Source organism: Nevskia ramosa DSM 11499 (genome assembly GCF_000420645.1).
Lineage (GTDB): Bacteria > Pseudomonadota > Gammaproteobacteria > Nevskiales > Nevskiaceae > Nevskia > Nevskia ramosa.
In genome coordinates, this window is sequence record NZ_ATVI01000005.1 from 862889 (window position 1) to 978231 (window position 115343).

Genomic DNA, 115343 nt, shown 5'->3' on the forward strand with positions numbered 1-115343 from the left:
CAGGGCGCGAAAGACGAGCTGGTCGATCCACGCACGGCAGCCTATGCCGAAAAGGTGTTGCCGAAGCCGAACGGCAAGGTCGTTGTCGTTCCGGATCAAGGACATTTCGTGCTGTGGAATCGGCCGGATCTGGTGATCAAGGAAATCATCGATGTGCTGGACCGCACTGCCCAGCCATGAATACCGAGCTGACTCTGATCGCCGCACTGGCGCAGAACCGAGTGATCGGCCGCGACGGTGATCTGCCTTGGCGGCTGCCGGATGACCTGAAGCGCTTCAAGCGCCTGACCGTTGGCAAGACCGTGCTGATGGGCCGCAAGACCTGGGTGTCGCTCGGCCGTCCGCTGCCGGATCGCGACAACTGGGTGCTGACCCGCGACGCCACGTTCAAGCCGGCCGGCGCCACGGTGTTTGCCAGCCTCGATCAGGTGCTGAATGCCGGGCAGGGGCGGGAGCTGGTGGTGATCGGCGGCGCCGAGCTGTATCGCCAGACCTTGCCGCTGGCGACCCGACTGGAACTGACCGAGGTGCTGGCCGAGGTCGAGGGCGACACCCTGTTTCCGGCGATCGACGCTGCCCAGTGGCAGACCATCGCCAGCGAAGCCCATCCGGCCGATGAGCGCCACGTCCATGCCTTCCGCTTCGTTACCTTGCAGCGCTCGAAAACGATTGAGTCCTGACGCTCGCGGCTGCTATAAAGCCGTCTCAGAACAATTGTTCACATAACCTCGAGAAACCGACATGGCCGACCTCAAAGCCGCCTTCGCCCAAGCCCAGATCGACGTCAAGACGCTGACCAAGCGCCCGAGCAACGAAGATCTGTTGACGCTCTACGCGCTGTTCAAGCAGGGATCATCGGGCGACGCCAGCGGTGATCGGCCAGGCATGCTCGACATGGTCAACCGCGCCAAGTACGACGCCTGGGCCAAGCTCAAGGGCACCAAGACGGATGCGGCGATGACGCAGTACGTTGCCAAGGTGAAGGCGATGCTGGGCTGAAGCTTCTTGTTCGGAAAGCATTTCCCCGGCGCCCTGTCGCGAACCCGCTCTTCTTCGGAGACCCGGCCCGGCCATCCATGGCCGGGCGCGAAACTGACAGGCTTGCCTTGAATGGCAAGCCTGTCAGTTTCGCCCCGCGTAGTCCCGAGCAAACTGCTGCGCAACCCGCCCCGAGCGCGAAGCGCGATTCAGCGCCCAGCGCTGCGCCAGCACTTTCAGCTCGTCGTTCCAGCTCGTCACGCCGAGTCGCGACAGATGCAGGCGCACGGCGTCGATGTACTGAACCTGGCTGAACGGCTGGAAGCTCAGCCACAGGCCGAAGCGCTCGGACAGCGCGACCTTTTCCTCGGTCGATTCGCCGGGGTTCAGCTCATCGTTTTCCCAGCGATATTCGGCGTTGTCGGATTTCAGCTGCGGTGTCAGATGCCGGCGATTGCTGGTCGCGTAGATCAGCACGTTTTCGGCCGGTTCTTCGATGCCGCCATCGAGCGCGGCCTTCAGCGCAGTCAGCGCCGAATCATTGGAGGCGATCGAGAAATCGTCGACGTACAGGACGAAGCGCTCCGGACGTCCCCGCAGCGGGGCAACGACATCCGGCAGATCGACCAGATCCTGCGGATGAACCTCGACCAGCCGCAGGCCGCGCGGCGCGAACTCGGTCAGCAGCGCTTTCACCAGCGAGGATTTGCCGGTGCCGCGCGAGCCGGTCAGCAGGATGTGGTTGGCAGGCTTGCCGGCAACGAACTGCTCGGTGTTCTGCACCGCCGCCGCTTTCTGGCGATCGACGCCGAGTAGATGGTCGAGCTGCACCGTCGCCGGGAAGGCGATCGGCTGCAGCGCGCCATTGCGCCAGCGCCAGGCAAGCGTTTCCGCGTTCATCTCGGGCGCCCGCTCAGAACAGCTGAGTCTTGCTGACGTCGAGCACCTTCGGCGGTTCACGTGACGCGATCCAGTCGCCGGTGATCATCTCCGCGTAGCTCATGCCGGGGCCGACCATCGGATAGACGCCGGCATCGCGATCGATGACCACTTCGAGGAAGGCCGGACCAGGGAAGGCGACGAACTCGCCGACCACGCGATCGATGTCCGCCGGGTTCGACAGCTGCACGGCGTACTCGAAGCCATCGGCCTGCGCGGCTTTCACGAAATCCTTCTTGTGCAGTGTCTTGTCGCTGCCCGAGAAGCGGCTTTCGTGAAAGAGCTTCTGCCATTGGCGAACCATGCCGTCGCCGGAATTGTTCAGCACCACCACCTTGATCGGCAGGCCGTAGTTGGTGATCGTTTCCATCTCGCCGATGTTCATCCGCACCGAAGCGTCGCCGTCGATGTCGACGACGATCTTCTTCGGATTGGCGAACTGTGCGCCGATCGCCGCCGGCAGGCCGAAGCCCATCGTGCCCATCGAACCGGAGGTGAGCCACAGGCGCGGCTGACGGAAATCGAAGTACTGCGCGGCCCACATCTGATGCTGGCCGACGCCGGTGGCGATGATCGCGTCACCTTTGGTGATGCGGTTGATCGCTTCGATGATCGCGTACGGCTGGATGGTCGCCGAGGCGCGGTCGTAGTTCATCGCGTGGACACGCTTCAGCTCGGCCACGTGGCCATGCCATTCGCGGTAGTCCGGCTTGAAGTTCTGCGCCCGGCCATGCGCCAGCACCTGGGTCAGCGCCACCTTCAGATTGCCGACGTGCGACCAGGTCACCCGCTTGACCTTGTTGATCTCGGAGGCGTCGACATCGAAGTGCAGGATCGCCTTGGCGTTGCGGGCGAACTTCGACGGCACACCGGCCACGCGATCGTCGAAGCGGGCGCCGATCGCGATCAGCAGATCGCAGTCGTCGATCGCGTAGTTCGCGTAGGCGGTGCCATGCATGCCGAGCATGTGCATCGACAGCGGATCGGTGGTGTCGTAGGCGCCGAGACCCATCAAGGTCATCACCGTCGGGATGCGGTACTCGTTGGCGAAGGCGCGCAGCTGCTCGGCCGCTTCGGCGTGGATGACGCCGCCGCCGGCATAGATCATCGGCCGCTTGGCCGCCTTGAACAGCTCGTGGAAGCGGGCGAGGGAAGCGTCGTCGATGCGCGCTTCATCGGTCACGCGCAGGCGGGCGCGATAGCCCGGCACCGGCAGGCGGCCAAGCACGTCGCGACGGCCGGTGAACACGCCCTTCCAGTTCTGCACGTCTTTCGGCACGTCGACGACCACCGGGCCGGGACGACCGGTGCGGGCGATCTCGAACGCGGTGCGCACGGTGGCTTCGAGCTTGCTCGGATCGGTGACCAGGAACACGTGCTTGGCGCAGGCGGCCATGATGTTGCTGATCGGCGCTTCCTGGAACGCGTCGGTGCCCATCGCCGAAGTCGGCACCTGGCCGCAGATGACCACGATCGGTGTGGAGTCGGCCATCGAATCGCGCACCGGAGTCACGGTGTTGGTGGCACCCGGGCCGGACGTCACCAGCGCCACGCCGACCCGGCCCGAGGACCGTGCATAGCCGGCAGCCATGAAGCCGGCGCCCTGCTCGTTGGCCGGCACGATCAGCGGCATCGGGTCTTCGCCCTTGGCGCTCGGATTGGCGGCATTGAAACGGAAGATCGCATCGTAGGTTGGCAGAATCGCGCCACCCGAATAGCCGAAGACGACATCGACACCCTCATCGGCCAGGACCTGGACGATGATGTCGGCGCCGCTCATCGTCTGGCCGGCGAGGGGGTGCGTGTCGTGCTGCAGCGGTGCGTTCATCGGATCGAATGCTCGTTGGGTCGCGGGTAGTGCGCGGGAGAAGTTGCGCGTTAACGGTGCGTTTGACGCTCTGCAGCGCCAAAAGGGGCGCTTTTATAGCATGTCCGCACTGTTTCCGGCCCGTTCCCGTCTTGCGCAAGACGCAATGTGCGGCTACCGTGCGCGCCCTATGCGTCAAGATCAAAGACATATCGTTTCCATCCTGCTTCAGAACGAAGCAGGCGCGCTGGCGCGTGTCGCCGGCATGTTCTCGGCCCGCGGCTACAACATCGAGTCGCTATCGGTCGCGCCGACTCACGATCCCAGCCTGTCCCGGCTGACGCTCGTGACCTACGGCAGCGAATCGGTCGTCGAACAGATCATCAAGCAGTCGCGCAAGCTGATCGAAATCGTCGAGATCATCGATCTCGCCGGCCGCGATCACATCGAAGCCGAACTGTTGATGCTCAAGGTCCGGGTCGATGCGCTCAACCTGCAGCCGGTCGTCGACTGCGTGGTCCGCCACCACGGCCAGATTCTCGACGAGACCGAAGCCACCCGCACCGTGCAGCTGACCGGCACCGGCGCCGAGGTCAACGACTTTGTCGCCGAAATCTCCGGCCTGGCCCGCGTGCTCGAACTGGCGCGCAGCGGCACCGCGGCCCTGGCACGCGGTACCACCGTGCTCGCTGCGCCGGTCTGAAACGTCGGCCTCGAGAAACGAGCTGTAAATAACGATCCGATCCACCGAAGACGCATCCGCGCTTCATCCGTCCCACGAGAGGGAACCGCTGTGAGCATTTCAGTTTTCTACGATAAAGACGCCGACCTTTCGATCATCCAGTCGCGCAAGGTCACGATCCTTGGCTATGGCTCGCAGGGCCACGCCCACGCGCTGAACCTCAAGGACTCCGGTGTCGACGTTACCGTCGGCCTGCGCAAGAGCTCGAAGAGCTGGGTCAAGGCCGCCAACGCCGGCCTCAAGGTGCTCGAAGTCGCCGACGCGGTGAAGACCGCCGACGTGGTCATGATCCTCGCCCCGGACCAGGACCAGCGCCTGATCTATGAGCAGAGCGTGGTCAACAATCTGAAGGAAGGCGGCGTGCTGGCCTTCGCCCACGGCTTCAACATCCATTTCGGCCTGATCCAGCCGCGCGCCGATCTCGACGTGATCATGGTCGCGCCGAAGGGCCCCGGCCACACCGTGCGCTCGACCTACACCCAGGGCGGCGGCGTGCCGAGCCTGATCGCGATCCACCAGGACGCCTCCGGTTCCGCCAAGCAGATCGCCCTGAGCTACGCCTCGGCGAATGGCGGCGGCCGCGCCGGCATCATCGAAACCAACTTCCGCGAAGAGACCGAAACCGATCTTTTCGGCGAACAGGCCGTGCTCTGCGGCGGCGCCTCGGCGCTGGTGCAGGCGGGTTTCGAAGTGCTGGTCGAAGCCGGCTACGCGCCGGAAATGGCTTACTTCGAGTGCCTGCACGAACTCAAGCTGATCGTCGACCTGATGTACGAAGGCGGCATCTCGACGATGCGCTACTCGATCTCGAACACCGCCGAATACGGCGACTACGTGACCGGCCCGCGCATCATCACCGAAGAAACCAAGAAGGAAATGAAGCGCGTCCTCGCCGACATCCAGACCGGCAAGTTCGCTCGTGACTTCGTCCTCGAGAACCAGGCTGGCCAGCCGATGATGCAGGCGCGTCGTCGCATTGCCGCCGAGCACCAGATCGAAACCGTCGGCGCCGGTCTGCGCGCGATGATGCCGTGGATCTCGAAGAACAAGCTGGTCGACAAGACGAAAAATTAAAGACGCGAGTCACCCGGCGAGGGACCCACGCGTGCTGTCGGCATGGGATCGACGGCAAGACGAGTCGGCTTGTTGACCTTCTGCCGTGTGATTCAAGACTGAAGTCTGTTTGTGAACGATCAGGGCGCTTCGGCGCCCTGATTCGTTTCCGTCGGCGGAAGACATAAGGCGGGTTATCCTTCGGCCGACGTTCTGCCATGACACGGTTTCCGGGAGTTCTGTGAGTCGCCCCTCGTTGCTCCTCGAACTGCAGCGCCGCAACGTCCATCGCGCGGCGCTGTTCTATGCCGGCGCCGCCTGGCTGCTGGTGCAGATCGCCACGCAGGTGTTTCCTTTCTTCGATATCCCGAACGAGACCGTTCGGATCGTCGTCATCGCCGTGGTGATCGGCTTTCCGTTCGCGATGCTGTTCTCGTGGTTCTACGAATGGACGCCGCAGGGCATCAAGCTGGAAAGCGAGATCGATCGCAGCGAATCGGTGACCCGGCAGACCGGCAAGACGATGGATCGCTGGATCATCGCGGTGCTGGCGCTGGCCGTGGTGTTGCTGCTGACGGATCGCCTGGCGCTGCGCAAGCCCGCCGCCGCATCTGCCGACAAATCGATTGCCGTGCTGCCGTTCGAGAACCTGTCGGCGGATGCCGAAAACGCCTACTTCGCCACCGGCATCCAGGACGAGATCCTGACCCGGCTGGCCAAGGTCGGCGCGCTGCACGTGACCTCGCGGACCTCGACCGCCGAATACAGCGGCCATCCGGGCAATCTCAAGGAGATCGCTGCCCGGCTCGGCGTCGCCCACATCCTCGAAGGCAGTGTCCAGAAGGTCGGCAACAAGGTCCGGATCAATGTGCAGTTGATCCGCGCGGCCGACGACACCCATCTGTGGGGCGAGATCTACGATCGCGGCACCGATGACATTCTCGGCGTGCAGGGCGAGGTGGCCACGGCCATCGCGCAGACGCTGGACGCGCGGCTCAGCGGTGAAGAGCGGCAGCAGCTGGCGCGCAAGCCGACGCTCAATCCTGCTGCCTATGACGCCTATCTGCGCGGCCTCGAAGGCCACAAGGCGGCGTTCTCGCCGGTGCTGCTGCGCGCGGCCTCGGAGAATTTCGCCGAAGCGGTGCGCCTGGATCCCGGCTTCGCACAGGCCTGGGCCTACAAGTCGATCGTCGATGGCCTGATCCACTTCAACAGGCTGGATCTCGACAGCGGGCGGCTCGAAGCGTCGCGCAGTGAGGCTGCCAAGGCGATGGAGCTGGCACCGGAGGCCGCCGAAAGCTGGCTGGCGCGCGGCTATCTGCTCTATCGCACGCTCGATTTCGACGGCGCGCGCACAGCGTTTGCTGAAGCGGGCCAGCGCCTGCCGAACAGCGCCGAAGTGTTCGGCGCGCGCGGGCTCGTGGAGCGTCGCGCCGGCCACTACGAGCGGTCGATCGAATTGCTGCAGCAGGCAATCGCGCTCGATCCCGGCAACATCTCCTTCGTGTCGATGCTCGTCCAATCGTTGTCCATTCTCGGCCGCACGGCGGCCTCCCGAATCTGGCTCGACCGTGGACTCGCGCTGAATCCGGGCAATGCTGTCCTGATCTCCCAGAAGGCCGGTAGCTATCTGGACGAGGGCGACATCGAGTCGGCAGGTCGCCTGCTCGATTCGCAGCCGCTCGACATCGAAAGCGGTTGGATGATGAGCGTCAAGCTGTCGCTGGCGACCGTTCGCCGTGATTTCTCCACCGTCATCGCGGGCTACCGGGCGGCGCTGGCGGCACCGGATTTCGAACTGGACGGCGGCACCCTGGATTACTACCCCTTGCTCGGCTGGTCCCAGCGCTGGCAGGGGGATGAGAAGGCGGCGACGGCCACCTTCAAGGAAGGCCTTGCCCGGATTGCCGACCTGCGCGAGCGCCTGGGTGGCGACAGTATTCTGCAGGCCAGTCTGGCGATGATCGAAGCCGGCCTCGGTGATTCCGAAGCGGCGCGACGCGACGCCCGGCTGGCGGTCGAGTCTGCTGGCAACGACCAGATCGCGAGCTTCGCGACGCGCGACGCGCAGACGAGCATCCTGGCACTGGCGGGCTTGCGTGACGAAGCACTCGACGCTCTGGGCGCGCTGGCCGACGATCCCACGGCGCAGAATCTGGCCGACCTGCGGCTGTCGCCGATCTGGGATGGCTATCGCGATGATCCACGCTTCAAGCAGGCGCTCGCGAAGGCCGAGGCAAAGATCGCCCGGCAGAATCAGGCCACCGTTGCGCCCTGACGCGACCGCGACAGCGGCTTACGCCACGCTGCGTAGATCGTTGAGCTGCACTCGCACGTAATCCATGTGCCGGCCGGCAGCACGGCCGGCTGCTGCGGAGTCGCGGGACAGGATCGCGTCGATCAGCGCCTGATGCTGCGCACGCAGTTGCCGTGACGGTTCCGTGTCCGGCTGCATGCCGGCAATGCTGAGCTGGACGTGGTCGTGCAGCAGGTTCAGCAGCGAGCCCATCAGGTAGGAGAACACCGGGTTGTGGGCGGCATCGGCGATCGCCCGGTGATAGGCCACGTCGGCCTCGATCTGCACGCGCCGGTCACTGGCACCGTAAGCGGCATCGACATCGCGCGCCACCTGCTGCAAGCGCCGGCGATCCGCGGCGGTGTGTCGCGTCGCCGCCAGTTCGGCGGTGCGGCATTCCATCATCGTGCGGAACTCGATCAGGCTTTCCTGCAGCCGCGGATGGCGATCGACCATGTCGGACCAGATCTCGGCGGTGCGCCGATCGGTGTCGTCGTTGATGAAAGTGCCGGCGCCTTGCCGGCGGCTCAGCAGACCGCGCGCCACCAGCTTGCCAATCGCTTCCCGCACCGTGCCGCGCGATACCCGATAGCGCTCGGCCAGTGCCCGTTCGGGCGGCAGCCGGTCTTCGAATTCGCGCGCCACGATCGCCCGCTCGATCGCTTCCGCGACGGCGTCGCCACGCTGCAACAAGGGTTCGCTCATGACAGTGATTTCCGAATTGGTCCGACCAATATCACAGCCGGCCTACCGATGACCAGACTCGGCTCCACGACAACATGAATGCGCTGGGCGAAAGCCGAAAAGCGCTCCAGGAGGAGGCCATGTCCCCAATACCCGCATCCCCACGAGAATCCGTAGCCCGCGACGGCAAACGGAACGTCTATTTCTTCGCCACCTGCGTCATCGACATGTTCGCGCCGGAAGCCGGTTTCGATGCCATCGACGTGCTCGAACGCAGTGGCGTCGACGTGCACTTTCCGGTCCGGCAGACCTGCTGCGGCCAGCCGGCCTACACCACCGGCTTCCCCGAGGAAGCGGCCAAGGTCGCCGCCGCGCAGCTCGATCTGTTTCCGGAGCCCTGGCCGATCGTCGTGCCCTCCGGTTCCTGCGGCGGCATGCTCAAGCATCACTGGCCGAAGTTGTTCGCGAATGATCCCGTGAAGCTGTCGAAAGCCGAAGCGATCTCGGCGCGGACTATCGAATTCACCGATTACCTGCTGAACGTCGCCGATCTGAAACTGGACAGCGCCAGCCGCCGGCCGCTGCGGGTGGCCTTGCACACGGCCTGCAGCGCGCGCCGCGAGATGGGTACGTTGGAATGCGGCCGCGAACTGCTGAGCCGCCTGCCCGGCGTGGAACTGGTGGAGCACGCCCATGAATCCGAGTGCTGCGGCTTCGGCGGCACCTTCTCGGTCAAGCATCCGGAAATCTCCGCCGCGATGACTTCCGACAAGCTCGACGCCATCCGCGCCACCGATTGCGACGCGATGGTCAGCGCCGACTGCGGCTGCCTGCTGAGCCTCAACCTGATGCTCAAGAAGCGCCGTGATCTGATGCGCGGCCAGCACATCGCCAGCCTGATCCGCGAACGCCTCGATGGCGGGGAAGCTCGGTGAGCGCGTCCGCCGAGTCGCTGCGCGCGCGCAGCGCGATCTTCGAACGCCTGCGCGCCGCCACGCGCGATCCGCAGAGCGCGCCGCTGGATGTCTCTGCTGCGCTGTTGCCACTGCTTGCCGACCCGTCGGGAGAAACGCGCACCCAGCGCTTCATCCGTCACGCGCGAAGCTGGCGTGCCGAAGTCATCGAAACCACTCAGGCCGGATGGCCGGAAGCTCTGCAGGCGCTGCTGCTTGCGCGTGCGCCGCGCCAGTTGTTTGCCGGTCCGGGCAGCGAGATCGCCGACACGCTTCAAGCCTGCGTGCCGCCCCAGCAACTGCGCTGGTTCGATCGCGAGATTTCGGCACTCAAGCCTGAACTGTTCACAGCGGACGCCGGCATCACCACCACGCTTGGTGGCATTGCTGCCAGCGGCAGTCTGCTGGTGATGCCGAGCATTGCGGAGCCGCGCACGCTGTCGCTGGTGCCGCCACTGCACATCGCGCTGCTGCGGACGAGCCAGCTGCAGGATTCGCTGCTATCGGCGATGCGGCACTACGGCTGGGCGAGTGCGATGCCGAGCAATCTGCTGACCATCACCGGCCCGTCGAAGACCGCCGACATCCAGCGCATGCTGGTCTACGGCGCTCATGGGCCGCGCGAACTGGTGATCCTGCTGGTGCAGGACGGAGTCCGCTCATGAGTGGCGCAACGGCCATCAAGCTGGCCGATTTCCAGGCCAATGCGCGCGCCGCGCTGAAGGACCCGAAGCTGCGCGACAGCTTCACTGGCGCCATGGATTTCCTGATCGATCGCCGAGCCCAGCAGTTCCCGGATCTCGAAGCCTTCGAACGCCTGCGCAAGGTCGGAGAAGCGGTGCGTCAGCAGGCGCTGTCGAAGCTGCCGGAGCTGCTGGAACAGCTTGAAAACAAGCTCACTTCGCTCGGCGTGCAGGTGCACTGGGCCGAAACGGCGGCCGATGCCAATCGCATCTTCCTCGACCTCGCGCGGCGCCATGACGCCAGCCTGATGGTCAAGGGCAAGTCGATGGTCAGCGAAGAGATCGAGCTGAACCACGAGATGGCCGCGCAGGGCATCGAGTGTGTCGAGACCGACATGGGCGAGTACATCCTGCAACTCGATGGCGATCGCCCCAGCCACATCATCATGCCGGCCATCCACAAGACCAAGCAGGATGTCGCCGAGATCTTCCACGAGCACATCAAGGGTGCGCCGCTCACCGACGACGTCAACGAACTGATCGCCATCGGCCGCCGCGCGCTGCGCGACAAGTTCTCGGCGGCGCGCATCGGTGTTTCCGGCGTCAACTTCATGGTCGCCGAGACCGGCTCGCTGGTGCTGGTCGAGAACGAGGGCAATGGTCGGCTCTGCACCTCGGTGCCGGACGTACACATTGCCATCACCGGCATCGAGAAGGTCATCGAGAAGCTGGAGCACGTCGCGCCGCTGTTCGCGCTGCTGACCCGCTCCGCCACCGGCCAGGCGATCACCACCTATCTCAATGTGATCACTGGGCCGCGTCGCGATGGTGAAAAGGACGGGCCGCGCGAGATGCACCTGATCCTGCTCGACAACGGCCGCACCCAGGCTTATCGCGAGGAGCGCTTCCGGGCGACCTTGCAGTGCATTCGTTGCGGCGCCTGCATGAATCATTGCCCGGTCTACACGCGGGTCGGCGGGCTCAGCTACGGCACGACTTATCCGGGGCCGATCGGCGCCATCATTTCGCCGCACCTGCAGAACCTGAAAGAGACCCGGCATCTGCCGACTGCCTCCAGCCTTTGCGGTGCCTGCGGCGAGGTCTGCCCGGTGGGCATCCCGATCCCGGACATGCTGATGCGCCTGCGCGAAGCCGGCCGCCACAGCGCTGCGCAGTCCGCCACGCCACCGCAGCAGGCGCTGCGCGGGCAGGGCGAAGTGCGACAACTGGCCGAAGCGCTGGCCTGGAAAGCCTGGCGCCTGCTCTACAGCCATCCCGCGCTCTATCGGCTGCTGGTCTGGTTCGCCGCCCGCCTGAACTGGCTGACGCCGCCCTGGCAAGGCGGATGGACGCAGGCGAGGGCGCCATTGAAGCCGGCCTCGAAATCCTTGCGTGATCTGCTGGCGGAGCGAAGACGGCAACGGAAGTAGCGCTGCCGCTGCCGGTCTCCCCTCTCCCGGGGGGAGAGGGCTTTCAAGCATCAGAAGTCTTGAAGAAGGGGAGTTCAATGAACACATCGCAAAGCCACATCAACACGGTGATGAACATCGTCGGCCGGCACGCCGCCGTTCCAGCACTCGCCGATGACAATCCGATCCACCGATCCTGGCTCCGCTGCTACAACGACTACGGCCTGAATCCTTCGAGCCGTCATCGCATGCAGGTGGAGTCCTCCGGCAAGCTGCGCGAGCGTCGAGAGCAGCACGCGCGCTATCTGCGCACGGCGCGGGCCGGCATGGAGCAGCTCTATGCCCAGGTCGCCGATCTCGACTACGTGCTGATGCTGGCCGATGCCGACGGCATCGCGCTCGATTTCCTCGGTGCCCAGGCTACCGATTCGCCGTTCCGCGCCGGCCTCGTCGCCGGTGCCAACTGGCACGAGCAAACCGCCGGCACCAACGGCATCGGCACCTGTCTCGCCGAGCGCCGCACCTTGACCTGCCACAGCAGCGATCACTACTACGCCGGCAATCTCGATCTCAGCTGTGCGGCCACGCCGCTCTACGATCCGGAAGGCGAGCTGATGGGCGTGCTCGACCTGTCGACGGTCACCACCACGCAGTCGCGCGGCAATCAGCAGCTGATCAGCCGCCTCACCGCGCTCTATGGCCGGATGATCGAGGACGCCAACTTCATCCGCCATTTCGGCAATCGCTGGATCCTCAAGATGAGCCGCAATCCGGCGCTGGTCGACGTCAACGCCGAAGCCATGCTCGCCTTCGATGCCGATGGCGTGATCGTCGGCGCCAACAGCGGCGCCCGCAGCCAGTTGCAGCTGACGGTTGAAGGCGTGGTGCGCGGCAGCCTTATCGGCCACAGCCTCGCCGCGGTGTTCCGCAACCGCGCTGGCGACATCTGGCGGCTGGCGCGCGGCACCGAGGCCGACGACTGCGGCCTGCTCGAAACCTGGACCGACCAGGCCTACTACGGAACGGTGCGCGGGCCGCGACGCGGCACCGCGTCCACCTCCAGCAGCAACGCTCCGGCCGTGCCCGGCAACGTCGCCGAACTGGAAGCGCTGGCCGACAACGATCCGCAGATGAACCAGCTGATCAGCCAGGCCAAGCGTCTCGCCAGCCGGCCGTTCAACGTCCTTATCCAGGGCGAAACCGGCACCGGCAAGGAAGTGCTCGCCAAGGCCCTGCATCAGGCCAGCCCGCGCGCTGCCAGGGCTTTCGTCGCGATCAACTGCGCAGCGCTGCCGGAATCGCTGATCGAGAGCGAACTGTTCGGCTACCAGCCCGGCACCTTCACCGGCGCGCGCAGCCGCGGCATGGTCGGCCTGATCCAGCGCGCCGATGGCGGCACCCTGTTCCTCGACGAAATCGGCGACATGCCGCTGGCGCTGCAGACGCGCCTGCTGCGCGTGCTGTCGGAAGGCGAGGTGCTGCCGCTGGGCGCCGACAAGCCGATCCCGCTCAGCCTCACCGTGATCGCCGCCTCGCACCGCAAACTGCGCGAACAGATCGCCGCCGGCCAGTTCCGCGAAGACCTCTACTACCGCCTCTCAGGTGCCACGCTGCACTTGCCACCGCTGCGCGAACGCCAGGACCGCGCCTACCTGATCCGCCGCATCCTGCGTGACGAGGCCGGCGCACTCGGCACCTCCGATTGGATCGCCCCGCAAGCGCTGGAACTGCTGCTGCACTACCGCTGGCCCGGCAACATCCGCGAACTGCGCAACGTGCTGCGCTATGCGCTGTCGATGGCCGAGACACGCGGCATCGAGATCGGCGATCTTCCCGCCGAAGTCCGTGACGAGGCCGTCAGCGCCGCGTTGACCGTCGATGCATCGCCCGCAGCCGCGACAGCGACGGCGGTTCCCGATGGAGACGAATGTGAAGCCAACGGCGGCGAGGACCAGCATCTACTCAGCACCTTGCGCAGCCATCACTGGGTGATCAGCGAAGTCGCACGCGATCTGAACCTGTGCCGGGCGACGATCTATCGGCGGATGAAGCGCTATGGGATTGTGGTGCCTACGCAGTTTTGTTGAACGATCTGGTCGCTGCTGGTGTTGAGGATGGCATCGAGGTTTTAGAGCGTGACCGGCCGCCGACCTCCTGTCCGATCTCGGTTTGAACTACCGAGGATTCCTCGGCAGATGCCTCGCGACGGAATTCCTCGTCCTCGTAAAGGTTCTTAAGGTGTAGGTCGACGTTGCCGGCGCTGACCTCGAAGAAGAGGGAATCGGGCGGGAAAGCGGCCGGCTTCATGGCCGTGCATCCCGCCGCGCAGTAGTTCGCGGAAGGCGGGATGCGTTTACGCTTTCTCTCCTTCCTGGAGCTGAACAAAAGGATCGACCATGGATATCTACCGGAGTGTGCGAGTGATCCTGCCTGCGGCGGTCGGGAGCGCGATTTATCTTGCATTGTTGTCGGGCATCTATTCCGTCGCGCCGTATGCCGACATTCCGGCCTGGTGGTCGCAGCGGCAGCCGCGCGGGTCGATTGCGGCCTTGTCGTGGGTCGCGTTCGTGGACGTTTGCGGAGCCTTGGTGGCCGCGATACCGGTGGCTGTTGTTCTTGCTCTTCTTGCCAAGGAGGGACGCGTCCGCACAGCAGTAGGAATCGGTGCCATCACGGCGCTTTGCATCGGCATCGGAGGGCTCGTGCAGTACGGTACGCCGCCGAGTCTCGGTGGTTGGGTGGTCAGGCTCGCGCAACTGATTTCGGTACTGTTGTCGGTTGCAGCAGTGGTCTTCTTGATCGGTGGGCGGAGGCCCGCGTAGAGCTAAAAGCCAAGGGTGGGAAAGCGGCCGGTTCTATGGCCGCGCGTCGAGGCCGCGACATCGCACTTCGCCTCTGATCATCGCTAGGCAGGTTGCGGAAGAATCTTCGCGTTCGCTTTCAAAGTACGTTGCTGGCTGCGCACGGAAGTGCCATGCCAGCGGCGGAAGGAACGGCTCAGCGAGGTCGGGTCGCCGTATCCGAGTCGCGCTGCCACCTGTGTGGCGTTCAGACCGGAATGCTTGAGGTACTTCTGGGCGAGATCGGCGCGGACGGAGTCCTTGATCGAGCGGAAGCTTTGTCCCGCCTGGTTCAGGTGCAATTGCAGGGTGCGTGTCGAAATCCCCAGGGCCTGACTCACGTCGTCTGCGGAGCATGATCCGTAAGGCAGCAGCGCGCGGATCAAACCCTCCACCTGAAGCTCGATCGGCGCCGCCGAGGATCCTTCGTCGTCGCGCAGCACCTTCTGCACGAGGGATCGCACATGCGGCTCCGCAGCCGAATGGGGGCGGCGCAGGATCGCGGTGTCTAGTTCGATGGCGTTGTGTTCGCCGTTGAAGTGCAGATGGGGCCCGAATATCCGCCGGTGCAGTTGCAGATCCGCAGGCGCGTCGTGCCGGAAATGCACGCCTGGCGGCGTCCACCCTGGGGGGCCGTGCATGCGGATTTCGCCGAGTATCGTGGCGACCGCGAACTCCGACATCTGCACTTCGCTCTCGCCGGCCCCGATGGCGGCTGACCAGTGGAGGAAGCCGCCCGATTTTGTCGGCCGATAGGTCATCACCGCGGCGCTGCTGTAAAGGTCGAAGTGCTTCGCCAGGTCGATGCACATCTGCTCGACCGTCAAGGCATTGCGCAATAGCAGCCACAGCGGCCCGATCACCGCACCCAGATGGGCGCCCACCGACATCTCCAGGCCGAAGGTTCGGCGCCGGCACGCGGTGGCCACCAGTTCGAAGAACGCCATCACGGCGCGGCCACTTACCAGCAGGTCCGGATCCGACAGGGCGTCCATCGGAATGCCCGTCTTGCGGGCGATCGCGCCGGGTTTGCGTCCGTACTGGCGGATCTTCTCGGCGGCACCGCTCAGGATGACGCTGCGTATCAACGGTCCGGCCATGCTCGGGCGCTCTAGGGTCTGTTGACATTACTTTGATCGCTGCGTTGCAGGTCAAAAAGCCGCCGGGCGAGGCGCGGACCGCAGGCCATAGCCAACCTATGGTCAAGGTTCGCAACGAAGTCCCGGCGGCTTTTTGGCCGCAACCCTTTGGGGCGGGATCGTTTTTGCCCATTGCTGCCTCTCTCGTCGCGCCAATGGAACAACCATTGGCCGCTCCTCGTTCGTTGCACTGGGCAAAAACGACCTCCGCCGCAACGACCAAAGTAATGTCAACAGACCCTTGATCAATGCGGAATTTGCCAGATTATTTGCGGATTCTGCCAAGTCCTGAGCAGCGTCGCCGGACATCCTAGCGCCAGCTCGCTCATCAGAGGCGGGTCATACGCGTGAGGAGACCAGCATGAACCAGCAGTTCGACGTCGTCGTCATCGGAGCCGGCTTCGCCGGTCTGTACGCCACCCACCGACTGCGTGACGATCTTGGACTCAATGTCCTTGGCCTCGACGCCGCTGGCGGCGTGGGTGGCACCTGGTACTGGAACCGTTACCCCGGTGCGCGTTGCGACATCGAATCGGTCCATTACTCGTACTCGTTCTCCGACGAGCTCCAGCGCGAATGGCAATGGTCCGAGCGCTACGCCGGCCAGCCGGAGATCCTGCGCTACCTCGAATTCGTGGCGGACAAGTTCGATCTGCGCCGCTCCTTCCGGTTCGGACAGCGCGTCACCTCGATGGTCTGGAGCGAGGCCGATGCGCGCTGGACGCTGAGCACGGACACCGGAGAAACCATCGTCGCGCGCTTCGTCGTCGCCGGCAGCGGCAACGTGACGGTGCCCAAGTCGCAGGCCGAATTTCCCGGCTTCGAGCGCTACAAGGGGCCGGTGTACTTCACCGGCAGCTGGCCGCACGAAGGTGTCGACTTCACCGGCAAACGCGTCGCCGTGATCGGCACCGGATCTAGCGGCATCCAGCTGATTCCGCAGATTGCGAAACAGGCCGCGCAGGTGACTGTTTTCCAGCGCACGCCGAACTACGCGGTGGCGATGCAGAACAAGAAGCTCACTCCCGAGCAGCAGCAGTGGAATGCACAGAACGCACAGCAGTTGCGCGACAAGTCGCGGCTGCGTTTCCTCGGGGTGCCCTACCAGAACCCCGAACCCAGTGCGCTGGAGGTCAGCCCGGAAACGCGGCGCGCGCGCTACGACGAGCTGTGGGAAAGGGGCGGCTTCAACCTGCTGGTATCGAGCTACGGCGACCTGCTGACGGACGAGCGCGCCAACGCCACCGTGGCGGAGTACGTGCGCGGGAAGATCCGCGAGAAGGTCAATAACCCTTCGGTGGCCGAGATCCTGTGTCCCACGGATCATCCGTATGCGACCAAGCGGCCGACCGTCGAAGAGGGCTACTACGAAGCCTTCAATCGCGAAAACGTCAGCCTGATCGACCTGCGCGCCACGCCGCTCGAGGAAGTGACCGAGAAAGGAATTCGCATCGGCGGCAAGGAGCATGAGTTCGATGCGATCGCGCTGGCCACAGGCTTCGACGCGGTGACCGGCGCGCTGCTCGCGCTCAACATCGTGGGCCGCGACGGACTGCGTCTGCAGGATCGCTGGGCGCATGGTCCGCGGACCTACCTCGGCATCGCGAGCGCCGGGTTCCCCAACCTGTTCACCATCACCGGTCCGACTAGCGCCGTCATCCTCTACAACAACCCGCTGGCGATCGAGGATCACGTCAACTTCGCGGTCGACGCGATTCGGCATGTGCTCGACAAGGGCGCGAAGACCTTCGAAGCGGACGAGGCGGCGGAACTGGCCTGGTTCAAGATGGTCAGCGACACGCTCAACATGACGCTCTTCCCGCGCGCCAACTCCTGGTACATGGGCGCCAACATTCCCGGCAAGCCGCGCAGCGTGTTCATGTTCGCCGGCTCGGCGCCGCTGTACCGCGAAATGTGCAGGGATGTGGTGGACCACGGCTATGCGGGCTTCAGCATCGACGGCGCACCGGCAGACCGCGTGCCGCCGATGGTCCGCATCGACGCCGGTGCAGCACTCGTGGTGGGCGCCATGCTGATGGAGGAAGCCAAGCCGCTCGAGGAATGCTCGGTCGACGAAGCACGCAGCGTGGTCGAGAGCTTCATCGCTCTGCAGAAGCCGGTGCCGGCGTCCGTCGAACGGATCGAGACCACCTATCCCGGTCCTGCGGACTCACGGCCGGTCTACATCTATCGGCCCAGGAACGCGAAAGGACCGCTGCCGGTGATCGTCTATCTGCACGGCGGCGGATTCATCGCCGGCAGCATCGACATGTGCGCTGGCGTCTGCGGTTGCATGGCTGACGATCTGCAGGCGATCGTGGTCGCGCCGAGTTACCGGCTGGCGCCGGAAGCGCCGTTCCCTGCGGCGACGGATGACAGCTTCGCGGCCCTGAAGTGGACGGCCGCCAACATCGCCAGGCACGGCGGCGATCCGAAGCGACTCGTCGTGATGGGCGAAAGCGCAGGCGGCTCGCTCGCTGCCGTCGCGGCCCAGCGGGCGCGCGATGAAGGTGGTCCTGTGCTGAGCGGCCAGGTGCTGCTCTATCCAACGATGGATGCTGAAGCGAACACGCGATCGAGAGTCGAGTACGCAAACGGACCGGTGCTGAAGACCATCGCTGCGCTGGGTATGTGGGGCGCCTACCTCGGCGACATGGCCATGGCCGCGTCGCCACTGGCTTCCCCGGGCCGCGCAAAGTCGCTGGCTGGTCTTGCGCCCGCGTTGATCCTGTCTGCGGAGTGCGATCCGACCTGCGACGAAGGCGAGGACTACGGCCGTGCGCTGCAGGCGGCTGGCGTGCCCGTGCGGATTCATCGCCTGGAGGGGCTCGTTCACGCCGTGTTCTACATGTCCCGCTATGTTCCGCGGGCGGCCGAGATCACCCAGCAGATCGCCGCGTTCCTGGCGTCACTGCAGGTGAAAAGCGAGGTGAAAGGCAAAGCGCCCGAAGCCGAGACGCTGGTCTGAGCCGCTGCTCCTCTGAACGGAGAATCCTGTCATGTCGAACACCAGCGTTGAAGACGAACTGGCGATCACCCGCACGATCCAGTTGGTCGCGCGTGCCTACGATCACAAGCGGCATCGCGAATTGCTTCCCAAGGCATTCGAGCAGAACGCCCGGCAGCACTATTACCTGCTGGGCCAGTTCGTCGAGTTTTCGATGCCGGAGGGTATCGATGTCGCCATGTCGTACCACGAGCGCTGTTATGCGACGCAGCATCTGGTCTCGCCGCCGGTGATCGAATTCGAGAGCGATGGCAAGCTTGCGCGCACCACCAGCACCGTGCATGCCGTGCACGTGCAGATCCTGAAGGACGGAACGCGCGCCAACTGGATTCTGGGCGGCTACTACCACGACCTGCTCGCGCGTCATCCCGAGGGTTGGTGCATCCGCGAGCGGACGGCCATCGGCAGCTACGAGGAGGGCCAGTTCTTCGAAGACGCGCAGGTGTTTCCGGCGCTGGCCGATTACACCAAGCCGCTTTGAAAGTGGGATGCCGGGGGTATATCGGCCTGAGGCCGTGCCCCCGAGCATCACGCGGATTTACTTCAGCAGATTCTTCGCCGCATCGAGCCCGGCCTGAGCACAGATCTCGTCGTTGTCCGGCATGCTGCCGCTGACCCCGACGCCACCGATCAAGGCATCGCCTGCCTTGATCGGCAGGCCACCCGGGAAGGTGACGAAGCCCGGAAGCGTGGCGAGGCCCGGCAGCACGCCGCCCTTGTTGTCCTTGCCCCAGGTCAGCTCGCCGAACATGCGGGTGGAGCCGCCCATCTTTGCCGAATGCACGGACTTGAGTTCGGCATGTTCGATGGAGCCGAGGGCGGCATCGTCCATGCGTTCGAACAGGACCGGATTCGCGCCGCCATCGACGATGGCGATGTTCATCTTCCAGCCCATCTCGATGGCCTTGGCGATGCAACCTGCGGCGATCTTGCGGGCGGCTTCCAGCGAGAGGACGGGCTTTCTTTCCAGGGCGGCGGCGCCAGTGCTGAAACAGATTCCGGCGAGCAGCATGAGCGTGGCCGCGCCGCGTGCAGCCGGCATGAAGAACAGGGATGCAGTCATCAGAGAAATCCTTGGGCGTTGATACGGATGGGTCCGCTGGCTAGTGCAGCGGAGCCGGAAACGAATCGGGCCGCCCGGTCTTCCCGAGAGAAGACGGTGGCGGCCCGACCTTCAAGCAATGGGCTCAAGCGAGCCTGGGATCAATTACCGAGTGCGAACACCCAGACGCTGCCGCCTTCGGGCACCTTTTCATCCCAGCCGGCCAGGCCATGCATCTTTCCCTGGATCCACTGGGCATCGACGCCGTAGCCGGACACCACGGCGATGTACTGCTTGCCGTCGATCGAGAAGCTGCTGGGCGGCGAGATGATGCCGGACGGGGTGGGGAACTCCCACAGCAGCTTGCCGGACTTGGCGTCGTAGGCGCGGAACATCTTGTCGTTGGTGCCACCGGCGAACAGCACGCCACCGGCGGTGGTCAGGATCGAGCCCCAGTTCCACGAATGTGCGTACTTCTCGCGCCAGACTTCCTTGCCGCTGTTGATGTCCCAGGCCTGGATGCCGCCGATATGGTCGAAGCCCTTCTTCACCGACAGGTCGAGCCGGTTGATGTCGACACCCGCTGACCAGGTGCCGGGGATGATCGGCTGGATCATGCCGGTGAGGGTCAGGCAGTGGTTGTCGTTGTACGGGATGTAGAGCATCCCGGTGTCCGGGTTGTAGGCTTCGAACGGCCAGTCCTTGCCGCCCCAGAGGCTCGGGCAGTAGGTATGAGTTTCATTGGTGTGCGGCTTGTGGTCTTCGTTGTAGGTCGGGCGGCCGGTCTTGGCATCGACGCTGGTGAACACCGTGTTGGTGACGTAGGGCTCGGACTTGTTGTAGGTGATCTTGCCCTTGGCATCGCGGTCCAGCCAGTAGATGCGGCCGTTGCGCTGGGCGCTGACCATGCCGGTCACTTTCTTGCCGTTCTTGGTGTACTCGACCAGGGTTGGCGCGTTCATGCCGGCCCAGTCCCAGGAGTCGTTCCAGTGGTACTGGAAGTGGCTCTTGATGTCGCCGGTGGCGGGATCGAGTGCCAGCACCGAAGCCAGGTACAGGTTGTCGCCCGGGCGCTGATCGCCGAGCCACGGCGCGCCGTTGCCGACGCCCCAGTAGATGACGTCGTTCTTCGAGTCGTAATTGCCCGGCATCCACATGGTGCCGCCGCCTTTCTTCCAGGCGTCCTTCCACTCGCCGGTCTGCGGCCAGGTTTCCGAGCCTTTCTCGCCCGGTGCCGGCACCGCGTAACGGGTCCAGGCCAGCTTGCCGGTTTCGGCGTCGAACGCCTTGAGGAAGCCGCGCACGCCGAACTCGCCGCCGGACGGGCCGATCAGCACCTTGCCCTTGACGATCAGCGGAGCGGAGGTGATGTAGGCGCTCTCGGTTTCCCAGTCGCAGACCTGCGCATCCCAGAGCAGCTTGCCGGTCTTGGCGTCGAGCGCGCTCAGCATGCAGTCGACGCTGCCGACATAGACCTTGTCCTTCCACAGCGATACGCCGCGGTTGGTGCGATGCAGGGCGCCGATGCCTTCCGGCACTTCACGCTGGAAGTGCCACAGCGGCTTGCCGGTCTTGGCGTTGTAGGCGAACACGTGGTTGTGCGGCGTGGCCACGAACATGTATTCGCCGTTGACGATCGCCGGCGCCTCGTGACCGGAGTTGACGCCGGTGGCCGAGGACCAGACCGGCTTCAGCTTGCTCACGTTTTCGGTGGTGATCTGATTGAGCTTGCTGTAGCTCCAGCCCTCGTAATTGCCCTTGGTCAGCAGCCAGTTCTCGGCTTCCGGATTGGTCAGCCGGGCATCGGTGACCAGCTTGTAGTCGGGCAATGCGGGGACGGGCGCAGCGGCGAACGCTGCGGATGTGATGACTGCGGTGAACGCAGCCGTGATCAATGACACTTTCATCGTTATTTTCTCCTCCTGGTGAAGCTTTTGATGGGTGCTTGCTTGTCTGTCGGGATGCGGAATCAGGTCGGCGGGCCCAGCGGGCCGTCGAACTTGCCGGTGACGATCACCGCGCCGTCCTTGATCGCCAGCGGCAACATCGCCAGCCGGCGCTGGGCCGGGCCGTTGGTGACCACGCCGCGATCGGCGGCGTTGAACACCGAGCCGTGGCAGTTGCAGACGATCTGCGTCTGGCTCGGGTGCAAGGTGGTGATCGGGCAGCCGTAGTGCGTGCACAGCGACGAGTAGGCGACGATGCCGTCGGCCGAATTCGCAGCGCTGGCAGGCTTGAGGTCATCCGGTTTGAGACGGATGACGGTCAACATGCTGGCCTTGGCCACCAGCGCCTTGCCGGTGGCCGGGTCCATGGGATAGGCCAGGGTCGGCGGCTCGCCGAACTGGATATCCGCCGGCAGGATTTCCTGGCCGGCCTTCGGGCCGAGCATGAAAGCCAGCTTGTCGCCGGGCTGCGGTTTCAGGCTTCGGGCAGCGGTTGCGTCCTGCGCCATGGCCGGCAGGCTAGTGGCGGCGAGTGCTGCCAGGCTCAGTGCGCCGGTCAGCATCTGGCGGCGGCCGCTGTTGGTCGGCAGCTCGGCCGCGCAGCAGGCGCAGGCATCGTGTGGGCTCGGTTTGCTCATCGTGATGAGTCCTCTGTTCAGGACGTCTGCAGGTAGACGACGTGGGTTTCGGTGAACTCGAGCAGGCCGTGATGGCCGTCGGCACCGCCGATGCCGGATTTCTTGCGGCCGGCGTGGAAGCCCTGCATCGCTTCGAAGTGCTCGCGATTGATGTAGGTCTCGCCGAACTGCAGTTCGCGGACCGCCTTCATCGCGGCGTTGATGTCGCGCGTGAAGATCGACGAGGTGAGCCCGTAGTCGGAGTCGTTGGCGCGGGCGATGGCTTCGTCGAGGTCGTCGACGATCTGCAGCGGCAGCACCGGGCCGAAGATCTCGTCACGCATGATCGCCATGTCGGACGTGCAGCCGGCGACCACGGTCGGCAGGTAGTGGTAGCCGCGTGCGAGATCAGCCCGCTTGCCGCCGGTGAGCACTTCGGCACCTGCGGCTCGAGCGCTGTCGACCAGCTGCTCGACCTTGGCCAATCCGGCCTGATTGACCAGCGGGCCCATGTCCAGGGTCTCGTCGGCCAGCGGATCACCAAAACGCGTCGCGGCCATGCGCTGCACCAGCTTCTCGGTCAGCGCTTCGGCGATACCGCGCTGCACATAGACGCGTTCGACGCAGTTGCAGACCTGTCCGGTGTTGATCACCCGCGAGGCGACCAGGGCGTTCGCTGCCAGATCGAGATCTGCATCGTTCAGCACGATAGCCGGGGCCTTGCCGCCGAGTTCGAGATTGACCCGCGTCAGATTCGGTGCCGCCGCCTGCATGATGCGGATGCCGGTGCCGACGCTGCCGGTGAAGGTGATCAGGTTGACGCCCTTGTGCGCGGTCAGCGCTGCGCCGACGCTGGCACCGCTGCCGCAGACCAGGTTGAACACGCCGGGCGGCAGATCGGTTTCGGCCAGCAGCTGGGTAAACGCGAAGGCGTTGAGCGGCGTTTCCTCGCTGGGCTTGATCACCACGGTGTTGCCGGTGATCAGCGCCGGCGCCATCTTCCGGGCGATCAGGAAAAACGGGAAGTTCCACGGCAGGATGCCGGCGGCCACGCCCAGCGGCTTGCGTAGCAGGAAGATGTGCTCGCCGACTCTGTCGCTGGTCAGCACTTCGCCATCGAGACGACGCGCCCATTCGGCGGTGTAGTCGATGTAGTCGGCGGTGAAGTTAACTTCGACCCGCGCCAGCGGCATCACCTTGCCTTGCTCGCGGGCAATGATCGTCGCCAGCATCTCGACGTTCTCGCGCAGCTTCGCGGAAATCTTGCGCAGATAGCCGGCCCGCTGGATCGCGGGCAGCTTTTCCCAGGCCGGTTGCGCACGCCGGGCGGCGGCCACGGCTTCGTCGACGACGTCGGCACCGGCATCCGGCACTCGGGCGATCAGCTCGAAGGTGGCGGGGTTGTGGACCTCGATGGTGTCGCCGCGATGGGCGACGAAGCGGCCGTCGATGTAGTTCTGATATTCGCTGGACATTTTTGGGGGTTCTCCTTGGGAAGTGCTGGGCGGCGCGCGGCGGACAGCCGTTCGCCGCGTGGGCTCAGGGCGTGCCTGGCGGCCGGGTTTTCGGGGAACTGGATCGGCAGCGCGGGTGGGGCGCCCGGCTCACCAGACGTAGGCGTACTTGACGTTCAGGCTGTCGTTCTGCGAGTGGCTGGCGCCGTCGACGGTGGTCGAATAGCGCAGCGCGATCGACTGGTTGTCGAAGGTATGCAGCACCACGCCGGCACCGACATCGAAGGCCCAGCTCTTCGGTGCGCCGTTCTTCGCGCCGGTGTACTCGTAGTCGAGACCGAAGAACGGCTCGAAGTACTTGGCGATGCGGTAGCCGAAGCGGTTGTTGGTGTGCCAGGTCACGGCGGGTTTGATGCCGTTGGTACGCTCGCCCTGCCAGACCAGACCGCCGTTGCCGGTGACCTGGAACTTGCCGCCTTTCCAGTTCCACAACAGGCTGGTCAGGTTCTTCCAGTTGGTGTCGCTGACCGAGTCATTGCCGACCGGCACGACGAGGAACGACTGGACGCCGAGCGTCGAACTGTCGGTCGGCCGATACCAGGCTGCGAAGCCGGTCAGCGGATCGCCGAGGCCGCCGGAGTAGGAGCCGCCCGCCTCGTTGCGGACGCCGATCTCGGGCACGATGATTTCGTAGGCGAGACCGATCTTCCGGTTCCACTCCGGCGACCAGAAGCGCACGTACTTGGACAGGCCGGAGATCAGCTGGCTGCCGTCGCCATCGACTTTCTTGCCGGCGGCGTCGCGGATCTTTTCGTCGTCCTGCACGGTGGCGTACTGGACGAAGACGTTGAACGGCTTGAAGTCCACCGGCAGGTCGTACTCGCCCGGGCCGATGACATCGAAAGTGATCGCCGCAGCGGGACTCGAAACGCACAGCGACAGCACGGCCGTGCCGAGCGCGGTGGAAATCTGCCGGTACCGGCCATTGAGAATTCTGGACATCGTGTTGCTCCTCCTTCACGTTTTTTATGGACGCCCCGAGGTCAGGAACCTGGGGGCGTGCCGTCTGGCGGCGTCATAAAGGGGGCAACCGATATGCCATCGGTTACAGCGGCCGTGACAGCCTGTCCTGCTGTCGGCAAGTGCTTGTCGGCAATGGATTTGTTGGGAAGGAAAAGACAGGAGACGGTCGCCATTGAAAGCGACAGATGTCGCTTTCGCAGGGATTTGTCGCGGCGTCGCTGACGCGGGCTGCGACAGCTGTCGCAGGCGCTGTCGCGACGGAAGCCACATGCTGCGTGGGGGAGTTGTTGCTGGCTGTCGAGCTGCGCAGGCGCAAGTCCGTGCTGCGGCTCGACATTCCGGCGAGGTGGAGCAGTGGCGTGAAGAGCGCAGCCGGCGGCGGCATGTCGCTTGCGCTGGTGGCGGCATTCAGCTGAACAACCAGAACGACAACGGGGCGACATGGACAAGCAACAGGAATTCGCCGAGCGCTCGGCGCGGCTCGCGGCGGCGCTGACGGCGCTTGCACTGCTGGCAGGCAGCGGTACGGCGTTTGCCGAAGAAGCGCCGGAGAGCGTGTCGGAAGAAGTGCCACAGAAAGTGCAGCAGGAACAGGGCGAGCACGTCGAACAACTGCCGGCGGTCGTCGTCACCGGCACCGCCACGCCGCGGACGGAAGCGCGGACGGCGGCGGCGGTGGGCGTCGTCGACGCGCTGATGCTCAAGAGCGGCCGACCGCAGATCAATCTCGCCGAGACGCTGAACAGCGTGCCGGGCGTCGATGTCCGTGATCGCCAGAACAGCGCCCAGGATCTGCAGATCCAGATTCGCGGCTACGGCGCGCGTTCGACCTTCGGCGTCCGCGGCATCCAGATCCGCGCCGACGGTGTGCCGCTGACCGCGCCGGACGGGCAGGGAGCGGTATCGAATCTGCTGATCGGCTCGCTCGATCGCATCGAAGTGCTGCGCGGGCCGATGGCCTACCAGTACGGCAACAGTTCCGGCGGCGTGATCGCGGCGTACAGCGCCGCCCCGCCGGACAAGCTCGGCGGTGAAGTGACCTTCAGCGGCGGCAACAACGGCAGCTGGCGCGAAGCGCTGGCGATCGGCGGGCGCGCTGCGGATCAGAAGCTCGGCTATCGCCTCGATCTCGAGCGCTACGACACCGACGGTTATCGCGATCACAGCGAGGCGCAGCGCAATGTCGGCTCTCTGAACGCCCGGTACGACCTCGGCGGCGGCCAGCAACTGCGCGTGCTGGCCGGCGCGCTCTGGGGCGGCGATGCGCAAGACCCGCTGGGCTTGACCCGGCAGCAGTTCGAGCAGAATCCGAAGCAGGTCGCGGCCGTCGCCGAGACCTACAACACCCGCAAGAACACCGACGACTGGCGCGCCGCAATGGGCTACAGCGGGCCGTGGTCGCCGAATGCCGACTGGGACATGATCGTCTACGGCAGCGGCCGCCGGATCGAACAGTTCCTGTCGATCCCGAAAGCGGCGCAGGCATCACCGGCGCGGGCTGGCGGGGTCGTCGATCTGAACCGCAGCGGCGTCGGCTTCGATGCGCGCAGCAACTGGCGGCTCGGTGATCTGAGCTTGAGCGCCGGCCTGCAATATCAGCTCGCCGACGAACGCCGCCGCGGCTACGAGAATTTTGTCGGCGACACGCTCGGCGTGCGCGGTGCCTTGCGCCGTGATGAAGGCAACGACCTCTACAACTTCGATCAGTACCTGTTCGCCGAGTACGCGCTGTCCGAACGCTGGCGGCTGAGCGGCGCGGTGCGGCACAGCCAGGTTTCCTTCAAGTCCAAGGATGACTACATCCGCGAGGGCAATCCGGACGACAGCGGCTCCACCGATTTCTCGGCGACCTTGCCGGTCGCCAGCCTGGCCTTCGAGCAGGCCGAAGGCCGCTTGTTCTACCTGAGCGCCGGCATCGGTTTCGAGACGCCGACGTTCAACGAACTGTCCTACCGCAGCGATGCCGAAGGCGGGCTCAATCTCGATCTCGATGCGTCGCGCAGCCGCAGCGTCGAACTGGGCGTCAAGCAGCAGCTCGGCTCGCGCGGCCTGCTGACGGTGGCGGTGTTCAACATCGACGCCGACGACGAGATCGTGCCGGCCGCCACCATCGACGGCCGCGCCAGCTTCCAGAACGCCGGCACCACGCGCCGCCGTGGTGCAGAACTCGGCCTGACCTTCAGCCTGCCAGCCGAATTGCGCCTGCAAGTCGCAGCGAATCATCTCGACGCCAAGTTCACCGAGGCGTACAGCTACAGCAACGGCAACAGCACGGTCATGGTGGCGGACGGCACGCCGATTCCCGGTGTCGCCAGCAACAGCGTCTATACCGAACTGAGCTGGCACCGCGGCCGGCCGGGCTGGGCCGGTACGCTCGAAGCGCGCTATTCCGACGAGGTGCCGGTCAACGACATCGCCAGTGATTCGGCACCGAGCTACACGGTGGTCAACGCCAGCATCGCCTACCGCCTGCTGACCAGCCGCGGCGACGTCGAAGCCTTCCTGCGCGTCTACAACCTGTTCGATCAGCGCTACGCCGGTTCGGTGATCGTCAACGACAGCAATGGCCGCTATTTCGAGCCGGCGCCGGACCGCGGTTTCCACATCGGCGCGACCTGGCGCTGGGGTTCTTGAGGCAGCGCACAAAGCGTCCGGAGACTGGCCGCCGATGATCCGATCAACACGATAAACTCGCCGGCGACGCTACCGGAAGAACCCCGCTACCGTCGCGACCGCGTTTCCAGGCAGTGATCCAACTGCCGAAGACCCACGATCCCCACTACCAGAAAGTCAGTACCGGGACGCCGCCGAGATGCCGCTGAAGTCGACTTTTCTGGGCGAACTCCAGCGCCGCAACGTCCACCGCGCCGCGCTGTTCTATGCCGGTGCCGCCTGGCTGCTGGTGCAGATCGCGACTCAGGTCTTCCCGTTCTTCGATATCCCGAACAGCACGGTCCGTATCGTCGTCATCGCGGTGGTCGTCGGCTTTCCGTTCGCGATGCTGTTCTCGTGGTTCTACGAGTGGACGCCGCAGGGCATCAAGCGTGAGAGCGAGATCGTCCATGGCGAGTCGATCACGCGCGAGACCGGCAAGAAGCTCGATCGGGCGATCATCGCGGTGCTGAGCGTGGCGGTCGTGCTGCTGCTGGCGAACAGCTTCGTGCTGCGCAAGGACGCCAGTTCGGTTGCTGCGGCGGCGGTGGCTGCGCCCGCATCGTTTGCAACGTCCAAATCCATCGCCGTGCTTCCGTTCACCGATCTGAGCCCGGGCAAGGACCAGGAGTATTTCTCCGACGGCATGGCCGAGGAACTGCTCAATGCGCTGGCCAAGGTCAAGGATCTGAAAGTGGCTGGCCGTACTTCGTCGTTCTCGTTCAAGGGCAAGAACGAGGATCTGCGAGGTATCGGCAAGGCGCTGGGCGTGACCACCATCCTCGAAGGCTCGGTGCGCAAGCAGGGCGACCGCGTGCGCATCACCGCGCAGTTGATCCAGACCGAAGATGGCTTTCATCTCTGGTCGGAAAGCTACGACGGCGATCTGAAGGACGTGTTCGAGCTTCAGGAGCGCATCGCGCGCGCGATCACCGATGCGCTGAAGATCGTGCTGGTGGGCGAACAGCAGCAGCGGCTGGTGCCGGTGGCGACCAGCAATCCCGAGGCCTACGCGCTGTTTCTGAAGGCGACCAAGGTTTTCAATCTCCGGGATGGCGCCCATTTTCCCGAGGCCATCGCCGGCCTGAATGAGGCCGTTCGTCTCGATCCGAAATACGCCCGTGCCTACGCGCGGCTCGCCGCGCTGCACGCCATTGCGATCAATTACACCGCAATGGAAGTGGACGAAGCCTGGGCCACGGCCGAGCGCAACGCGCAGATTGCGATCGAGCTCGATCCCTCGCTCGCCGAACCGCACGCTGCGCTGGGCCAGGTCTATAACCAGCAGCGCCGGATGCTCGCGGCACGGACTTCGCTGGAGCATGCGGTGGCGCTCGATCCGACGGATGTCACCGCCCAGTTCTGGCTAGGCACCGTGCTGATCGCTACCGGCTACACGACGCAAGGGACCGCGCAGCTGGACCGGACCTTGGCCATCGACCCGCTGCTGCCGAACGCCCTGGGCTGGCGCGGTGACGAATATCTCAATGCCGGTGATCGCGACAACGCGCGCCGCGTGTTGCAGCAGTCCGCCGATGCCGGCCTTTCCTTCGGCGAGCAGCGGCTGTCCTGGCTTGCTCATGCCGAGGGCAGGGATGCGGATGCCATCGCCTATTCGACGCGGGGCATGCGGATTTTTCTCGGTGGATTTCCCGGCGACGCCAGCGAGACTCTGGCCCGAGGGCTGTTCGGCAAAGCCGCAGAACGCGCCAAGGCAGTCGCGATGATCGACGCCTATCTCGCTGCCAGGTCCGGGACCGTCGCGGGTGCGGCGCCGTATGGTCTGCTCCTGCTCGGCGAGCCGGCGCGGGCGCTGTCGGTCGTGCGGCGCGCGCCGACCAATAACGACGCCTTGTTCTTCCAGATGCTCTGGTCGCCGCAGGGAACGGTCGGGCGCAAGCTGCCGCAGTTCTCGGAGTTCGTCCGCAAGGTCGGCCTGACCGAACTCTGGGATCAATACGGCCCACCGGACCAATGCCAGCGCAAGGCGCCGGGCGACTACGTCTGCGACTGACCATGAGCGCTTCCAACTTCGTCGCCGAACTGCAGCGCCGCAATGTCCATCGCGCGGCGCTGTTCTACGCCGGCGCCGCCTGGCTGCTGGTGCAGATCGCGACCCAGGTGTTTCCGTTCTTCGACATCCCGAATGCGACGGTGCGTATCGTCGTCATCGCCGTGGTGATCGGTTTTCCGTTCGCGATGCTGTTCTCCTGGTTTTACGAATGGACGCCGCAGGGCATCAAGCTGGAAAGCGAGATCGATCGCAGCGAATCGGTCACCCGCCAGACCGGCAAGGCGCTGGATCGCTGGATCATCGCCGTGCTCGCGCTGGCCGTGGTGCTGTTGCTGACTGATCGGCTGCTGCTGAACAAGCCGTCCGCGCGGACGGCCGACAAATCGATCGCCGTGCTGCCGTTCGTGAGCTTCTCTTCCGAGGTCGAGAATGGCTTCTTCTCCGATGGCTTGTCGGAAGAAATCCTCAACTCGCTGGCGCGCATCGACGGCATGCGGGTCGTCGGCCGTACCTCGTCGTTCCAGTTCAAGGGCAAGGACGAGGATCTGCGCGAAGTCGGCCGCAAGCTCGACGTGGCCCATCTGCTGGAGGGCAGCGTTCGGCGGGACGGTGATCATGTACGGATCACCGCCCAGCTGATCCGCGCCGCCGACGGCATTCACCTCTGGTCCAGTACCTACGACCGCACGCTGAACGATGTGCTCGCAGTGCAGTTCGACATCGCCGAACAGGTCGCCGGCGCGCTCAACATCGTCATGGATGAAGCTCAGCGGGCGCGCATGGCGCAGGACGGCGTCAGGAGCGTCGATGCCTTCATCGCCTACCAGAAGGGGCTGAAGCGCTATGACGACGCGCATGACGCGGAACACAGCCGCGACGCCATCGACGGTCTGAGTCAGGCCAATGTCGAGTTCGACAAGGCGACGACGCTGGAGCCGGAATTCGCGCAGGCCTACTTCATGGCGGCGGACCGCTACAACCACATCCTGCTGGCGGATGACCGACCGCGCGAGGAAAGACTCGATGCCCAGCGGCAGGCGATGCGCCTATACGGTCTGGTGGCCGAGCACAGCCACGATGCCCAGCAGCGTCTGCTGGCGCTGGTCGAACGGCAGATGCTCAGCGATGACTGGCACGGCCTGGCCGAGCAGATCGATGCGGCACTCAAGCAGACGGGCTGCAGGAACCCGGACTGGCTGCCGGTATTCGCCAGCGCCTTCGGCTACACCCGGCTGATCGAGGACCTGGGCCGGCGAACCAGCGCCTGTGATCCCTTGAACCGCATCAACTACAACAGCCGCGTCCGCGCAGCGCTGGCGGCCGGGCAGGGCCAGCAGGCGCTCGACATCATCGCGGCCTACGAACAGTCGCGCGGTGGCGTTCCGGTTCGCAACGCGACCCACGTGCTGGCGCTGACCATGCTCGGCCGGTTCAACGACGCCAGGGCCGAACTGGGCACCATCCCCTTGCGGGACGAGGGCCGCTACAAGGCCGAGGTGATCCTCGGTGCCGCCACCGGTGAAAACGCGCCCGCGCTGCTGGCCCGCCTGCAGACCATCGATCGCAGCCAGTCGATCTACAAATTCTGGAGCAACGCCGACGCCGTCGCGGCCGCCGTGCTCGGCGACCGCGCCGAGGCCAATCGTCGGGCAGCTGCGCTGGATGCTCAGCCCGCCGGTCCGTTCCTGCTCGCCGTGCTCGGTACCGATTGCCTCTGTGGTGCGCCGTTCGATCTCGATGCCACCCCGAACTTCAAGGCGCGACTCGCGGAATCCGGATTGCATTGGCCACCGCCGTCCGTGATCGCGTATCCCAAGCAAACGCAGGCGACGCGGCCATGAACTTCTTCGCCGAACTCCAGCGCCGCAACGTCCATCGGGCGGCGATGTTCTATGCCGCTGCGGCCTGGTTGCTGGTGCAGATCGCAACGCAGGTGTTTCCGTTCTTCGACATCCCGAATTCGACGGTACGCATCGTCGTCATCGCGGTGGTGATCGGCTTCCCGTTCGCGATGCTGTTCTCTTGGTTCTACGAGTGGACGCCACAGGGCATCAAGCTGGAAAGCGAGATTGATCGCAGCGAGTCGGTGACCCGCCAGACCGGCAAGACGCTGGATCGGTGGATCATCGCCGTGCTGGGCCTCGCGGTCATCGTGCTGCTGGCCAATACCTTCGTGCTGCGCGACGCGACGAACGCTTCCGCTGATCGCAGTGGCAACAGCCTCGACAAGTCCATCGCCGTGCTGCCATTCGATAACCTGAGCAGCGATCCCGACAACGCTTACTTCGCCACCGGCATCCAGGACGAGATCCTCACGCGGCTGTCGAAGATCAGCGCGTTGAAGGTGATTTCCCGCACCTCGACGATGCGCATCGCCAGCAAGCCCGAAAACCTGCCCGAGCTCGCACGTCTGTTGGGGGTGTCGGCGATCCTCGAAGGCAGCGTGCAGAAAGCCGGCGACACCGTGCACGTCAATGTGCAGCTGATCCGCGCCGCGACCGACGAGCACCTGTGGGCCGAGAGCTACAACCGCAAGCTCGATGATGTCTTCGCCGTGCAGGGCGAAGTGGCGCAGGCGGTGGCCGATGCGCTCAGTGCGACGCTGACGGGCGCGGAACGCCAGCTGGTCGCTGCCAAGCCGACGACCAATGCGAAGGCCTACGAGTTCTATCTGCGTGGCCTGGCGATGGAGGGGCGGTTCACATCGTCGGGCAACGAGATCAGCGCCCGCGCTGCGGCCTACCAGTCCGCAGTGGACCTGGACCCGCAGTTCGCCGTGGCGTGGGCGCGTCTGGCAGAAGCGCATACCGAGCTCTACTTCAACGAAGAGCACACGCCGCAGCTGCTCGCCAAGATCAAGTACGCGCTCGATCAGGCCACGCGCCTGGCGCCGCAGACCAGCGAAACCTGGGAGGCGCTGGGCTTGTACCGCTACTACGTGCTCGGCGACTACGACGGCGCGTTCGCGGCCTACGCCAAGGCTCTGGAAACACGGCCGAACAACGGCCTGCTGGTCTATCCGCAGGGCAACATCCGTCGCCGTCAGGGCCGCTGGGAAGAGGCGCTGGCGCTGCAGACGCGAGCCGCCGAACTCGACCCTTTGAGCACCAATACCTGGCTCAATATCGGCATCACCTTGCGCGGCCTGCGCCGCTATGACGAGGCGCAGGCCGCGCTCGATCGCGGGCTGGCGGCGTCCCCCGGCGATGGCGAACTGCTGTCGCAGAAGATGCTGACCTACCTCGCTTCCGGCCAGCTCGATGCTGCGGACCGGCTGTTCCGCGAACAGCCGCCCGGCCCGATCCTCCCCTTCCTGGTCTACACGCGCTACCAGACCTTGCTGCTCAAGCGCGACTATGCCGACGGCATCGCGTTGGTACGGCAAGCCCTGCAGAACCGGGCGGCCCTGCGGCCCTGGGAACTGGCGTTCGCCAACTGCTCGCTTGGCGAGCTGGAACTGCACGCCGGCAAGCGCGACGCGGGGCTGGCGCAACTGACCGAATGTCGCGACCAGCTCGCAGCGATGTTCGAGAAGGGCGATGACACGCCCTGGAACTACTCGCCACTGGCCCGTGCCGCTGCGCTGCTCGGCGATCGTGCCGCCGCGGCGCGCTATGCCGAGCTGGGCGTCAAGGCCCTGGCCAATGACGCGATCGGCAATCCGATGGCGGCCGAGATGCAGGCCTTCGTGCTGATGCAGGCGGGCGACAAGGCGCAGGCGATCGCGCGGCTGCGTGACGCGCTGAGCCGGCCCAACCCCAACGGCAGCTCGCTGGCGATGGTGCGCGTGGATCCGTCCTGGGATCCGCTGCGCGACGAGCCGGCGTTCAAGCGGCTGCTGAGCGAGTCGGCGCCATGAGTGCCATGAGTGCACTTCTGGGCGAACTGCAACGCCGCAACGTCCATCGCGCGGCGTTGTTCTATGCCGGTGCCGCCTGGCTGCTGGTGCAGATCGCGACGCAGGTGTTCCCGTTCTTCGACATCCCGAACAGCACGGTCCGGATCGTCGTCATCGCGGTGGTGATCGGCTTTCCATTCGCGATGCTGTTTTCTTGGTTTTACGAATGGACGCCGCAGGGCATCAAGCTGGAAAGCGAGATCGATCGCAGCGAGTCGGTGACCCGCCAGACCGGCAAGACGCTCGATCGCTGGATCATCGCGGTGCTGGGTCTGGCGGTGGTGGTGCTGCTCGCCAACGCGCTGCTCGGACGTAAAGCCGCGCCGGTCGAGCTCGACCGCTCGATCGCGGTGCTGCCGCTGATCAACGAGAGCGGCGACCCCGAAGACGAATATTTCTCGGACGGTCTGTCGGAGGAGCTGATCGCTGCGCTGCTGCAGATCGGCGATCTCAAGGTCATCGGCCGCAGTTCCTCGTTCCGTTTCAAGGGCGGCGTTGATGACAGCAAGACCATCGGTGAAAAGCTCGGTGTGGGCACGTTGCTGGAAGGCACGGTGCGCCGGCAGGGCGATCGCGTGCGCATCGTCGCGCAGCTGATCAATGCGCAAGACGGGCGAGGGCTGTGGGCGCAGACCTACGACCGCGAGCTGAAGGACATCTTCGCGGTGCAGGCCGAGATCGCGCAGGCCGTGGCCGCTTCGCTGAAGCTGAGCCTGCTTGGTGACGCGGCGAAAGCGCGTCAAGACGCGGCGCCGCTCAATGCGGAAGCCCACAGCGCCTACCTGCAAGGGCATTTCTATTACGAGCGCACCAACGTTGCGGATTTCCGCAGGGCCGTCGACTACTTCGATCAGGCGATCCGGCTCGACCCCGAGTACGCGCTGGCGTATGCGGAGCGCTCGGAAGCCTGGAGCTGGATCGCCGATCAGGATACCGAGCCGCATCCGGACGCCTTCGCTGCCGCGCGCCGCGATGCCGAGAAAGCGGTGGCGCTCGACCCGAACCTGGCCGAGGCTCGCACCACCCTGGGCTGGCTGCGTTTCTTCGTCGACTGGAAGATCGACGAGGCGGTGATCGAACTGCGCAAGGCCAAGCAGCTGTCACCGTTCAATGTCCGCGCCAACTACACGCTGGCGCGCGTGCTGGGCTACGCGGGTCAGTTCGAAGAGGCCGAAGCGCTGGCCCGGCTCTCGGTGGAACTCGACCCGCTTTCGGCCAACGCCCGTCGTGACCTGGCACGCGTGCTCTACGTGGCCGGCAAGAACGACGAGGCGATCACGCAGGGACAGAAGATGGCGGAGTTGCAGCCGACGGCGGGCTCGAGCCGTCGCTGGCAGGTGCTTGCCGCCGTGGTCAAGGGAGACAGCGAGATGGCGCTGCGCGAAGCGCAGCTGGAGCCCAGCCCGAGCTATCGCCGCTTCGAGCTGGCCCTGGCCTTCCACGCGCACGGCGATGCGGCTGCCGCCGACGCCTCGCTGGCAGCGTTGATCGAGAAAGACAGCCTGATCGGCGCCTACCAGATCGCCCAGGTCTACGCCTGGCGCGGCGAAGCCGATACGGCGTTCGCCTGGCTGCAACGGTCTTACGATCAGCACGACACCGGAACCCTGAACCTGTACGCCGATCCGCTGATGCGCGGTCTGCGCGGCGATCCACGCTATGCCGCAATGCTGTTGAAGATGGCCTGGCCCGGTGCAATGCCGAAATGACCATGTCCGCGAACTCCTTTTTTGCTGAACTGCAGCGTCGCAACGTCCATCGCGCGGCGCTGTTCTATGCCGGCGCCGCCTGGCTGCTGGTGCAGATCGCGACGCAGGTGTTTCCGTTCTTCGATATCCCGAATGCGACGGTGCGGATCGTCGTCATCGCGGTGGTCATCGGCTTCCCGTTCGCGATGTTGTTCTCGTGGTTCTACGAGTGGACGCCGCAGGGCATCAAGCTGGAAAGCGAGATCGACCGCAGCGAATCGGTCACTCGGCAGACCGGCAAGACGATGGATCGCTGGATCATCGCCGTGCTGGCGCTGGCCGTGGTGCTGCTGATGGCCAACACGGTGGTCGGGGGCAAGCGGGCGTCCGGCGACATCGATCGCTCGGTCGCCGTGTTGCCGCTGATCAACGAGAGCGGCGATCCGGCCAACGAGTATTTCTCCGATGGCCTGAGCGAGGAGCTGATCACCGCACTCGCGCAGATCGGCGATCTCAAGGTCATCGGTCGCAGTTCCTCGTTCCGCTTCAAGGGCGGTGCCGAGGGCAGCCGGGTCATCGGCGAGAAGCTCGGGGTGGCCACCTTGCTCGAAGGCACGGTGCGCAAGCAGGGCGAGCGGGTGCGCATCGTCGCCGAGCTGATCAACGCGGCCGATGGTCGTGCGCTGTGGTCGCGTAGTTACGACCGCGATCTCAAGGACATCTTTGCCGTGCAGAGCGAGATTGCCAGCGCGGTCGCGGCCGCACTGAAATCGGCGCTGTTCGCGGCTGCGCCGAAGCCGGCCGCGCCGGAGATCAGCGTCGACGCCCACAACGCCTACCTGCAGGCACGCTTCTATTTTCAGCGCCGCAGCGAAGACGACATGGTCAAGGCCATCCACTACTACGACGAAGCCATCCGTCTCGAACCCGCCTACGCCCAGGCTTACGCGGAGCGCGCCGAGACTGCGATCAGCTTCGCAGACCTGATCGCGGATATCGGCCGCAAGCCCGGCATTCGCGCCGACGCCCTGCGCGATGCCCGAAAGGCCGTGGAACTTGCCCCGGAGCTCGCCGAGGCGCATGCCGCGCTGGGCTGGGCACTGTTCCTGGGCGACTGGCAGTTCGACGAAGGTCTCGCCGAACTGGAACGCTCGGCGCAGTTGTCTTCGAGCAATGCCACCGTGCACAACCTGCTCGCCCGCGTGCTGCTGTACGTCGGACGCTACACGGATGCCGAGGCGGCGGCGCGGCGAGCGATCGAGATTGATCCGCTGATGGCCTCTGCCCACCTCAGTCTGGCGCGCGTGCTGTTCACCATGGGGCGTCTGGACGAGGCCGATGTCCAGGCGCGCAAGGCTGCGGAACTGCAACCGGGATCGGCATCCAGCCATCGCTGGCAGGTGTTCGCTGCCGTGCTGCGTGGCGACGGCGAGGCCGCATTGCGTGAAGCACAGCTGGAGCCCAACGCAGGCTTCCGCCTTTGCTTTGTTGCGCTCGCGCAGGTCGTTCGTGGCGACAGTGCCGCTTCCGATGCGGCGCTGGCGCAATTGACCGCCACGGGTGAGCAGAGCCTTGGGTACCAGATCGCCGAAGTGCACGCCTGGCGCGGCGACAAGGATGCGGCATTCGAATGGCTGCAGCGGGCTTACGACAGCCACGACGGCGGCATTTTGAGTCTGCCCAGCGATCCCCTGCTGAAAGGCTTGCGCAGCGATCCGCGCTATGCGGCGCTGCTGACCCGGCTTGGCCTGCCGGATCCGAAGCCATGACCTCCTTCTTCACCGAACTGCAGCGCCGGAATGTCCATCGCGCGGCGCTGTTCTACGCCGGCGCGGCCTGGCTGCTGGTGCAGATCGCGACCCAGGTGTTTCCGTTCTTCGACATCCCGAATTCGACGGTGCGGATCGTCGTCATCGCGGTGGTCATCGGCTTCCCGTTCGCGATGCTGTTCTCGTGGTTCTACGAATGGACGCCGCAGGGCATCAAGCTGGAAAGCGAGATCGATCGCAGCGAATCGGTGACCCGGCAGACCGGCAAGACGATGGATCGCTGGATCATCGCGGTGCTGGCGCTGGCCGTAGTGTTGCTGCTGACCGACCGCCTGACGCCGAGCAAGCCAGCCGCAGCACCTGCCGACAAATCGATTGCCGTGCTGCCGTTCGAGAATCTGTCGGCGGAGCCGGCGAACGCATTCTTCGCCAACGGCATCCAGGACGAGATCCTGACCGGCCTGGCCCGGATTGGTGATCTCAAGGTCATCTCGCGGACTTCGACGCAGCGCTACTCGAGCCGTCCGGGCAATATTGCCGAGATCGCCAAAGAGCTTGCCGTGGCCCACATCCTCGAAGGCAGCGTCCAGAAATCGGCGAACCGCATCCGCGTCAACGTCCAGTTGATCGATGCCGCGACCGACAATCACCTTTGGGCCGAGACCTACGATCGCGAGCTCGATGACGTGTTCGCCGTGCAGAGCGAGGTTGCGCAGAAGATCGCCGCGTCTCTGAAGGCGAAGCTGACGCCTGCCGAGCGCGTGGCCCTGACGACCTCACCGACCGGCAATCCTGCGGCGTATGCCTTGTACATGAAGGCACGCGCATCGAGCGGGCAGATGAGCCGGCAGGAGATCGACCAGAAGATTGCCGTCTATCGGCAAGCGGTGGCACTGGATCCCGATTTCGCGCTGGCCTGGGCGGAACTTTCGCGTTACGCGAGCCTGGCCGTCTGGGGTGGATACGGCGACGGACAACTGGCGCTCGAAGGCCAGATGGCGCTGGATCGCGCCACCGCGCTGGCGCCGGAACTGCCGCAGGTTGCCAAGGCCCGCGCCGTGTTCCTGTACTACGGAAGCCGTGATTACGCGGGCGCACTTGCCGTCCTGGAGCCGGTCAAGAAAGCCTTGCCCGGTGACTTCGACGTCTGGCTGCTGTCGGGCCTGCTCGAGCGCCGTCTGGGCTTGTGGCAGCAGGCGGTTGCCGATTTCGAGCGCGCCCGACTGCTGGCGCCCAACGATGATTTCGTGATCTTCACCGTAGCTGCCACCCAAGCCTTGATCGGGCACTACGAGGCGACGCTGGCCCTGCTGGCCGAGACCCGGCTCGGGCTCGATGCCGACGTGCCCAGCGCGCTGTGGATCAGGCCGCAGTGCCTGTGGGTACTCGGCCGGCTTGACGATGCCGAGCGAACGCTGGCGCAGATGCCAGCCGGTCTGCCTGCCGTGCAGTCCTTGCGGGGCTTGCAGGCGCTCTATCGGCGTGACTATCCCGAAGCGATCGAACAGTTCCGCAAGGCGGTCGCCAGCAAGGCCGATCTGGACTGGGATCTGAGCTTTTCCAGCTATATCCCCGCGCGTATCGACTGGCAGCTCCGGCTGGCGATGAGCGAACAGCTGGCCGGCGCGACGGAGCAGGCGCGAGCCGGCTACGAACAGCTGAAGGCGCTCGCTACCACTGCGCTGGCTGCGGAGCACAAATCGGCCAATCCGGAAGCCGCCTGGCGTTTCGTACTGGCGATGGCCCTGGCAGGGCTGGGAGAAAGCGATACGGCGGTCGAGCAGGCGCAACAGGCAATTGCCACGCTGGCCGACGCCAACGATGCGCTTGAAGGTCCCGGCTGGCAGTACTACCTCGCCGTGACCTACGCGATGACCGGCAATGCCGCGAAGGCCGTGCCGATCCTCGACCATCTGCTGCACAGACCGAGTTCGCTGCTGACCGTCGAACTGCTGAAGCTCGATCCGATCTGGGATCCGCTGCGCCAGGATGCGCGTTTCCGTAGCTTGCTCGCCGAAGGCAGCGCGACCAGGCCAGCGGTCGCTGCGCCATGAGCAAGCGATCGTTCTTCGCTGAGCTGAAGCGCCGCCACGTCTACAAGGTCGGCGCGATGTACGCAGTCGGCGGCTGGTTGCTGGTGCAGATGGCGACGCAAGTGTTCCCGTTCTTCGACGTGCCGAATGCCGCGGTCCGGCTGGTGGTGATCGTCGTCGTGCTCGGCTTTCCGATCGCGCTGGTGCTGGCCTGGCTGTATGACTTGACGCCGCAGGGCATCGTCCGCACACCGGATTCCTCGGACGAAGAGGCCGCCATGGTCGTGCCGGTGCGGCTCGGCAACGGTCGGAAACTGAGCTTCGCATTGGCTGGCCTGCTGCTGCTCGCGCTGGCCTTTTTCGTCGCCGAGCGCACCTTATTGCGTCCGGCGGATGCGCCCCCCGATCGCTCGCTGGCGGTGCTGCCGTTCGAAAGCCTGTCCGATGACAAGGCCAACGCCTACTTCGCGCAGGGCATCCAGGATGAAATCCTGACCCGGCTGTCGCGGGTCGGCGCGCTGCGGGTGATCTCGCGCAATTCCACCGCCAGCCTCGACAGCAAGCCTGGCGATCTGCCGGGCGTTGCCCGTCGCCTCGGCGTCGCCCATCTGCTGGAAGGCAGCGTGCAGAAGGATGGCGACACGGTGCGGATCAATGTCCAGCTGATCCGCGCCGATACCGACGAGCACCTGTGGGCGGAAACCTATGACCGCAAGCTGGACAGCATCTTCGGCGTCGAAGGCGAAGTCGCGCAGGCGATTGCCGATGCGCTGAACGCCCGCCTGACCGGTGCCGAAACCAAGGCGCTGGACCAGGCTGCCACTCGCAATGCCGCCGCTTACGATGCCTATCTGCGCGGCCTGTCCTACGAGCTGCGCTTCAGCGACAACCAGGACTATCTCGACGCCCGCCGCCATTACCGCGAGGCGGTGAAGGCCGATCCGCAGTTCGCGCTGGCCTGGGTGCATCTGGCGACGACGGTCAGCTATCTGTATCTGAACGGCTTCGGTCACGACGCCCAGGGGCTGGCCGAACTGCGTGACGCTGCCGACACGGCGATGCGCCTGCAACCGGATCTGGGTGAGGCCTGGCTGGCGCGCGGTTATTACTTCTATCGCGGCCTCGGTGACTTCGACGCGGCGCTGGCGGCGTTCGAGCAAGCCCGGCGCCGCCTGCCGAACAGTGCCGATGTCAACGCCGCCATCGCCTACGTCCTGCGCCGCCAGGACCGGTTGGGCCAGGCGATTGCCAATCTGAAGCGGGCCACCGAACAGGATCCGGGCAACATCAGTCACTGGACCGGCATCTCCGAAACCGAGGCGGCCTTGCGTCGCTACGATGCGGCACAGGCGGCGATCGACAGGGCCATCGCGATCAGCCCCGAGAATCCAGGACTGATCGTGCAGAAGACGGGCCTCTACCAGGCCGAAGGCAAGCTCGATCGAGCGCAGGAAATCATCGATGCGCTGCCAGCCGAAGTGGCTGCCCGGGCAGTGGCGATCACCGGTACCCAAATGCTCTATCGGCGCCAGTATCTGGCAGTGACCGAGCTGGTCGGCAAGCTGCTCGCCACGCCCGGCCTCGAGCTCGGTGACCAGGTCATCGGCCTGCAAAGCTTGCTCGGCGGTGGCTATTACTTTGCCGGTCAGCGCGAGGAAGCTAACGCTGCATTCACGGCGGGCAAGAACAAGGCTCTGGAACTGCGCGCCAGAGGCATGGAAAGCGCCGGCTTCGCCTGCAATCTCGCCATCATCGAAGCCGGTCTGGGTGAGCGTGCCGCGGCGCTCGAAGAAGGTGAGAAATGTCTGCGATCGAGTCGCGGCGACCGCTGGCAAGAAGGTCTCGACGCATTCGCGATGGCCAAGATCGAAGCTCTGGCCGGCGAGCACGAGGCGACGCTGAAGCGGCTCGAAAGCTTGACCACGACGGCCAACGCCCTGAACCCCGGTGATCTGCGCTACAGCCCGGTCTGGGAAAGCGTACGCGACGATCCACGCTTCCAGAAAGTGCTGACGGCCAGCAGTCTCCCGCTGACCGGCAACTGAGGCCGCGAGCCGTTGGCACGCTGCGCGCATGTCTGACGTTCGACGAATCCAATACCTCTGCCGGATCTAGCCATGTCCCGTCCCGCTCGCAACCTGATCATGGCCGTCATCGCCTGGGCCGCCATTGCTGCCGCGCCATCAGCCGTTGCGGCATCGGAAAAGAGCGCGCAGGGCTTGCCATCGATCGCCACGAAAACCAAGGGAACGCAGCGTTTCGACGGCTTTCTGCCGCTGTACTGGAACAGTGACGAAGGCAAGCTGTACCTGGAAATTCCCAAGCCGGAAATGAGCCTGCTGTACCTGACGACCCTGACTCAAGGGCTGGGTTCCAACGACGTCGGCCTTGATCGCGGTCAGGTCAGCGACGCGAAACTGGTGCGCTTCGAGCGCATCGGCCCGAAGGTGCTGCTGGTGCAGCCCAATCTCGGCTTCCGCGCGGTCAGCGAGAGTGTTGACGAGCGCCGCGCCGTCGAGCAGTCGTTCGCCGAGTCGGTACTGTTCGGCTTCCCAGTGGTGGCCGTGGAAGGCGAACGAGTGCTGGTCGATGCCAGCGATTTCGCGGTGCGTGACGGGCACGATGCGATCAGCTCGATCGCGCGTGCCGAGCAGGGCAGCTACAAGTTCGACAAGGATCGCAGCGCGGTCTATCTGCCGGGCACCAAGGCGTTTCCGCGCAATACCGAAATCGAGGCGACGGTGACTTTGGCCGGCGAGGGCAGCGGCCCGTTCGTCAAGGACGTGACGCCGACGCCGCAGGCGATCAGCCTGCGCGAGCGCTACTCGTTCATCGCTTTGCCGGAGCCAGGCTATGTGCCGCGCCTGGCCCAGCCCGGTTCGGGCTACATCGAACTGAACTACGCCGACTACGCCACGCCGATCGATGCGCCGCTGATCCAGCATCTGATCCTGCGTCATCGCCTGCAGAAGAAGGACCCGGCCGCAGCGATCAGCGACGCGGTGCAGCCGATCATCTATTACCTGGATCGCGGTGCACCGCCGCCGATCCGCGATGCGCTGCTGGAAGGCGCGCGCTGGTGGAATCAGGCGTTCGAAGCGGCCGGCTATCGCAATGCCTTCCAGGTGGAACTGCTGCCGGAAGACGCCGATCCGCTCGACGTCCGCTACAACATCATCCAGTGGGTGCATCGTGCGACGCGCGGCTGGAGCTACGGCAATGCGGTCAATGATCCGCGAACTGGCGAGATCATCAAGGGCAATGTCACGCTGGGTTCGCTGCGTGCCCGTTACGACTACCTGATCGCCGAAGGTCTGCTATCGCCCTATGGAGAAGAAGGCGCGGTCGATCCGGCGATGCAGAAGCTTGTGATGGCTCGCCTCAGCCAGCTGGCCGCGCATGAAATCGGCCATACCCTGGGCCTGTTGCACAACTACGTCGCCAGCCGCGATGGCCGCACTTCGGTGATGGATTATCCGCAGCCGCTGGTGACGCTCAAGGCCGATGGCACGGTCGATCTGAGCGATGCCTACACCGCGGAAATCGGCATCTGGGACAAGGTCGCGATCGACTACGGCTATCGCGAATTCCCGGCCGGCAGCGATGAACCCGCAGCGCTCGCCGGCATCCTGCGCAAGGCTCAGTCGCAAGGCATCGGCTTTCTCACCGATGAAGATGCGCGACCCGCCGGCGCCGCCCATCCCGATGTCAGCCTCTGGGACAACGGGCGCGACAACGCCGCCGAACTGCGCCGCATGATGGCCGTGCGCAAGGCGGCGTTGGCGCGCTTCGGCGAGAACGCGATCCGGCGCGGCAGGCCGCTGGCCAGCATCGAGGAAGCGCTGGTGCCGCTGTACCTGTATCACCGCTATCAGATCGACGCGACTGCGAAAGCGCTCGGTGGCCAGCGCTATGTCTATGCGCTGCGCGGCGATGGTCAGACGCCGGTGCAGGCGGTGCCCGCGGCCGAACAGCAGCAGGCGCTCGATGCGCTGATCGAGACTCTGCAACCGGCGGCCCTGAGTCTGTCGCCAGCCTTGCTGGCGCTGCTGCCACCCCGGCCACCGGGCTGGCCGGCGACGCGCGAGCTGTTCGCCCGCAGCACCGGCCTGACCTTCGATGTCACGGCTCCTGCGGTTGCCGCGTCCACCTTGACCATCGGCGCACTGCTGCAGCCGGAACGCGCAGCGCGCTTGGTGCAGCAGCAAGCGCTGGATGGCAGCCTGCCGGGCTTCGAAACGATCGCCGATCGCTTGATCGCGGCCAGCTTCTATGGCTCTGAGCAGACCGGCATCGATCAGGAAATCCGCAACGCGCAGCAACTGATCATCGTGCAGAAGCTGATCGCGCTGGCCGGCAAGGGTGGCAGCCCGGCCGTACGCGGCATCGCACTGCTGAAACTGGAGAAGTTGCGCAGCCGTGGACCCAAGGCCGGCGCGGCGTCCAGCGGTCAGGCCTTGCTGATCGCCGACCTGATCCGCCGCTTCCAATCGGTCACCGATCCGGCGGCGGGCACGCTGCCGGAACCGAAGCTGCCGGCCGGACCGCCACTCGGCGATTGAGGTCGTCCCGGATCAGAGGTTCCTCTGTCTGCGGGGGCCACGTAGACTGCGCGACTGCCAAGGTCGAAGCTCATGAACGAACCCGCTCCACTCGCCGAATCCGCCAAGCCACGCCGCAAGGGCCCCACCAAGGGGATCTACCTGCTGCCGAACCTGTTCACGACCGGCACCTTGTTCGGCGCGTTCTACGCGATCGTGTCGTCGATGAACGGCAACTTCGATCAGGCAGCGATCGGCATCCTGTTCGCGATGATTGCCGACGCGCTCGATGGCCGCATCGCACGGATGACCAATACCTCGACCGATTTCGGCAAGGAATACGATTCGCTGTGCGACATGGCGGCCTTCGGCATCGCCTCGTCAATCGTCGTCTACGCCTACAGTCTGCGTTTCCTGTCCGACTACCAGTGGCTGGGCGGCAAGCTGGGCGGCGTGCTGGCGATGACCTATGCCACCTGTGCAGCGCTGCGTCTGGCTCGCTTCAACGTGTTGGCCGCGATCAAGGGCAGCAGCAAGGATTTCTTCGGCCTGCCGAGCCCGGCCGCCGCGGCGGTGGTGGTGTTCTTCGTCTGGACTGCGTTCAGCTATGACCTGAGCGGGCTCGACGTGCTGATTCCAGCCAGCATCCTGACCCTGGGCAGCGCGCTGCTGATGGTGTCGTCGATCCGCTACAACAGCTTCAAGAAGATCAATCTGGCGGGGCGCATGCGCTTCCTGCCGTTCGTCGCGGTGATCGGCGTGCTGGCGCTGGTGTCGATCAATCCGCCGCTGATCCTGTTCCTGGTGTTCTTCGGCTACGCGATGTCGGGGCCGGCAGCCACTGTCATCCGCCGCCTTCGCAACAAGCCGACGCCAGCATGAGCCAGAAGCCCGCAATGATTCCACGCCTGAAGATCGACTACGTTTCCGACATCGCCTGCCCCTGGTGCGCGATCGGCCTTGCCGGGCTCGTCGAAGCCGCGGACCGGCTGCGGGGTATTTTGGAAGTCGAGTTGCATTTCCAGCCGTTCGAGCTGAATCGCAACATGCCGCCGGAAGGCGAGAACATGGGCGAGCATCTGGCCGCCAAGTCCGGTGCCACCGCTGCCCAGATCAATGACGAACGCAGCAACCTGACCGCCATCGCGGCCGAAGCCGGACTGGAGTTCAAGCTCGATCGCGACACCCGGGTCTGGAACAGCTTCGACAGCCATCGCCTGGTCTACTGGGCCGAACTGGCCGGCGACCCGCTGCTGCTGAAGACTGCCCTGTTCAAGGCGAATTTCTGTGAAGGCCGGCAGATCTCCAATCACGAGGTGCTTGCCGGGATCGCCGTCGAATGCGGGCTGGATGGCGAGCGCGCGAAGGAAATCCTGTCGACCGAAACCTATCTCGATGAAGTCGACGAGCGCATGAAGCTGTGGATGAGTCGCGGTATCCGCGGCGTGCCGGCGATCATCTTCAACGAACGCCATCTGGTCGAAGGCGGGCAATCGGCCAGCACTTTCGTGAAGATCATGCGTCAGCTTGCCGGTCTCGATCCGCCTGAGACCGCGCCGACGAGCGCGCCGGTCTGAGCGAAGAGCGCCGACACGCGGACTTTGCGTCTGCGGCGTCTTCCTCTATCATTCGCGCATCATGCAAGCCCGCACCAGCTCCCCGATGTTCTTCGCGCCGACGCTGTTCGGCCGCGAGCTGCTGCTTGCCCTTCGACTGCTGCCGTAAGGCAGACCATCGAAATCCGCCCGTCCGGGGGCTAGTACCGGAAAAATAGTAAACATGCAGCCTGGACATCCAGTCCAAGACCGACACATCCCTGTATCGGATTGCTGAACGACGGCTATCGCCGTCGGAAATCAAAACACTGTATTTGCGAGAAAACCATGAAAGACCAGCTCATCATTTTCGATACCACCTTGCGCGATGGCGAACAGTCGCCGGGTGCTGCCATGACGCTCGACGAAAAGGTGCGTATCGCGCTGGCGCTGCAGAAGTTGAAGGTCGATGTCATCGAAGCCGGCTTCGCGATCGCCAGCCCCGGTGACTTCGCCTCCGTGCAGGCGGTGGCCCGCGCGGTCAAGGAATCGGTCGTCTGTTCCTTGGCCCGTGCCAATGCCGCCGACATCGCCCGCGCCGGCGAAGCCTTGCAGCCTGCGGTGCGCAAGCGCATCCACACCTTCATCGCCACCAGCGCGATCCACATGGAAAAGAAGCTGCGCTTGACGCCGGATCAGGTCGTCGACAACGCAGTCGGTGCAGTCAAGCTGGCGCGCACCTTCACCGATGACGTCGAGTTCTCGGCCGAGGACGCAGGCCGGTCCGACATCGATTTCCTGGTCCGCATCTTCGACGCGGTGATCAAGGCCGGTGCCACCACGCTCAACGTGCCGGACACCGTCGGCTACATGATCCCGAGCCTCTGGGGCGAGCGCTTCAAGACCTTGATCGAGCGGGTGCCGAACGCCGACAAGGTGATCTGGTCGACGCACTGCCATAACGATCTCGGCATGGCGGTCGCCAACTCGCTGGCTGCGGTGATGAACGGCGCGCGCCAGGTCGAGTGCACGATCAACGGCCTTGGCGAGCGTGCCGGCAATGCCGCAGTCGAGGAGATCGTCATGGCCATCCGCACGCGCCACGACATCTTCCCGGTCACCACCCGAGTCGATGCCACGCAGATCGTGCCCTGCTCGCGCCTGGTCTCGAACATCACCGGCTATCCGGTGCAGCCGAACAAGGCGGTGGTCGGCGCCAATGCCTTCGCGCATGAGTCCGGCATCCATCAGGACGGCGTGCTCAAGCATCGCGAGACTTACGAGATAATGCGTGCCGAAGATGTCGGCTGGTCTTCGAACAAGCTGACCCTCGGCAAGTTGTCCGGCCGCAGCGCCTTCCGTGCCCGGCTTGACGAACTCGGCTATCAGTTCAAGTCCGATGCCGAACTCGCCGAAGCCTTCGCGCGCTTCAAGGATCTCGCCGACAAGAAGCAGGAAATCTTCGATGAGGACTTGCAGGCCCTGGTCACCCAGACCGAGCAGGCCCGTGCCGAGGAGCGCGTGACCTTGCAGTGGCTCGAAGTCACTTCGAAGACCGGCACCAAGCCCTTGGCCAAGGTGGCCTTGGCGGTCGATGGCGAAATCCGCGAAGTGCAGGCGTTGGGCGATGGCCCGGTCGATGCCGTGTTCGCGGCGATCGAGCAGCGGGTCGGCACCGGGGCCAAGTTGCTGCTCTATTCGGTGAACGCGATCACCACCGGCACCGATGCCCAGGGCGAAGTCACCGTGCGCTTGAGCAAGGATGGCCGCGTGGTCAATGGCTTGGGTGCCGATACCGATATCGTCATCGCTTCGGCGAAGGCCTATCTGAACGCGGTGAACCGCCTCGAGATCCCGACCAGCCGCGCCCATCCGCAGCATGCGGAATTCGCGGCGATGCCCTGATTCGGTCATCCGATCGACCGATGTCGGTCAGCAGCACGAACCCCGGCTTCGGCCGGGGTTTTTTTGTCGTCGGCAACTACGCCGCGGGTCGGCGAATCTCCGCTGGCCCTCGGGTCGGCACGGTAAAGTAGCGCCATGCAAAGCCAACGCCGCGCTCGCCTGCTGAAAGCGCTGGACCTCGAGGTCTGGGCGCGCCGTGGCGCGCCGCGCGTCGCCGCGGCAGACACGGCGTCGGTGCTCGACGCGCCGTCGATGGCCGACTACGACCAGCCGGAAGCCGATGTTCCGCCAGCGCCGGCACCGAGAACGAGTGCGCCCCGTGCTGCGCCGCGTCCGCAGCCACCACCGCTGCTGCTCGTCGAACCGGAACCGGTTGCACCGCCGTACGTAGCCCCGGCCGATTGGGATGGGCTCGCCGCAGCCGTCGCCAGCTGCACGCGCTGCAAGCTGTGCAAGACGCGGACGAAGACGGTGTTCGGTGTCGGTCCGCAGGATGCCTCGCTGCTGGTGATCGGCGAGGGTCCCGGTGCCGATGAAGACCAGCGCGGCGAGCCCTTCGTCGGCAAGGCCGGCAAGCTGCTCGACGAGATGCTGAACAGCATCGGCCGCGCGCGTGCCAGCAATGCCTATATCGCCAATGTCGTGAAGTGCCGCCCGCCCGGCAACCGCGATCCGGAATCCGATGAAGTGGCCGCCTGCCGGCCGTTCCTCGATCGCCAGATCGAACTGATCCAGCCCCAACTCGTTCTGGCACTGGGTCGCATCGCCGCACAGCGCCTGCTCGGTTCCGATGCGCCGCTTTCGAAACTGCGCGGCCCGCTGCATGCCTATGGGCCCGCGAAGACGCCGGTGCTGATCAGCTATCACCCGGCCTATCTGCTGCGCTCGCCGGGCGAGAAGGCCAAGAGCTGGCTCGATCTGAAGCGCGTGCACCAGATGCTGGCCAAGTCCGAAGCGGCCGTTCGTTGATCGGCTCTCCACTATTTCATCCGAACGTCCTGCCGTGAGCGCTTTGCCGAAAGAAGCCAAAGAGGCCAAAGAAATTTGGGCGATCCTGCCGATGCAGGTGGCGCTGCTGCCGCTGGTGCTCGAGATCGAGCGCCGCGCCTACGAATTTCCTTGGACCGAAACGATCTTCAAGGACTGCTTGAAGTCTGGCTACAGCGCCTGGGTGCTGGCCGGCGATGACGGCCGCCTCGCTGGCTACGCACTGATGAGCATGGCCGTCGACGAAGCGCACGTGCTGAATCTCTGCGTCGATCCGTTCCAGCAGCGGCGCGGCTTCGGCCTGAAGCTGCTGAAGCATTTGATGAAGATCGCCCGCGCGGCTCAGGCGTCGATCGTGCTGCTGGAAGTACGCAAGTCGAACAAGGCTGCGCTGAAGCTTTACGAGGGGATAGGCTTCGCGCGGATCGGCGTACGCAAGGCCTATTACCCGGCCGCGGGCGGCCGCGAAGACGCGCTGGTGCTCGGCTTCGACATCCTGTGATTCGGGCAGCGTGCGCCTGATGTCGCGCCGCACGCTGGCCATTCTGCTGGCTGGCCTGCTGATGGGCGCCGCCGGCATGGCCTTGCTGAATCATTTGCAGAAGCCCGCTTCGATTACTTCGGTTGCCGGCAACACGGTCGCCGCGCATGAAGCCGATCCTGAAAGTGCGACGAACGCGGACGTGGTCTGGGCGATCAGCCTGGTGCGCGCCCGGCCCGGTCAGCGCGAACGATTGCTGCGTTTTCTGCGTGCGAACTGGCTGGCGCTGGATGCGCAACTGCTGGCTCAAGGCCGGATCAGCAGCTATCGCCTGCTCGAAGCCGATGTCGTTACGGGGGTGATCAACGACAGCAAGCGCTGGGACTACGCGGTGATCCTCGAATACCGCGATCGTCAGGCGATGCAGGATTTCGTGCCGGCCTACCTTGCGCTGCTGAAGGCGCGGCCGCAGGTGCGGATCGACGGACTGGTATTCGCCGATCTCGGCGAGGTGGTGCAACAACAGGTCGCAAGTCCGCTCGGGAACGACAGTGAATAAACCGCGACGCAGTGCGCAATGGGCCTGGGCGTTCAACGACTGGGCGAACTCGGCCTTCGCGACGACCGTGCTGGTCGGCTTCTTTCCGATCTTCTTCAAGCAGTACTGGGCGACGGAAGTCGATGCCACCGATGCCACCTTGTACCTCGGCCTCGGCAATTCCGCCGCCGCGCTGATCGTGATGCTGATCTCGCCCTGGCTCGGCGCACTGGCCGATCGGCTCGGTGCTGCAAAACGTTTCCTCGGCGTGTTCACCGTGCTCGGTGCGTTGGCGACCTTCACCCTGGCCTTCGTCGGCGCCGGCCAGTGGCATCTGGCGATCGTGGTGTTCGCGCTGGCCTCGATCGGTTTCTTCGGCAGCCTGACTTTCAATGACGCGCTGCTGGTCAGTGTCGCCACGCCCGAGGAAAGCGATCGCGTGTCCTCGTTCGGCTACGGCCTTGGCTACCTCGGTGGTGGTCTGCTGTTCCTGATCAACGTGGCGATGGTGCTGAAACCGGAAGTCTTCGGCCTGGCCGACAAGGTTGCTGCGACGCGCGCCGCGTTCATCAGCGTGGCGCTGTGGTGGCTGCTGTTCTCGATTCCGCTGTTCCTGCGGGTGCCGGAAACCCGCAACGCCAACCAGCAGCCGTTCGGCTGGCAGGAGATCTTTGCCACCGTCCGCCAGATCTCCCAGCACCGTCCGGTATGGATGTTCCTGCTCGCGTACTTTCTGTACATCGACGCCGTCGGTACCCTGGCGCAGATGGCAGTCGATTTCGGCCTCAATCTCGGCTTCGCTTCGGATAGCCTGATCAAGGCGCTGCTGATCGTGCAGTTCGTCAGCTTCCCGGCGGCGATCGGCTTCGGTTATCTGGCCGACCGCATCGGCACCAAGCGCGCGATCTACCTCGGCTTGTCGGTCTATATTGCGGTGACGATCTGGGGCTACTTCATGCAGACCGAGGCGCAGTTCTACCAGATGGCGGCGGCGATCGGTCTGGTGCAGGGCGGGGTGCAGTCCCTGAGCCGTTCGTACTTCGCGCGGCTGATTCCACCGGAGCAGGCCGGCCAGTTCTTCGGCTTCTACAACATGCTCGGCAAGTTCGCGGCGGTGCTCGGGCCCTTGGTGGTCGGCATCGTCGCCGCAACCACCGGCAATCCGCGGCTATCGATCCTGGCGCTGATCGCGTTCTTCATCATCGGCATCGTGCTGCTGGCTAGAGTGCCGGAGCCGATCAGGGATTAATGCGATTCAACGTGCTGCCTCCGGTTCGGACAATGATCCGGAGACGGCGTGGACTACCGAGCATTCAAAGCGTGCCGCTCAAGGAGCAATGACTTCGAAGGCGCCAATGTCGCAGATTGCCGTTCCGTTGCCATCACCGTCCTGAGGTCGTGCCACGCGGCGCTGATCGGTGCTCCGGCAACTGTCACCTACCGCGGCATCGATCGCGATGCTGCCCGGGCGTAGCGCGAACGTGGGGGACTTCCAGCCGTTAAGCGCCAGCGGATACATCACGGTTTCGAAACTGTCGGAATTGAGCACCAGCAAGGTCGTTGCGCAGTTGCCGGAGTCGTCGGTGCCGCGCAGCAGGCCGACCAGCGAGAACTGGGCGCCGGAGCCGACATTCAGGCAGTTATGCTCGACTCTTTCGTAGCCTTCCGAATCACCGGGCAGGCCGTTGCCGGCAGCAGCGCAATGACGGCACAGTGGCGCGCCGAAGGAGCGAATCTGATGACCATGTGGTTTCTCCTGCGTGGGTGCGACGTGCTGTTCTGATTCGCGCCGGTGCTCGGCCAGGAATCGATGCGCTTCGACCCGCAACATCCGGATCAGAAGACGATCCGGATGTTGCCGGTTTTACCGATCGTTCAAAGCTCGCCGCTCAGGGGGCCGTGACTTCAAAGGCGCCAATGTCGCAGATTGCCGTTCCGTTGCCATCGCCGTCCTGAGGACGTGCCACGCGGCGCTGGTCGCTGCTCGGGCAAGCGCCTACCGCGGCATCGATGGCGGTGCTGCCTGGGCGCAGGGCAAAGGTCGGTGACTGCCAGCCATTCAGCGCCAGCGGATACAACTCGGTCACGAAGGTGTCGGTATTGAGTACCAGCAAGGTGGTTGCGCAGTTGCCGGAGTCGGTGCCACGCAGCAGGCCGACCTGCGAGAACTGGGCGCCGGTGCCAGTGCTCAGGCAGTTCTGATCAAGCTGATCGACGCCATTGTCCGGATCCGCGGTCAAGCCGTTGCCGGCGATGATGCTGTTGGCGATCGCGATGCGGCCACGATTGACCAAGCCGTAGATTTCGTTGCCCGCGATGGTCACGTTGACCAGACGTGCCGCTACGGTGGGGCCGTCGTAACGTCCGCCGTTCTCGACGGCGGCGACGCCGCTGTAGGGTTCGTGGTTGGTGTTGCCGCTGACCGTGCTGTTCTCGAGGCGCAGCTGGCCGCTGCCGGTATTGAGGATCGCGGCGCCGGAACCGTTGACCGAAACAGCGTTGTTTTCGAAGCTTGCGCGACGAATATCGGCCGTGCCGCTGTTGTAGATCGCGCCGCCGAGACCGCTATCGTCGTCATCAGATGCACTGTTGCTGCTAAAGCGGGCATCGCGAACGGTCAGGCTACCCTTGTTGTAGATGCCGCCGCCGGCGCCGAAGCTGCCTTCGCCTGCTGCCGAGCGATTGCCATCGATACGTGAGGTATCGATGTTCAGCGTGCCCTCGTTCCAGATGCCGCCGCCGGAGCCTGGCGCGAACGCGGCGCTGGAGAGATTGCTCGACACGCCGCAGAATTTCAGGTTGAGCGTGCCGCCGGCATTGACGTCGAGGCCGCCGCCGCGGAACGGTTCGCGGCCGTTGCGCACGGTCAGCTTGCTGAGGGTGGCCACTGCGCCCGGAAGCACTTCAGCGACGCGATCAATGCGGCCGGCATCGATGACAGTGACATCCATGCCTTTGCCGAGGATGGTCAGCGTGCCCTTGATGTCGAGATCGCCGTCGACGTTGTTGTCGTCATCGACGAGCGGATCCTCGACCTCCGGATTCTGCTGCGGCGCGATGCTGAGCGTATAGGTGCCGGCGGCGAGAATGATCCGGCTGGCACCGGGTGTCTGGTTGGCAAGCTGTACCGCTTCACGCAGCGAGCAGTCGCTGTTGCAGCTGCCATCCAGGCTGTCGGTGAACTTGGTCACCACGATATCGGCGGCCAATGCGGCCTGCAGTGGCAGGGCGGCGGTGGCGACCAGCAGGATGCTGGCGCTGTGGCGCACGGCAGTGACGAGATGCTTGTTCATGTTTTTCCCCCGAGTGATTGCAGAGGCCGACGTTGCGGCTGATCTGCTGGTGATGGTCAGCGGCTTGTCTTGCCGTGCTGCTGCCCGACCAGCCTTTTAACGCGATTCTCATAATGGCGGGAATCGGTGAAAACACCTATGGCAGCTCGCAGCGCAGGCTGACTGACAGCATCTGCATCATCGAGATCCGCCGATCTTGGCGCTGATCACGTTGATCATCGGGGCATCGCGCTGCTGGTCCGAGTGCCGGAGGCTATGCAGGGGCGGTTCGGCAGATAGTTGGTTGAAGCATCCGGATCGCGAAACAATCCGGATGTTGCACTGACTTGGTTCGACCAGATCAGAAACCCCGATCAGGGCTTCGTGCGCTCGTAGGAACCAAGATCGCAGGCGATGATGCCGTCACCATTGCCATCACGCAGCCGGATGACGCGACGCTGATCGGTGAACGGGCAAGCACCAATGGCGGCGTCGACGGCAACGCTGCCTTTACGCAGTGCGAAGGTCGGCGACTGTCCGTTGTTCATCGCCAGTGTGTGCAGCACGGTCACGAAGCTGTCGGCATTGAGCACCAGCAATGTGGCCGCACAGTTGCCGGTGTCCGTGCCGCGCAGCAGGCCGACCTGCGAGAACTGGGCGCCGGTGCCGACGTTCAGGCAGTTCTGATCGAATCCATCGACGCCAGTGTCTGGATCCTCGACAGGGCCGTTGCCAGTAATGATGCTGTTGGCGATCGAGAGCCGGCCACGGTTGGTCAGTCCGTAAATTCCATTGCCAGCAATGGTGACGTTCACCAGCCGCGCCGACATTGTCGGTCCATCGAAAGAATAGCCATTCTCTACTGCCGCCGAGGGCACACTCTCTCCGCCGGCACCGTCCTTAGTACTGCCGGTGAAGGTGCTGTTCTCTAGTCTCAGCTGGCCAATACCTGTATTGAGGATCGCGGCACCGGAACCGATAGCCGAAACCCGGTTGTTCTCGAAGCTCGAGCGGCGGATGTCGGCTGTCCCACTGTTGTAAATCCCGCCCCCGAGGCCGCGGTCGTCGTCGTCAAAGGAACGGTTGTCAATGACGCGGGAATCGCGCATGGTCAGGTTGCCCTGGTTGTAGATTCCGCCTCCAGAACCGAAGAAGCCTTCACCCGCCAATGAGCTGTTGCCGTCGATGCGCGAACCATCGACATTCAGCGTGCCCCCATTCCAGATGCCGCCGCCGTGGCCTGCTACAAAGGCGGCACTCGCAAAACTGTTCGACACGGCGCAGGAACTCAAGGTGAGCGTACCGTCGGCATTGACATCGAGACCGCCGCCGCGGAACGGTTCGCGGCCGTTGCGCACGGTCAGCTTGCTCAGTGTCGCGACGGCGCCCGGCAACACTTCGGCGATGCGATCAATCCTTCCGGCATCGATGGTGGTGACGTCGATACCGCGGCCGACGATGGTCAGCCGACCCTTGATGTCAAGATCGCCATTGAGATTGTCGTCGTCATCGACCAGCGGATTTTCCGACGCTACGTCGTTGTAGATCGGCGCGATGCTGAGCAAGTAGGTGCCGGCAGCAAGAACGATCCGGCTGGTGCCCGGAGTCTGGTTGGCGAGTTGAACCGCTTCGCGCAGCGAGCAGTCGCTGTTGCAGCTGCCATCGAGACTATCGGTGAACTTGGTGACCAGGATGTCCGGATTGGCGGCCAATGCTGCCTGCAGCGGCAACGTGGCTGAGGCGATCAGCAAGCCGCTTGCGCAGTGGCGCATGGCAGTGACAAGACGCTTGTTCATGTTGTTTCCTCCCGAGTGATGCAGAGGCCGGACGTCGCGGCTGCTCTGCTGATGATGGCCAGCGGCTGATGACTGCGCCGCCGCCGAACAAGCTTTTAGCGCGGTTTATGGGAAGCGGGGAGCGTAGGAAAATGCCTGCTGCGGATACATCAAAAGTTCAGGGCTGCGTGCGCTCGTAGGAACCGAGATCGCAGGCCGCGATGCCGTCGCCATTGCCGTCACGTGGGCGGATGACGCGTCGCTGATCGCTGCTCGGACAAGCACCAACAGCGGCGTCGATGGCAACGCTGCCTTTGCGCAGCGCGAACGTTGGCGACTGCCAGTTGTTCAGTGCCAGCGGATGCAGCACGGTTACGAAGCTGTCGCTGTTGAGCACCAGCAAGGTCGTTGCGCAGTTGCCGGTATCGGTGCCGCGCAGCAGGCCGGCCTGCGAGAACTGGGCGCCGGCCCCTTCGTTCAGGCAGTTCTGATCGCGTTGGTCATCGCCGTTGGACTCGGGTTCCATGAAGCGCAAGCCATTTCCGGCAATGATGCTGTTGGTAATCGAGATGCGGCCGCGGTTGATCAGGCCCGTGGCAGGATTGCCGGCGATGGTGACGTTCACCAGTCTCGCCAAGGCCGTCGCTCCCTCCAGGCTGCGGCCATTCTCGATGGCGCCGGCCGTCTGCTGGTCCGAGAAGGCGTTGGTGTTGCCGCTGAGCGTGCTGTTCTCGATTCGCAGCGTGCCGGTGCGGACATTGAGGATGGCGGCCCCCGAACCGCTGCCCGAAACCTGATTGTTCTCGAACGTGGCGCGGCGAATGTCGGCGGTGCCTTCGTTGTAGAGGGCGCCGCCTTCGCTGGTTTCGCCTTCATCGGTCGCGCGGTTTCGAATGAAGCGTGCATCGCGTACGGTCAGGCTGCCGAGGTTGTAGATGCCGCCGCCAAAGCCGTGACGGGATTCGGCAGCTGCCAGATTGCCGTCGATCCGTGAGGCATCGATGCTCAACGTTCCGCGGTTCGCGATGCCGCCGCCAGTCGCGTTCGAGATGTTGGCGAACGAAACGTTGCCGGTCACTCCGCAAGATTGCAGACCAAGCGTGCCGCCAACGTTGACGTCGAAGCCCGAACCGCCAAGCGCTTGGTATCCATTGCGGACGGTCAGCTTGCTGAAAGTGGCGGCTGCGCCGGGCAACATCTCGGCGATGCGATCGATGCCACCGGCATCGATCATGGTGATGTCCATGCCGCGGCCAACGATGGTAAGCGTGCCTTTGATGTCGAGATCGCCGTTGAGGTTTTCGTCGTCGTCAATGAAGCCTTCCGAGCTTGGGTCGGGGTCTTCATCGGGCAGGATGCTCAATCGGTAGGTACCGGCGGCGAGAACGATCCGGCTGGCGCCGGGAGTCTGGTTCGCGAGCAGCACCGCCTCACGCAGCGAGCAATCGGCGTCGCAACTGCCATCGAGACCGTCGGTGAATTTGGTGACGATCAGGTCGGGGTTGGCAGCCAATGCAGGCGGCAATGGCAGCAGCGCGACGCCGAGCAGCGCGCTGGCGGCACAGTGACGTGCCCTTGCGGCTAATCCGATGATCATGTTGCTTCTCCCGAATGGGTGCGACACGGCCTTCTGATGCTCCAGCAATCTTGCAGGCGGCCCGATCAGCGATCCCTCACCGATCTACCGACGGTTGAGCGCGCTGCCCAGCTTGTTCGCAGCTTGCCTTCGTGTCTGTCGAGAGATTGTGAAAACATTTACAGCTCGCTCCAGCGCGCGTTGCCGTCCGCTGCCGGCCTCGTCGAGATAGCGCAACTGGAGATACAACGCCAATACCGGCATCAGCGTCGGCGCCAGTTCCGGACGCATTGCGATCACTCTCGAGACGTAATCGCGTGGCCCTTCGTCATCACCTTGAATCAGACCGATGCGCGCAAGCTTCTGCTGCAGGCGATGCCAGGCGCGCTGCGCAGCATCGACAGGCCGATGAACCCGCGCCTGCTGCAGCAGCAGCCAGCCAAGACCGGTCAGCGCGACAGTGATCAGGATAGTCAGCGCCAGGATCATGTCGTGCCAGTCGCCGAGCCCGAAGCGTTGCAGGAAGTCGGCTTGCAGTTCCGGGCCATAGCCGAGCACCCAGTGATTCCACTGCGCGTTGGCCCAGTCCCAGCGGGCCTGCAGATTGAAGCGGAAACCCTGGCGTTGGGTCGGGTCGAGGAAGGCGGGGAGGTCGGTGTCGCTCAAGGCGCTGCCGATGCCGCGCTCGACTCTTTCCGGCGCTACCGCCGCAGTGGGATCGACGCGCTGCCAACCGCGGCCGGCCAGCCAGACTTCGGTCCAGGCGTGGGCATCGCTCTGGCGGATGATCCAGTAATCGCCGATTGCGTTCGGTTCGCCGCCCTGGTAGCCGGTGACGATGCGCGCGGGAATGCCGGCAGCGCGCATCAGTACTGCGAAGCTGGAGGCGTAGTGCTCGCAGAAACCGCGCCGGGTGTCGAACAGGAATTCGTCGACGCTGTTCCGGCCCAGGCTCGGCGGCCGCAAGGTGTAGCTGTAGTCGCCGGTTCGAAAGCGCTGCAGCGCGGTGCTGACGATCGCGGCATCGTTGAGCCCCTGATCGCGCCACTGCCGGGCCAGCGCCTGGGCACGCGGATTGGAGTTCTTCGGCAGTTGCAGCATCTGCGTTCGCAGCCGGTCCGGCAGCCGGGTTTGCAGACGGTATTGCGGATGCGAACTCAGCCGATAAAGCCGCCGATCGCGAAGCTCGCCCTGGGTCAGCACCAGTTGGTAATCGGCGTTCAGGCGAGCGTCCGATGGCAGGCCGACTCGTGACGGCAGATCGAGCGCGAACAGCCAAGGCGTGCGGTTCGGCTCCAGCACCACTTCGTAGCTGTAGGCCGGGCCGGACAGTTCGGCGACCGGGTCCTCGGCTTCCGGTGGGCGAATGCCGCTGTCCCACTTGCGGCCGTCGAAGCGGGCGAAGCTGGGCCCGCGCCAATAGCGTTGGCTGGCCGGCGGCACGGCGCCCTCGAAGCGCACCCGGAAGGCCACCGCTTCGGAGTTGATCAGGCTGGATATCTCGCCGGGCGCCATCGAGTCCGACAGACCCGAACGCGCGGCACCAGCATCGGACGGCAAACCCCAGATCGGCCCGGGAATGCGTGGGAACAGCACGAAGATCAGCAGCATCAGCGGCAGTGCGCGCAGCACCATGCCGCTGCTCATCCGCAGGCTGTCGCGCAGCGGCAAGGCGCTACCCGGGTGGTTGGCGTCGATCAGTACGCCGGTGATCAGCGCGGTCATCACCAGCAGGTAAGCCGCTGTCCACAGCTCCTGCGAAAACAGGAAGTGGGTGATCAGCATGAAGTACATCAGGAACACCATGACCATCGTGTCGCGGCGCGCGCGTAGCTCCGTGAGCTTCAGCGCGGCCATCACCGTGATCAGCGCGACTCCGGCGGTCTGGCCACTGACCCGGCCGAAGCTCGCGTAAACGCCGGCGAAGGCGCCGAAGGTCAGCAGCACGCGCATCCAGCCGGGCAGCATCGGCCAGCCGCGATAGGCAGCGGCCGTACGCCAGGCGACGATGCCGACCACCAGCATGGCGGCCCAGATCGGCAGACGTTGCAGATGCGGTGCCAGCAGCAAGCTGAGCACCACCAGCAGCCGCAGCAGCGCGGCGCGGGGCAGCAGATCGGCGATCGTCGATGGCTTCTTCTTCGCCATGGTGATCAATGCAGCGCCAGCGCCGCGAGGCAGGTGTGCCGATGTTGAGCCCCTAGCGCGGGCGACACGCTGCCACCAGGCAGTCGCAGGCCGTATTGACGTTGTGCGGCATCGGCATCGAGCACCCAGCGGCACAGCTGGGCCAGGCGCTGTTCCGGACCCCAGGACGCTGGCAGCGTCTGCCAGTCCAGCCAGAGTTCATCGGCCTGGTTGTCGCTGAACAGCTTGACCAGCGGCTGCGGATTCCGGGCCAGGCTTTTCCAGTGGATGCTGCGCAAGGCATCGCCGGCCTGATAGCTGCGCAAGCCGCTGAACTCGTCCGGCCCGGGGCGCTGCGTGGCCCATCGGCCGTCATCGCCGTGACCGCTGGTTTGAGGTGCGGTGCCTTCCGCAGCCGGCTTCGGATAGATCAGGCAGGCCAGGTCCAGCTCGACCCAGGTCCAGGCGTGAAACAGGCCGAGCGGAAATTCCGTGGCCACCGCGAAGCGCGGCGCCGGCAGCCAGCCGCGTTTCGTGCTGGCCAGCGCCAGACTCAGCGTGGCGCTGCTGTCGGCCGACACATCGGCATAGGCCAGCGGCGCTTGATCCTGCCAGGCGATGGTCAGCGCGTGACGCGGGCTGCGGCTGGGGTTGTCGAGGCGGATCGAGAACTGCGCCGTATCGCCTGCGAACGCAGGTTCCGAGCCCTGCGCGGCAATGCTCAGATTGACCAGATTGCCGTGCGTGTAATGCATCGCCAGCAGGCCGATGCCGGCGAGCAGGAAGGTCAGCGCGAAGGCCATGCTGTTCGAGTAGTTCATCGCCCCGAGCAGCATCACGAACAGCAGCAGGCCGTAACCGTAGCCATAGCGCGTCGGCACGATGTAGACCCGCCGCCGGCCGATCGTCCACGGCCCCGGCACGCGTGGCGTGCGGGTGGCGATCCAGTTCTGGAAGCGCCGGCGCAGTCTGCTCATCGGGTTCATCGCGGCTCCGGAATCCGCGGAGCGGCGAGGCGGATCACGGAATCGCCACCGCCGCCAGAATCTCGTCGGCGATCAGCCGCGTGTCGCCGCGCTCGACGGCGCTCAGGCGATGGCTGGCGACCGAGGCAAACACGGCTTGCAGGTCCTCCGGAATGACACCGGAACGGCCTTCGAGCAGTGCCCAGGCCTGGGCGGCATGTTTCAGCGCCAGGCCGGCGCGCGGGGACAGGCCATGCTTCAGCGCGCGGTGTTCGCGGGTCGCGCGGAGCAGGGCCATCAGGTAGTCGATCAGTGCCGGGCTGGTGCGGACCGTTTTCACCTGCTGCTGGAAGCTGCGCAACTGCGCGGCACCGAGCACCGGCGACAGGCCAGCGAGCAGGTCACGCCGCTCCGGATCGTTGAGCAGCGCGCGCTCGGCATCGCGAGACGGATAGCCGAGCGACAGGCGCATCAGGAAGCGATCGAGCTGAGATTCCGGCAGCTCGTAGGTGCCGATCTGTTCGCCGGGATTCTGCGTGGCGACGACGAAGAACGGATCAGGCAAGCTGCGGGTGATGCCGTCCGAGGTCACCTGCCGCTCTTCCATCGCTTCCAGCAGCGCGCTCTGGGTCTTCGGGCTGGCGCGGTTGATCTCGTCGGCCAGTACCACTTCCGAGAACACCGGGCCGGCGTGGAAGCGGAAGCTGCTCGCCCCCGGCTCGTAGATCGACATGCCGAGAATGTCGGCCGGCAGCAGATCGCTGGTGAACTGCACGCGCTGGAAATGCAGGCCGAAGACTCGGGCCAGGGCCAGGGCCAGCGTCGTCTTGCCGACGCCCGGCGCGTCCTCGATCAGCAGATGGCCGCGGGCGAGCAGGCAGGCGAGGGCAAGCTTGAGCTGACGCTCCTTGCCGAGGACGATGCCGGCAAGGGCGCTGAGGACGGGCTGCAGATCTGGGTTCATGCCACGGCGTGTTGCAGGACCTGGGCCAGTGGCTGACCCAGGCGCAACGTGTCGCCGGCCGCAAGGTTCGCTTGCCAGTCCAGCGCGCCCCGCGGTGCCAGCAACACCACGGTGGAGCCCATGTGGAAGCGGCCCATCTCATCGCCACGAGCCAGCGCCACGGTGGCATCCGGCTGATGGTGGAACGGCGTCGCGGCGCGGCTGTGCGGGGGTGTCAGACGCCCGCCCCAGACGGTTTCGACCCCGCCGACGAACAGCGCGCCGACCATCACCACAGCCATTGGCCCGAACGCGGTATCGAAGATTGCGACCATCCGCTCGTTACGCGAGAACAGCCTGGGCATCGCTCGCGCCGTCGCCGGATTGACGCTGAACAGGCGGCCCGGCACGTAGGTCCACGAGCGCAGCTTGCCGCCGAAGGGAATATGCACGCGGTGATAGTTGTGCGGCGCCAGATAGATGGTCGCGAAGCTGCCGCCGTCGAAGGCTTTCGCGAGTTCGGCGTCGGCCAGCAGTTCGGCAGCCGTGTAGTCGTGGCCCTTGGCCTGGAAGATCCGGCCATCGCGGATCGCCCCGAGCTGGCTGATCCGGCCATCGACCGGGCTGGCCAGAAGGTTCGGGTCCGAGGGCATCGGCCTTGCGCCGCGCTTCAGCGCGCGAGTGAAAAAATCATTGAAATGCCGGTATTCCTCGACCGTTTCCCGCTCGGCTTCACTGAGGTCGATCGGGTAACCGCGCATGAAGGCCTTGATGAACCCGTTCTTGAAGCCCGGGCTGTCGATCTCGGCAATCCTGTACATCAGCGCCGACAGCGCCCGCGTCGGCAGGCAGCGCTGCACGGCGGCGAACAGATGGTCGCCGAGGCTGGCGTCGGAAGCGGGTGCGGTGGTGGTCGTAGTCATGGATCGGAGATCAGTTCGAAGTCAGTTCGATTGGGCGACCAATTTGCGCAGGTCTGCGGCCATCGCATCGGGCTTGAACGGCGGCGTCAGATAGCCGGCCACCTGGCCCTGCGGGTTGATCAGGATCAGCGCGGTCGAGTGATCGACGGTGTAACTATCCGGGGTCGCGCCCGGCACCTTTGCGTAGACGTAGCCAAGGTTCTTGCCCAGCGTTTCCAGCGCGGCATCGTCGCCGGTGGCGCCGAGAAAATCCGGGCTGAAGAACTTGAGATAGCTGGCGATCTTCTCCGGCGTGTCCCGGCCCGGATCGACGGACAGGAACAGGATGCGGACTTTCGCAGCGTCGTCGCCCAGCTTGGCCTGCACGGCTTTCAGCTCGGCGAGCGTGGTCGGGCAGACATCCGGGCAGAAGGTGAAGCCGGCGAACACCAGGGTCCAGTGATGGGCGAGATCGGCGTTGGTGAACGGCGCGCCGGTGGCGCTGGTCAACACGAACGGTTCGATGACTCTCGGTGTTTTCAGCAAGGTGCCGGAGCTGATCTCGACCACCTGCGGACGCAGCAGGAACATCCCGCTGAAGATGCCGCCCAGCACCGCGAACGCCACGATTCCGCTCCAGCGCAACAAGCCATTCGACACGCAGCAACCCCCGTCATGATTGGCGCGGGTCAGCCATGGCCCGCATACTTTGTCGATTATCCCGGCTTTCCAGACTCGATGTCCGATACCGCTGCCATCCCTTCAGCTATCCCCGCCACCCTGGCTCCGCTGACCACCGTGCGCGACCTGATCCGCTGGGGCGCCTCCGAGTTCAACCGTCATGGCCTGGTCTTCGGCCACGGCACCGACAATGCACTCGACGAAGCGTTTCACCTGGTGCTGTCGAGCCTGAAATTGCCGTTCGACCTGCCGGCGGTCTATCTCGAAACCCATCTGGCCGAGGATGAGCGCGCCACTGCGCTGAACCTGCTGCGCCAAAGGGTCGAGACCCGCAAGCCGGCGCCGTACCTCACCGGCATTTCATACTTCTGCGGCCTGGAATTCGAGGTCGACGAACGGGCGCTGGTGCCGCGTTCGCCGATCGGCGAAATGATCGAAGCGCAGTTCCAGCCCTGGCTGCCGCGTGATCCGGAAACCATCCTCGATCTGTGCTCGGGTTCCGGCTGCATCGGCATCGCCGCCGCGTTCGCATTTCCGGAAGCGACCGTCGACCTCGCCGAGATCGACGACGGCGCGCTCGACGTCATGGCCCGCAACATCATTCGCCATCACGTCAAGGATCGCGTTCGCCCGGTGGTTGGCGATCTGTTCGCCCCGGTCGGCAAGAAGCGTTACGACCTGATCGTCAGCAATCCGCCGTATGTGCCAACTGCCGAATGGGCCGCACTGGCGCCCGAGTTCCAGCACGAGCCGAAGCGGGCGCTGGAAGCCGGTGCCGACGGCATGGACATCGTCGAGCGCATCCTCAACGACGCGCCGACCTATCTGACCGACCACGGCGTGCTGATCTGCGAGATCGGCGGTTCCGATGACGAATTCGAAGCCCGCTTCCCCGGCATTCCGGTCGCCTGGCCGGAGTTCGACAAAGGCGGCGATGGCGTCTTCGTCATCACCCGCGAAGAACTCAGCGAATGGCTGCGCGCGCGCAAGCGCCGCAAGTAATCCCCTTCAGCAACGAGCAAAACGATGTCCGGCAATACCTTCGGCAAGCTGTTCTGCGTCACCAGTTTCGGCGAATCACATGGCGTGGCGATCGGCTGCGTCGTCGACGGCTGTCCGCCCGGCCTGGAACTTAGCGAGGCGGACATCCAGCCTGATCTCGATCGCCGCAAGCCCGGCACCTCGAAGTACGTCACCCAGCGCAAGGAAGCCGACCAGGTCCGCATCCTGTCCGGCGTCTATCAGGGCAAGACCACCGGCACGCCGATCGCGCTGCTGATCGAAAACACCGATCAGCGCAGCTACGACTACGACAAGATCAAGGATGTGTTCCGCCCCAACCACGCGGACTACGCCTACACCCAGAAATACGGCTTCCGCGACCCGCGCGGCGGCGGCCGATCGTCAGCCCGCGAAACCGCCGTGAGAGTCGCTGCCGCCGCGATCGCCAAGAAATGGCTGCAGCAGAAATTCGGCATCGAGATCCGCGGCTGGTGCGCGCAGATCGGCGAGCATGCGATGACGGTCAAGGACTGGGCGCAGGTCGAACAGAACCCGTTCTTCTGCGGCGACGTCACGATGATCCCGACGCTGGAGGCTTACATCGATCAGCTGCGCCGTGACGGCGATTCGGTCGGCGCCAGAGTCAACGTCATCGCTACGAAAGTGCCACCGGGTCTCGGCGAACCGGTGTTCGATCGCCTCGACGCCGAACTGGCCTTCGGGCTGATGAGCATCAACGCGGTGAAAGGCGTCGAGATCGGCGACGGCTTCGGCGTGATCAACCAGCGCGGCACGGAAGGCCGCGACGAGATGACGCCGGAAGGCTTCCTCGCCAATCACTCGGGTGGCGTTTCGGGCGGTATCTCGACCGGTCAGGACATCGTCTGTTCGATCGCGATCAAGCCGACATCAAGCATCACCACGCCGGGCAAGACCATCGATTCGGACGGCAACGCGACCGAGATGCGGACGACGGGGCGACATGATCCCTGTGTGGGCATTCGGGCTACGCCGATTGCGGAGGCGATGGTGGCGCTGGTGTTGATGGATCATGCGCTGAGGCAGCGGGGGCAGAATGGGGATGTGGTGGTGGGGACGCCGGATATTTCGCGTTAGGTCGAATGGAACAAAGCACGATGCTTCGAATTAGCTCCTTAGTGCTCGGCATAGTGTCTGTAGTGCTACCGGCAGGATTCTTTGCCTATCAGCAGTGGACTTTTTCGCAATGGGCTGCCGCACAGAAGGGCTTTGTGTGTGGCATGCCATTGCTTGCAGCCCTCGGCGTAGCTGTCATGGCCACAATGGTGCTTTCATCTGTAGCTGTTCTCTTAGGCACTCTCAGTATTCGTCGCGTTCATCCCCCACGCGCTCGTGCTCGCTACATTGAACTCGGTATTCTGAGCCTACCGTTTGTAGGAGGCACGGTTGGGATAGCCTGGTTCTTGTTATGGGAATAAACCGGTGTTCAACCCGACGGCCGCAAGAAGCAACGGCGGATGGTTAGAGCCCGTAGGTCGGGAAAGCGGCTTCATCGCGCATCCCGAGGAGGTCGGTACCGCCTGTTTCCTTGATTCTTTTGGCTGCACCGAACCATTCCGCGCTTACGCGCGGGTCACTTTCCTTGGCGCCCAAGGAAAGTAACCAAAGGAAGGGCGCCCCCGGCGCTGCGTCGACTTGCCGAAGAAGCAGAAGCCGGCAAGTCGATGCCCTGTGCTTCTCGGCCATGGCGGGGCTTTTCGACGCGCCATCCGTGGCGCGGCGAAAAGGCTTCGGCATCCTGCCTCGCCTCCTTCGGAGCCTGTCCGCCATGGCCTGCGATGCTCGGCGCGCTTAAGGGGGTCCAACGTCCACGGCCAAGCAACGACAACAACAGAATCAAAAGCACAGCGCCGCGCGGAGCGCGGCGCTGTGCTGACGTTGCTGTGCTTCGGACGTTATCCCCCCTGCATGCCGCCGAGCATCGCAGCGATCGGAGAGGGACGACCGGCAGGATGCCGGTCGAGCGCTGCCAGGCCATGGATGGCCTGTCGGCGCGGTGCCCCGGAGAGCGCGAGAAGCACAGGGAACCGGAGGACGGCTTTTCGTCCTCCGGCGGCATGCCGCGGGGCGCATTCCTTTGGTTACTTTCCTTGGGCGTTCAAGGAACGTGACCCGCGCGACAGCGCGGAATAGTTCGGTGAAGTCAGACGTGCACGGGATGCAGGCGACACCGAATCTGTCGGGATGCGCGATGAAGCTGCTTTCCCGACCTACGGGCTTCCAACCAAGAACCCGCCCGCCCGCTACCATCCATCCCCACTCGCCAAACCCAAAGCGCCTCCCCATGGCCCTCAAAGCCACCATCTTCAAGGCCCAGTTGCAGATCGCCGACATGGATCGCAACTACTACGCCGAACACGCGCTGACCATCGCCCGGCACCCCTCGGAGACCGACGAACGCATGATGGTTCGCGTGCTGGTATTCGCGCTGCATGCTCACGAACGGCTGGAACTCGGCAAGGGCTTGAGCGACCCGGACGAGCCGGACCTGTGGCGCAAGGATCTGACCGGGCTGATCGAGGAATGGATCGAGCTGGGCCAGCCGGACGAGAAGAACATCATCCGCGCCTGCGGCCGGGCCGGGCAGGTGTTCGTCTACGGTTTCAACCGCGCTGCCGAGCCCTGGTGGCAGACGGCGGAAGCGAAGCTTGCACGAGCGAAGAATCTGTCGGTGCGGCGGATCAGCAGCAGTGGTGATGCCACCTTGACCCAGCTCGCGCAGCGGACCATGCAGCTGCACTGCACGATCCAGGATGGTCAGGTCTGGCTCGGCGACGGCGAGCGCACCGTCGCGGTTGAAATCGCGACCCTGCGCTAGGCTGTCCACTGGTGCGCGCCGGATTCTTCTATGCAGTCGCCGCCTGCTTTGGCTGGGCGTTCGCGTTCATCGGTCCGCTGATCCTTGGTGACTGGCCGGGACTGGCCGTTGCGGCCGGCCGTTACATCGCTTACGGCGCGGCTTCCGTGGTGACGCTCTGGCTGCTGCATCGTCGTGGCCGCACGCGCTTGCGCGATGCAAAGCTGTGGCGGGAATCGCTGCTGCTGACCTTGTTCGGCAACCTGCTGTACTACGCGTTGCTCAGTGTGGCGGTGCAGAAGGCTGGTTACGTGATGCCGACGCTGATCATCGGTCTGCTGCCGGTCACCGTGTCGCTGGCGGCGCGCATCCGCCATCGCCTGCCGATCACGCCGCGCTATGGCTGGGCGCTGCTGCTGATCGCCGCGGGACTGTGGCTGGCGCGGGCGCCGCAGGTCGATGCGGTTGGCGATAGCCATGTGACGAGTAGCGATGAGCTGATCGGCTGGCTGTGCGCTGCGGGCTCGACCTTGCTGTGGACGATCTATGGCGTCATCAATGCCGAGCGTCTGCGCGCGCGTCCCGGCATGAGCGGCATGCAGTGGTCGTCCTTGCAGGGGGCGGCGGCGCTGCCGTTCGCGCTGCTGCTGTTTGCGGCGACCAAGCCGGCAGTGGTGCATGGCTTGAATGACTGGCTGTTGTTCATCGCCGTCAGCCTGTTCCTCGGTCTGGTGACGTCCTGGGCCGCGAATACCTTGTGGAACCTGTCGAGTACGCGCTTGCCGCCGTCGCTGCTCGGCCAGATGATCGTCTTCGAGACCATCGGCGGCATCGCCTATGGCGCGATCTGGACCGGTGCCTGGCCGGCAACCACCGTGCTCGTCGGCACCGCGGTGCTGATCGTCGGCGTGGTCGTTGCATTGAGCGAAAGACAGCCGGCATTGGCGCCGGCCTGAATTGAACTGGGCGGAGCGCAAGCCTGATGGTCGATGCCGTGCATGACGTGATCCTGATCGGCGCCGGCCACAACGGTCTGGTCTGCGCGGCGACGCTTGCTGCAGCCGGCAAGCGGGTGCTGGTGCTGGAGCGCAGCGCCGTCGTTGGCGGTGCCTGCATCACCGAGGAAATTGCACCGGGCTATCGCGCGTCGACGGCCTCCTACCTGATCAGTCTGCTGCTGCCCGAGGTGGTGCAGGAACTGGAACTCGCGCGCCATGGCTATCAGGTGCTGGCGCGCAATCCGTCGTCGTTCACGCCGCTGCCCGACGGCCGTTCCTTGCTGATGGGGCCGGATGAAGTTCTGAACCATCGTGAGATCGCTAAGTTCTCGGCGCGCGATGCGGCGGCTTATCCGCGCTATGAAGCCTGGCTGACACGGATCGCCGAATGCATCGAACCGCTGCTATCGGAGCCGCCGGCCGATCTGCTGCCGCTGCCGGCTTCATGGCGCAAGCGCAGTCTGTTCGCGCGGCTGCGCGAGCTGCGCCGCAGCCGCCGGCTGTATCAAGCGCTGCGCGCGATGGGCGATGAACTGCCGCAGGCGATCGCGCTGCTGACCGGTGCTGCGCGGCCGATCCTCGATCGCTGGTTCGAGTCCGACGTGCTGAAGGCGACCTTGGCCACCGACGCGGTGATCGGCGCCCAGCAACCAATCTCCGCGCCCGGCACCGGCTATGTGCTGCTCCATCACGTGATGGGCACCGCGAGCGGTGCGCGCGGTGTCTGGGGCTATGTCGAAGGCGGCATGGGTGCGGTGACGCAGGCGATGGCGGCAGCGGCGCGCGAGCGCGGTGTCGAGATCCGCTGCAACGCCGAGGTTGCCGAGATCCTTGTCGAAGGCGGGCAGGCGACGGGCGTGCGACTGGCCGATGGCAAGGTGATCCGGGCCAAGACGGTGGTCTCGAATGCCACGCCCGAAGTGACGTTTCGCAAGTTGCTGGCGGCCGGTTCGTTGCCAAAGTTATTTGATGAGGCCGTTGCCCGCATCGACTACGCCAGCGCTTCGATGAAGATCAATCTCGCGGTGTCCGAACTGCCGGACTTCGCCGCGCTACCGGGCAAGGCCGAAGTCGGGCCGCAGCATCGCGGCACCATCCATATCAGCCCGACGATGGAATACCTCGAAGCGGCTTACGACGATGCGCGGCGTGGTCTGCCTTCGACGGAGCCGATCCTCGAACTGACCATCCCTACCTCGGTCGACAAGACGCTGGCGCCGCCGGGTCATCACATTGTCCAGATGTTCGTGCAGTACGCGCCCTACAAGCTTGCCGAAGGGCTTAATTGGGAGGCGCTGCGCGGGCCGTTCGCCGATCGCTGCATCGCCGCCGTCAATGCCTATGCGCCGAACTTCGCCGCGTCGGTGCTCCATCGTCAGGTACTGACGCCACTCGATCTGGAGCGTCGTTTCGCGCTCACCGGCGGCAACATCTTTCACGGTTCGATGGCCTTGCATCAGCTGTTCTCGATGCGGCCGGTGCCGGGCTGGGCGGACTACCGCACGCCATTGCCGGGACTGTGGCTCTGCGGGGCCGGCACGCATCCCGGCGGTGGCGTGACCGGCGCTCCCGGCCGCAACTGCGCACGTGAGCTGCTGCGGACGCTTTGATCGTCGGCTTGCTGTCCCGTGCTCGATTAAGATGCGCGCCTCTTTCGCGAGGAATCTCGCCGTGACCACCTCCGCTGCATCGACCGGCCGCTTGAGCCCGCTGGTCTGGCTCTGCCTCGTCGCCGTCTATTTCGTCTGGGGCTCGACCTATCTGGCGATCCGCTTCGCGCTGGAAGCCTATCCGCCGCTGTTCTTTCCCGGCATCCGCTTCATTGCTGCCGGCAGCGTCCTGCTGATCGTGCTCCGCCTGCGCGGCTATCCGCTGCCGACCTGGAGACAGTTCGGCCGTTCGATGGTCATCGGTTTCCTGCTGCTGAACATCGGCAATGGCGCGGTCGTCTACGCGCAGAAATCGGTCGGTTCGGCACTGGCCGCCACCGCTGTTGCAACGATGCCGCTGTGGGCAAGCCTGTTCGGCGGCATCTGGGGGCTGTGGCCGAAGCCGCTGCAGTGGCTGGGGCTGGCGATCGGCTTCTCGGGCATCGTGCTGCTCAATCTCGGTGGCGATTTCGCGGCCAATCCGCTGTCTGCCGCGCTGCTGATTTCGGCGGCGGTCAGCTGGGCGTTCGGCTCGGTGTGGAGCCGCCGGCTGGACATGCCGGCCGGGCCGATGAGCACGGCCTGCCAGATGTTTTCGGCCGGCGTGCTGTTCCTGATCGCGAGCGCTGCGGCCGGAGAATCCTGGCACTTGGTAACCACGCCGAAAGCGATGGCGGCAGTGGCCTATCTGACCATCTTTGGCAGCGTCATCGCCTTCAGTGCCTACATCTATCTGAACCAGACAGTGTCGCCGTCGCTGGCCACCAGCTACGCCTATGTCAATCCGGTGGTCGCGCTGTTGCTCGGCGCTGCGCTGGCCGGCGAACTGTTCGTCGCCAGCGAACTGGCGGCGATCGTGCTGGTGCTGTCCGGCGTGCTGATGATCGTGCTCAACAATCGCAAGCCGAAAGTGCCGAAAGTTGTTGCCTAGGCCGGCGTGACTTTGAAGCCAGCGCGCGGGAAGTGGACCACGACATCGCCGGCACGTTCGTCGCGACGCTTGATCGCCACCTCGAACACCGAGGCGTGCATCAAGGTGCCGGACACCGCATCGGTGCCGTAGTCGGTGGCGGCGACGGTGACTTTCGAGCCGATGCGCGCGCCTTCCGGTTCCAGCATCGGGCCGTCCAGCGGGAGCAGGCCGCTGGCGTCGCGGGCGAGGGCGATTGCGTCTTCGCCGCTGATCTCGGTCGACTCGCCGTGGCCGAGGCCGTTGATCCGATCGGCCCAGGCCAGCAGCGACTTGAACGGTTCGAGCAGGCCGGCAACGCCGGCGTTGTTGCGGATGAACCAGACTGGGTGATAGGCGCAGAAATCAGCCAGGGTCGGCGCTTCGCCAAGCAGGAACGGTGAAGCCGCGAGCTGCTGATCGAGGCTGTTCATCAGCGGCATGAAATGCGTCTTGCCGAACTCCGGGCCCGGCCGCGAGGCGCTACCGCCGACGAATAGCGCGGCGCGGTCCTTCGAGAACTTGTCCAGGCCGTCTGGCCCCATCACCGCCATCAGCGCCTTGAGGCCGGCCGGCTGGAACACGGTGGGAATCGCGGCGAAGAACAGCGTCTGCTCCAGGCTGGCGAAGGCCGCGCAGCTGGCTTTCGCAGCCAGCGGCACCAGCGGCGGATCAGGATAGAGGCGATCCAGGGTCCGGCAGATCAGCGCGGTATCGCAATAGATGTCACGGCCGATCTGCAGCACCGGCGCCTTGCGATAGCCGCCGGTCAGCGCGATCTGGTCCGGCTTCGGCATCACCATCGGCTGCTGCACCGATTTCCAGCTCAGGCGCTTGTAGCCCAGCGCGGCGCGAATCTTTTCCGCGTACGGCGAAGCCGGGTAGTGATGCAGGACGAGGTCGCTCATGTGCTCTCCGTGTGGGCCGATGCGGAGATCGGTCCCTTGTTTTTATAGGGATATCGCTGCGTTTCCAGCGGCTGCAAAGTATACCGCCGGGTGTTCAGCGAGCCGCCGCGAGCAGATCCAGCAAGGCGCGCGCTGGCCCCGACCGCGTACGGCCGCGATGCCAGACGGCGCCGAGTTCGCGGCTCAGCACCAGTTCCGGCAGTTCCAGCGCCACCAGGGTGTCATCGAGCATCGAGCGCGGCAGCACGCTCCAGCCAAGGCCGATCGCGACCAGCATCTTCAGCGTCTCCAGATAGTTGGTCGACAGCCGGATGCGCGGCGCCACGCCATGCGCCTGCAAGGCAGCGGTGACGATGCGATGGGTGTAGGTGCGCTCGTCCGGCAGCACGGCGGGATACGCAGCCAGCGCCTTCAAGGTCGGCAATCGTTTCGGCTCGGGCTCGCGCAGCAACGGATGGGTCGGGGCAACGACCACCGATAACGGATCGACCCAGATCATCTGCATGCGCAGCGCGTCCGGCGGATCGCGCGGCAGGGTGACGATGCCGAGTTCGAGCCGGCCCTGCGCCACTTCCTCGCAGGCGTCCTCGGAGTCCATGAAGTGGATGTCGAGATCGACATCGGGATAGGCCTGCGTGTAGCTGCGCAGCACTTCGGGCAGCCGATGCAGGCCGATGTGGTGGCTGGTGCCGATCGACAGCCGGCCGCTGACCGCGCCGGACAGATGCGACAGCGCCCGCCGGCCATCTTCGAGTTCGGCGAGCACCCGCCGTGCATACGGCAGCAAGGTGCGGCCGGCGTCGGTCAGGTCGATGCGCCGGCCGACGCGATTGAACAGCGGTGTGCCGAGCGCGGCTTCAAGCGCGGCGATGCGCTTGGAAATCGCCGGCTGCGACAGGTGCAGGCGCTCGCCGGCCTTGGAGAAGGAACTGGCTTCGGCCACTTCAAGAAAGGCGCTGAGGCTGTGGGTATCCATCGATCGTCCAGCTCCGGTTCGGCAGGCCGATATATTCCCATGGCGACTGCAGAACATGAAAACGATTCATTGGAGTAATTGATGTCGTCTCCCTACACTGCGCGCCGAACCCCGATTCCTGTGCTGCGACAGAGCGACCGATAACCATGAACACGCCAAAAACGCTTTACGACAAGCTCTGGGACGCCCACGTCGTCAAGGATCAGGGCGATGGCTCGGCGATCGTCTACATCGACCGCCAGTTGCTCCACGAAGTGACCAGCCCGCAGGCCTTCGACGGTCTGCGCCTGAACAAGCGCATGCCGTGGCGGCTCGACGCGAATCTCGCCGTCGCTGACCACAACGTGCCGACCACCGACCGCAGCCAGGGCATCGCCGATCCGATTTCGCGCACCCAGGTCGAAGCGCTCGACTCGAACTGCGACGAATACGGCATCACCGAATTCCGCATGAACGACGCCCGCCAGGGCATCGTCCACGTCATCGGCCCGGAGCAGGGCGCGACCTTGCCCGGCATGACCGTGGTCTGCGGCGATAGCCATACCTCGACGCATGGCGCCTTCGGCGCGCTGGCGTTCGGCATTGGCACCAGCGAAGTCGAGCACGCGCTCGCCACGCAGACTCTGGTGTTGAAGAAGTCGAAGAACATGCGAGTCACCGTGCGCGGCAAGGTCGCGGCCGGCATCACCGCCAAGGACATCGTGCTTGCGATCATCGGCAAGATCGGCACCGCCGGCGGCAACGGCCACACCATCGAATTCGCCGGTGAAGCGATTGCCGATCTGTCAATCGAAGGCCGGATGACCGTCTGCAACATGGCGATCGAAGCAGGCGCGCGCGCCGGTCTGGTGGCGGTGGACGCGACGACGATCGCCTACGTGCAGAACCGGCCGTTCTCGCCGAAGGGCGAGTCACTGGCCAAGGCGATCACCTGGTGGAACACGCTGCATTCGGACGAGGGTGCGAAGTTCGATCGTGAAGTCGAGATCGATGCCGCCTCGATCCAGCCGCAGGTAACCTGGGGCACGAGTCCGGAGATGGTCTTGCCGGTCGATGGCAAGGTGCCGAATCCGGCCAACGAGGCGGATGCGGTCAAGCGCGGCAGCATCGAACGCGCGCTGGCCTACATGGGCATCCATGCCGATCAGCCAATCACCGATATCGTCATCGACAAGGTGTTCATCGGTTCCTGCACCAACTCGCGCATCGAAGATCTGCGTGCTGCGGCCGGCGTGCTCAGGGGCAAGCGGATTGCCGGCAACGTCAAGCTCGCGCTGGCGGTGCCGGGCTCGGGCCTGGTCAAGCGTCAGGCTGAAAGCGAGGGACTGGACAAGGTCTTCATCGACGCCGGCTTCGAATGGCGCGAACCCGGCTGCTCGATGTGCCTCGGCATGAATGCCGATCAGCTGTCGCCGGGCGAGCGGTGTGCCTCGACCAGCAATCGCAACTTCGAAGGCCGCCAGGGCGCCGGTGGCCGCACGCATCTGGTTTCTCCGGCGATGGCCGCCGCCGCCGCCGTGGCTGGTCGCTTCGTCGACATTCGTACGCTTTCGGGGGGCATCTGAACATGCAAGCTTTCACTATCGTCACCGGCAAGGTTGCGCCGCTCGACCGGGCCAACGTCGACACCGACGCGATCATTCCTAAGCAGTACTTGAAGTCGATCAAGAAGACCGGCTTCGGCCCGTTCCTGTTCGATGACTGGCGCTATCTCGACAAGGGCGATCTCGACATTGACCCGGCCACGCGGCGCAAGAACCCGGGCTTCGTGCTCAACGATGCCAAGTACGCAGGTTCAACCGTGCTGCTCGCTCGCGAGAACTTCGGCTGCGGCTCGTCGCGCGAGCATGCCGTGTGGGCGCTGACCGATTACGGCTTCCGTGCCGTGATCGCGCCGAGCTTCGCCGACATCTTCTTCAACAACAGCTTCAAGAACGGCTTCTTCCCGCTGGCCTTGAAAGAGGCCGAGATCGATGCCCTGTTTGCGGAAAGCGCCAGCGGCAGCGATTTTGCCTTGACCATCGACTTGCCGGCGCAGACGGTGTCGACGCCGGGCGGCCTGAAGTTCAGCTTTGATATCGACCCGTTCCGCAAGGACTGCCTGATCCGCGGCCTCGACGAAATCGGCCTGACCTTGCAGCATGCCGACGCAATCCATGCCTATGAAGCCAAGCGCAGGATCGATGCGCCCTGGCTTTTTGCCTGAGCAATACCGACAAGGAGTCGTCCGATGAATCGTCTGACCCAGCTGCTGTCTTCCGCTGTCTTGAGCCTGTGGGCACTGCCGGTGTTCGCCGTCGGCCCGGAGCCGGTCTGGACGCTGTCCGGCTTCGCCCAGCCGGAATCGGTGGTCTATGCCAAGCAGCAGGATCTGTTCTACGTCTCCAATATCAACGGCGAAGGCACGGCCAAGGACGGCAACGGTTTCATCTCGCGGGTGAGCCCGGACGGCAAGATGATCAAGCGCGAATGGCTCAAGGGGCTGAACGCGCCGAAAGGCCTCGCCTACAACAACGGCTTCCTGTACATCGCCGACATCGACGAACTGATCGTCGTCGATACCGGTAACAGTCGCATTACGGCGCGTTACAAGGCGGCCGGTGCCAAGTTTCTGAACGATGTCGCCGTCGATAGCGGTGGCCGTGTCTATGTTTCGGACACCGGGACCAACAGCATCTGGCGCCTGTCCGGCACCAGCTTCGCCGTGATGCTGAGCAGCCCGAAGCTCGAAGGGCCGAACGGCCTGCTGGTCGAAGGCGGCAAGCTGATCGTCGGCAGCTGGGGCGTCATGACCGGCAACGGCTTCGAGACCTCGGAGATGGGCTATCTGCAGAGCGTCGATCGCACCACGGCGGCGCTGGAACCACGCTTCGCACCGATCCCGTTCGCCAACATCGACGGCCTGGTCAGTGACGGTAAGGGCGGCTACATCCTCAGCGACTGGATGCACGGCAATGTCTACAAGGTTTCCGCAACCGGCGAAGCGAACCTCTGGCTGCTGCTGGAACAGGGCAGTGCCGACATCGGCCTGGGCCCGAACAAGCGGCTGCTGGTGCCAATGATGCTGAACAACGAACTGCGTGCTTACGCACTCGATTGATCGATTGCGAAAGCGGCAATCCCGACCACCACTGAACACGACATGACCCAGAAAATCCTGCTGCTCCCCGGCGATGGCATCGGCCCGGAAATCACCGCTGAAGCTGAAAAGCTGTTGACCGTGCTGCGCGATCGCCACGGCCTCGATGTCAGCTGGACCAGCGCCCCGATCGGCGGCGCCGGCTATGACGCGGCCGGCCATCCGCTGCCGCCGGCGACCCTGGAAGCCGCCAAGGCTGCAGATGCAATCCTGCTCGCCGCCGTCGGTGGTCCGCAGTACGACCAGCTGCCGCGGGAACTGCGCCCGGAGCGCGGCCTGCTCGGCATCCGCGCCGGGCTCGGTCTGTTCTCGAACCTGCGCCCGGCGCTGCTCTATCCAGAGCTGGCCGATGCTTCGTCGCTCAAAGCCGAACTGGTGGCCAATCTCGACATCCTGATCGTCCGCGAATTGACCGGTGGCATCTATTTCGGCAAGCGGCAGACCGGCGTCGAGACCGACTACAAGGTCGGCAGCCAGGTCATTCCGAGTGCCCGCGTGGCCCGCGACACCGAGGCCTATTCGGACTTCGAGATCGCCCGCATCGCCCGCACCGCTTTCGAAGCGGCGCGCCTGCGCGGCAAGAAGCTGTGCTCGGTCGACAAGAACAATGTGCTGGAGTCCTCGCAGCTGTGGCGCGAGGTGGTGATCGAGGTCTCGAAGGATTATCCGGACGTGGCCCTGAGTCACATGCTGGTCGATAACGCGGCGATGCAGCTGGTGCGCGCGCCGAAGCAGTTCGACGTGGTGGTGACCAGCAACATGTTCGGCGACATCCTGTCCGACATCGCCGCCCAGCTGACCGGTTCGATCGGTATGTTGCCGTCGGCCAGCCTCAACGAGCGCGGCCAGGGCATGTATGAGCCGAGCCATGGATCGGCGCCGGATATCGCCGGCAAGGGCGTGGCCAATCCGCTGGCCATGCTGCTGTCGGTGGCAATGATGCTGCGCTACACGCTGAAGCGCAGCGATCTCGCCGATGCCATCGAGGCCGCAGTGCGCAAGGTGCTGGCCTCGGGCCTGCGTACCGGCGACATCGCCAAGCCGGGCGAGGCGACGGTTGGCACCGTGGCGATGGGCGATGCCGTGGTTGCGGCATTGGCCTGAAGCTAATGACTTACCGCGAACATCTGAGGGCGATGGCTGGCTGGAACCGCTGGTGCCACCAGCGTCTGTTCGCGGTCGCCGACGGCTTGAGCGATGAAGACTACCGACGCGATGTCGGCCTGTTCTTCAAGTCGGTGCATGGCTCGATCAACCATTTGCTGCTCGCCGATCTGATGTGGCAGTCGCGCCTCGCTGGCGCGCCGCTGCCGATCACCGATCTGGCGATGGAAGTCGAGCCTGATCGCGCGCAGCTGAAAGTCCGGATGCTGGCGTCGGCGGACGAATGGCTGCGCTACGTCGATGCCACGCCGGACGAGCTGCTGTTCGCCGACTTCGATTACCGCAGTACCGCCGGCAGCGAGCATCGCCTGCCGCGCTCGGTGGCCGTGCACACCATGTTCACCCACGGCGCGCATCACCGTGGCCAGGTTTCAACGGCGCTGAGCCAGCTCGGCTGCGAAGCGCCGGTGTTCGATTTCCCCATTTTCTATTTCGATTACGCGCAAGCGAAGAGTGCCCTTAGATGAGCAAGACGTATGACGTGGCTGTGGTCGGCGCAACCGGTGCCGTGGGCGAGCAGATGCTGTCGATCCTCAAGGAGCGCGAGTTCCCGGTCGGCAAGGTGTACGCGCTGGCGTCCGAGCGCAGCGCCGGTTCGACGGTGAAGTTCGGCAATCGCGATCTGGTCGTCGAAGACCTCGCGACCTTTGATTTTTCCAAGGTGCAGATCGGCCTGTTCTCGCCGGGCGCCAGCGTCTCGGCGATCTACGCGCCGAAGGCCGCGGCGGCTGGTTGTGTCGTGATCGACAACACCTCGCAGTTCCGTTACGTCGACGACATTCCGCTGGTGGTGCCGGAAGTGAATCCGGAAGCGATCGCCGGCTACAAGAAGCACGGCATCATCGCCAACCCGAACTGCTCGACGATCCAGATGCTGGTCGCCCTGAAGCCGATCCATGACGCGGTCGGCATCGAGCGCATCAACGTCGCGACCTACCAGAGCGTGTCCGGCACCGGCAAGGACGCGATCGAGGAACTCGGCCGCCAGACCGCAGCCCTCCTGAATTTCCAGGACGCGGTGCCGAAGGTCTACCCGAAGCAGATCGCGTTCAACGTGATTCCGCAGATCGACGTCTTCCAGGACAACGGCTACACCAAGGAAGAAATGAAGATGGTCTGGGAGACCCGCAAGATCATGGGCGACGAGACGATCCAGGTGAATCCGACCGCCGTCCGCGTGCCGGTGTTCTACGGCCATTCGGAAGCGATCCACATCGAGACCAGGAAGAAGATCACCGCCGCCGAAGCGCGCGCGCTGCTGGAAAAGGCTCCGGGCGTGATCGTCATCGATCGTCATGAAGACGGCGGTTATCCGACCGCGGTCAGCGATGCCTCGGGCCAGGATGCGACCTTCGTCGGCCGCATCCGCGAGGACATTTCCCATCCGCGTGGCCTGAATCTCTGGGTGGTGTCGGACAACATCCGCAAGGGTGCGGCGCTGAACTCGATCCAGATCGCCGAAGTGCTGATCCGTTCGTACCTGTAAGACCTCACGCCGGTCATGCCGGCGTGACGGTTCCCTTGATTCATAAGGTATAAAGACGGTCGACAACGTCGCGGCGACGGCGGCTGCCGGCGTTGCCGGCTCGAGACCACGGGGAACCTCATGTTGCGAAATCTGGCTGCGCTGACGGTTCTGGCGCCGACGCTGTGGATGATCTCGGCACAGGCCTTGGGCTTGGGTGACATCGAGCTTCGCTCCCGGCTCAACCAGCGCTTTCTGGCGACCATCCCGGTGCTGTCGGCGGAGCCTGAAGATCTTGAAAGCCTGAGCGTCACGCTGGCTTCGGACGAAGTATTCGCCCGGTCCGGCATCGATCGCTCCAGCTTCGTGTCGACCCTGAAGTTCGTGCTCGGCGTCGGCGGCATCAAGGTCATCAGCGATCAGGTGGTGCGCGACCCGTTCGTCAATTTCATCGTCCAGGCCCGCTGGAACGGCGGCCGCTTCCTGCGCGAATACACCGTATTGCTCGATCCGCCGGGAGAGCCTGTCGCCGAACCGGCAGTTGCTGCGCTGGTGCCGGAAGAACTGGCGTCTGCGGACACTGACGGCGGCTCCGATGCTCTGCTGGATGCTCCGTCTGGCATCCAGTCCTTCGCCGAGGCTGGCGTCGACACAAGTGCCAACACCAGCGCCGAAGTGAACAATGGTCTGGACCGGCTTCCAGTCGAGATTGCGGCTGCGACGCCGGCGCCAACCAGGGTCGTGAGAACCGCCGCACCCGCCTCGTCGGTTGCGACGAATGGCGACGTCTACGGCCCGGTGCTGGAAACCCAGACGCTGTGGAGCGTCGCCCGGGAGTTGCGGCCGTCGTCCGAAGTGACGATGGAGCAGATGGTGCTGGCGATCTACCAGGCCAATCCGCAGGCTTTCGGCGGCGGCAGCATCAATCGTCTGCTCAGCGGCAGCCTGCTGAACCTGCCGAATGCCGAACAGGTGACGGCCGTCGATGCCGAGACCGCCCATAACCGAGTCGACGCGCTGCGAGCGCAGCCGGTGGGCCGTTCGGCTTTGGCGGCAGCGCCGGTGCGGACGGTGGCTCCGGCGGCTGCGGTGCCTGAGCCGCTGGCTCCGGTAGTGCCAGTTCCGGCCCCGGCACCAACGCCAGCGCCATCGCCAACCGAGGCGCAAGCGCTTCCGGCCCCGGCAACGGCGGCTGAAGCGGATGCGACCGAGGCACCATTGCCGAGTGCTGAAAGCCCGGTGGAACCTGCCAGCGAAACGCCAGCGGCCAGCGCCCCCGAACCGGCGCCGGCGTCGGCACCAGCACCGATTGCAGAGCCGCCGCCGACCCCTGTGCCGGCGGCCGCGACGTTCTCGTTCGAAGACTACGGCCTGTCGTGGCCGCTGATCGGCGGTCTCCTGGTCCTGATCTTCCTGCTGATGCTGGTGGTGTGGAAGCGTCGCTCCAGGCCCAAGCCGAAAGCCAAAATGCCGCCGCCGGACACCCTCTGGGTGTCGATGCCGGTGATTGCCGCAGCGGTACCCGAAGCCCGGCGCTCGACATTGGGTGCTGTGGCGGATGCCGAGGCCGTAGCGCCTGTGCCGAGCGAGCCGGCGGAGCCTGAAGCGCCGGCCGAACCGACGCCCAAAGCTCAGCCTGAGCCTGAATCCAGGCTCGCCGAATCCGAGTTGCCGCCGCTGCCGGAAGATGGCGAAGCCTTGCTTGCCGAAGACGAACGTGCGGCTTCCGTCCTCAAGCTGGATGGCGGTGACCCGCTGACCGAAGCCGATTTCCACCTCGCTTACGGGCTGCATGACGAAGCAATCCAGATGCTCAGCCAGGCGATCGCCGAAGAGCCCGAGCGCGCCGATCTGCAGCGGAAGCTCGCCGAGGTCTACGCGGCTGCCGCCGCTGCCAAGGCGCCGCCGGCCGAGCTTTCGGTCATCGATTTCGATCTCGACTCCGATCTCGAAAAGCCGGAGGTCAAGCCCGACACAAAGTCTGAAACCCGGGTCGAGATCGATTCCGGGCTCAGCCCGGATGAGGTTGCCGCCGCGCCATTCGTTGCGCCGCCGGCGCTCGAACCGGTGCCGGACGCGACCCCGGTTCAGGCGGCACCCGGCACTGTCGATCCGCTGGCCGATATCGATTTGAGCCGCTTCGATCTCGCCGCAGAGCCGCCGACGGAACCGCCGCTCGATCCGCGTCTGATCGAGTTCGGTTTCGACGAGCTGGAAGCGAGCGCCGAACCGGAGCCGGAGCATCCGCTATCGGCCAGTGTCGACGAGATCGATACCAAGCTCGATCTGGCGCGTGCCTATGCCGACATGGGCGATATCGAGGCGGCCGGCAATCTGCTCACCGAAGTCATTGCCACCGGCAGCGACGACCAGAAAATCGAAGCCGAGGCGCTCCAGCTGCGCCTGAAGGACGCAGGCTGAACGACGTCCCACAGGCCGGCATGGTCCGCTGGGTCGCCGGCGTCGAATACCACGGTTCGCGCTACTCGGGCTGGCAGATCCAGGCGAGGCGGCCGAGCGTGCAGGGCGCGGTCGAAGCCGCGCTGAGTTCGGTCGCCAACCAGCCGGTGGCGACCATCTGTGCCGGCCGCACCGATTCTGGCGTCCACGCGCTCGGCCAGGTCGTGCATTTCGACAGCGCCGCCGCGCGCGATCCCTACGGCTGGCTGCTCGGCAGCAATTCGCGCCTGCCGCCAGACATCGCCTTGCGCTGGGTGCAGCCGGTAGCAGGTGATTTCAGTGCCCGTTTCAGCGCCCGATTCAGTGCGACCTCGCGCCGCTATCGCTACGTGATCCACAACGATCGTGCCCGCTCGGCGCTGCTTGCCGAACGGGCGACCTGGATCGCTCATGCGCTGGATGCCGACGCCATGCATGAAGCGGCGCAGGCGCTGGTCGGCGAGCATGATTTCTCGGCTTTCCGCGCCGCCGAATGCCAGGCGAAAACGGCGACTCGCAGGCTCGAAAGCCTGCACGTCTGGCGCAGCCGGCAGTTCGTGGTCATCGATGTTCGCGCCAATGCCTTCCTGCATCACATGGTTCGCAACATCACCGGCAGCCTGCTGGAAGTCGGCAGCCAGCGTCGGCCGGCGGCCTGGATCGCCGAATTGCTGGCCGGCCGCGACCGCAGCCTGTCAGGCATGACGGCGGCGGCGCAGGGCCTGTATTTTGTCGGCCCCGACTATCCGGCCGAATTCGGCCTGCCGCCGCCGTCCGAGCCCTGGTTTCCTGCATGAGCGCTGCCGCCTTTCGCCGTACCCGGATCAAGTTCTGCGGCTTCACGCGGGCTGATGATGTGGCTGTAGCGGTCGCGTTCGGCATCGATGCTGTCGGCCTGATCCTGGTTCCGCAAAGCCCGCGCGCCGTGAGTTTGGAAGTGGCGGCGGAGCTGAAAAAGACGATCCCGCCTCTGGTCAGCAGTGTGGTGCTGCTGCGCAATCCGGATGCCGCACTGGTTCACGAGGTATTGCGCCTGATCCGGCCGAGCCTGCTGCAGTTTCACGGCGAGGAATCTGCCGAGTTCTGCGCCAGCTTCGGCCATCCGTATTTGAAAGCGATCGCGATGCAGAACCAGACGCGCCCGTTGGCCGGGATCGCGGCCGAATACGCGACGGCGGCCGCGCTGCTGCTCGATGGCCACGCGCCGGGCGGCCTGGGAGGGCAGGGCGTGGCTTTCGACTGGCAGCAGGCGACCGCATCGGTTGCTCTTCCGATCATGCTGGCCGGCGGCATCCGGCCGGATAACGTCGCTGCAGCGATAGCGGCGGCGCGGCCTTTTGCCGTCGATGTTTCCAGCGGCATCGAAGCGGCGCCGGGCGTGAAGGATTCAGGCAAAATGCGCGACTTCGTGCGCGAGGTTCACCGCGCCGACCAGCTTCCCTGAAATCGAGTTCCATCGCCTTAGATGATCTACGAAAACCTGCCTGACGCCCGGGGCCATTTCGGCCCCTACGGTGGCCGTTTCGTCGCCGAAACCTTGATGGAGCCGCTGCGCGAGCTGGAAGCGGCCTACAACATGCTGAAGGTCGATCCGGCGTTCCGCGCCGAACTCGACAAGGATCTGGCGCTATATGTCGGCCGTCCAAGCCCGCTGTACCCCGCCGAGCGGCTCACGAAGAAATGGGGCGGCGCGCAGATTTTCCTGAAACGCGAAGACCTGAACCACACCGGCGCTCACAAGATCAACAACACCGTGGGCCAGGCGCTGCTCGCCAAGCACCTCGGCAAGACCCGGATCATCGCGGAGACCGGCGCCGGCCAGCATGGCGTGGCGTCGGCAACGATCGCGGCTCGTCTGGGCCTGAAATGCGTGGTCTACATGGGTGCTGACGACGTCGAGCGGCAGAGTCCGAACGTCTATCGCATGAAGCTGCTCGGCGCCGAAGTGATCCCGGTGCAGAGCGGCACCAAAACCTTGAAGGACGCGCTCAACGAAGCGCTGCGCGACTGGGTGACCAATGTCGACGACACCTTCTATGTCATCGGCACCGTCGCCGGCCCGCATCCGTATCCGATGCTGGTGCGCGATTTCAATTCGGTGGTCGGCCGCGAAGTCATCACCCAATCGCAGAATCAGCTCGGCCGTCTGCCCGATGCGCTGGTCGCCTGCGTCGGCGGCGGCAGCAATGCCATCGGCCTGTTCCATCCGCTGATCCAGTACGACGAAGTCAAGATGTACGGCGTCGAAGCCGGCGGTGACGGCATCGAAACCGGCCGTCACGCAGCGCCGTTGTCAGCTGGCAAGCCGGGCGTGCTGCACGGCAATCGCACCTATGTGATGGCGGACGACAATGGCCAGATCATCGGCACCCATTCGATCTCCGCCGGCCTCGACTATCCCGGCGTCGGCCCCGAGCACGCCTGGTTGAAGGACATCGGCCGGGTCAACTACGTGTCGGTCACCGATGACGAGGCGCTCGAAGCCTTCCACGAGCTGACCCGTGTCGAAGGCATCATCCCGGCGCTCGAGCCTTCGCACGCGATCGCCTACGCCAGGAAGCTCGCGCCGACGATGGCCAAGGACCAGATCATCGTCGTCAACCTGTCCGGCCGCGGCGACAAGGACATCTTCACGATCGCCAAGCGTGAAGGCATTTCGCTGCTGTAAAGAAGAAAACAGAACATGAGCCGTATCGAAAGCACGCTGTCCGCATTGAAAGCGCGCAACGCCAAGGCGCTGATCCCGTTCATCACCGCCGGTGATCCGCACCCGAGCCATACCGTCGGCCTGATGCATGCGCTGGTGGCGGGCGGGGCGGACATCATCGAGCTCGGCGTGCCGTTTTCGGACCCGATGGCCGATGGCCCGACCATCCAGCTCGCCTGCGAGCGCGCGCTGATCCACAACACCAGCCTGTGGAACTGCTGCGCGATGGTTGCCGAGTTCCGCAAGACCGACAGCCGCACGCCAGTGGTGCTGATGGGCTATCTGAACCCGATCGAGACCCGCGGCCTGGAAGCGTTCTGCACGCTGGCCCGGGAATCCGGCGTCGACGGCGTGCTGATCGTCGATCTCGCAGTCGAGGAAGCGCCCGAGTTCGCGCCGAAGGTTCGCTCGTTCGGGCTCGATCTGATCTTCCTGCTGGCGCCGACCAGTTCCGATGCCCGCATCGAAGCGATCGCCCGCGAAGCCAGCGGCTACCTGTACTACGTGTCCCTGAAAGGCGTCACCGGTTCTGCCTCGCTGGATATCGGCAGCGTCACCGCCAAGCTCGAGCAGATTCGCCGCCATACTGCCTTGCCGGTTGCAGTCGGCTTCGGCATTCGCGATGCTGAATCAGCCGCGAAAGTCGGTGCGGTGGCCGATGGCGTGGTGGTGGGCAGTGCGCTGGTGTCGCAGATTGAAAAGCACCAGTCGACGCCCGAAGTGCTGCCGGACCTGCTGAAATCGCAACTCGCCCAGATGCGCGCCGCACTCGATGCCCTGAACTGAAGTTCTGGCCTGATCGTTGCAAACCCTGTTGGAATCTCACCTGTTGAACTCCCAAGGTCGCCCCGACCTTCGCAAGCGGAAAACTCCTCGATGAGCTGGCTTGAAAAAATCTCCGGATCGAAACTGCTGACCGGCGGCGTGCGCAAGAAGAGCGTCCCCGAAGGCTTGTGGATGAAGTGCGATTCCTGCCAGTCGGTGCTTTACCGAGCCGAGCTGGAGCGCACCCTGGAGGTCTGCCCGAAGTGCAGCGCCCATCGGCCGATCGCCGCCCGTGCGCGGATCAGCCACTTCCTGGATGCCGAACCGAAAGTCGAGATCGGCGCCCGGGTTCGGTCCACCGATCCGCTGAAGTTCAAGGACTCGCGCAAGTACACCGAGCGTCTGACCGAAGCCCGCGAGGACACCGACGAGGAAGATGCGCTGGTCGTCGTCCGCGGCCAGCTGATGGGCCTGCCGGTGGTGGTCTGCGTGTTCGAGTTCGGCTTCATGGGCGGCTCGATGGGCTCCGTGGTCGGCGAAAAATTCGTCCGCGGCGTCAACGCCGCGCTCGAACACGGCTGCCCGGTGATCTGCTTCGCCGCCTCGGGTGGCGCACGCATGCAGGAATCGCTGTTCTCGCTGATGCAGATGGCCAAGACCAGCGCCGCACTCGCCAAGCTTGCCGAGCGCGGCCTGCCGTTCATCTCGGTGCTGACCCATCCGACCATGGGTGGCGTGTCGGCATCGCTGGCGATGCTCGGCGACATCAACATCGCCGAACCGAAGGCGCTCATCGGTTTTGCCGGCCCGCGCGTGATCGAACAGACCGTGCGCCAGAAGCTGCCGGAAGGCTTCCAGCGCGCTGAATTCCTGCTCGAGAAGGGCGCCATCGACATGATCGTCGACCGCCGCGAGCTGCGCGAAAAGCTGCACCGCCTGCTGGCCATGCTGACCCACTTCGCGCCGGGCATCCCGGCTGTGTCCTCGCCGGGGGCCGGTGCCGCGCACTGACGGCGACGCGGCGGTCGCTTCAGGCGGCAGCACCGCGCGCAGTGACTGGCGGCTGGCCGACTGGCTGGCTTGGCAGGAACAGCTCAATCCCCGTTCGATCGAACTTGGGCTTACGCGCTCGCGCCTCGTGGCCGAGCGCCTGGGCCTGCTGAGCGCGCCCTGCATCACGGCGACGATCACCGGCACCAACGGCAAGGGCTCGTCGGCGACGCTCGCGGCCGGCATCTGGCAGGCCGCCGGCTATCGCGTCGGCCGCTACCTGTCGCCGCACCTGTTGCGCTACAACGAACGCATCGCCATCGATGGCATCGAAGCCTCCGATGACGCGATCTGTGCCGCTTTTGCCGCGATCGATGGCGCACGCGGCGATCTTCCGCTGACCTATTTCGAGTTCGGCACCTTGGCGGCGCTGTGGCTGTTCCGCGAAGCCGGCTGCACGGTGCAGGTGCTGGAGGTCGGCCTTGGCGGACGGCTCGACGCGGTCAATATCGTCGATGCCGATGCCGCGCTGGTGACCAATATCGGTCTCGATCACACCGACTGGCTCGGCCCGGATCGCGACAGCATCGGCCGCGAGAAAGCCGGCATCTATCGCGCGGGACGTGCCGCGATCTGCGCCGAGCATGAGCCGCCAGCCAGCGTCGAAGCGGAAGCGCGACGGATCGGCGCACGCTGGATCGCGGCTGGTCGGCAGTTCGATGTCGTCCGGAGCGATGCCGCCTGGAGCTGGAAAGGCGAAGGCGCCGAATACCGCGAGCTGCCGCTGCCGGCGCTGCCTGGTGCCTTCCAGATCGACAACGCTGCCGGCGTGCTGGCGCTGATCGAGGCGCTGCAGGGGCGCTTGCCGGTGGGCCGCAGCGCGATCGAAGCCGGCTTGCGTGGCCTGGTGCTGCCGGGGCGCTATCAGCGGCATGACGGGCTGATCCTCGATGTCGCCCACAACCTCGAATCGGCCACCGTGCTGGCCGCGCAGCTGCGCGCGGAGCCCTGCGCCGGTCGCACCTGGCTGGTGCTCGGCATGCTTGCCGACAAACCCGTCGCGGAGGCCTGCAGGGTGCTGGCGTCGGTCGTCGACGCGGTATGGTGTGCCCGCTTGCCGCCGCCGCGCGGGCTCGACGACGATCAGCTGGCCACCATCGCCAGACGGTCCGGCCTGGTTGCACACGCGGCCGGCACGGTCCGTGATGCAATAAGTGCCGCCCGCGCCGCCGCCGAACCGGGTGATCGCATCGTGGTCTGTGGATCGTTCCTGACCGTGGCAGCCGCACTCGAGAACAGTCGATGAACGAAGTTTTTCGCCGCCGCCTGATTGGCCTCGCCGTCTTGCTGAGCCTGGCGTTCCTGCTGTCGCTGCTGCTGCCCGGCGCGCCGGCGCGCAACGAAGTCGAACCGTCGACCACGGTCAGCCTCAGCGGCGAGAGCCTGCAGGTGACCGAAGCCGATGCCGTGCCGCCGCCGGATGACTACACCTCGCCTGAATCGGCGGCGAATCCGGATGAGCGACCGGACGACGAGGCGGTCATTTCCGATCTGAGCAGTGATGAAGCCGAGGCGCCAAGCGCTGCGAAGCCGACGGCCGAAGTCGCCAAGCCGGTTGCGCCGAAGCCTGCTGCAAAGCCGCCAGCGCCGGTCGTGGTGCCGAAATCCAAGCCGGCCGAAGCAGTGGCTCCTCCGCCGAAGCCCGCGGTGGCCGAGAAGCCGGCTGCCGCTGGCTGGTACGTGCAGATCGGCAGCTTTGCCGAAGCCGGCACGGCGACGACGATCGTCAACCTGATCGGCAAGCAGGGCCATCGCGGCCAGATCAGCAAGATCACTGGCGCCAACGGCAAGACCCTGCATCGAGTGCGCGCCGGCCCTTATTCCACCGAAGCCGCCGCCCGCAGCGCCCAGGCCCGGCTGGCTACCCAGGGCTATCCGCAGACCCGAGTCGTATCGGAGGCATCGCGTTGAACGCCGTCTGCGCCTAGAATGCGCGCGCGGTCACGGAGAGATGGCAGAGTGGTCGATTGCGGCGGTCTTGAAAACCGCTGAACCGCAAGGTTCCGGGGGTTCGAATCCCTCTCTCTCCGCCACTTTTTCAAAACACCGACTAAACGTCGGTGTTTTGAAAAAGCCGATCGGCAGCGAGAGAGGGATTCGAAGCCGCGGAAGCGGCCAGGCCCGAAGGAACGAATCCCAAGCGGCAAGTAGTGAGCATGGGGAGATTCGAAGCCGCTTCAGCGCAATCGAACCCAAGAACACCAATCAAAGCGCCCGTAGCTCAGTCGGATAGAGCATCGGCCTTCTAAGCCGAGGGTCACTGGTTCGAATCCAGTCGGGCGCGCCAACTTGATACCTCCCTGAGCACCACGAGCTCAAGCGTTTTTCGTCCGCCAGCCGGACACAGCCCAGCCCTATCAACGTGATTCCTCGAGATGCCCGACATCAGGGTCGATGCGGCTCGTCGGCAACCGTGCTGGAGATAGTGCGTCTCGCGGGCATTGGGCGTGCTGCAGAATTTCCCGGGGTATGCCCGCGTGCTGCAACCGTAGCAGCATGATATTGCCGACCGTCACCGATCGAGTTCGAACTCATGACTGAAACCATTTACGACGCGCTGCGTGAAAGTCACGTGCGCCAGCGGTCCCTGTGCAGAAAGCTTCTGCTGTCGAAGCCACATACCGAGCAGCGCATCGCGATTTTCACCGAGTTGCGGATCGAGCTTGCGGCCCATGCGGCGGCAGAAGAGCGCTACCTGTACGTGCCCATCCTGATGGACGACATGGGTCTGTCATCGTCCCGCCACGCGCTGCATGAGCATCATCAGATCGACGAGCTGGTCGAAGAACTGCAGGTAATCGATCATTCAGGCCGCGGGTGGATGGCGACCGCGCACAAGCTTTCGGAGAAGGTTCATCACCATCTTCGCGAGGAAGAGAAGAAATTCTTCCAGGTGTCCGGGAAAATCCTCACGGACAAGCAGAAGGAGCGCGGAGCGAAGCAGTATCGAAAGGACCACGCACGCATGCTGAAAATGCTCGGGTAGGAATGATCTGGCCGGCCGGCAAGAGCCTTCGCCTTGTCTCCAGCGGCGTTCATACCCGCTCGACTCACCAGGCGTCTGGCGAATTCGCTGGATTTACTTCCGTGCTTCGCGATCGGCCCGATTCGATTTGCGCGCGGGTACGTTCAGACGGGCTGCGTCATCAAACGAGCGGCCCTGATGGTCTCGTCTGACCTGGAGGCGTTCCTAAGGCTTCTTGGCTTTCGCGCGCGGCTTTTCCGGCTCTCCGCAATGCCTGCCGGTATAGATTGCCAGCCCGACCGTCTGACCCTCCTCGCGATGGACGCCAACCATCGCCGCATCGCAGCTGCTGACGCAGATGTTGGCGGGGATGTTGGTCCGATTGAACCGGACCGATGCTGCCGGTTGATTGACCTTCACGAAGCAGCGCGGCAGCGGACTGGCGGTTGGCTTCGGGGTCGGGGCTGAGGAAGACACGGCAAGCGCAGCGGCGAAAGCCAGCAGCCCGGTCATTGAGGGGATTCCAGATCGAAGCGCCGGATAGCGCAGGGCGATTAGGAAGCCAAAGACTGTCCGCGGGTGGAGGGCTCCGAACGAACGGCGCCATTTCTCCGTCCAGCGAGCGATGACGCTTCGCCGCGGCCCGATTGCGAACACCAAAAGTGAGCAGGATCACGGTTGCGCTGCACCATTGCCGTGATCGTTGTTGCCCATGCCGGGTCTTCGGATGACCGCGCGGACCCTGTTCGACTGCGCTGAAATCAACTTCACCTGAATCGACTCGAAATTTTTTCTCAAGACAGGTTGCTGATCTGCAGTCATTTTTTTGCCATCGATCGGTCATGTCTAGAACAATCGGTCGGCACGCTGCTGCGAACATGGCATATCGCTTGCTTAGTCCCTGTCAGGCACAAGGGGCGGAGCGTTCTTTCGGAACCTCCGGGTGCCATTTCGGTGGCGGTGAACAGGGCGAACAGCTATGGGAATTTTTTCGCTGGCGGCTGCTACGACGACGTTCACATCGGCCGTTGAGGAGAATGTCCGGCCTGCGCTTTCAGTGGACGCGGTGATCCGCGAAAACCACGGCGCGCTGGTCAATTTCCTGCGGCGCCGGATGAGAACGCCGGAAGATGCCAATGACGTTGCGCAGGAAGCGTACGTCCGCATGATGCATTACGAGGGCGCACGCGATATCCATTCGCCGTCGTCACTGCTGTTTCGCATCGCAACCAATGTCGCCAATGACTTTGCCCGCGCCGATCAGTCGCGACGGGTCAGCGATCAATGCAACATCGATGATCACGAACTGGCGTCTCACGAGCCCTCCGCGGAGCGGCAGATTGCCGGCTGCGAGGATCTGGCGACGCTGCTGGTGGCGATCCGGCAACTGCCTGCGAAGTGTCAGCAGGTGTTTCTGCTGAGCCGGGTCAAGCACATGACCTATCCGGAGATAGCCAAACACTGCGGCATCAGCGTCAAGATGGTGGAGAAGCACATCAGCCACGCGCTGGCCGTGTGCATGAAGAAGGTAGGTGAAAACGATCGCCATCCGTCTAAGAGAATGTAGCCCGGTTGCAACGACGCGTTGGAGCGACCGTTCGATGACGGAATCGCTCCGGTAGTCACACGCTTTCCGGAGAATCTGCGGATACCAGCAGACAGCTATTGGCCCGGACCCTGACAAAGGAGTCGTCGGCTCGGATCGCGGTGAAATGGCCAGAATATCGGCCGGAATCGCCGTTGCCCTCGGGCAATGGCAGAATTGGACGATGAACAGCCAACAAGAAAGACAATTGCTGGACGAGAGCGCCCATTGGGCTGCTCGTCTGGCGTCGCCGGAGTGCACGGCGGAGGAGCGAAAAGCATTTGAATCCTGGCGCTCGCGCAGCCCGGCGCATGCGCGTGCCTGGACGATGGTTGATCGTGTCGACCAGGGCTTCAACCAGCTCGCCACCGATAACGCGGAACTGCTGGCGATGGCCGATGCTGCGTTTGCAGACAGTGCCGCGCCGCGTCGTGACTATCGTCGCTGGCTGCCGATGGCGCTTGCCGCGAGTGTCGCCGCCGTCGGCATGTTCGTCACTGCCGTGACTGTGCTGCGACCATCTGCCGGCGTGTCGATGTACGCCAGTGCCGATGCTGCCGATGGCCGCCGCAGCCTGACGCTCGATGACGGTTCGACGATCGAGCTCGATGTCAACAGCGCCATCGAAGTGGAGATGACCGCCGCCGAGCGCCGCGTCGTGCTGTTGCGCGGGCGGGCGCTTTTCCAGGTTGCACACGATTCGGCGCGGCCGTTCTCGGTGGTTGCCGGCGCCGGCCGCACGGTGGCGCTGGGCACGCGCTTCCAGGTCGATCATCACAATGATTCGGTTGCCGTCACGCTTACCGAAGGTTCTGTTTCGGTTACTGGTCTCGGCAATCTCGATGGTCAGGCCGAGTTGCTGCAGCCGGGCGAGCAATTGAGTTACGCAGTGGAGCCACGTGCCTGGAGCAAGCAGGTGGTCGATGTTCAGGCAGTGACCGGCTGGGAACGCGGCCGCCTGGTGTTTCACGGCACGCCGTTGTCCGAGGCGCTGGCCGAGGTCAATCGCTACGTCGATCGGCCGATCCGTCTCGATGATCAGTCGCTGGCAGTGCTGCCGGTCAGCGGCAATTTCATCGCCGGCGACAGCGATCTGGTGGTTTCAGCGCTGCTGCAGACCTTGCCGATCAGCGCTGATGAACGGGGTGGGGAAATCCTGCTTCGAAGCCGCAGCAACTGATATCGCGGCACGGCGCCGCACCACGCGGCGGCTGCTGGACGCTGATTCCCGTGGCATGAAGTGTGCGTCAGATCACGCACAGACCGCTCGTTTCTCTCCGACTTGAAACTAGCGTGCCGCCGTTCATCGGCGACACGTAGGGTGCCTGCGGTCCGGCAGGCTCTTAGGCATTGTCCTGCCGCAGCCGATCCGCAAACCGAATGTCCGGTATGTGGAGGGAGGTAGGGCGGTCCTTGGCTGCATTCGTCGCATTCGATGGATGTCTTGCTCGGGTACCAGGCGAATCTCATGCACAGGTGGCGGTGTCGACGGAGGGGCTGGCGTTTGGCTTTTCGCGCGTCTCTGACCGCGTCGCTGGTGGTTTTCTCGACCTCGACGATGGCGTTCGACGATGCCGTACCGATCGAATCGGCGCGGGCGACGGTCAGCGCCTATGACATCGCGCCGTCATCGCTCTCCGATGCGCTGGATCGCTTCGGCGAGCAGAGCGGCCTGCAGGTCGTCTATCCGCACGGCATCACCGAGGGCCATCGAACCGAGGCCCTGTCCGGACGCCTCAGCGCCGATGAGGCGCTGCTCCAGCTGCTGGCAGGCAGCGGCCTGCGGGTGCTGTTCGCCAATGCGCAGACCGTGGTGATCCTTTCCGGTACGAACCAGGCGTCGGACAGCGCTGCCATGCCTGAGGCCGATGGTGGTGCCGCGGAGCGCCGCATACAGACGGTCCAACTGGGCCCGGTCAATGTCCGCGACGTGCGCCGCACCTTGCCGAAGGAAACCAGCAACTCGGCATTCGGTTTCGACAAGCAGTTGCTCGATACGCCGCGCTCGGTGTCGTTCATCAGCAAGGAAACCATCGATCTGTTCGGCCTGTCCTCGGTCGAGGATCTGGTCCGCGTGGTGCCCGGCGCGTTCACGCCATCCCGCTTCGGCATTCAGGGCGGCATCGACGTGCGCTCGGTGCCAGCCGATACCTTCTTTCGCGGCATGAAGCGGCTGTACCTGCAGGGTCATGTTAACAGTGTGTTGTCGGCGAACGATTCGATCGAGGTCGTGCGCGGCCCGCCTTCGCCGATCTACGGCATGGGCAAGGTCGGCGGCTATACCAACGTGCGGCCACGAACCTCGCGGATCGGTGAGGGCGAACACGGCCTCGACGATCACGGTTTCGTGCAGCTGATCGCCGGCAGTTACGAGCACCGCGAGGTCAGCTTCGGCGTCAATGGTCCGATCAACATCGGCAATCGCCAGGGCGGTTATGCGGTGTTCGGTGCGATTTCGGATGCCAATGCCTATGCGCGCGGCGTGCCCAACGATGCCCAGCTACTGCAGGTATCGACCAGCCTGAACCGCTTCGCCGGACGCTTCCGGCTGGAGTCCGGTGTCAGCCTGCAACGCGCGATGACTGCTGGCGCGCTGATCGGCCGATTCACCCAGAGCGTTGCCGATACCGGCCGCTACGTGCAGGGCGTTCCGCTGGTCAATCTCGATGCCAACAACAATGGCCGGATCGGCTATCTGGAGTTGCAGCGCGGTTCGCCGGTGGTCGGCAATCTCAGCTCGGCCAATCAGCCGCTGTCGCAGACCTTTGCCTGGCAGTACGACGAGTCCGGCAAGCCATTGCGGCTCGATCAGTTCGCCAAGGTCAGCGGCATTCCGCAGACCTTGTTCGATTACCTGACCGCCCATCCGGAAGCCGACCCAGGCGGCCTGCTGCGTGCCCAGGGTGTCGGTGGCCCGAAGCCGATGTCCGGTTCGGTGCCGATCGGCATGGCGCTCGATCCGCGCACCACCGGCTACGGCAAGCTCGATATCCGCCGTTTTTCCGCGTACGAGAAGCGCCTGGAGGCTGATCTCGCGACCGGCTACATCGATCTGATCAACGACGACGATCCGGACTTCACGATCAAGAACCAGCTGTTCTTCGATTCGATGGATCAGTACAAGGAATCCGAACAGCCGTTCGGTACCGATCAGAATCCGCGCATCTGGGAAGACAAGCTGACGGTGACGCGGCGGCTGAAGAATCTGCCGTCGTGGATCGGCATCAACATGCTCGGCTCGCTGAACTACCGCAGCACTTATGCGCCGGTCTCGCAGTGCTTCGGTGATTACAGCAACAACCGCACCGATGCCACTGCCAGCACCTGGAACGACAGCAACGGCGGCATGACGCCGAACACCACATTCGCCGTCTGCACCGCCAATGCCGACATCAACAATGATGGCTTCCCATACACCGTGCACGGCAAGACCAAGTTCTCGGAGATGGGCGCCGCAGCACTGTTCGACATCGATTTCTCGACCGGCACCAACCTGCTGGTCGGCTACCGCTTCGATGGCTCGAAGGCCAGCAATGTCGAATACGGCGGCACGCTCGATGCCATTCGCGGCACCTCGGCGAACCCGGGTGTCTTCGCGCCCAGCGATGTCTCTGCCAAGGGCTGGGACGATGGCACTTCGTGGAGTGTGAGTCTGTCGCAGCGGCTGCCGGGCCGGATCGTGCCGTATGCCACCTATGCGCATTCCAGCCTGACGCTCGACAACAACATCAATCGCCTCAGCAACACCCAGATCGGCCTCGGTCATATCGGTGCTTCGCGGTTCATCGAATTCGGCATCAAGGCCAGCCTGCTCGAACGCTCGCTGTTCTTCACCAGCGCCGCTTACGAGCAGCGCCGCGTCAGCATCGACAGCATCGGCGATCCCAGTCTGGCCAACAGCGAAGTGGCTGGCACCCGTACACGCGGCTGGGAAAGTGAATTGAAGTGGGTGCCGACGCGCAATTTCCTGATGACCTTGTACGCGCTCAATCAGAAGACCTATTACACGCCGAACCGTGGCGGCAACATCCAGGTCGACGCCCGTGCGCTGGGCTTCAAGGACGTCATCGATCCGGCGACTGGACAGGTCGTGTATCCCGCCGAAGCGTTCCTGTACGGCGGCCGCGCCTTCGTCGCCTTGCCGGCTGGTGTGGAGTACTACAGGGAGAAGCAGGGCAATCCGAACACTCAACTCGGCCTCACCACGCAAGTGTTGGTGAGCCCCGGTTTCGGTTTCACGCTGAGCGGCAACTATCTATCCAGCGTCTCCGCCGGCCGCCTGCAGCTCACGGAACTGCCTGAAGCACGCGTGTTCAATGCCGGTGTATTTCGCGAATGGCACAAGTGGCACCTGAAGGCCGACGTCTTCAATTTCACCAATCAACGCTACTTCCGTGCGCGCAATGGCGACACGCTGGCCGATCTGCCGGTGTCGGCACTTCCGGGGCGTCGTTTCCAGTTCACCGTGAGACGTGATTTCTAATTCATCTCCACAACTCGCGGGGTAGGGTAGCCCGCAGCGTTCCCGTCACATGAGCAGGGACGCCGTACCACAAAGGGATGTGGACGGCGCCCAACTGACATCCACGGGGAACGCCATGAGCAGCCGCAGAAAGCTTCGGAAATCCGGCCGGAAACTTCGTGACGCCACGAAGGATCTGACCGCCGCCCTCGCCATCCTGGTTCCGACCGGAATGGCTTACGCCCAGACACCGGCACCGCCGCCGGCCACGCAAGGCACACCGGCCGCCACGGAAGGTGCTGCGCCTGCCGAGGCCTCGGTACTCAGCGACATGGTCGTCAACGCCAGCGCCATTCCATCGATCGCCAGCGAGGCCGTCGGCGGTGGTGGCTTCGCCAAGCCCTTGCTGGAAACGCCGCGCGCGGTTTCGCTGATCAACGAAGACACGCTGAACCTGCTCGGCATCAACGCGATCGAGGACATCGTTCGCGCCGTGCCCGGCACCTACACGACCACGCGCTACGGCCTGCAGGGCGGCATCAACGTCCGCGGCATTCCGGCCGACGTTTACTGGCGCGGCATGAAGCGCATCACGGCGCAGGGCCATTACCGCACCGATCTGTCGTCGCTGTCGTCGATGGAAATCGTCAAGGGCGCCGCACCGCCGATCTACGGCCTCGGCCGCATCGGTGGTTATGTCGACCAGACGCCGCGCTCCGGCGGCAAGGCGAAGAACGGCACTTATCTCAGCGATCTGAACGGCTTCGTGCAGGGCGTCACCGGTTCCTTCGAGAAGCTCGAAGCGACCACCGGCGTCGGCGGCCCGGTCGATATCGCCGGCAAGCAGGGTGGCTTCTACACCTACGGCCTGGTCGAGAATTCCGGCACCTACGTGCGCCAGGTCAACGTTCGCCAGCGCTTGCTGCAGTCGGCGCTGAGCCTCAACAACGTCGGCATGTTCCGCGTTGAAAGCGGCGTCCAGATCCAGAACTCGCAGACCTCTGGCGGTTACATGAACCGCGTCACCCAGAGCCTGATCGATAACGGCACCTATGTGCGCGGCAGCCCGCTGGTCAATCTCGATGCCGGTGCTGGCGTCAACAAGGATGGAGCCGGTGATGGCTTCGTCGGCCAGCGCGAGCAGCATGCGAATTCGCCGGTTAACGGCAATGTCAGTGCCGCCAATCGTCCACTCGATCAACGCTTCACCTGGCCGAAGTGCTCGGGCACTGGTGCAGCGCCGGGTGCCGATCCGAAATTCGCCGGTCCGGGTGGCTGGTGCTTGCCAGGTCATTTCCCGGTGCAGGCTGGTATTCCGGATTCGCTGAACGCCTACCTGATCGCCAATCCGAACAAGGATCCGACCGGTGCCCTGCGTGCCGCGGCCGCGCTCGGCAAGGGCGTGACGCCAGCATCCGGATCGCTGCCGCTCGGCTTCTTCCTCGATCCGACCACGACCGGCTTCGCGGAAGTGGATTACCGCCGCAACGGCTCCTACGAGCGGCTGCAGAACGCCAACGTCGGTCTGGCCTGGTTCGATCTGGTCTATGACACGGATCCGGACTTCACGATGAAGATCCAGACCTTCTCGGACAACCTCGACACCTACAAGGATTCCTATCTGCCTTACGGCGAGAAGCAGGGCATCCATCGTTTCGAAGAGAAATTCACCGTCACCCGGCGTCTGCCGGAGAAGTGGCTGCCGGGCTGGGTCGACGTCAACACCTTGAGCTCGATCAGCTACCGGCGCACCGGTGGCTATATCCGCAGCTCCAGCGGCGACTTCGATTACCGCCAGGACGTGCTGCGTGGCGATCCGCAGTACGGCGACGGCCAGCACTACCCGAACACCAAGTTCGCCAACCAGCTCAACGATCCATCGTGGCTGACCGGCGCTCCGGCCGAAGCCGAGCGGCGCAGCGTCTACGACGAGTTCGGTGCCGGTTTCATGTTCGACATCAACATTTTCAAGAACACCAATCTGACCTTGGGCGGACGCTGGGATGGCTCGACGGCGCGCGACATCGAATACGCCCACAACAACCAGCAAGCACCTTCGCTGGCCAACTCCTGTGCGCTGCCAGCGTCGGGCGGCAATGCGCTGACCTCCGCCTACATCGCAGGGTCGACGACGCTGGTGCCTGAACTGCAATCCGGCCGCTGCGACTACGGCCCGGCCTGGGACGATGGCAAGACCTGGAGCATCAGTCTTTCCCATCAGCTGCCGTTCGGCATTCGTCCGTATTTCACCATTGCCGATGCTTCCGTGATTCTCGATGCCTCGAACAACATCGTGCAGAACACGATCGTCACGGCGCCGGGTGGTCACATCGGCCGCTCGAAGCTGAGCGAAGCCGGCATCAAGGGCAACTGGTTCCGAGGCAAGCTGTTCGCCTCGGTGGCGATGTACCGGCAGCTGCGCAGTGACGTCTCCAATCCCAGCGACCCGACCGCCGGTGCCGATTCCTCGGCGACCAAGACGCGTGGCCTCGAAATGCAGATCGACGCCAATCCGACCCGCAAGCTCCACGTCGGCTTCTACGCCGTCGGCCAGCATCAGAAGTATGTTTTCAACACCAACTCGCAGCTGCAGCTGACCGGTCGCCAGCTCGGCTTCCAGGACATTCTCGCTGCCGATGGCTCGGTGCTCTATCCGGCTGAAGCCTTCGTCTACGGCGGTCGCGTCCAGCTGGTGCTGCCAGCCGACCTTGGTCAGCTCTATCTCGATCGTGTCGGCGAGCCGCGCTATCAGGCCGGCGTGAACATCGACTACAAGCTGCCGGCCGGTTTCGGTGTGCACGTCGATGGTCAGCGCTTCTCCGCTTTCTATCTGGATCGCACCAAGACGGTAGAGCTGCCGATGTCCTTCACGATGAACACCGGCTTCACCTACGACCATAACCGTCTCCATCTGAAGCTCAGCGGCTTCAACGTGCTCGACAAGCGCTACTTCCGCGCCGGCACCGGCGATACCAACGTCAATCTCGTTTCGGTGATGCCGGGAACTGCAATCCAGTTCCAGGCCAAGCTGGACTACTGATGAAGACCGATAAAGCGACGCCACACCATCAACTGCTGCAGCTTTCCGGCTGCGGCGCCAGGACACGAACAAGGCAGGTGAAACCATGAGCATCAACATGAAGAAGCTGACGGGAACGACCGCTGCGGTATTGCTGTGCGCCCTCTATCTCGGCGATTTCGCCATCGCTGCCGACGCACCGGTCAAGGCCGCGATCGGTGAGCAGTCGAAAGCCGAGGAATCGGGCAAGAACTCGCAGAAGCGCATCGACCAGATGGACGACGCCGTGGTCGGCATCGTCGCCAACTATCGTCAGGCGCTGACCGAAACCAGCAGCCTGAAGGACTACAACGATCAGCTCGGCGTCCAGACCGCATCTCAGGACGAAGAGATCGCGGCACTCAACGGACAGCTGGCGGAGATCGACAAGACGGCGCGTGAAGTGACACCGCTGATGTCGAACATGCTCGCCACGCTCGACAGCTTCGTGAAGCTCGACACTCCATTTCTCCCGGACGAGCGCGCCAAGCGCATCGCCGGCTTGAAGGAAATGATGGGCCGCGCCGACATCTCGGTTTCCGAGAAGTATCGCCGCATCGTCGAGGGCTACCAGATCGAAATGGAGTATGGCCGCACCCTGGAAGCCTACTCGGGCAAGGTCGACGACAAGACCGTCGACTTCATTCGCGCCGGACGCGTCGCATTGCTCTATCAGACGCTCGATGGCAAGGAGACCGGCTTCTGGGATGCCGACTCGAAGGGCTGGAAGGTCGACAACAGCTACGAACATGAAGCCAAGGCTGGTCTGAAGATCGCCAAGAAGCAGTCCGCTCCCGATTTCCTCGTTGTTCCTGTGCATGCACCCATGGAGGCCAAGTAATGTTCCGCACGAATTTGATTGCGTCCGTCTTCGTCACGGCCTCGTTGAGCCTGGGTGTGCTGCTGGCAGCGAGCGCTCAGGCGGCACCTGCCACGCTCGATGAACTGCTCGAGCAGACCAAGACCGTTCGCCAGCGCGAAGAACAGCTGAACGCAGAGCGCGAAGCGAAGTTCAAGGCCGAAGTCGACAAGCAGTCGTCGCTGATGGCCGAAGCCCAGGCCGAGCTGAACAAACAGCGCAAGCGCGGCACCGATCTGGCGGCAGCCTTCGACGCCAACGAGAAGAAGATCGGCGAGCTGCAGGCGCAGCTGGAATCGCGCAGCGGCAACCTCGGCGAACTGTTCGGCGTGGTTCGTCAGGTGTCGAACGATTTCTCCTCGGTGGTTCGCATGTCGATGATCTCCGCGCAGTATCCGGAGCGCGAAGACTTCATGACCACGCTGTCGGCGACCAAGGCCATCCCGTCGATCGCCACGCTCGAGCGCTTCTGGTTCGAGCTGCAGCGGGAAATGACCGAGAGCGGCAAGGTCGTGCGCTTCAACACCAAGGTGGTGACGCCGGGCGGCGCGCCGGTTGATGCCACCGTGGTTCGCGTCGGTCCGTTCAATGCGATGACCAACGGCAAGTTCCTCGCTTATCTGCCGTCCGAGAAATCGCTGGCGATCATGGCGCGGCAGCCGGACGAGAAGTTCCAGGACGCGGCCAAGACCCTGCAGAACGCCACGTCGGGCTACGCCAAGACGGTGCTCGATCCGACCCGCGGTGTGCTGCTGACCATCTACTCGCTGCGGCCTGATCTGATGGAACGCATCGAGAAGGGCGAGTCGATCGGCTACGTGATTCTTCTGGTCGGTTTTATCGGTGCAGCGCTGGCGATCTTCCAGTTCGGCTATCTGATGCAGGTCCGCGCCAAGGTGCTCAAGCAGCTGAAGTCGGTGAACGTGCCGAAGCTCGACAACCCGCTGGGCCGCGTGCTCGCCTCGTTCACCGGGGGCAGCGCCAAGAAGCTCGAGGAAGATGCCGAGATCGTCGAGCTGCGCATTTCCGAAGCGGTGCTCAAGGAAGTTCCGAAGCTCGAACGCTTCCAGGCCTTCCTGCGACTGGCGATCGCAGCGGGTCCGCTGCTCGGCCTGATCGGCACCGTGGTCGGCATGATCATCACCTTCCAGAGCATCACCGAGTCCGGCTCCAGTGATCCGAAGCTGATGGCCGCGGGTATCTCGCAGGCCATGATCGCAACGGTGCTCGGCCTCGGCATCGCCATCCCGCTGCTGTTCGCCAATGCCTGGCTGACCTCGATCTCCAAGGCCATCCTGCAGGTGCTGGACGAGCAGAGCACCGGCTTGCTGGCCGGCATCCTCGAGAAGGAGGAAGCCCGCCGTGCTTGAACTGATCCTGGCACCGCTGTCCGCTTTCACCTCGATGATGAGTCTCGGCGGTCAAGTGGTCGCCGTGATCTTCACAGCCTGCGTGGTCATGTGGTCGATCGTGCTGGAACGCTCCTGGTACTTCTTCGGCGTGCTGCCGAAGCAGTCCAAGAGCCTGCTGGCCGCCTGGCATGCTCGCAGCGAGCATTCCAGCTGGCGGGCTCATCAGGTTCGCAAGGCGATGATCTCGCGGCTCAACGCCGGCATGTCGACCAATCTGCTGCTGCTTCGGGTGCTGGTGCCGCTATGCCCGCTGCTCGGCCTGCTCGGTACGGTCACCGGCATGCTCGCGGTCTTCGATGTGATGGCAGCCCAGGGTTCGGCTGATGCGCGTTCGATGGCCAACGGTGTGTCGGAAGCCATGATCTGCACGCTGACCGGCCTCGCAGTGAGCATCACCGGCCTTTATCCGAGCTTCTATTTTCGCCGCCGCGTCGCCCGGGAAACCGAGCGGCTGGCGGATCAGTTCACGTTCTGATTCGGAAAGCCCTAAGCCATGCGCCAGCGCCATCGCAAAGAAATCGGAATGGATGACAGCACCGGCATCGATCTCGCGCCGATGCTCGATTTCGTGCTCAACCTGCTGATCTTTTTCATCATCACCGCCGTGTTCCTGAAGGAAGTCGGCATCAACGTCAGCCGGCCGAATTCCTCGGCAGCGGAGAAGAGCGAGTCGAGCAGCATCGTCATCCTGATTGCGGCCGACGGCGAAATCACCATCGATCACAAGGTGGTCGACCAGCGTTCGGTGCGCGCCAAGATCGAAAGCCTGCACGCCCAGAAGCCGGATGACGCGGTGGTCGTTGCTGCCGATCCGGGTTCCGCCACCGGCATCCTGGTCGACGTCATCGATCAGGTCCGCCAAGGCGGCGTGATGGCGGTATCGATCGCGCCGACCAAGAGCTAGCTCCCACAGCCAGCCCGCAAGCCGCCCAGAACCAGAAGTCCCACACATCAGTACACGCCACACCCGCTACGGAGTCTCAGCGCCATGATGTCCAGACGACACGTCGAAGAGTCCGAAGAAACCGGCATCGATCTCGCACCGATGCTCGACTTCGTGCTCAACCTGCTGATCTTTTTCATCATCACCACGTCCTTCGTGAAGGAATCCGGCATTCAGGTGACCCGCCCGCAGGCGCTCACCGCCGAGCACAAGGACAGCGGCAACATCCTGATCGCGATCCGTCCGAATGGAGACATCTGGATGGACAAGCGCCGCGTCGGCGTCGGCGAGATCCGCAATGCCATCGAACGTCTCCACATCGAGCGGCCAGATGACACCGTGGTGATCATCGCCGACAAGGACTCGCAGACTGGCGTGCTGACCAAGGTCATGGATCAGGTGAAGCTCGGCGGTGTCGGTGACGTCTCCATTGCTGCTGCACCGCCGGCCTGACGGAGAACCATCATGCAGACCGCAAGTCCCACCCCGATTCTTTCTTCCGAGTTCGAGATCAATCTGCCGAAGGCCAGTTTCGGCACTCGTTGGCTGACCGCGCTGTGCATGTCGATCATCACTTCGCTGCTGTTCTTCTGGCTGATGTACGCGGTGATCCACGTCAGCGGCCACGGCGTCGACAAGATAGAGAACCTGCCGACCATCGATTTCGTGCGCCTGAAGCGTGACAGCGCACCGGAGCAGAACGAACGGCGCAAGCCGCCACCGCCGCCGCCGGCCAAGCAGCCAGCACCGCCGTCGAAGATGAAGATCGACGTCGATACGGCGGCTCCGTCGACGGGTATCGGCATTCCGACCAACCTCGGCCTGTCGGCCAACATGTCCGCCGGCGCTGGCACCGGCAGCGGTGGCGGCCTGGCCGGTTCGATGGACAGCGATCTGATTCCGCTGCAGCGCATTCCGCCGACCTATCCGGCCGAAGCTCGCCGGGCAGGCATCAGCGGTACGGTACTGGTCGATGTCACCGTCAATCCAGATGGCAGCGTCCGCAAGGCCCGAGTCATCGAAGCTAAGCCGAAGGGCTTGTTCGAGGCGGCTGCCGTCACGGCCGTGCAGAAGTGGCGCTTCAAGCCGAAGGTGGTTGATGGCAAGCCCGTGGAGTTCCACGGCGTGCAGCCCTTCAAGTTCGACCTTACCGCAGCGGAGTAATGACCATGAAGAACGCTAGCCATATGGAAGTTTCGGGTCGCCGCTCGTTGATGCCGGCATTCAGCCGCCTTGCCGTGCTGGCCGCCTTCGGGCTGGCCAGCATCGGCACGGCAATCGCGCAGACCGCACCGGTTCCGCAACAGCGGCCACCGGCACGGCAGACGCCAGCCCAGATCGCGGCCGCAAAGGAAGCCGAGATGATCGCCGCAGGTGTGCGCACCGAATGCCTGCCTTCGAAGCAGAAGGCCACACCGAATCTCAGCGACGATGTCATCGACGACATGCGGGAAGCTTCCGTGATGCTCGGCGAGAAGAAGACCGACCTGGCGATCGAGAAGCTGAAGAAACTCGTCAACAAGGGCGAGGACTATGACAAGGCGATGGTCAACTACAACCTGGGTATCGCTTACTCGGACAAGAACGATCTCGCCAGTTCGGCCAGCGCCTTCGCCAAGGCGCTGTCCTACGACTCGCTGTCGATGCAGAACAGCGAGCAGATGCGTCTCAACCTCGGTCAGCTGTATGTCGCCAGCGGCCAGTTCGATCTCGGCATCGACGCGCTGAGGGACTACATGGCCAAGGCCTGCGGCGTCGTGTCGCCGGATGCCCATGTGTTCCTGGCCAGCGCGCTCGCCGAGCGCAAGCGCTTTCCGGAAGCACTCGCCGAAGTCGATACCGCGCTGGGCAAATCGAAGGTGCCGAAGGAATCGTGGATCCAGTTCAAGCTCGGCCTGCTGTACGAGCAGAAGGATTACAAGGCGTCGGCGGAGACGCTGCTGCAGCTGATCGCCCTGAACGCCGGCAAGGCCGACTACTGGAAACAACTGGCAGGCGTGCTGCTGCAGATGGAAGACAGCACTCAGGCTGCAGCGGTGCTCGCGCTCGCCGAACGGCAGGGCATGCTCGCTACGCCGGAAGATATCCGCAATCTGTACAACACCTACATGATCATCGGCGAGCCGCAGAAAGCGGCGCAGCTGATGGACGCCGCGATCTCCGACAAGAAGCTGCCGCTCGACGAAAGGAATCTCGAATCGGTCTCCAACGCCTGGATCAATGCCCGCGAGAACGAAAAGGCCGAAGCGACGCTGAAGCAGCTGGCATCGATGGCCGAACGCGGCGAGTACTACTTCCGGCTCGGCGCGATGTATGGCGATCAGGAGCGCTGGAAGGATTCCCGCGAAATGCTCGAACGAGCGCTCGAGAAGGGTGGCTTGAAGAAGCCGGGCGAAGCCTGGTTCCGGATCGCGGTGGCCAGCTACGGCGCCAACGACGTCAAGGGCGCAATCGCCGCGCTGCAGAAGTCGATCGCCTTCGAAGACACCAAGGCCCAGGCCAGCGAATGGCTGCGTTCCTTGTCGACGCAGGCGCCGCCGCCGGTGCCATCGGCAACCAGTTCGTCCGCACCGTCGGCACCCGCCAAGACAGCCGGTTGAGGCAGATGCGATGAGCAAGCACTAGGCCTCGCCATCGCCGGTCACGCGAACCGTGACTGGCGAATGCCAGCCCGCAACACCCGTTTCGATCACCGGGCGCGCCCTCCGGCGCGCTGCAGGGCCCGGCTGTGTCCGGGCCACAGCCGGCCAGCAGCCGAGTAGACAGGAGTCGCAGCGATGGACATGAAGACCCAACCGAAACTCGCGCTACTGGCGCTTGCGATCTGCACCTCGCTGGCGGCAGCACATCCGGCCGGCGCGATGGAACTGGAGTCGGCAACGATCGCCGATCTGCAGACGGCGATGGCCGCCGGCAAGCTCAGCGCCGAGAAGCTCACCGAGCTCTATCTCGCCCGCATCGAGGCCTACGACAAGAAAGGCCCGACCCTGAACACGGTCATCACCCTCAATCCCAAGGCGCTGGAGCTGGCGCGCACGCTCGATGCCGAGCGCAAGGCCGGCAAGCTGCGCGGCCCGTTGCACGGCATTCCGATCGTGCTCAAGGACAACTTCGATACCGCGGATCTGCCCACCACCGGCGGCAGTCAGCTGTTGAAAGGTTCCTTGCCGCCGGACGATGCCTTCGTGGTCAAGAAGCTGCGCGACGCCGGCGTCATCGTGCTGGCCAAGGTCAATCTGTCGGAATGGGCGGGCGGCGGCGGCAGTGTCGGCGGTGCCAGCGATCCGGCCGTGCTCAAGGCTGGCGCGGTACCCAACGGCAGCAGCTCGATGGGTGGCCAGACGCGCAATCCGCATGACCTCACACGCGGCCCCTCCGGTTCCAGCGGCGGCACCGGTGCGGCGATCGCGGCAAGCTTCGCGCAGTTCGGTCTTGGCACCGACACCGGCGGCTCGGTGCGCGGGCCTTCATCGGCGAATGGCATCGTCGGCCTCAAGCCCACGCTCGGCCTGATGAGCCGCGACGGCATCATTCCGCTGGCGCTGAGTTTCGACACCGGCGGCCCGATGGCGCGCAGCGTCTATGACGTGGCGCTGGCGCTGGGCGTCATGGCTGGCGTCGATCCGGCCGATGCCGCCACCGCGAAAAGCGCAGGCCATGCCGAGAAGGATTACCTGAAGTATCTGAAGCGCGGCTCGCTGCAGGGCGCGCGCATCGGCATCGCCCGCGACTTCATGGGCAAGGATGCCGGCACCGATCAGGTGATGGAGCGCGCCATCGCGATGCTCAAGCTGCAAGGCGCGACGGTCATCGACATCAAGTATCCGGACTACCTGCTGGCCGCCAAGCAGCCGCTGCTGATCCTGATGATGTCGTCCGAGTTCAAGACGCAGATCGCCGATTACCTGAAGACCACCGGGCCCTCGTATCCGAAGACTTTCGATCAGCTGGTCGCCCTGTCGAACGATCCGAAGACCAACTATCGCGCGCCGGAAAAGGCTTATGCGCTGAAGTACACGGCCTCGGTGGCGCTGGCGCTCGATGATCCGCGCTATCTCGCCGCCAAGACCCAGGCGCTGCCGGCGATCAAGGCCGGCATCGATGCACTGTTCGCTACCGACAAGCTCGACGCGATCGTCTATCCGACTTCGCCACGGCCAGCGACCCTGATCGTGCCGGACAAGCCGCCGATGCCGAGTGCCGGCACCGACAGCGCCACCAGCTTCGCCAACGAAACCGGCTACCCGGATCTGATCGTGCCGGCCGGTGTCACGCCGTCCGGCTTGCCGGTGACCATCTCGTTCTTCGGCCCGGCCTGGAGCGAACCGAAGCTGCTCGGCTACGGCTACGACTTCGAGCAGGCCACCAAGGCCCGCGTGTTGCCGAAGACGACACCGCCGCTGCCCGCCGACAGTCTGGCGATGTGGCGTTGAGGCCGGCCATGAACTTCATGATCCGCAACCAGCGTCATTCGATCCTTGCGGCTTGCGCGCTGACGTTTGCCGTCAGCCTTCCGGCCCAGGCTGCGCTGGACCTCGCGACGGCGAGCATCGCCGAGCTGGAAGCGGCGATGGCCGCCGGCACGCTCACCTCTGAAAAACTGGTGACCTTGTACCTCGCGCGCATCGAAGCCTATGACGCCAAGGGGCCGGCGCTGAACAGCGTCATCACCCTGAACAAGCGCGCGCTCGAAGAAGCGAGAGCGCTCGACAAGGAGCGCAACGAGAAAGGCCCGCGCTCGCCACTGCACGGCATCGTGGTGCTTGCCAAGGATGTCTACGACACCAGGGACATGCCCACAAGCGGCGGCTTCAAGCCGATGGCGACCTCGCAGCCGTCGCGCGATTCCTTCGTCATCGATCGCCTGCGCAAGGCCGGCGTGGTGATCCTTGCCAAGCTCAACCAGTCCGACTGGTACGGCGTTGCCGCACCGGGTGGCAGTTCGCTGAAAGGCCCGGTAGTCAGCCCGTACAACCCGAAGAAATCGACGGGTGGCTCGAGCAGCGGCACCGGCTCGGCGGTTGCCGCCTGGTTCGGCACGGTGGGCCTGGGCAGCGATACCACTGGCTCGATCGTCATCCCCAGCACCCTGGCCAATCTGGTCGGCATCTCGGCGAGTCATGGTCTGGTCAGCCGCACCGGCATGATGTGGAGCAGCCCGTCGCAGGAAAACGGCGGGCCGATGTGCCGCAGCGTGGCCGACTGCGCCGCCGTGCTCGATGTCATCGCCGGCTATGACCCGGCCGATCTCGCCACCCAGGCCAGCCTCGGCAAGTTGCCCGAGCAGCCTTACACCAGCTTCGTGTCGAAGACCGGCCTCAAGGGCGCGCGTCTCGGCGTGCTGCGCGAGATGGTGCGCAGCGGGCCGATGCACAAGGAAGGCACAGCGCTCTTCGAGAAAGCGATTGCCGATTTCAAGGCGGCCGGCGCGACCATCGTCGATCCGGTCGATACCGGCATCGGCCTTGTCGAAAGCCAGGTGCTGGCCGATGCGCCGCGCTATGAAGTGGCGTCAGCGATCAATGCCTATCTCGCAGGTCTCCCGCCGACGGCGCCGATCCGCGACGTTGCCGAGATGATCGACAAGGGCGGGGCGCTGGTGAAGCCGCGCATCGTCGAGTCCTGGCAGTACGGTTCGATTGACCGCAGCCCGGAACTGATTGCGGCGATGAAGCACCAGACGGTGATGCGCGATGCGCTGACCGGGCTGATCGACAAGTACCAGCTCGACAGCTTGATCCTGCCGTACCGCACCGCGCTCGATGACGACTTCAAGCGCACGCCGAACCCACCGGCGGTGCCCGGCGCGCGCAGCGAGAACCGTAACGCCATCGCCTCGTACACCGGCCTGCCGACGATCGTCGTGCCCGGCGGCTTCTTCGCGACTGACGGCATGCCGTTCGCCGTGCAGTTCCTCGGCAAGCCCTTCACCGAGCCGACCCTGATCAAGCTCGCCAGCGGCTACGAAGCCGCCACCCATCACCGCAAGGCGCCTGCGCTGACTCCGGCTCTGGCCGGCGAAACGCTCGCGCCCTGAACTCCCCGCATCCACTTCTCCGTCCTTCCAGGAAAACGCTTCCCATGACGCAGCTCCGCAAGTCCGCCATCGCCGCTGTATTGATGATCGCCACGCTGTCGTCCGCCGAGGCCGCGACGATCAATCTCGCCACCGCGACCATCGCCGACCTCCAGGCCGCCTACAAGACCGGCAAGCTCAGCGCCGAACAGGTCACCAAGGCCTACCTGGCGCGCATCGCCGCGTACGACAAGCAGGGCCCGGTGATCAACAGCGTGATCACCCTGAATCCGAAGGCGCTCGAAGTGGCCAAGGCGCTCGATGCCGAGCGCAAGGCCGGCAAGGTTCGCGGCCCGCTGCACGGCGTGCCGATCGTGCTCAAGGACAACTTCGACACCTTCGATCTGCCGACCACGGCCGGCTCGCAATTGCTGAAAGGCTCGATCCCGCCGGACGACGCCTACGTGGTCAAGAAGCTGCGCGAGGCCGGCGCGATCATCGTCGCCAAGGTCAATCTTTCCGAATGGGCCGGCAGCGGCGGCAGTGTCAGCGGCGCCACCGATCTCGAAGTGTTGAAGCTTGGCGCAGTGCCGAATGGCTCAAGCTCGATGGGCGGCCAGACGCGCAATCCGCATGACCTGACCCGCGGCCCGTCCGGCTCCAGCGGCGGCACCGGTGCGGCGATCGCGGCAGTGTTCGCGCAGTTCGGTCTCGGCACCGATACCGGTGGTTCGGTACGCGGCCCGTCAACCGCCAACGGCATCGTCGGTCTGAAGCCGACCCACGGCCTGATGAGCCGCGACGGCATCGTGCCGCTGGCGCTTTCCTTCGACACCGGTGGCCCGATGGCACGCAGCGTCTACGACATCGCCACTGCGCTGACCGTGATGACCGGCGTCGATTCGGCCGACTCGGCTACCGCCAAGAGCGCCGGCCACATCGAGGCCGACTACACGCGGTTCCTGAAGGCCGGCTCGCTGAAAGGCGCGCGGATTGGTTTTGCCAAGGACTTCACCGGCAAGGACGATGGCGTCGATGCGGTGATGACTGCCGCGGTCGCCAAGCTCAAGGCGCTGGGCGCGACGGTGGTCGACGTCAAGTATCCGGACTATCTGATCGCTGCCAAGCAGCCGATCTACAACCAACTGGTGTCGACCGAGTTCAAGGCCCAGGTCACGCAGTACCTGAAGACCACCAAGCCGGGCTTCCCGAAGACTTTCGATGAAGTGGTCGCCAAGTCCAATGACCCGAAGACCAACTACCAGTCACCAGGCAAGGCCTACGCGCTGAAGTACACGGCCTCGATCGCGCAGACGCTCGATGATCCCGCCTATCTGGCGGTGAAGAACGAGCAGCTCGCCGCGGTGAGATCGGGCATCGACGCGATCTTCGTCAAGTACAAGGTCGACGCGATCGTCTATCCGACCTCGCCGAAGCCGGCGACCCTGATCGTGCCGGACAAACCGCCGCAGCCTTCCGCCGGCACTGACAGCGCCACCAGCTTCGCCAACGAGACCGGCTACCCGGATCTGATCGTGCCAGCTGGCATGACGCCGGGCGGACTGCCGGTGGCGATCTCGTTCTTCGGCCCGGCCTGGAGCGAACCGAAGCTGCTCGGCTACGGCTATGACTTCGAGCAGGCCACTCATGCCTTGGTTGAACCGAAGCACACGCCGGCGATGCCGGGCGACGTTCTGAACTACTGACCCCGGAGCCCGACATGAAAACCATTGCTGCCAGACACGCGCTGCTTTGCGGCATCGCGCTCACCTTCGGCTTGTCCGGCGTCGCACAGGCCAAGACCTTCGATCTGCAGAACGCCGGCATCGAAGACATCCAGGCGGCCGTCGATGCCGGTGCGCTGAGCTACGAAAAACTGACTCGCCTGTACCTCGCACGGATCGCCGCTTACGACAAGAAGGGGCCATCGCTGAACACGGTGATCACCTTGAACAAGAAGGCGCTCGACACCGCGCGGGCGCTCGACGTCGAGTTCAAGAAGAAGGGCCGGCGTTCGCCGCTGCACGGCATTCCGGTGCTCGCCAAGGACAATTACGACACCGCCGACATGCCGACCAGCGGCGGCGACTTCCTGCTTGCCAAGTCGGTGCCTTACGTCGATGCGCCGTCGATCAAGCAGCTGCGCGATGCCGGCGCAATCATCCTCGCCAAGGTCAACATGGACGAGTTCGCGCACGGCGGCATCGGCTACAGCTCGCGCCTCGGCCAGACCCGCAACCCGCATGATCCTCGTCGTCATCCGGCCGGTTCCAGTGGCGGCACCGGTGCCGGGCTTGCGGCCTGGTTCGCGCCGCTGGGCTTGGGTTCCGACACCGGCGGTTCGATCCGCGGGCCGTCGTCGGCGAACGGCATCGTCGGCATCAAGCCGACCAATGGCCTGATCTCGCGCACCGGCATCATGCCCTGCGTGCTGACCTTCGATACCGGTGGCCCGATGGCCCGCACAGTCTATGACGCGGCGCTTGCGCTGGGCTTCATGACCGGCACCGATGCCAAGGATCCGCTGTCCATGACCAGCGCCGGCCACGAATTCAAGGACTACACCCAGTTCCTGAAAACCGGCGCGCTGCAGGGTGTGAGAGTCGGCGTGATCCGCGATCTCGCCGGCACCGATCCGGAAGTCGATCGGGTGTTCAACGAAAGCCTGAACGAACTGGTGAAGCTCGGCGCCGTACTGGTCGATGACGTGCACTATCCGGCGATCGTCATGCAGAACCGCTCGGTGGCGATGGAGCCGATCCGCTCCGAGGTCAAGGACAACTACGTGGCCTATCTCGGCACCTTGCGGCCGGGCTTCCCGAAGACCGTCACCGAGCTGGCCGAGCAGGGCATCAAGCTGACTGCTGCGAAGGGCGAGTTCCAGCCGCATCCGAGTGTCTTCACGCGCTTCAAGGCACTGGGCGAGCGGCCGGCGCTGACCTCGATCAGCTACACGTCCGCGAAGCAGTACGCGATGCCGGCGGTGCGTGGCGCGGTGCTCGGGCTGATGGAAGAAAAGAACGTCGACGTGCTGGTCTATCCGACCCGTTCACGGCAGCCGGAACTCATCGATCCGCTGACGCCGTACATCGTCGATCGCCCGCCGACGCCGTCACTGACCAGCATCGCCAACGTCACCCAGTTTCCGGACGTGATCGTTCCCGCTGGCATCACCCGCGACAAGATGCCGGTGACCATCTCGTTCTTCGGCCCGGCCTGGAGCGAGCCGAAGCTGCTGGCCTATGCCTACAGCTACGAGCAGGCGACCCATCATCGCGTGGCGCCATCCACCACGCCGCCGCTGCCGGGCGAGCGTTTCGAGTACTAGGGCGTTCTTGGGCTTGTTCTTGGGGCCCCGGTACCGGTGCCGCAGCGTGGAATTGGCCCCCGCTGCAGTGCCGGTGCCGGGTGCAACCCGAGCGCTCTCAGCTTGAGATGTGTGGCTTTGCCCGCGGTTCGGCCAAGGATAGGCTGGGCCGCGGGCTTTTCTTTGCCTACGAACGTTCGCGCAATGTTCGGGTCCGACTGACAGAGCCGGCATCCGATGCCGACCCTGTAAGGTTCGACCCTGCCATCACGTTGTGGAGATTCCGATGCATCCCGATGCCATCGCTTTTGTCTCACCCTCGGAAATGAACCGCCGTGGCTTCATCGTCACCGCGCTGGCCAGCGGCTTCGCGCTTGCCGTGCAGCCGGTTTCCGCGCAAAGCCTGATCACCACGCCGGCCGATGGCCTGCTGGCCGGCGAAATCAGCATCCCGGTCAAGGACGGCAAGATGCCGGCCTATCGCGCCCAGCCACGCGGCGGCCGCAATCTGCCGACGGTGCTGGTGGTGCAGGAAATCTTCGGCGTGCACGAGCACATCAAGGATGTCTGCCGGCGCTTCGCGCAAGCCGGCTATCTGGCCATCGCCCCCGAGTTGTTCGCGCGCCAGGGCGATGCCAGCAAGTACACCGACACCAAGGAACTGGTCGCGCAGCTGGTCTCGAAAGTGCCGGACACGCAGGTGATGGACGACCTCGACGCCACCGCGATCTGGGCCGCCAGCAACGGCGGCGATCCGGCCAAGCTCGCCGTCACCGGCTTCTGCTGGGGTGGCCGCATCGTCTGGCTGTACGCGGCCCACAACCCGGTGGTGAAGGCTGGCGTCGCCTGGTACGGCGGCCTGATCCGCCCGGGTACCGAGCTGCAGCCGCAAAGCCCGATCGATCTGGTCGATCAACTCAAGGCGCCGGTGCTCGGCCTCTATGGCGCGGCCGACACCGGCATCGCCGCCGACACCGTCGAGCAGATGCTCGCCAAGCTCGCGGCATCGGCCAGCCCGGCTGCCAAGGCCTCGGAGATCGTCCTGTACCCCGATACACCGCATGGCTTCAACGCCGACTACCGGCCGAGCTATCGCGCCGCGCAGGCCAAGGATGGCTGGGCGCGCCTGTTGGACTGGTTCAGCCGCAACGGTGTGGCCTGAGGTTCGATCGGCGGGTAACGCGGACAAGCGATAATCAGGCCTGATTCGTACGCATCAGGAGTGGTTCGGCATGTCCGGTCCCGCCAGAAACGGTCTGTTCCTCTACGCCAAGGATCTCGAACGCCTGGCCGGCTTCTACCAATCTCTGCTGGCGATGCGCCGTGTCCATGCGACGGCTGAACTGGTGGTGCTGCAGGTGCCGGACTCGGATATGCAGCTGGTCATTCACGCGATCCCCGTGCCGATCGCGGCGACGATCACGATCACGACGCCACCGGTGCGCCGCGAAGACAGCGCGCTGAAATTCTTCCTGACCGTGCCCAGCCTGCCGGAAGCGCGGACGCTTGCAGCAAGCCTTGGCGGCGAGGTCTATACCGAGCAATGGCAGGGCCTGGGCTTCATCGTGTCCAATGCCTGCGATCCCGAAGGCAATATCTTTCAGCTGCGTGAGAGCTTGTGATCAGGCGGTCAACCGACGGGGGCAGCATGCTTCTCACCAGACGCACCCTTCTCAAGAGCAGCGCCTTGATGGGAACAGGGCTCGCGATCAAGCCTGCCGCTGCGGAGGCGGCGGTTTCGGACTCAGGGCTCGCCTCCGAAATCGGCGATGCCGCACGATCTGCCATCCGTTCAGGCGCATGTCCTGGTGTTGCCGTCCATATTTCGCTGCGTGGACGCAGCCTGCTTTCGAGCAACTACGGTCTGGCCAACATCGAGACTGCCAGCGGACTGGCTGGCGGCAGCGTCTTTCGGATCGGCTCGCTCACCAAACAGTTCACGGCCGCCTTGGTGGTCAAGTTGGCGTCCGACGGCAAGCTGGACCTTAATGATGCGGTCTCGAAGCACCTTGCATGCTTCGCGGGCAGCCCATCATTCACAGTTCGTGAACTGCTGAACCATACAGCCGGGCTGCACAGTGATGAACAGAACGTCTCCTGTCAGACCGACCTTGCGAGGCCGAAGTCACAGATGGCATTGGCGCAGGAAATCAGCGCCCAATCCGTGCTGTTCGATTTCGAGCCCGGAACGGCCTGGCTGTACAGCAACGCAAATTACATCGTGCTGGGAGCAGTGATCGAAACGCTCACCGCCATGTCGCTCGCCGATGCGGCGGCGGCCATGATCTTCAAGCCGCTGGGTCTCGACAAGACCGCTTTCGATTCGTCAGACGCGGTGGTTCCCGGAAGGGTGGATGGCTATTCACCTGTGGACGGTAGCCCAGGCGCGTTCACTCATCCAGCCTTCATCGAGATATCGGAAGCCGGTGGCGCCGGTGCCATGCGCTCCACTGCGAGCGACCTCGGTCGATGGCATCGCGCTCTGTTGGCGAATCGTCTTTTCGATAGACGTTTCGTGGACGCAATGATCACGCCTGGCCGCTTGCGCGATGGTCGTCTCAGCGGAGAAAACCGATTCTCTCCAGACGATGCCAGCTACGGTGAGGTTGAGTACGGGATGGGGCTCTTGGTCTCACCCTCATCTCAAGCTCATCGCAGCGTTCTTCACTACGGCTTCATCAATGGTTTCTCGGCGTTTCTGGAAACCTTCATCGACCTGGGGTTGACGACGGTCGTTCTATGCAACGGAGACGTCGGGCCCGCGTTGCCTTTTCGAGCGGTGCGCAAGATTGTTTCAGCGCGAATCCTGAAAAGCTGAACCCGGCCCCGAGCATCAGGATCATTGGCCTGAACTTGCTGCCCATCACCCTGGAATCCTGCGAATGGCTCAGCCACAAAAGCCCATCAAACCCCCGATCGGCCCCGCAACCCGGCTCTGCATGTCACTGGCGGCGCGGCCGGGCAGCTTCGGCTCGCGCTTCCAGAACCGGCTCTACGAACATCTGGGTCTGGACTATGTCTACAAGGCGTTCACCACCACCGATCTGGCAGCGGCCGTCGGCGGCATTCGTGCGCTGGGCATCCGTGGCTGTGCGATCTCGATGCCGTTCAAGGAAGCGGTGATCCCGCTGCTTGATCGCCTCGAAGGCTCGGCAGTCGCCATCGACAGCGTCAACACCATCGTCAACAACGAAGGCCGACTCACCGGCTACAACACCGACTACAGCGCGATCATCGACGTGCTGGCGCAGGCCGGGGTCACGCCGCAAACGTCCTTCCTGTTGCGAGGCTCGGGTGGCATGGCCAAGGCCGTGGCGGCAGCGCTGCGCGATCGTGGTCATCGCAGCGGCATCGTCGTCGCCCGCAACGAAACCAGTGGACGTGCGCTGGCCGAGGCCTATGGTTTTTCCTGGGCGGCCAGCACCGATGGCCTGGCCGCGCCGCTGCTGATCAATGCCACGCCGCTGGGCATGGCGGGGCCCGATGCCGACCAACTCGCGTTTCCCGAAGCGCTGATCGCCGGATCGGAGATCGTCTTCGACGTCGTCGCGCTGCCGGCGGAGACGCCGCTGATGCAGGCCGCTGAACGCCTTGGCCGGCGGCGAATCTCGGGTGCCGACGTCATCGTGCTGCAGGCGCTGGAGCAGTTCGTGCTGTACACCGGCGTGCGGCCTGATGCCGACACGGTTGCGGAAGCAGCGGCCTTTGCCCGTTCGGCGTGAAGATCGGACAAATTCGTCTCGCGGCATGCCCTGTGCGTGAGACGAACCTGTGAAATCAGACCCCATCGAAACGATCACCCATAGCTGGCTCGACGACGCGCATGCGCTGGTCGCCGGCTCGCTGTTCGTGGCGCTGGGGATGACCATGTTCTCGTATGCGGGCCTGCTCACCGGTGGCGTCGCAGGCATCGCCTTCCTCGCCAGCTATGCCAGCGGCTCGAGCGTGGCCTTGTTCTTCTTCCTGCTCAATCTTCCTTTCTTCGGCCTCGCCTGGTTCCGCCTCGGCCCCGAATTCACGATCAAGAGCTTCGCCGCCGTCGCGCTGGTCTCGGTCTGCACCGCACTGGCGCCGAAGGTGGTGCGCTTCGAGTTCCTCAACCCCTGGCTGGCCTCGGTGCTCGGCGGCTTCCTGATCGGCTTCGGCCTGCTGGCGTTGTTGCGTCATGGCGCGAGCGTCGGCGGCGTCAACATCGTCGCCCAGTGGCTCCAGCAATCCCGAGGCCTGAGCGCCGGCAAGGTTCAGATGGCTGTGGATGTCGTCGTGGTGCTGGCGGCGCTGGTCGTCGTGTCGCCGGCCAGAGTCCTGCAATCGGTGGTCGGCGCGCTGGCGATTGGGGCCATCCTGGCCTTGAATCATCGGCCGGGGCGGTATCTCGGTGTTTGAGCGGAACGTGAAGCCCGAATCATCGTCATCACTCTAGGTGTGCAGGTCCCATCCACGACATAGGGTGACCGCAACCAGCCTCGTCTGAAGTGATGCGTCGACCCGGCGCTCACTGCCGAGGCTGACGACATGACCCACCATCAGCGCCTGTGGAACCGCATGGCTTGCGCGCTGCTGTCGGCATCGCTGCTGGCATCGATCAGTCTGCAAGCCGGCGCCGCGAGCTTCGATCTGTCCACCGCCACGGTGGCCGATATCGATGCTGCCTTCGCCAGCGGTGCGCTGAACTCGGAGCAGCTGACCAAGCTCTATCTGGCGCGCATCGCCGCCTACGACAAGAGCGGGCCGAAGCTGAATGCGGTGATCACCCTGAACCCGCAGGCGCTGGCTCAGGCGCGGGCGCTCGATATCGAGCGCAAGGCGGGCAGGCTGCGCTCGCCTTTGCATGGCATTCCGATCGTCATCAAGGATGTCTTCGATGTTGCCGGTCTGCCGACCACCGGCGGCACGGCGGCGCTGGCGCAATCGGTGCCGGCGCGGGATGCCGACATCATCGCGCGGCTGACCAGGGCCGGGGCGATCGTGCTGGCCAAGGTGAACCTGTCGGACTGGTTTTCGGACACACCGCCCGGTACCACGACCGCGATCGGCCAGACCTTGTCGCCGTACAACCTCGCCAAGTACGTCGGCGGTTCCAGCGGCGGCACGGGGGCTGCGATGGCGGCCTGGTTCGGTGCGCTGGGCCTGGGCAGCGATACCGCCGGCAGCGTGCCGCATCCGGCGTCGCACAATGCCCTGGTCGGGCTCACCGCGACGCAGGGCCTGATCAGCCGGCGCGGGCAGATTGCGACTTCGCTGTCGCAGGAACGTCCGGGCCTGATGACCCGCAGTGTCTATGACGCCGCAGTGATGCTCGACGCCGTTGCCGGCTACGACGGCGAAGACTTGGCGACGGCGAACAGCGTCGGCCATCTGCCGGACCAGAGCTATGCGTCGACGCTCGATGCGCAGAGCCTGAAGGGTGCCCGCATCGGCGTGCTGCGTGAACTGTTCTCCAGCGGGCCGGAACATCAGGAAACCCTGGCGGGCGTCGAAGTCGCGCTGCGCAAGCTGACGGCCAGCGGTGCGACGGTGGTTGATCCTGCCCGTACGCAGCTGGCTGATCTGCGCCGCGAAGTCGATGCCGCGAAGCTGTCCGACTTCGAGCGCGGCATTGCTCACGATGTCTACTTCGCGGCACTGCCGCCATCGGCGCCGGTGCACAGCCTGAACGATCTGATCCGTCTGGTCGGCGGTCAGTTGAAGCCTGAAACTCTGGCGGCGGCCAAGGCGCCGTCGCTCGATCACAACCCGGCTTATGGGGCGGCGCTCGCGCAGCGCGAGAAAGTCCGCAAGGCGATCCTCGAACTGCTCGATCGCGAAAAGCTCGACGCGCTGGTGTTCCCGTTCAAGACCTTCACCATTCCCAGCCTCGGTGCCGATTGGTCGAAGGCGCACTCGAACAATCCGCTGCATGCTTACACCGGCTTCCCGGCGCTGATCGTGCCGGCCGGTTTCACCAAGAGTGATGGCATGCCCTACGGCCTGATGTTTTTCGGAAGGCCCTGGAGCGAGCCGCGCCTGCTGTCGCTCGGCTACAGCTTCGAGCAGGCCACGCATGCGCGGCGAGCGCCGCCGCTGACGCCGGCCTTGCCGGGCGAGCGGTTCAAGTACTGAGGGTTTCCGTCCTGCCGAGCTGTGGGCCCGAGCAAATCGACAAGAGCCGTGGTCAAAAAAGTGGATTGCTCGGCGGAAAAGTCAACGTGGTGTCAATGTTCGATCGCGGTATCCATAACGAACAACCCCAGACTCACGCTCAGGAGATTCCCATGCGATCCATTCGTCTGACCCTGCTGGCCATGCTGTGCTCGGTGCCCCTCGCTCATGCGGCTGATGGCAAGGGAATGACCTGGACCAAGCAAGCACACAGCAGCATGCTGGGAATCGATCAAGTGGGCTGCAATGGCGGCGCGGTGGACGGCTGCAATCCGTATCAGGGCGACACCAGTTGCAAGAACATCCTGCCGGTGCTGTGCGTGAAGAATGATGGTTCGACGCGGCCTCCTTACACGGCGTCGCCCTCCGAGTTCTACGACGGCTGGCTCGGTGGCCAGATCACGACAACGCTGCCGATCCTGGGTGACGCACTGCGCTCGCGCACCGTTGGCGACAAGCTCTGCAGCAGCTCGTTCGGCAGCGGCTGGCGGATGGCGGAGTTCCACGACAACCCATCCGGCGGCTGGGGCTTCCGCGCCTATGGCAACGTTCGCAGCAGCCAGCACTTCTGGGTGGCGATCAACGATCAGCCGGCGAACTGCTGGAATCCCTGATTCCGCCCTTTTGCAGTCACAGACCACGATTTCGAGAAGGGCCGCGAAAGCGGTCCTTTTCCTGTCTGCGTGCAGGGCCGGACTAATGCTTTGGATTGCGCCGAGTGACTTGAACGGTCCTAGACGGCAAGCCGCACAACTGGGATACGCTCGCCGGGTTCTCGGGTTCGTGACGACAGAAGCCATGACTGCAACCCGACGTGGCAGTGACTCAGCGGGTTGATTTTCCAAGCAGCGAATAGCGAGGGACGATATGACCACCGAACTCTTCTGTCTTCTGCTGACCGCGATACTCACCGGCCTGCTCTGGATTCCCGTAGTCATTGGCTATGTGACGTCGCGCGGCCTGCTCAGGCCCATCGACTACAAGATTGCTCCGACCTCGCCGTTGCCGGAGTGGGTCAATCGCGCCAACCGCGCGCACGTCAATGCCGTCGAGAATTTCGCGACCTTCGCGGCGATCGTGCTGATTGCGAAGGCGGCCGGCGTGTCGACCGCGGTGACGGAAATCGCCGCTGCCGTGTTCTTCTACGCGCGCGTTGCGCACGCGGTGCTGCAGATCAGCGGATTCGGTCTGTTCAAGGCACGGACGGTGAGCTTCACCGTTGCCTGGCTCGCGTTCATGGCTTTCGCCATCGAACTGCTGAGGCAGGTGATCTGAATGGGCCGCGGGAAGCTGGACTGCGCTAGCCCACCGCGAACTCCGGTGGCTGCCTGAGCTGGAATCCGGTCGCATCCTGATAGGCCTTGGCCAGCGCCAGCAGCTTGGCCTCGGCGAACGGCTGCGCCATGAACAGCACACTGGTCGGCGCGCCGGTTTCGGCCCATCCATTCGGTAGCGCCAGGCCCGGATAGCAGGCGAGGTTGGCCATCTGCGAATGCTGCTGCGAGTAGTTCGGCGGTGGAGCCGGGATCGGAGCCGTGGCCCCTTCAGGCAGGCGCGGATTGCCGTTGGTGGACGGGGCGAGATAGACGTCGACGCTGGCCGTCGCCTCGGCGAGTTTCGCCATCATCATCGAGCGCAGGCGTTGCGATTGCAG

Annotated in this window: 98 protein-coding genes and 2 tRNA genes (2 of these 100 running past the window's edge); 77 read left to right on the plus strand and 23 right to left on the minus strand. The window is 64.5% G+C overall.

The window, feature by feature from the left end; all coding sequences use genetic code 11:
- The 3 genes from G513_RS21380 to G513_RS0104620 all read left to right on the plus strand — a co-directional run.
- Positions 1-180: the 3' portion of an alpha/beta fold hydrolase gene (locus tag G513_RS21380; protein ID WP_022975651.1), read on the plus strand. Its footprint begins 666 nt before the window's first position; the window shows 180 of its 846 coding nt (coding positions 667-846); its start codon lies off the left edge, out of view; its stop codon occupies positions 178-180.
- Positions 177-680: a dihydrofolate reductase gene (locus G513_RS0104615; RefSeq protein WP_022975652.1), complete on the plus strand. Its 504-nt coding sequence runs from the start codon at positions 177-179 to the stop codon at positions 678-680. Before G513_RS21380 ends, G513_RS0104615 begins: the two co-directional genes overlap by 4 nt.
- Positions 681-741: 61 nt before the next feature.
- The gene (locus tag G513_RS0104620) at positions 742-999 is read left to right on the plus strand and encodes an acyl-CoA-binding protein (protein ID WP_022975653.1); all 258 of its coding nucleotides are present in this window, start codon (positions 742-744) and stop codon (positions 997-999) included.
- A gap of 123 nt (positions 1000-1122) precedes the next feature.
- Here the strand turns inward: G513_RS0104620 and G513_RS0104625 are convergent, their stop codons facing one another.
- Together G513_RS0104625 and ilvB are read right to left on the minus strand one after the other, a co-directional pair.
- A complete protein-coding gene (locus G513_RS0104625) occupies positions 1123-1878 on the minus strand; it encodes an ATP-binding protein (protein WP_022975654.1) in 756 nt (251 codons plus the stop codon).
- A 13-nt stretch (positions 1879-1891) separates the two neighbouring features.
- Positions 1892-3745, minus strand: coding sequence for a biosynthetic-type acetolactate synthase large subunit (ilvB, locus tag G513_RS0104630; RefSeq protein ID WP_022975655.1), 1854 nt, complete (start codon positions 3743-3745; stop codon positions 1892-1894).
- Between the two features lie 169 nt (positions 3746-3914).
- Between ilvB and ilvN the strand changes: the two genes are divergently transcribed.
- The 3 genes from ilvN (at position 3915) to G513_RS24665 (ending at position 7797) form a co-directional block, all read left to right on the plus strand.
- Positions 3915-4427: an acetolactate synthase small subunit gene (ilvN, locus tag G513_RS0104635; RefSeq protein WP_022975656.1), complete on the plus strand. Its 513-nt coding sequence runs from the start codon at positions 3915-3917 to the stop codon at positions 4425-4427.
- Between the two features lie 96 nt (positions 4428-4523).
- Positions 4524-5540 carry a ketol-acid reductoisomerase gene (gene ilvC / locus G513_RS0104640; RefSeq protein WP_028475137.1) on the plus strand — a complete coding sequence of 339 codons (1017 nt, stop codon included), beginning with the start codon at positions 4524-4526 and terminating at the stop codon, positions 5538-5540.
- Between the two features lie 235 nt (positions 5541-5775).
- Positions 5776-7797 carry a hypothetical protein gene (locus tag G513_RS24665; RefSeq protein ID WP_022975658.1) on the plus strand — a complete coding sequence of 674 codons (2022 nt, stop codon included), beginning with the start codon at positions 5776-5778 and terminating at the stop codon, positions 7795-7797.
- Positions 7798-7815: 18 nt separating this feature from the next.
- On the opposite strand, the gene G513_RS0104650 is transcribed toward G513_RS24665, so the two are convergent.
- Positions 7816-8520, minus strand: a complete 705-nt coding sequence (locus G513_RS0104650) for a FadR/GntR family transcriptional regulator (protein ID WP_022975659.1) — start codon at positions 8518-8520, stop codon at positions 7816-7818.
- Positions 8521-8639: 119 nt separating this feature from the next.
- Between G513_RS0104650 and G513_RS0104655 the strand changes: the two genes are divergently transcribed.
- The 4 genes from G513_RS0104655 (at position 8640) to G513_RS0104670 (ending at position 13631) form a co-directional block, all read left to right on the plus strand.
- Entirely contained in the window at positions 8640-9434 is a 795-nt protein-coding gene (locus G513_RS0104655; protein ID WP_033417135.1) for a (Fe-S)-binding protein, read from the plus strand.
- Positions 9431-10117, plus strand: a complete 687-nt coding sequence (locus G513_RS0104660; protein WP_022975661.1) for a LutC/YkgG family protein — start codon at positions 9431-9433, stop codon at positions 10115-10117. The genes G513_RS0104655 and G513_RS0104660 overlap by 4 nt, the downstream gene beginning before the upstream one ends.
- Complete coding sequence (locus G513_RS0104665) at positions 10114-11565, plus strand: LutB/LldF family L-lactate oxidation iron-sulfur protein (RefSeq protein ID WP_022975662.1); 1452 nt, start codon at positions 10114-10116, stop codon at positions 11563-11565. The genes G513_RS0104660 and G513_RS0104665 overlap by 4 nt, the downstream gene beginning before the upstream one ends.
- Positions 11566-11642: 77 nt before the next feature.
- Positions 11643-13631: a sigma-54-dependent Fis family transcriptional regulator gene (locus G513_RS0104670; protein WP_022975663.1), complete on the plus strand. Its 1989-nt coding sequence runs from the start codon at positions 11643-11645 to the stop codon at positions 13629-13631.
- Here G513_RS0104670 and G513_RS26060 read toward each other — a convergent pair.
- Positions 13615-13851: a hypothetical protein gene (locus G513_RS26060; protein WP_022975664.1), complete on the minus strand. Its 237-nt coding sequence runs from the start codon at positions 13849-13851 to the stop codon at positions 13615-13617. The two genes, G513_RS0104670 and G513_RS26060, sit on opposite strands and share 17 nt — an antisense overlap.
- Positions 13852-13940: 89 nt before the next feature.
- Between G513_RS26060 and G513_RS0104680 the strand changes: the two genes are divergently transcribed.
- Positions 13941-14366 (plus strand): hypothetical protein, encoded by a 426-nt coding sequence (locus tag G513_RS0104680; RefSeq protein ID WP_022975665.1) that lies wholly within the window; start codon positions 13941-13943, stop codon positions 14364-14366.
- 83 nt (positions 14367-14449) lie between these two features.
- On the opposite strand, the gene G513_RS0104685 is transcribed toward G513_RS0104680, so the two are convergent.
- On the minus strand, positions 14450-15484 hold the full coding sequence (locus tag G513_RS0104685; RefSeq protein ID WP_022975666.1) for an AraC family transcriptional regulator: 1035 nt from the start codon (positions 15482-15484) through the stop codon (positions 14450-14452).
- Between the two features lie 400 nt (positions 15485-15884).
- Between G513_RS0104685 and G513_RS21390 the strand changes: the two genes are divergently transcribed.
- Both G513_RS21390 and G513_RS0104695 read left to right on the plus strand, forming a co-directional pair.
- Complete coding sequence (locus G513_RS21390) at positions 15885-18491, plus strand: flavin-containing monooxygenase (RefSeq protein ID WP_022975667.1); 2607 nt, start codon at positions 15885-15887, stop codon at positions 18489-18491.
- A gap of 31 nt (positions 18492-18522) precedes the next feature.
- Positions 18523-19011 carry a nuclear transport factor 2 family protein gene (locus tag G513_RS0104695; RefSeq protein ID WP_022975668.1) on the plus strand — a complete coding sequence of 163 codons (489 nt, stop codon included), beginning with the start codon at positions 18523-18525 and terminating at the stop codon, positions 19009-19011.
- 57 nt (positions 19012-19068) lie between these two features.
- On the opposite strand, the gene G513_RS0104700 is transcribed toward G513_RS0104695, so the two are convergent.
- The 5 genes from G513_RS0104700 to G513_RS0104720 form a co-directional block, all read right to left on the minus strand.
- Complete coding sequence (locus G513_RS0104700; protein WP_022975669.1) at positions 19069-19593, minus strand: GlcG/HbpS family heme-binding protein; 525 nt, start codon at positions 19591-19593, stop codon at positions 19069-19071.
- A gap of 140 nt (positions 19594-19733) precedes the next feature.
- A complete protein-coding gene (locus G513_RS0104705; protein ID WP_022975670.1) occupies positions 19734-21479 on the minus strand; it encodes a PQQ-dependent dehydrogenase, methanol/ethanol family in 1746 nt (581 codons plus the stop codon).
- Positions 21480-21541: 62 nt separating this feature from the next.
- Entirely contained in the window at positions 21542-22156 is a 615-nt protein-coding gene (locus G513_RS0104710) for a QcrA and Rieske domain-containing protein (RefSeq protein WP_022975671.1), read from the minus strand.
- Positions 22157-22173: 17 nt separating this feature from the next.
- Positions 22174-23610 (minus strand): aldehyde dehydrogenase, encoded by a 1437-nt coding sequence (gene aldA / locus G513_RS0104715; protein ID WP_022975672.1) that lies wholly within the window; start codon positions 23608-23610, stop codon positions 22174-22176.
- Positions 23611-23739: 129 nt separating this feature from the next.
- Positions 23740-24591, minus strand: a complete 852-nt coding sequence (locus G513_RS0104720) for a transporter (RefSeq protein ID WP_022975673.1) — start codon at positions 24589-24591, stop codon at positions 23740-23742.
- Positions 24592-24797: 206 nt separating this feature from the next.
- Between G513_RS0104720 and G513_RS0104725 the strand changes: the two genes are divergently transcribed.
- The 17 genes from G513_RS0104725 to G513_RS0104810 all read left to right on the plus strand — a co-directional run bounded on the left by G513_RS0104725 (position 24798) and on the right by G513_RS0104810 (position 49902).
- Positions 24798-25028, plus strand: coding sequence for a hypothetical protein (locus G513_RS0104725; protein ID WP_022975674.1), 231 nt, complete (start codon positions 24798-24800; stop codon positions 25026-25028).
- Positions 25029-25053: 25 nt separating this feature from the next.
- Entirely contained in the window at positions 25054-27246 is a 2193-nt protein-coding gene (locus G513_RS21395; RefSeq protein WP_022975675.1) for a TonB-dependent receptor family protein, read from the plus strand.
- A 178-nt stretch (positions 27247-27424) separates the two neighbouring features.
- Positions 27425-29278, plus strand: a complete 1854-nt coding sequence (locus G513_RS21400; RefSeq protein WP_022975676.1) for a tetratricopeptide repeat protein — start codon at positions 27425-27427, stop codon at positions 29276-29278.
- A gap of 2 nt (positions 29279-29280) precedes the next feature.
- Entirely contained in the window at positions 29281-31119 is a 1839-nt protein-coding gene (locus G513_RS24670) for a hypothetical protein (protein WP_022975677.1), read from the plus strand.
- Positions 31116-33137, plus strand: a complete 2022-nt coding sequence (locus G513_RS0104745; RefSeq protein ID WP_022975678.1) for a tetratricopeptide repeat protein — start codon at positions 31116-31118, stop codon at positions 33135-33137. The genes G513_RS24670 and G513_RS0104745 overlap by 4 nt, the downstream gene beginning before the upstream one ends.
- A 5-nt stretch (positions 33138-33142) precedes the next feature.
- Positions 33143-34885, plus strand: coding sequence for a tetratricopeptide repeat protein (locus G513_RS0104750; RefSeq protein ID WP_028475143.1), 1743 nt, complete (start codon positions 33143-33145; stop codon positions 34883-34885).
- A gap of 2 nt (positions 34886-34887) precedes the next feature.
- Entirely contained in the window at positions 34888-36633 is a 1746-nt protein-coding gene (locus tag G513_RS0104755; RefSeq protein ID WP_169560501.1) for a tetratricopeptide repeat protein, read from the plus strand.
- Positions 36630-38687 carry a hypothetical protein gene (locus G513_RS24675; protein ID WP_022975681.1) on the plus strand — a complete coding sequence of 686 codons (2058 nt, stop codon included), beginning with the start codon at positions 36630-36632 and terminating at the stop codon, positions 38685-38687. The genes G513_RS0104755 and G513_RS24675 overlap by 4 nt, the downstream gene beginning before the upstream one ends.
- Entirely contained in the window at positions 38684-40711 is a 2028-nt protein-coding gene (locus G513_RS24680; RefSeq protein WP_022975682.1) for a tetratricopeptide repeat protein, read from the plus strand. Before G513_RS24675 ends, G513_RS24680 begins: the two co-directional genes overlap by 4 nt.
- A gap of 72 nt (positions 40712-40783) precedes the next feature.
- Positions 40784-43228, plus strand: coding sequence for a zinc-dependent metalloprotease (locus tag G513_RS0104770; RefSeq protein ID WP_022975683.1), 2445 nt, complete (start codon positions 40784-40786; stop codon positions 43226-43228).
- A gap of 72 nt (positions 43229-43300) precedes the next feature.
- Entirely contained in the window at positions 43301-44089 is a 789-nt protein-coding gene (gene pssA / locus G513_RS0104775) for a CDP-diacylglycerol--serine O-phosphatidyltransferase (protein WP_022975684.1), read from the plus strand.
- Positions 44086-44784: a DsbA family oxidoreductase gene (locus tag G513_RS21420; RefSeq protein ID WP_022975685.1), complete on the plus strand. Its 699-nt coding sequence runs from the start codon at positions 44086-44088 to the stop codon at positions 44782-44784. Before pssA ends, G513_RS21420 begins: the two co-directional genes overlap by 4 nt.
- Before the next feature lie 306 nt (positions 44785-45090).
- Entirely contained in the window at positions 45091-46647 is a 1557-nt protein-coding gene (locus G513_RS0104790) for a 2-isopropylmalate synthase (protein ID WP_022975686.1), read from the plus strand.
- A 135-nt stretch (positions 46648-46782) separates the two neighbouring features.
- The gene (locus G513_RS0104795) at positions 46783-47616 is read left to right on the plus strand and encodes a uracil-DNA glycosylase (RefSeq protein WP_022975687.1); all 834 of its coding nucleotides are present in this window, start codon (positions 46783-46785) and stop codon (positions 47614-47616) included.
- Positions 47617-47650: 34 nt separating this feature from the next.
- Positions 47651-48136: a ribosomal protein S18-alanine N-acetyltransferase gene (gene rimI / locus G513_RS0104800; RefSeq protein WP_245563064.1), complete on the plus strand. Its 486-nt coding sequence runs from the start codon at positions 47651-47653 to the stop codon at positions 48134-48136.
- Positions 48137-48155: 19 nt separating this feature from the next.
- Positions 48156-48674 (plus strand): hypothetical protein, encoded by a 519-nt coding sequence (locus G513_RS0104805; RefSeq protein WP_022975689.1) that lies wholly within the window; start codon positions 48156-48158, stop codon positions 48672-48674.
- Positions 48667-49902 (plus strand): MFS transporter, encoded by a 1236-nt coding sequence (locus G513_RS0104810; RefSeq protein WP_022975690.1) that lies wholly within the window; start codon positions 48667-48669, stop codon positions 49900-49902. The genes G513_RS0104805 and G513_RS0104810 overlap by 8 nt, the downstream gene beginning before the upstream one ends.
- A 78-nt stretch (positions 49903-49980) precedes the next feature.
- On the opposite strand, the gene G513_RS0104815 is transcribed toward G513_RS0104810, so the two are convergent.
- Positions 49981-50484, minus strand: a complete 504-nt coding sequence (locus tag G513_RS0104815) for a choice-of-anchor Q domain-containing protein (RefSeq protein WP_022975691.1) — start codon at positions 50482-50484, stop codon at positions 49981-49983.
- A 58-nt stretch (positions 50485-50542) separates the two neighbouring features.
- Positions 50543-51946, minus strand: coding sequence for a CSLREA domain-containing protein (locus G513_RS0104820; RefSeq protein ID WP_022975692.1), 1404 nt, complete (start codon positions 51944-51946; stop codon positions 50543-50545).
- Between the two features lie 74 nt (positions 51947-52020).
- On the opposite strand from G513_RS0104820, the gene G513_RS26365 reads away from it, so the two are divergent.
- The gene (locus tag G513_RS26365) at positions 52021-52152 is read left to right on the plus strand and encodes a hypothetical protein (RefSeq protein ID WP_273456632.1); all 132 of its coding nucleotides are present in this window, start codon (positions 52021-52023) and stop codon (positions 52150-52152) included.
- A 147-nt stretch (positions 52153-52299) separates the two neighbouring features.
- Here G513_RS26365 and G513_RS0104830 read toward each other — a convergent pair whose 3' ends face one another.
- From G513_RS0104830 to G513_RS0104860, 7 genes are all read right to left on the minus strand, one after another.
- On the minus strand, positions 52300-53637 hold the full coding sequence (locus G513_RS0104830) for a CSLREA domain-containing protein (RefSeq protein WP_169560504.1): 1338 nt from the start codon (positions 53635-53637) through the stop codon (positions 52300-52302).
- Between the two features lie 241 nt (positions 53638-53878).
- Complete coding sequence (locus G513_RS0104835) at positions 53879-55297, minus strand: CSLREA domain-containing protein (protein ID WP_022975694.1); 1419 nt, start codon at positions 55295-55297, stop codon at positions 53879-53881.
- Positions 55298-55381: 84 nt separating this feature from the next.
- On the minus strand, positions 55382-57424 hold the full coding sequence (locus tag G513_RS21425) for a transglutaminase TgpA family protein (RefSeq protein WP_084711387.1): 2043 nt from the start codon (positions 57422-57424) through the stop codon (positions 55382-55384).
- Between the two features lie 5 nt (positions 57425-57429).
- Positions 57430-58380: a DUF58 domain-containing protein gene (locus G513_RS0104845; protein ID WP_051144353.1), complete on the minus strand. Its 951-nt coding sequence runs from the start codon at positions 58378-58380 to the stop codon at positions 57430-57432.
- Positions 58381-58423: 43 nt separating this feature from the next.
- Entirely contained in the window at positions 58424-59332 is a 909-nt protein-coding gene (locus G513_RS0104850) for an AAA family ATPase (protein WP_022975697.1), read from the minus strand.
- Positions 59329-60234 carry an archaetidylserine decarboxylase gene (asd, locus tag G513_RS0104855; RefSeq protein WP_022975698.1) on the minus strand — a complete coding sequence of 302 codons (906 nt, stop codon included), beginning with the start codon at positions 60232-60234 and terminating at the stop codon, positions 59329-59331. Before asd ends, G513_RS0104850 begins: the two co-directional genes overlap by 4 nt.
- Positions 60235-60255: 21 nt before the next feature.
- Positions 60256-60840, minus strand: a complete 585-nt coding sequence (locus G513_RS0104860) for an SCO family protein (RefSeq protein ID WP_245563065.1) — start codon at positions 60838-60840, stop codon at positions 60256-60258.
- A gap of 111 nt (positions 60841-60951) precedes the next feature.
- Here G513_RS0104860 and prmB point away from each other — a divergent pair, with 111 nt between their 5' ends.
- The 6 genes from prmB to yedA all read left to right on the plus strand — a co-directional run bounded on the left by prmB (position 60952) and on the right by yedA (position 68310).
- Positions 60952-61896: a 50S ribosomal protein L3 N(5)-glutamine methyltransferase gene (gene prmB, locus G513_RS0104865; RefSeq protein ID WP_022975700.1), complete on the plus strand. Its 945-nt coding sequence runs from the start codon at positions 60952-60954 to the stop codon at positions 61894-61896.
- A 24-nt stretch (positions 61897-61920) separates the two neighbouring features.
- The gene (gene aroC / locus G513_RS0104870; RefSeq protein ID WP_022975701.1) at positions 61921-63012 is read left to right on the plus strand and encodes a chorismate synthase; all 1092 of its coding nucleotides are present in this window, start codon (positions 61921-61923) and stop codon (positions 63010-63012) included.
- Between the two features lie 1207 nt (positions 63013-64219).
- Complete coding sequence (locus G513_RS0104880) at positions 64220-64753, plus strand: YaeQ family protein (protein WP_022975703.1); 534 nt, start codon at positions 64220-64222, stop codon at positions 64751-64753.
- Between the two features lie 11 nt (positions 64754-64764).
- Positions 64765-65688, plus strand: coding sequence for a DMT family transporter (locus G513_RS0104885; RefSeq protein WP_022975704.1), 924 nt, complete (start codon positions 64765-64767; stop codon positions 65686-65688).
- Between the two features lie 26 nt (positions 65689-65714).
- Positions 65715-67340 carry a phytoene desaturase family protein gene (locus G513_RS0104890; protein WP_022975705.1) on the plus strand — a complete coding sequence of 542 codons (1626 nt, stop codon included), beginning with the start codon at positions 65715-65717 and terminating at the stop codon, positions 67338-67340.
- A 61-nt stretch (positions 67341-67401) separates the two neighbouring features.
- Positions 67402-68310 carry a drug/metabolite exporter YedA gene (gene yedA / locus G513_RS0104895; protein ID WP_028475150.1) on the plus strand — a complete coding sequence of 303 codons (909 nt, stop codon included), beginning with the start codon at positions 67402-67404 and terminating at the stop codon, positions 68308-68310.
- Here yedA and G513_RS0104900 read toward each other — a convergent pair.
- Both G513_RS0104900 and G513_RS0104905 read right to left on the minus strand, forming a co-directional pair.
- Positions 68307-69236, minus strand: coding sequence for a glutathione S-transferase family protein (locus G513_RS0104900; protein ID WP_022975707.1), 930 nt, complete (start codon positions 69234-69236; stop codon positions 68307-68309). The two genes, yedA and G513_RS0104900, sit on opposite strands and share 4 nt — an antisense overlap.
- Positions 69237-69330: 94 nt before the next feature.
- Entirely contained in the window at positions 69331-70212 is an 882-nt protein-coding gene (locus tag G513_RS0104905) for a LysR family transcriptional regulator (protein ID WP_022975708.1), read from the minus strand.
- A 146-nt stretch (positions 70213-70358) separates the two neighbouring features.
- Between G513_RS0104905 and leuC the strand changes: the two genes are divergently transcribed.
- From leuC to G513_RS0104995, 17 genes are all read left to right on the plus strand, one after another.
- Entirely contained in the window at positions 70359-71777 is a 1419-nt protein-coding gene (gene leuC / locus G513_RS0104910; protein WP_022975709.1) for a 3-isopropylmalate dehydratase large subunit, read from the plus strand.
- 2 nt (positions 71778-71779) lie between these two features.
- On the plus strand, positions 71780-72418 hold the full coding sequence (leuD, locus tag G513_RS0104915) for a 3-isopropylmalate dehydratase small subunit (protein ID WP_022975710.1): 639 nt from the start codon (positions 71780-71782) through the stop codon (positions 72416-72418).
- Between the two features lie 24 nt (positions 72419-72442).
- Positions 72443-73312, plus strand: a complete 870-nt coding sequence (locus tag G513_RS0104920) for an SMP-30/gluconolactonase/LRE family protein (RefSeq protein WP_022975711.1) — start codon at positions 72443-72445, stop codon at positions 73310-73312.
- Positions 73313-73354: 42 nt separating this feature from the next.
- Positions 73355-74455, plus strand: coding sequence for a 3-isopropylmalate dehydrogenase (gene leuB, locus G513_RS0104925; RefSeq protein WP_022975712.1), 1101 nt, complete (start codon positions 73355-73357; stop codon positions 74453-74455).
- A gap of 5 nt (positions 74456-74460) precedes the next feature.
- Positions 74461-74982, plus strand: a complete 522-nt coding sequence (locus tag G513_RS21430; protein WP_022975713.1) for a DinB family protein — start codon at positions 74461-74463, stop codon at positions 74980-74982.
- Positions 74979-76001, plus strand: coding sequence for an aspartate-semialdehyde dehydrogenase (locus G513_RS0104935; protein ID WP_022975714.1), 1023 nt, complete (start codon positions 74979-74981; stop codon positions 75999-76001). Before G513_RS21430 ends, G513_RS0104935 begins: the two co-directional genes overlap by 4 nt.
- A 120-nt stretch (positions 76002-76121) precedes the next feature.
- Positions 76122-78401, plus strand: a complete 2280-nt coding sequence (locus G513_RS0104940; protein ID WP_022975715.1) for a motility hub landmark protein FimV — start codon at positions 76122-76124, stop codon at positions 78399-78401.
- 20 nt (positions 78402-78421) lie between these two features.
- Complete coding sequence (gene truA / locus G513_RS0104945; RefSeq protein WP_022975716.1) at positions 78422-79216, plus strand: tRNA pseudouridine(38-40) synthase TruA; 795 nt, start codon at positions 78422-78424, stop codon at positions 79214-79216.
- Entirely contained in the window at positions 79213-79863 is a 651-nt protein-coding gene (locus tag G513_RS0104950; RefSeq protein WP_022975717.1) for a phosphoribosylanthranilate isomerase, read from the plus strand. The genes truA and G513_RS0104950 overlap by 4 nt, the downstream gene beginning before the upstream one ends.
- Before the next feature lie 21 nt (positions 79864-79884).
- Positions 79885-81087, plus strand: coding sequence for a tryptophan synthase subunit beta (gene trpB / locus G513_RS0104955; RefSeq protein ID WP_022975718.1), 1203 nt, complete (start codon positions 79885-79887; stop codon positions 81085-81087).
- 15 nt (positions 81088-81102) lie between these two features.
- Positions 81103-81912: a tryptophan synthase subunit alpha gene (trpA, locus tag G513_RS0104960; protein ID WP_022975719.1), complete on the plus strand. Its 810-nt coding sequence runs from the start codon at positions 81103-81105 to the stop codon at positions 81910-81912.
- 90 nt (positions 81913-82002) lie between these two features.
- The gene (gene accD / locus G513_RS21435) at positions 82003-82902 is read left to right on the plus strand and encodes an acetyl-CoA carboxylase, carboxyltransferase subunit beta (RefSeq protein ID WP_022975720.1); all 900 of its coding nucleotides are present in this window, start codon (positions 82003-82005) and stop codon (positions 82900-82902) included.
- Complete coding sequence (gene folC / locus G513_RS0104970; RefSeq protein ID WP_022975721.1) at positions 82889-84187, plus strand: bifunctional tetrahydrofolate synthase/dihydrofolate synthase; 1299 nt, start codon at positions 82889-82891, stop codon at positions 84185-84187. The genes accD and folC overlap by 14 nt, the downstream gene beginning before the upstream one ends.
- Positions 84184-84852 (plus strand): SPOR domain-containing protein, encoded by a 669-nt coding sequence (locus G513_RS0104975; RefSeq protein WP_028475152.1) that lies wholly within the window; start codon positions 84184-84186, stop codon positions 84850-84852. The genes folC and G513_RS0104975 overlap by 4 nt, the downstream gene beginning before the upstream one ends.
- Positions 84853-84886: 34 nt before the next feature.
- A tRNA-Ser gene (locus G513_RS0104985) sits at positions 84887-84974 on the plus strand.
- A 177-nt stretch (positions 84975-85151) separates the two neighbouring features.
- A tRNA-Arg gene (locus G513_RS0104990) sits at positions 85152-85228 on the plus strand.
- A gap of 246 nt (positions 85229-85474) precedes the next feature.
- Entirely contained in the window at positions 85475-85927 is a 453-nt protein-coding gene (locus G513_RS0104995; protein ID WP_022975722.1) for a hemerythrin domain-containing protein, read from the plus strand.
- A 204-nt stretch (positions 85928-86131) separates the two neighbouring features.
- Here G513_RS0104995 and G513_RS0105000 read toward each other — a convergent pair whose 3' ends face one another.
- Positions 86132-86419: a hypothetical protein gene (locus tag G513_RS0105000; RefSeq protein WP_022975723.1), complete on the minus strand. Its 288-nt coding sequence runs from the start codon at positions 86417-86419 to the stop codon at positions 86132-86134.
- 466 nt (positions 86420-86885) lie between these two features.
- Here G513_RS0105000 and G513_RS21440 point away from each other — a divergent pair, with 466 nt between their 5' ends.
- The 23 genes from G513_RS21440 to G513_RS0105115 all read left to right on the plus strand — a co-directional run bounded on the left by G513_RS21440 (position 86886) and on the right by G513_RS0105115 (position 114964).
- Complete coding sequence (locus G513_RS21440) at positions 86886-87473, plus strand: RNA polymerase sigma factor (protein ID WP_022975724.1); 588 nt, start codon at positions 86886-86888, stop codon at positions 87471-87473.
- A 202-nt stretch (positions 87474-87675) separates the two neighbouring features.
- Positions 87676-88671: a FecR family protein gene (locus G513_RS21445; protein ID WP_169560507.1), complete on the plus strand. Its 996-nt coding sequence runs from the start codon at positions 87676-87678 to the stop codon at positions 88669-88671.
- 324 nt (positions 88672-88995) lie between these two features.
- Positions 88996-91974 (plus strand): TonB-dependent siderophore receptor, encoded by a 2979-nt coding sequence (locus tag G513_RS0105015; protein ID WP_022975726.1) that lies wholly within the window; start codon positions 88996-88998, stop codon positions 91972-91974.
- A gap of 115 nt (positions 91975-92089) precedes the next feature.
- Positions 92090-94993, plus strand: a complete 2904-nt coding sequence (locus tag G513_RS0105020) for a TonB-dependent receptor plug domain-containing protein (RefSeq protein WP_022975727.1) — start codon at positions 92090-92092, stop codon at positions 94991-94993.
- Between the two features lie 85 nt (positions 94994-95078).
- Complete coding sequence (locus tag G513_RS0105025) at positions 95079-95852, plus strand: DUF3450 domain-containing protein (RefSeq protein ID WP_022975728.1); 774 nt, start codon at positions 95079-95081, stop codon at positions 95850-95852.
- Complete coding sequence (locus G513_RS0105030; RefSeq protein WP_022975729.1) at positions 95852-97240, plus strand: MotA/TolQ/ExbB proton channel family protein; 1389 nt, start codon at positions 95852-95854, stop codon at positions 97238-97240. Before G513_RS0105025 ends, G513_RS0105030 begins: the two co-directional genes overlap by 1 nt.
- Positions 97233-97757, plus strand: coding sequence for a MotA/TolQ/ExbB proton channel family protein (locus G513_RS0105035; protein WP_022975730.1), 525 nt, complete (start codon positions 97233-97235; stop codon positions 97755-97757). Before G513_RS0105030 ends, G513_RS0105035 begins: the two co-directional genes overlap by 8 nt.
- A gap of 48 nt (positions 97758-97805) precedes the next feature.
- A complete protein-coding gene (locus G513_RS0105040) occupies positions 97806-98186 on the plus strand; it encodes an ExbD/TolR family protein (RefSeq protein WP_245563066.1) in 381 nt (126 codons plus the stop codon).
- Between the two features lie 84 nt (positions 98187-98270).
- Positions 98271-98678, plus strand: a complete 408-nt coding sequence (locus G513_RS0105045) for an ExbD/TolR family protein (protein WP_022975732.1) — start codon at positions 98271-98273, stop codon at positions 98676-98678.
- A 12-nt stretch (positions 98679-98690) separates the two neighbouring features.
- Positions 98691-99389, plus strand: a complete 699-nt coding sequence (locus G513_RS24685) for an energy transducer TonB (protein ID WP_022975733.1) — start codon at positions 98691-98693, stop codon at positions 99387-99389.
- 5 nt (positions 99390-99394) lie between these two features.
- Entirely contained in the window at positions 99395-100825 is a 1431-nt protein-coding gene (locus G513_RS0105055; protein WP_169560510.1) for a tetratricopeptide repeat protein, read from the plus strand.
- A gap of 177 nt (positions 100826-101002) precedes the next feature.
- Positions 101003-102658, plus strand: coding sequence for an amidase family protein (locus G513_RS0105060; protein WP_022975735.1), 1656 nt, complete (start codon positions 101003-101005; stop codon positions 102656-102658).
- 8 nt (positions 102659-102666) lie between these two features.
- Entirely contained in the window at positions 102667-104262 is a 1596-nt protein-coding gene (locus G513_RS0105065; protein ID WP_022975736.1) for an amidase family protein, read from the plus strand.
- 44 nt (positions 104263-104306) lie between these two features.
- On the plus strand, positions 104307-105947 hold the full coding sequence (locus tag G513_RS0105070) for an amidase family protein (protein WP_022975737.1): 1641 nt from the start codon (positions 104307-104309) through the stop codon (positions 105945-105947).
- A 14-nt stretch (positions 105948-105961) separates the two neighbouring features.
- A complete protein-coding gene (locus G513_RS0105075; RefSeq protein ID WP_022975738.1) occupies positions 105962-107569 on the plus strand; it encodes an amidase in 1608 nt (535 codons plus the stop codon).
- A gap of 265 nt (positions 107570-107834) precedes the next feature.
- Positions 107835-108710 carry a dienelactone hydrolase family protein gene (locus G513_RS0105080; protein ID WP_022975739.1) on the plus strand — a complete coding sequence of 292 codons (876 nt, stop codon included), beginning with the start codon at positions 107835-107837 and terminating at the stop codon, positions 108708-108710.
- Between the two features lie 70 nt (positions 108711-108780).
- Positions 108781-109170: a VOC family protein gene (locus G513_RS0105085; RefSeq protein WP_022975740.1), complete on the plus strand. Its 390-nt coding sequence runs from the start codon at positions 108781-108783 to the stop codon at positions 109168-109170.
- A 26-nt stretch (positions 109171-109196) separates the two neighbouring features.
- Positions 109197-110366 carry a serine hydrolase domain-containing protein gene (locus tag G513_RS0105090; RefSeq protein ID WP_156891395.1) on the plus strand — a complete coding sequence of 390 codons (1170 nt, stop codon included), beginning with the start codon at positions 109197-109199 and terminating at the stop codon, positions 110364-110366.
- Between the two features lie 64 nt (positions 110367-110430).
- A complete protein-coding gene (locus G513_RS0105095) occupies positions 110431-111270 on the plus strand; it encodes a shikimate 5-dehydrogenase (protein ID WP_022975742.1) in 840 nt (279 codons plus the stop codon).
- Positions 111271-111319: 49 nt separating this feature from the next.
- Positions 111320-111934 carry a DUF6198 family protein gene (locus tag G513_RS0105100; protein WP_022975743.1) on the plus strand — a complete coding sequence of 205 codons (615 nt, stop codon included), beginning with the start codon at positions 111320-111322 and terminating at the stop codon, positions 111932-111934.
- 129 nt (positions 111935-112063) lie between these two features.
- Positions 112064-113650 carry an amidase family protein gene (locus tag G513_RS0105105; protein ID WP_022975744.1) on the plus strand — a complete coding sequence of 529 codons (1587 nt, stop codon included), beginning with the start codon at positions 112064-112066 and terminating at the stop codon, positions 113648-113650.
- A gap of 152 nt (positions 113651-113802) precedes the next feature.
- A complete protein-coding gene (locus G513_RS0105110) occupies positions 113803-114303 on the plus strand; it encodes a hypothetical protein (protein WP_022975745.1) in 501 nt (166 codons plus the stop codon).
- A 253-nt stretch (positions 114304-114556) separates the two neighbouring features.
- Complete coding sequence (locus G513_RS0105115) at positions 114557-114964, plus strand: MAPEG family protein (protein WP_022975746.1); 408 nt, start codon at positions 114557-114559, stop codon at positions 114962-114964.
- Positions 114965-114989: 25 nt separating this feature from the next.
- Here the strand turns inward: G513_RS0105115 and G513_RS0105120 are convergent, their stop codons facing one another.
- On the minus strand, positions 114990-115343 hold the 3' end of the coding sequence (locus G513_RS0105120; RefSeq protein WP_022975747.1) for an amidase. It continues 1407 nt past the right edge of the window; only the last 354 of its 1761 coding nucleotides appear in the window; its start codon lies beyond the right edge, outside the window — the gene reads right to left on this strand; its stop codon occupies positions 114990-114992.

What these genes read in the sequence shown, in the direction of transcription:
- G513_RS0104615 (WP_022975652.1), top strand. Translation starts at nt 177, where the DNA reads ATGAATACCGAGCTGACTCTGATCGCCGCACTGGCGCAGAACCGAGTG.
- G513_RS0104620 (WP_022975653.1), top strand. Translation starts at nt 742, where the DNA reads ATGGCCGACCTCAAAGCCGCCTTCGCCCAAGCCCAGATCGACGTCAAG.
- G513_RS0104625 (WP_022975654.1), bottom strand. Translation starts at nt 1,878, where the DNA reads ATGAACGCGGAAACGCTTGCCTGGCGCTGGCGCAATGGCGCGCTGCAG.
- ilvB (WP_022975655.1), bottom strand. Translation starts at nt 3,745, where the DNA reads ATGAACGCACCGCTGCAGCACGACACGCACCCCCTCGCCGGCCAGACG.
- ilvN (WP_022975656.1), top strand. Translation starts at nt 3,915, where the DNA reads ATGCGTCAAGATCAAAGACATATCGTTTCCATCCTGCTTCAGAACGAA.
- G513_RS0104650 (WP_022975659.1), bottom strand. Translation starts at nt 8,520, where the DNA reads ATGAGCGAACCCTTGTTGCAGCGTGGCGACGCCGTCGCGGAAGCGATC.
- G513_RS0104655 (WP_033417135.1), top strand. Translation starts at nt 8,640, where the DNA reads ATGTCCCCAATACCCGCATCCCCACGAGAATCCGTAGCCCGCGACGGC.
- G513_RS0104665 (WP_022975662.1), top strand. Translation starts at nt 10,114, where the DNA reads ATGAGTGGCGCAACGGCCATCAAGCTGGCCGATTTCCAGGCCAATGCG.
- G513_RS0104670 (WP_022975663.1), top strand. Translation starts at nt 11,643, where the DNA reads ATGAACACATCGCAAAGCCACATCAACACGGTGATGAACATCGTCGGC.
- G513_RS26060 (WP_022975664.1), bottom strand. Translation starts at nt 13,851, where the DNA reads ATGAAGCCGGCCGCTTTCCCGCCCGATTCCCTCTTCTTCGAGGTCAGC.
- G513_RS0104680 (WP_022975665.1), top strand. Translation starts at nt 13,941, where the DNA reads ATGGATATCTACCGGAGTGTGCGAGTGATCCTGCCTGCGGCGGTCGGG.
- G513_RS0104685 (WP_022975666.1), bottom strand. Translation starts at nt 15,484, where the DNA reads ATGGCCGGACCGTTGATACGCAGCGTCATCCTGAGCGGTGCCGCCGAG.
- G513_RS21390 (WP_022975667.1), top strand. Translation starts at nt 15,885, where the DNA reads ATGAACCAGCAGTTCGACGTCGTCGTCATCGGAGCCGGCTTCGCCGGT.
- G513_RS0104695 (WP_022975668.1), top strand. Translation starts at nt 18,523, where the DNA reads ATGTCGAACACCAGCGTTGAAGACGAACTGGCGATCACCCGCACGATC.
- G513_RS0104700 (WP_022975669.1), bottom strand. Translation starts at nt 19,593, where the DNA reads ATGACTGCATCCCTGTTCTTCATGCCGGCTGCACGCGGCGCGGCCACG.
- G513_RS0104705 (WP_022975670.1), bottom strand. Translation starts at nt 21,479, where the DNA reads ATGAAAGTGTCATTGATCACGGCTGCGTTCACCGCAGTCATCACATCC.
- G513_RS0104710 (WP_022975671.1), bottom strand. Translation starts at nt 22,156, where the DNA reads ATGAGCAAACCGAGCCCACACGATGCCTGCGCCTGCTGCGCGGCCGAG.
- aldA (WP_022975672.1), bottom strand. Translation starts at nt 23,610, where the DNA reads ATGTCCAGCGAATATCAGAACTACATCGACGGCCGCTTCGTCGCCCAT.
- G513_RS0104720 (WP_022975673.1), bottom strand. Translation starts at nt 24,591, where the DNA reads ATGTCCAGAATTCTCAATGGCCGGTACCGGCAGATTTCCACCGCGCTC.
- G513_RS0104725 (WP_022975674.1), top strand. Translation starts at nt 24,798, where the DNA reads ATGTCGCTTTCGCAGGGATTTGTCGCGGCGTCGCTGACGCGGGCTGCG.
- G513_RS21395 (WP_022975675.1), top strand. Translation starts at nt 25,054, where the DNA reads ATGGACAAGCAACAGGAATTCGCCGAGCGCTCGGCGCGGCTCGCGGCG.
- G513_RS21400 (WP_022975676.1), top strand. Translation starts at nt 27,425, where the DNA reads ATGCCGCTGAAGTCGACTTTTCTGGGCGAACTCCAGCGCCGCAACGTC.
- G513_RS24670 (WP_022975677.1), top strand. Translation starts at nt 29,281, where the DNA reads ATGAGCGCTTCCAACTTCGTCGCCGAACTGCAGCGCCGCAATGTCCAT.
- G513_RS0104745 (WP_022975678.1), top strand. Translation starts at nt 31,116, where the DNA reads ATGAACTTCTTCGCCGAACTCCAGCGCCGCAACGTCCATCGGGCGGCG.
- G513_RS0104750 (WP_028475143.1), top strand. Translation starts at nt 33,143, where the DNA reads ATGAGTGCACTTCTGGGCGAACTGCAACGCCGCAACGTCCATCGCGCG.
- G513_RS0104755 (WP_169560501.1), top strand. Translation starts at nt 34,888, where the DNA reads ATGTCCGCGAACTCCTTTTTTGCTGAACTGCAGCGTCGCAACGTCCAT.
- G513_RS24675 (WP_022975681.1), top strand. Translation starts at nt 36,630, where the DNA reads ATGACCTCCTTCTTCACCGAACTGCAGCGCCGGAATGTCCATCGCGCG.
- G513_RS24680 (WP_022975682.1), top strand. Translation starts at nt 38,684, where the DNA reads ATGAGCAAGCGATCGTTCTTCGCTGAGCTGAAGCGCCGCCACGTCTAC.
- G513_RS0104770 (WP_022975683.1), top strand. Translation starts at nt 40,784, where the DNA reads ATGTCCCGTCCCGCTCGCAACCTGATCATGGCCGTCATCGCCTGGGCC.
- pssA (WP_022975684.1), top strand. Translation starts at nt 43,301, where the DNA reads ATGAACGAACCCGCTCCACTCGCCGAATCCGCCAAGCCACGCCGCAAG.
- G513_RS21420 (WP_022975685.1), top strand. Translation starts at nt 44,086, where the DNA reads ATGAGCCAGAAGCCCGCAATGATTCCACGCCTGAAGATCGACTACGTT.
- G513_RS0104790 (WP_022975686.1), top strand. Translation starts at nt 45,091, where the DNA reads ATGAAAGACCAGCTCATCATTTTCGATACCACCTTGCGCGATGGCGAA.
- G513_RS0104795 (WP_022975687.1), top strand. Translation starts at nt 46,783, where the DNA reads ATGCAAAGCCAACGCCGCGCTCGCCTGCTGAAAGCGCTGGACCTCGAG.
- G513_RS0104805 (WP_022975689.1), top strand. Translation starts at nt 48,156, where the DNA reads ATGTCGCGCCGCACGCTGGCCATTCTGCTGGCTGGCCTGCTGATGGGC.
- G513_RS0104815 (WP_022975691.1), bottom strand. Translation starts at nt 50,484, where the DNA reads ATGTTGCGGGTCGAAGCGCATCGATTCCTGGCCGAGCACCGGCGCGAA.
- G513_RS0104820 (WP_022975692.1), bottom strand. Translation starts at nt 51,946, where the DNA reads ATGAACAAGCATCTCGTCACTGCCGTGCGCCACAGCGCCAGCATCCTG.
- G513_RS0104835 (WP_022975694.1), bottom strand. Translation starts at nt 55,297, where the DNA reads ATGATCATCGGATTAGCCGCAAGGGCACGTCACTGTGCCGCCAGCGCG.
- G513_RS21425 (WP_084711387.1), bottom strand. Translation starts at nt 57,424, where the DNA reads ATGGCGAAGAAGAAGCCATCGACGATCGCCGATCTGCTGCCCCGCGCC.
- G513_RS0104845 (WP_051144353.1), bottom strand. Translation starts at nt 58,380, where the DNA reads ATGAGCAGACTGCGCCGGCGCTTCCAGAACTGGATCGCCACCCGCACG.
- G513_RS0104850 (WP_022975697.1), bottom strand. Translation starts at nt 59,332, where the DNA reads ATGAACCCAGATCTGCAGCCCGTCCTCAGCGCCCTTGCCGGCATCGTC.
- asd (WP_022975698.1), bottom strand. Translation starts at nt 60,234, where the DNA reads ATGACTACGACCACCACCGCACCCGCTTCCGACGCCAGCCTCGGCGAC.
- prmB (WP_022975700.1), top strand. Translation starts at nt 60,952, where the DNA reads ATGTCCGATACCGCTGCCATCCCTTCAGCTATCCCCGCCACCCTGGCT.
- aroC (WP_022975701.1), top strand. Translation starts at nt 61,921, where the DNA reads ATGTCCGGCAATACCTTCGGCAAGCTGTTCTGCGTCACCAGTTTCGGC.
- G513_RS0104880 (WP_022975703.1), top strand. Translation starts at nt 64,220, where the DNA reads ATGGCCCTCAAAGCCACCATCTTCAAGGCCCAGTTGCAGATCGCCGAC.
- G513_RS0104890 (WP_022975705.1), top strand. Translation starts at nt 65,715, where the DNA reads ATGGTCGATGCCGTGCATGACGTGATCCTGATCGGCGCCGGCCACAAC.
- G513_RS0104900 (WP_022975707.1), bottom strand. Translation starts at nt 69,236, where the DNA reads ATGAGCGACCTCGTCCTGCATCACTACCCGGCTTCGCCGTACGCGGAA.
- G513_RS0104905 (WP_022975708.1), bottom strand. Translation starts at nt 70,212, where the DNA reads ATGGATACCCACAGCCTCAGCGCCTTTCTTGAAGTGGCCGAAGCCAGT.
- leuC (WP_022975709.1), top strand. Translation starts at nt 70,359, where the DNA reads ATGAACACGCCAAAAACGCTTTACGACAAGCTCTGGGACGCCCACGTC.
- leuD (WP_022975710.1), top strand. Translation starts at nt 71,780, where the DNA reads ATGCAAGCTTTCACTATCGTCACCGGCAAGGTTGCGCCGCTCGACCGG.
- G513_RS0104920 (WP_022975711.1), top strand. Translation starts at nt 72,443, where the DNA reads ATGAATCGTCTGACCCAGCTGCTGTCTTCCGCTGTCTTGAGCCTGTGG.
- leuB (WP_022975712.1), top strand. Translation starts at nt 73,355, where the DNA reads ATGACCCAGAAAATCCTGCTGCTCCCCGGCGATGGCATCGGCCCGGAA.
- G513_RS21430 (WP_022975713.1), top strand. Translation starts at nt 74,461, where the DNA reads ATGACTTACCGCGAACATCTGAGGGCGATGGCTGGCTGGAACCGCTGG.
- G513_RS0104935 (WP_022975714.1), top strand. Translation starts at nt 74,979, where the DNA reads ATGAGCAAGACGTATGACGTGGCTGTGGTCGGCGCAACCGGTGCCGTG.
- G513_RS0104940 (WP_022975715.1), top strand. Translation starts at nt 76,122, where the DNA reads ATGTTGCGAAATCTGGCTGCGCTGACGGTTCTGGCGCCGACGCTGTGG.
- truA (WP_022975716.1), top strand. Translation starts at nt 78,422, where the DNA reads ATGGTCCGCTGGGTCGCCGGCGTCGAATACCACGGTTCGCGCTACTCG.
- G513_RS0104950 (WP_022975717.1), top strand. Translation starts at nt 79,213, where the DNA reads ATGAGCGCTGCCGCCTTTCGCCGTACCCGGATCAAGTTCTGCGGCTTC.
- trpB (WP_022975718.1), top strand. Translation starts at nt 79,885, where the DNA reads ATGATCTACGAAAACCTGCCTGACGCCCGGGGCCATTTCGGCCCCTAC.
- trpA (WP_022975719.1), top strand. Translation starts at nt 81,103, where the DNA reads ATGAGCCGTATCGAAAGCACGCTGTCCGCATTGAAAGCGCGCAACGCC.
- accD (WP_022975720.1), top strand. Translation starts at nt 82,003, where the DNA reads ATGAGCTGGCTTGAAAAAATCTCCGGATCGAAACTGCTGACCGGCGGC.
- G513_RS0104975 (WP_028475152.1), top strand. Translation starts at nt 84,184, where the DNA reads ATGAACGAAGTTTTTCGCCGCCGCCTGATTGGCCTCGCCGTCTTGCTG.
- G513_RS0104995 (WP_022975722.1), top strand. Translation starts at nt 85,475, where the DNA reads ATGACTGAAACCATTTACGACGCGCTGCGTGAAAGTCACGTGCGCCAG.
- G513_RS0105000 (WP_022975723.1), bottom strand. Translation starts at nt 86,419, where the DNA reads ATGACCGGGCTGCTGGCTTTCGCCGCTGCGCTTGCCGTGTCTTCCTCA.
- G513_RS21440 (WP_022975724.1), top strand. Translation starts at nt 86,886, where the DNA reads ATGGGAATTTTTTCGCTGGCGGCTGCTACGACGACGTTCACATCGGCC.
- G513_RS21445 (WP_169560507.1), top strand. Translation starts at nt 87,676, where the DNA reads ATGAACAGCCAACAAGAAAGACAATTGCTGGACGAGAGCGCCCATTGG.
- G513_RS0105020 (WP_022975727.1), top strand. Translation starts at nt 92,090, where the DNA reads ATGAGCAGCCGCAGAAAGCTTCGGAAATCCGGCCGGAAACTTCGTGAC.
- G513_RS0105025 (WP_022975728.1), top strand. Translation starts at nt 95,079, where the DNA reads ATGAGCATCAACATGAAGAAGCTGACGGGAACGACCGCTGCGGTATTG.
- G513_RS0105030 (WP_022975729.1), top strand. Translation starts at nt 95,852, where the DNA reads ATGTTCCGCACGAATTTGATTGCGTCCGTCTTCGTCACGGCCTCGTTG.
- G513_RS0105040 (WP_245563066.1), top strand. Translation starts at nt 97,806, where the DNA reads ATGGATGACAGCACCGGCATCGATCTCGCGCCGATGCTCGATTTCGTG.
- G513_RS0105045 (WP_022975732.1), top strand. Translation starts at nt 98,271, where the DNA reads ATGATGTCCAGACGACACGTCGAAGAGTCCGAAGAAACCGGCATCGAT.
- G513_RS24685 (WP_022975733.1), top strand. Translation starts at nt 98,691, where the DNA reads ATGCAGACCGCAAGTCCCACCCCGATTCTTTCTTCCGAGTTCGAGATC.
- G513_RS0105055 (WP_169560510.1), top strand. Translation starts at nt 99,395, where the DNA reads ATGAAGAACGCTAGCCATATGGAAGTTTCGGGTCGCCGCTCGTTGATG.
- G513_RS0105060 (WP_022975735.1), top strand. Translation starts at nt 101,003, where the DNA reads ATGGACATGAAGACCCAACCGAAACTCGCGCTACTGGCGCTTGCGATC.
- G513_RS0105065 (WP_022975736.1), top strand. Translation starts at nt 102,667, where the DNA reads ATGAACTTCATGATCCGCAACCAGCGTCATTCGATCCTTGCGGCTTGC.
- G513_RS0105070 (WP_022975737.1), top strand. Translation starts at nt 104,307, where the DNA reads ATGACGCAGCTCCGCAAGTCCGCCATCGCCGCTGTATTGATGATCGCC.
- G513_RS0105075 (WP_022975738.1), top strand. Translation starts at nt 105,962, where the DNA reads ATGAAAACCATTGCTGCCAGACACGCGCTGCTTTGCGGCATCGCGCTC.
- G513_RS0105080 (WP_022975739.1), top strand. Translation starts at nt 107,835, where the DNA reads ATGCATCCCGATGCCATCGCTTTTGTCTCACCCTCGGAAATGAACCGC.
- G513_RS0105085 (WP_022975740.1), top strand. Translation starts at nt 108,781, where the DNA reads ATGTCCGGTCCCGCCAGAAACGGTCTGTTCCTCTACGCCAAGGATCTC.
- G513_RS0105090 (WP_156891395.1), top strand. Translation starts at nt 109,197, where the DNA reads ATGCTTCTCACCAGACGCACCCTTCTCAAGAGCAGCGCCTTGATGGGA.
- G513_RS0105095 (WP_022975742.1), top strand. Translation starts at nt 110,431, where the DNA reads ATGGCTCAGCCACAAAAGCCCATCAAACCCCCGATCGGCCCCGCAACC.
- G513_RS0105105 (WP_022975744.1), top strand. Translation starts at nt 112,064, where the DNA reads ATGACCCACCATCAGCGCCTGTGGAACCGCATGGCTTGCGCGCTGCTG.
- G513_RS0105110 (WP_022975745.1), top strand. Translation starts at nt 113,803, where the DNA reads ATGCGATCCATTCGTCTGACCCTGCTGGCCATGCTGTGCTCGGTGCCC.
- G513_RS0105115 (WP_022975746.1), top strand. Translation starts at nt 114,557, where the DNA reads ATGACCACCGAACTCTTCTGTCTTCTGCTGACCGCGATACTCACCGGC.